115 protein-coding genes, 1 tRNA gene, 1 other RNA gene and 1 pseudogene (2 of these 118 cut by a window edge) are annotated in these 111524 nt (G+C 63.5%); 80 read left to right on the top strand and 38 right to left on the bottom strand.

Annotated elements, in window-relative coordinates; all coding sequences use genetic code 11:
* The 12 genes from atpB to ACSU04_RS03960 form a co-directional block, all read left to right on the top strand.
* Positions 1 to 622: the 3' portion of a F0F1 ATP synthase subunit A gene (gene atpB, locus ACSU04_RS04015; RefSeq protein WP_439278540.1), read on the top strand. It extends 179 nt beyond the left edge of the window; the window shows 622 of its 801 coding nt (coding positions 180-801); the start codon falls outside the window, past its left edge; it ends in the stop codon at positions 620 to 622.
* A 38-nt stretch (positions 623 to 660) separates the two neighbouring features.
* Positions 661 to 909 (top strand): F0F1 ATP synthase subunit C, encoded by a 249-nt coding sequence (gene atpE / locus ACSU04_RS04010; RefSeq protein ID WP_439278539.1) that lies wholly within the window; start codon positions 661 to 663, stop codon positions 907 to 909.
* Positions 910 to 938: 29 nt separating this feature from the next.
* A complete protein-coding gene (locus ACSU04_RS04005) occupies positions 939 to 1490 on the top strand; it encodes a F0F1 ATP synthase subunit B (protein ID WP_439278538.1) in 552 nt (183 codons plus the stop codon).
* On the top strand, positions 1490 to 2278 hold the full coding sequence (locus ACSU04_RS04000) for a F0F1 ATP synthase subunit delta (protein ID WP_439278537.1): 789 nt from the start codon (positions 1490 to 1492) through the stop codon (positions 2276 to 2278). Before ACSU04_RS04005 ends, ACSU04_RS04000 begins: the two co-directional genes overlap by 1 nt.
* A gap of 52 nt (positions 2279 to 2330) precedes the next feature.
* The gene (gene atpA, locus ACSU04_RS03995; protein WP_439278536.1) at positions 2331 to 3971 is read left to right on the top strand and encodes a F0F1 ATP synthase subunit alpha; all 1641 of its coding nucleotides are present in this window, start codon (positions 2331 to 2333) and stop codon (positions 3969 to 3971) included.
* 20 nt (positions 3972 to 3991) lie between these two features.
* On the top strand, positions 3992 to 4894 hold the full coding sequence (locus tag ACSU04_RS03990; RefSeq protein ID WP_439278535.1) for a F0F1 ATP synthase subunit gamma: 903 nt from the start codon (positions 3992 to 3994) through the stop codon (positions 4892 to 4894).
* Between the two features lie 23 nt (positions 4895 to 4917).
* Positions 4918 to 6369, top strand: a complete 1452-nt coding sequence (gene atpD / locus ACSU04_RS03985; protein WP_439288504.1) for a F0F1 ATP synthase subunit beta — start codon at positions 4918 to 4920, stop codon at positions 6367 to 6369.
* Between the two features lie 2 nt (positions 6370 to 6371).
* A complete protein-coding gene (locus tag ACSU04_RS03980) occupies positions 6372 to 6632 on the top strand; it encodes a F0F1 ATP synthase subunit epsilon (protein ID WP_439278533.1) in 261 nt (86 codons plus the stop codon).
* A gap of 73 nt (positions 6633 to 6705) precedes the next feature.
* A complete protein-coding gene (locus ACSU04_RS03975; protein ID WP_439288503.1) occupies positions 6706 to 7452 on the top strand; it encodes a YaaA family protein in 747 nt (248 codons plus the stop codon).
* Between the two features lie 96 nt (positions 7453 to 7548).
* Positions 7549 to 8358 (top strand): DUF5684 domain-containing protein, encoded by an 810-nt coding sequence (locus ACSU04_RS03970; RefSeq protein ID WP_439288502.1) that lies wholly within the window; start codon positions 7549 to 7551, stop codon positions 8356 to 8358.
* A 219-nt stretch (positions 8359 to 8577) separates the two neighbouring features.
* A complete protein-coding gene (locus ACSU04_RS03965; RefSeq protein WP_439278530.1) occupies positions 8578 to 9435 on the top strand; it encodes a PP2C family protein-serine/threonine phosphatase in 858 nt (285 codons plus the stop codon).
* 58 nt (positions 9436 to 9493) lie between these two features.
* Complete coding sequence (locus ACSU04_RS03960) at positions 9494 to 12301, top strand: FtsK/SpoIIIE domain-containing protein (protein WP_439278529.1); 2808 nt, start codon at positions 9494 to 9496, stop codon at positions 12299 to 12301.
* A gap of 13 nt (positions 12302 to 12314) precedes the next feature.
* Here ACSU04_RS03960 and ACSU04_RS03955 read toward each other — a convergent pair whose 3' ends face one another.
* The gene (locus ACSU04_RS03955; RefSeq protein ID WP_439278528.1) at positions 12315 to 13310 is read right to left on the bottom strand and encodes an asparaginase; all 996 of its coding nucleotides are present in this window, start codon (positions 13308 to 13310) and stop codon (positions 12315 to 12317) included.
* Positions 13311 to 13372: 62 nt separating this feature from the next.
* On the opposite strand from ACSU04_RS03955, the gene ACSU04_RS03950 reads away from it, so the two are divergent.
* On the top strand, positions 13373 to 13849 hold the full coding sequence (locus tag ACSU04_RS03950; protein WP_439278527.1) for an OsmC family protein: 477 nt from the start codon (positions 13373 to 13375) through the stop codon (positions 13847 to 13849).
* A 2-nt stretch (positions 13850 to 13851) separates the two neighbouring features.
* On the opposite strand, the gene ACSU04_RS03945 is transcribed toward ACSU04_RS03950, so the two are convergent.
* Complete coding sequence (locus tag ACSU04_RS03945) at positions 13852 to 14673, bottom strand: lysophospholipid acyltransferase family protein (RefSeq protein ID WP_439278526.1); 822 nt, start codon at positions 14671 to 14673, stop codon at positions 13852 to 13854.
* Positions 14674 to 14819: 146 nt separating this feature from the next.
* Here ACSU04_RS03945 and ACSU04_RS03940 point away from each other — a divergent pair, with 146 nt between their 5' ends.
* Complete coding sequence (locus ACSU04_RS03940; RefSeq protein WP_439288501.1) at positions 14820 to 15770, top strand: FKBP-type peptidyl-prolyl cis-trans isomerase; 951 nt, start codon at positions 14820 to 14822, stop codon at positions 15768 to 15770.
* Between the two features lie 29 nt (positions 15771 to 15799).
* Positions 15800 to 16882 carry a 1-deoxy-D-xylulose-5-phosphate reductoisomerase gene (gene dxr, locus ACSU04_RS03935; protein ID WP_439288500.1) on the top strand — a complete coding sequence of 361 codons (1083 nt, stop codon included), beginning with the start codon at positions 15800 to 15802 and terminating at the stop codon, positions 16880 to 16882.
* 49 nt (positions 16883 to 16931) lie between these two features.
* Here dxr and ACSU04_RS03930 read toward each other — a convergent pair whose 3' ends face one another.
* From ACSU04_RS03930 to ACSU04_RS03920, 3 genes are all read right to left on the bottom strand, one after another.
* Entirely contained in the window at positions 16932 to 18548 is a 1617-nt protein-coding gene (locus ACSU04_RS03930) for a Mur ligase family protein (RefSeq protein ID WP_439288499.1), read from the bottom strand.
* Between the two features lie 94 nt (positions 18549 to 18642).
* The gene (locus ACSU04_RS03925; protein ID WP_439288498.1) at positions 18643 to 19347 is read right to left on the bottom strand and encodes a YcnI family copper-binding membrane protein; all 705 of its coding nucleotides are present in this window, start codon (positions 19345 to 19347) and stop codon (positions 18643 to 18645) included.
* 76 nt (positions 19348 to 19423) lie between these two features.
* Entirely contained in the window at positions 19424 to 19996 is a 573-nt protein-coding gene (locus ACSU04_RS03920) for a hypothetical protein (RefSeq protein ID WP_439288497.1), read from the bottom strand.
* A 51-nt stretch (positions 19997 to 20047) separates the two neighbouring features.
* Between ACSU04_RS03920 and ACSU04_RS03915 the strand changes: the two genes are divergently transcribed.
* From ACSU04_RS03915 to ACSU04_RS03905, 3 genes are all read left to right on the top strand, one after another.
* On the top strand, positions 20048 to 21358 hold the full coding sequence (locus ACSU04_RS03915) for a M50 family metallopeptidase (RefSeq protein ID WP_439288496.1): 1311 nt from the start codon (positions 20048 to 20050) through the stop codon (positions 21356 to 21358).
* A gap of 137 nt (positions 21359 to 21495) precedes the next feature.
* On the top strand, positions 21496 to 21930 hold the full coding sequence (locus ACSU04_RS03910; protein ID WP_439288495.1) for a hypothetical protein: 435 nt from the start codon (positions 21496 to 21498) through the stop codon (positions 21928 to 21930).
* 151 nt (positions 21931 to 22081) lie between these two features.
* Positions 22082 to 23737, top strand: coding sequence for a DUF222 domain-containing protein (locus ACSU04_RS03905; protein WP_439288494.1), 1656 nt, complete (start codon positions 22082 to 22084; stop codon positions 23735 to 23737).
* A gap of 11 nt (positions 23738 to 23748) precedes the next feature.
* Here the strand turns inward: ACSU04_RS03905 and ACSU04_RS03900 are convergent, their stop codons facing one another.
* Complete coding sequence (locus tag ACSU04_RS03900) at positions 23749 to 25638, bottom strand: anthranilate synthase family protein (protein ID WP_439288493.1); 1890 nt, start codon at positions 25636 to 25638, stop codon at positions 23749 to 23751.
* Between the two features lie 203 nt (positions 25639 to 25841).
* On the opposite strand from ACSU04_RS03900, the gene ispG reads away from it, so the two are divergent.
* Positions 25842 to 26993, top strand: coding sequence for a flavodoxin-dependent (E)-4-hydroxy-3-methylbut-2-enyl-diphosphate synthase (gene ispG, locus ACSU04_RS03895; RefSeq protein ID WP_439288492.1), 1152 nt, complete (start codon positions 25842 to 25844; stop codon positions 26991 to 26993).
* On the opposite strand, the gene ACSU04_RS03890 is transcribed toward ispG, so the two are convergent.
* Entirely contained in the window at positions 26983 to 27465 is a 483-nt protein-coding gene (locus ACSU04_RS03890) for an NUDIX hydrolase (RefSeq protein ID WP_439288491.1), read from the bottom strand. The genes ispG and ACSU04_RS03890 overlap by 11 nt on opposite strands.
* On the bottom strand, positions 27462 to 28127 hold the full coding sequence (locus ACSU04_RS03885; RefSeq protein WP_439288490.1) for a helix-turn-helix transcriptional regulator: 666 nt from the start codon (positions 28125 to 28127) through the stop codon (positions 27462 to 27464). Before ACSU04_RS03885 ends, ACSU04_RS03890 begins: the two co-directional genes overlap by 4 nt.
* 98 nt (positions 28128 to 28225) lie before the next feature.
* Here ACSU04_RS03885 and folE point away from each other — a divergent pair, with 98 nt between their 5' ends.
* From folE to ACSU04_RS03865, 4 genes are all read left to right on the top strand, one after another.
* Positions 28226 to 28831 (top strand): GTP cyclohydrolase I, encoded by a 606-nt coding sequence (gene folE / locus ACSU04_RS03880; protein ID WP_439278513.1) that lies wholly within the window; start codon positions 28226 to 28228, stop codon positions 28829 to 28831.
* A 24-nt stretch (positions 28832 to 28855) separates the two neighbouring features.
* Positions 28856 to 30085, top strand: coding sequence for an NAD(P)/FAD-dependent oxidoreductase (locus ACSU04_RS03875; protein ID WP_439288489.1), 1230 nt, complete (start codon positions 28856 to 28858; stop codon positions 30083 to 30085).
* Between the two features lie 71 nt (positions 30086 to 30156).
* Positions 30157 to 30978 carry a dihydropteroate synthase gene (gene folP / locus ACSU04_RS03870; RefSeq protein ID WP_439289417.1) on the top strand — a complete coding sequence of 274 codons (822 nt, stop codon included), beginning with the start codon at positions 30157 to 30159 and terminating at the stop codon, positions 30976 to 30978.
* Positions 30975 to 31715, top strand: coding sequence for a pyrimidine reductase family protein (locus ACSU04_RS03865; protein ID WP_439278511.1), 741 nt, complete (start codon positions 30975 to 30977; stop codon positions 31713 to 31715). The genes folP and ACSU04_RS03865 overlap by 4 nt, the downstream gene beginning before the upstream one ends.
* 31 nt (positions 31716 to 31746) lie before the next feature.
* Here ACSU04_RS03865 and ACSU04_RS03860 read toward each other — a convergent pair whose 3' ends face one another.
* Entirely contained in the window at positions 31747 to 33168 is a 1422-nt protein-coding gene (locus ACSU04_RS03860; protein ID WP_439288488.1) for an RNB domain-containing ribonuclease, read from the bottom strand.
* 51 nt (positions 33169 to 33219) lie between these two features.
* Between ACSU04_RS03860 and ACSU04_RS03855 the strand changes: the two genes are divergently transcribed.
* From ACSU04_RS03855 to ACSU04_RS03820, 8 genes are all read left to right on the top strand, one after another.
* On the top strand, positions 33220 to 33990 hold the full coding sequence (locus tag ACSU04_RS03855) for an isocitrate lyase/PEP mutase family protein (RefSeq protein ID WP_439288487.1): 771 nt from the start codon (positions 33220 to 33222) through the stop codon (positions 33988 to 33990).
* A 42-nt stretch (positions 33991 to 34032) separates the two neighbouring features.
* Positions 34033 to 35787: a proline--tRNA ligase gene (locus ACSU04_RS03850; RefSeq protein WP_439288486.1), complete on the top strand. Its 1755-nt coding sequence runs from the start codon at positions 34033 to 34035 to the stop codon at positions 35785 to 35787.
* 1 nt (position 35788) lies between these two features.
* Positions 35789 to 36829: a TIGR00730 family Rossman fold protein gene (locus ACSU04_RS03845; protein WP_439288485.1), complete on the top strand. Its 1041-nt coding sequence runs from the start codon at positions 35789 to 35791 to the stop codon at positions 36827 to 36829.
* A gap of 80 nt (positions 36830 to 36909) precedes the next feature.
* Positions 36910 to 37893, top strand: a complete 984-nt coding sequence (gene nusA / locus ACSU04_RS03840; RefSeq protein WP_439278506.1) for a transcription termination factor NusA — start codon at positions 36910 to 36912, stop codon at positions 37891 to 37893.
* Between the two features lie 41 nt (positions 37894 to 37934).
* Entirely contained in the window at positions 37935 to 38207 is a 273-nt protein-coding gene (locus ACSU04_RS03835; protein ID WP_439278505.1) for a YlxR family protein, read from the top strand.
* A gap of 59 nt (positions 38208 to 38266) precedes the next feature.
* Complete coding sequence (gene infB, locus ACSU04_RS03830; RefSeq protein WP_439288484.1) at positions 38267 to 41047, top strand: translation initiation factor IF-2; 2781 nt, start codon at positions 38267 to 38269, stop codon at positions 41045 to 41047.
* 60 nt (positions 41048 to 41107) lie between these two features.
* Positions 41108 to 41563 carry a 30S ribosome-binding factor RbfA gene (gene rbfA, locus ACSU04_RS03825; protein WP_439278503.1) on the top strand — a complete coding sequence of 152 codons (456 nt, stop codon included), beginning with the start codon at positions 41108 to 41110 and terminating at the stop codon, positions 41561 to 41563.
* 86 nt (positions 41564 to 41649) lie between these two features.
* A complete protein-coding gene (locus tag ACSU04_RS03820) occupies positions 41650 to 43860 on the top strand; it encodes a LuxR C-terminal-related transcriptional regulator (RefSeq protein WP_439288483.1) in 2211 nt (736 codons plus the stop codon).
* A gap of 46 nt (positions 43861 to 43906) precedes the next feature.
* On the opposite strand, the gene ACSU04_RS03815 is transcribed toward ACSU04_RS03820, so the two are convergent.
* Positions 43907 to 44806, bottom strand: a complete 900-nt coding sequence (locus ACSU04_RS03815) for an A/G-specific adenine glycosylase (RefSeq protein WP_439288482.1) — start codon at positions 44804 to 44806, stop codon at positions 43907 to 43909.
* Between the two features lie 62 nt (positions 44807 to 44868).
* Here ACSU04_RS03815 and truB point away from each other — a divergent pair, with 62 nt between their 5' ends.
* From truB to ACSU04_RS03785, 6 genes are all read left to right on the top strand, one after another.
* Positions 44869 to 45762, top strand: coding sequence for a tRNA pseudouridine(55) synthase TruB (gene truB / locus ACSU04_RS03810; protein ID WP_439278500.1), 894 nt, complete (start codon positions 44869 to 44871; stop codon positions 45760 to 45762).
* Positions 45759 to 46127 carry a hypothetical protein gene (locus tag ACSU04_RS03805; RefSeq protein ID WP_439278499.1) on the top strand — a complete coding sequence of 123 codons (369 nt, stop codon included), beginning with the start codon at positions 45759 to 45761 and terminating at the stop codon, positions 46125 to 46127. The genes truB and ACSU04_RS03805 overlap by 4 nt, the downstream gene beginning before the upstream one ends.
* Before the next feature lie 73 nt (positions 46128 to 46200).
* Positions 46201 to 46593, top strand: a complete 393-nt coding sequence (locus ACSU04_RS03800; protein WP_439278687.1) for a hypothetical protein — start codon at positions 46201 to 46203, stop codon at positions 46591 to 46593.
* The gene (locus tag ACSU04_RS03795; RefSeq protein ID WP_439288481.1) at positions 46590 to 47546 is read left to right on the top strand and encodes a bifunctional riboflavin kinase/FAD synthetase; all 957 of its coding nucleotides are present in this window, start codon (positions 46590 to 46592) and stop codon (positions 47544 to 47546) included. The genes ACSU04_RS03800 and ACSU04_RS03795 overlap by 4 nt, the downstream gene beginning before the upstream one ends.
* A 192-nt stretch (positions 47547 to 47738) precedes the next feature.
* A complete protein-coding gene (locus ACSU04_RS03790; RefSeq protein ID WP_439278497.1) occupies positions 47739 to 49874 on the top strand; it encodes a DEAD/DEAH box helicase in 2136 nt (711 codons plus the stop codon).
* Positions 49875 to 50089: 215 nt separating this feature from the next.
* Complete coding sequence (locus ACSU04_RS03785) at positions 50090 to 51118, top strand: 6-phosphofructokinase (RefSeq protein ID WP_439278496.1); 1029 nt, start codon at positions 50090 to 50092, stop codon at positions 51116 to 51118.
* Positions 51119 to 51242: 124 nt separating this feature from the next.
* Here ACSU04_RS03785 and ACSU04_RS03780 read toward each other — a convergent pair whose 3' ends face one another.
* Complete coding sequence (locus tag ACSU04_RS03780; protein WP_439288480.1) at positions 51243 to 51815, bottom strand: endonuclease domain-containing protein; 573 nt, start codon at positions 51813 to 51815, stop codon at positions 51243 to 51245.
* 484 nt (positions 51816 to 52299) lie between these two features.
* Entirely contained in the window at positions 52300 to 54393 is a 2094-nt protein-coding gene (locus ACSU04_RS03775; protein ID WP_439288479.1) for a S9 family peptidase, read from the bottom strand.
* 153 nt (positions 54394 to 54546) lie between these two features.
* Between ACSU04_RS03775 and ACSU04_RS03770 the strand changes: the two genes are divergently transcribed.
* The 3 genes from ACSU04_RS03770 (at position 54547) to ACSU04_RS03760 (ending at position 57863) form a co-directional block, all read left to right on the top strand.
* Entirely contained in the window at positions 54547 to 55971 is a 1425-nt protein-coding gene (locus ACSU04_RS03770; protein ID WP_439288478.1) for an inorganic phosphate transporter, read from the top strand.
* Entirely contained in the window at positions 55968 to 56303 is a 336-nt protein-coding gene (locus ACSU04_RS03765) for a peptidase (protein ID WP_439278492.1), read from the top strand. Before ACSU04_RS03770 ends, ACSU04_RS03765 begins: the two co-directional genes overlap by 4 nt.
* A 99-nt stretch (positions 56304 to 56402) precedes the next feature.
* Positions 56403 to 57863 carry an aspartate ammonia-lyase gene (locus ACSU04_RS03760; RefSeq protein ID WP_439288477.1) on the top strand — a complete coding sequence of 487 codons (1461 nt, stop codon included), beginning with the start codon at positions 56403 to 56405 and terminating at the stop codon, positions 57861 to 57863.
* A gap of 43 nt (positions 57864 to 57906) precedes the next feature.
* On the opposite strand, the gene ACSU04_RS03755 is transcribed toward ACSU04_RS03760, so the two are convergent.
* Positions 57907 to 58776 (bottom strand): fumarylacetoacetate hydrolase family protein, encoded by an 870-nt coding sequence (locus tag ACSU04_RS03755; RefSeq protein WP_439278490.1) that lies wholly within the window; start codon positions 58774 to 58776, stop codon positions 57907 to 57909.
* Between the two features lie 61 nt (positions 58777 to 58837).
* Here ACSU04_RS03755 and ACSU04_RS03750 point away from each other — a divergent pair, with 61 nt between their 5' ends.
* From ACSU04_RS03750 to ACSU04_RS03740, 3 genes are all read left to right on the top strand, one after another.
* Positions 58838 to 60052: a PrsW family intramembrane metalloprotease gene (locus ACSU04_RS03750; RefSeq protein WP_439288476.1), complete on the top strand. Its 1215-nt coding sequence runs from the start codon at positions 58838 to 58840 to the stop codon at positions 60050 to 60052.
* Between the two features lie 236 nt (positions 60053 to 60288).
* On the top strand, positions 60289 to 60657 hold the full coding sequence (locus ACSU04_RS03745; protein WP_439278488.1) for an FKBP-type peptidyl-prolyl cis-trans isomerase: 369 nt from the start codon (positions 60289 to 60291) through the stop codon (positions 60655 to 60657).
* A gap of 145 nt (positions 60658 to 60802) precedes the next feature.
* Positions 60803 to 61357 (top strand): YceI family protein, encoded by a 555-nt coding sequence (locus ACSU04_RS03740; protein WP_439278487.1) that lies wholly within the window; start codon positions 60803 to 60805, stop codon positions 61355 to 61357.
* 28 nt (positions 61358 to 61385) lie between these two features.
* Here ACSU04_RS03740 and ACSU04_RS03735 read toward each other — a convergent pair whose 3' ends face one another.
* Positions 61386 to 62669, bottom strand: coding sequence for an MFS transporter (locus tag ACSU04_RS03735; RefSeq protein ID WP_439288475.1), 1284 nt, complete (start codon positions 62667 to 62669; stop codon positions 61386 to 61388).
* A gap of 170 nt (positions 62670 to 62839) precedes the next feature.
* Here ACSU04_RS03735 and rpsO point away from each other — a divergent pair, with 170 nt between their 5' ends.
* From rpsO to ACSU04_RS03720, 3 genes are all read left to right on the top strand, one after another.
* Entirely contained in the window at positions 62840 to 63109 is a 270-nt protein-coding gene (gene rpsO, locus ACSU04_RS03730) for a 30S ribosomal protein S15 (RefSeq protein ID WP_439278485.1), read from the top strand.
* Positions 63110 to 63277: 168 nt separating this feature from the next.
* Positions 63278 to 64138, top strand: coding sequence for a hypothetical protein (locus tag ACSU04_RS03725; RefSeq protein WP_439288474.1), 861 nt, complete (start codon positions 63278 to 63280; stop codon positions 64136 to 64138).
* Entirely contained in the window at positions 64131 to 64445 is a 315-nt protein-coding gene (locus tag ACSU04_RS03720; RefSeq protein WP_439288473.1) for a transcriptional regulator, read from the top strand. The genes ACSU04_RS03725 and ACSU04_RS03720 overlap by 8 nt, the downstream gene beginning before the upstream one ends.
* Here ACSU04_RS03720 and ACSU04_RS03715 read toward each other — a convergent pair.
* Complete coding sequence (locus ACSU04_RS03715) at positions 64433 to 65443, bottom strand: isopenicillin N synthase family dioxygenase (protein ID WP_439288472.1); 1011 nt, start codon at positions 65441 to 65443, stop codon at positions 64433 to 64435. The two genes, ACSU04_RS03720 and ACSU04_RS03715, sit on opposite strands and share 13 nt — an antisense overlap.
* 73 nt (positions 65444 to 65516) lie before the next feature.
* Here ACSU04_RS03715 and ACSU04_RS03710 point away from each other — a divergent pair, with 73 nt between their 5' ends.
* Positions 65517 to 65960: a hypothetical protein gene (locus ACSU04_RS03710; RefSeq protein ID WP_439288471.1), complete on the top strand. Its 444-nt coding sequence runs from the start codon at positions 65517 to 65519 to the stop codon at positions 65958 to 65960.
* Here the strand turns inward: ACSU04_RS03710 and ACSU04_RS03705 are convergent, their stop codons facing one another.
* Entirely contained in the window at positions 65961 to 67097 is a 1137-nt protein-coding gene (locus ACSU04_RS03705; protein ID WP_439288470.1) for an acyltransferase family protein, read from the bottom strand.
* Between the two features lie 110 nt (positions 67098 to 67207).
* Here ACSU04_RS03705 and ACSU04_RS03700 point away from each other — a divergent pair, with 110 nt between their 5' ends.
* Both ACSU04_RS03700 and ACSU04_RS03695 read left to right on the top strand, forming a co-directional pair.
* The gene (locus tag ACSU04_RS03700) at positions 67208 to 68434 is read left to right on the top strand and encodes an LLM class flavin-dependent oxidoreductase (protein WP_439278479.1); all 1227 of its coding nucleotides are present in this window, start codon (positions 67208 to 67210) and stop codon (positions 68432 to 68434) included.
* 2 nt (positions 68435 to 68436) lie between these two features.
* The gene (locus tag ACSU04_RS03695; RefSeq protein WP_439278478.1) at positions 68437 to 69081 is read left to right on the top strand and encodes an FMN reductase; all 645 of its coding nucleotides are present in this window, start codon (positions 68437 to 68439) and stop codon (positions 69079 to 69081) included.
* A gap of 96 nt (positions 69082 to 69177) precedes the next feature.
* Here ACSU04_RS03695 and ACSU04_RS03690 read toward each other — a convergent pair whose 3' ends face one another.
* Positions 69178 to 69357 carry a DUF5302 domain-containing protein gene (locus tag ACSU04_RS03690; RefSeq protein ID WP_439278477.1) on the bottom strand — a complete coding sequence of 60 codons (180 nt, stop codon included), beginning with the start codon at positions 69355 to 69357 and terminating at the stop codon, positions 69178 to 69180.
* A 156-nt stretch (positions 69358 to 69513) separates the two neighbouring features.
* On the opposite strand from ACSU04_RS03690, the gene ACSU04_RS03685 reads away from it, so the two are divergent.
* The 4 genes from ACSU04_RS03685 (at position 69514) to ACSU04_RS03670 (ending at position 75812) form a co-directional block, all read left to right on the top strand.
* Positions 69514 to 71442, top strand: coding sequence for a GDSL-type esterase/lipase family protein (locus tag ACSU04_RS03685; RefSeq protein ID WP_439288469.1), 1929 nt, complete (start codon positions 69514 to 69516; stop codon positions 71440 to 71442).
* A gap of 160 nt (positions 71443 to 71602) precedes the next feature.
* Complete coding sequence (locus tag ACSU04_RS03680; RefSeq protein WP_439278475.1) at positions 71603 to 73879, top strand: polyribonucleotide nucleotidyltransferase; 2277 nt, start codon at positions 71603 to 71605, stop codon at positions 73877 to 73879.
* A 213-nt stretch (positions 73880 to 74092) separates the two neighbouring features.
* Positions 74093 to 75121, top strand: coding sequence for an aldo/keto reductase (locus ACSU04_RS03675; RefSeq protein ID WP_439288468.1), 1029 nt, complete (start codon positions 74093 to 74095; stop codon positions 75119 to 75121).
* An 88-nt stretch (positions 75122 to 75209) separates the two neighbouring features.
* Positions 75210 to 75812, top strand: a complete 603-nt coding sequence (locus ACSU04_RS03670) for a histidine phosphatase family protein (protein ID WP_439278473.1) — start codon at positions 75210 to 75212, stop codon at positions 75810 to 75812.
* Positions 75813 to 75877: 65 nt separating this feature from the next.
* Here ACSU04_RS03670 and ACSU04_RS03665 read toward each other — a convergent pair whose 3' ends face one another.
* Positions 75878 to 76348, bottom strand: a complete 471-nt coding sequence (locus ACSU04_RS03665; RefSeq protein ID WP_439288467.1) for a GNAT family N-acetyltransferase — start codon at positions 76346 to 76348, stop codon at positions 75878 to 75880.
* A gap of 78 nt (positions 76349 to 76426) precedes the next feature.
* Between ACSU04_RS03665 and dapB the strand changes: the two genes are divergently transcribed.
* Positions 76427 to 77173, top strand: a complete 747-nt coding sequence (gene dapB, locus ACSU04_RS03660; protein ID WP_439278471.1) for a 4-hydroxy-tetrahydrodipicolinate reductase — start codon at positions 76427 to 76429, stop codon at positions 77171 to 77173.
* Positions 77170 to 77607: a hypothetical protein gene (locus ACSU04_RS03655; protein WP_439278470.1), complete on the top strand. Its 438-nt coding sequence runs from the start codon at positions 77170 to 77172 to the stop codon at positions 77605 to 77607. The genes dapB and ACSU04_RS03655 overlap by 4 nt, the downstream gene beginning before the upstream one ends.
* A gap of 77 nt (positions 77608 to 77684) precedes the next feature.
* Here the strand turns inward: ACSU04_RS03655 and ACSU04_RS03650 are convergent, their stop codons facing one another.
* The 3 genes from ACSU04_RS03650 to ACSU04_RS03640 all read right to left on the bottom strand — a co-directional run bounded on the left by ACSU04_RS03650 (position 77685) and on the right by ACSU04_RS03640 (position 79190).
* Positions 77685 to 78110 carry an OsmC family peroxiredoxin gene (locus ACSU04_RS03650; protein WP_439278469.1) on the bottom strand — a complete coding sequence of 142 codons (426 nt, stop codon included), beginning with the start codon at positions 78108 to 78110 and terminating at the stop codon, positions 77685 to 77687.
* Between the two features lie 70 nt (positions 78111 to 78180).
* Entirely contained in the window at positions 78181 to 78753 is a 573-nt protein-coding gene (locus tag ACSU04_RS03645) for a DUF4395 domain-containing protein (RefSeq protein ID WP_439288466.1), read from the bottom strand.
* Complete coding sequence (locus ACSU04_RS03640; protein ID WP_439278467.1) at positions 78750 to 79190, bottom strand: TlpA family protein disulfide reductase; 441 nt, start codon at positions 79188 to 79190, stop codon at positions 78750 to 78752. The genes ACSU04_RS03645 and ACSU04_RS03640 overlap by 4 nt, the downstream gene beginning before the upstream one ends.
* Before the next feature lie 110 nt (positions 79191 to 79300).
* On the opposite strand from ACSU04_RS03640, the gene ACSU04_RS03635 reads away from it, so the two are divergent.
* Genes ACSU04_RS03635 through ACSU04_RS03625 form a run of 3 tightly spaced genes read left to right on the top strand, consistent with a single transcriptional unit; the run spans position 79301 to position 81344 of the window.
* Entirely contained in the window at positions 79301 to 80110 is an 810-nt protein-coding gene (locus ACSU04_RS03635; protein WP_439288465.1) for a thymidylate synthase, read from the top strand.
* Positions 80107 to 80583, top strand: a complete 477-nt coding sequence (locus tag ACSU04_RS03630) for a dihydrofolate reductase (RefSeq protein WP_439278465.1) — start codon at positions 80107 to 80109, stop codon at positions 80581 to 80583. The genes ACSU04_RS03635 and ACSU04_RS03630 overlap by 4 nt, the downstream gene beginning before the upstream one ends.
* Positions 80583 to 81344 carry an SDR family NAD(P)-dependent oxidoreductase gene (locus tag ACSU04_RS03625; protein WP_439288464.1) on the top strand — a complete coding sequence of 254 codons (762 nt, stop codon included), beginning with the start codon at positions 80583 to 80585 and terminating at the stop codon, positions 81342 to 81344. Before ACSU04_RS03630 ends, ACSU04_RS03625 begins: the two co-directional genes overlap by 1 nt.
* Positions 81345 to 81360: 16 nt before the next feature.
* On the opposite strand, the gene ACSU04_RS03620 is transcribed toward ACSU04_RS03625, so the two are convergent.
* A complete protein-coding gene (locus tag ACSU04_RS03620; RefSeq protein WP_439288463.1) occupies positions 81361 to 81906 on the bottom strand; it encodes an NUDIX domain-containing protein in 546 nt (181 codons plus the stop codon).
* A 55-nt stretch (positions 81907 to 81961) separates the two neighbouring features.
* On the opposite strand from ACSU04_RS03620, the gene dapA reads away from it, so the two are divergent.
* The 12 genes from dapA (at position 81962) to ACSU04_RS03560 (ending at position 94357) form a co-directional block, all read left to right on the top strand.
* Entirely contained in the window at positions 81962 to 82939 is a 978-nt protein-coding gene (gene dapA, locus ACSU04_RS03615) for a 4-hydroxy-tetrahydrodipicolinate synthase (RefSeq protein WP_439278462.1), read from the top strand.
* Between the two features lie 93 nt (positions 82940 to 83032).
* Positions 83033 to 84709 (top strand): ribonuclease J, encoded by a 1677-nt coding sequence (locus ACSU04_RS03610; protein ID WP_439278461.1) that lies wholly within the window; start codon positions 83033 to 83035, stop codon positions 84707 to 84709.
* Between the two features lie 63 nt (positions 84710 to 84772).
* Positions 84773 to 87589 carry a DNA translocase FtsK gene (locus ACSU04_RS03605; protein WP_439288462.1) on the top strand — a complete coding sequence of 939 codons (2817 nt, stop codon included), beginning with the start codon at positions 84773 to 84775 and terminating at the stop codon, positions 87587 to 87589.
* Positions 87589 to 88167 (top strand): CDP-diacylglycerol--glycerol-3-phosphate 3-phosphatidyltransferase, encoded by a 579-nt coding sequence (gene pgsA, locus ACSU04_RS03600; RefSeq protein ID WP_439278459.1) that lies wholly within the window; start codon positions 87589 to 87591, stop codon positions 88165 to 88167. The genes ACSU04_RS03605 and pgsA overlap by 1 nt, the downstream gene beginning before the upstream one ends.
* A complete protein-coding gene (locus ACSU04_RS03595) occupies positions 88160 to 88642 on the top strand; it encodes a CinA family protein (protein WP_439288461.1) in 483 nt (160 codons plus the stop codon). The genes pgsA and ACSU04_RS03595 overlap by 8 nt, the downstream gene beginning before the upstream one ends.
* Before the next feature lie 156 nt (positions 88643 to 88798).
* Positions 88799 to 89107 (top strand): helix-turn-helix domain-containing protein, encoded by a 309-nt coding sequence (locus ACSU04_RS03590; protein ID WP_439278457.1) that lies wholly within the window; start codon positions 88799 to 88801, stop codon positions 89105 to 89107.
* 9 nt (positions 89108 to 89116) lie between these two features.
* Positions 89117 to 89341: a DUF3046 domain-containing protein gene (locus ACSU04_RS03585; protein WP_439278456.1), complete on the top strand. Its 225-nt coding sequence runs from the start codon at positions 89117 to 89119 to the stop codon at positions 89339 to 89341.
* Between the two features lie 261 nt (positions 89342 to 89602).
* Complete coding sequence (gene recA / locus ACSU04_RS03580) at positions 89603 to 90658, top strand: recombinase RecA (RefSeq protein WP_439278455.1); 1056 nt, start codon at positions 89603 to 89605, stop codon at positions 90656 to 90658.
* Positions 90658 to 91272 (top strand): regulatory protein RecX, encoded by a 615-nt coding sequence (locus tag ACSU04_RS03575; RefSeq protein ID WP_439288460.1) that lies wholly within the window; start codon positions 90658 to 90660, stop codon positions 91270 to 91272. Before recA ends, ACSU04_RS03575 begins: the two co-directional genes overlap by 1 nt.
* Before the next feature lie 55 nt (positions 91273 to 91327).
* On the top strand, positions 91328 to 92878 hold the full coding sequence (gene miaB, locus ACSU04_RS03570) for a tRNA (N6-isopentenyl adenosine(37)-C2)-methylthiotransferase MiaB (RefSeq protein ID WP_439288459.1): 1551 nt from the start codon (positions 91328 to 91330) through the stop codon (positions 92876 to 92878).
* Entirely contained in the window at positions 92871 to 93782 is a 912-nt protein-coding gene (miaA, locus tag ACSU04_RS03565) for a tRNA (adenosine(37)-N6)-dimethylallyltransferase MiaA (RefSeq protein WP_439288458.1), read from the top strand. Before miaB ends, miaA begins: the two co-directional genes overlap by 8 nt.
* Positions 93783 to 93814: 32 nt before the next feature.
* A complete protein-coding gene (locus tag ACSU04_RS03560; RefSeq protein ID WP_439288457.1) occupies positions 93815 to 94357 on the top strand; it encodes a dihydrofolate reductase family protein in 543 nt (180 codons plus the stop codon).
* Here ACSU04_RS03560 and ACSU04_RS03555 read toward each other — a convergent pair.
* The gene (locus tag ACSU04_RS03555) at positions 94321 to 94551 is read right to left on the bottom strand and encodes a PLDc N-terminal domain-containing protein (protein ID WP_439278450.1); all 231 of its coding nucleotides are present in this window, start codon (positions 94549 to 94551) and stop codon (positions 94321 to 94323) included. The two genes, ACSU04_RS03560 and ACSU04_RS03555, sit on opposite strands and share 37 nt — an antisense overlap.
* A gap of 166 nt (positions 94552 to 94717) precedes the next feature.
* On the opposite strand from ACSU04_RS03555, the gene ACSU04_RS03550 reads away from it, so the two are divergent.
* Positions 94718 to 94891, top strand: a complete 174-nt coding sequence (locus ACSU04_RS03550; protein WP_439288456.1) for a hypothetical protein — start codon at positions 94718 to 94720, stop codon at positions 94889 to 94891.
* A 5-nt stretch (positions 94892 to 94896) separates the two neighbouring features.
* On the opposite strand, the gene ACSU04_RS03545 is transcribed toward ACSU04_RS03550, so the two are convergent.
* Both ACSU04_RS03545 and ACSU04_RS03540 read right to left on the bottom strand, forming a co-directional pair.
* Positions 94897 to 95301, bottom strand: a complete 405-nt coding sequence (locus tag ACSU04_RS03545; protein WP_439288455.1) for a hypothetical protein — start codon at positions 95299 to 95301, stop codon at positions 94897 to 94899.
* The gene (locus ACSU04_RS03540; RefSeq protein ID WP_439288454.1) at positions 95298 to 95756 is read right to left on the bottom strand and encodes an OsmC family protein; all 459 of its coding nucleotides are present in this window, start codon (positions 95754 to 95756) and stop codon (positions 95298 to 95300) included. The genes ACSU04_RS03545 and ACSU04_RS03540 overlap by 4 nt, the downstream gene beginning before the upstream one ends.
* A 63-nt stretch (positions 95757 to 95819) precedes the next feature.
* On the opposite strand from ACSU04_RS03540, the gene ACSU04_RS03535 reads away from it, so the two are divergent.
* Genes ACSU04_RS03535 through ACSU04_RS03525 form a run of 3 tightly spaced genes read left to right on the top strand, consistent with a single transcriptional unit; the run spans position 95820 to position 98049 of the window.
* Positions 95820 to 96500, top strand: a complete 681-nt coding sequence (locus ACSU04_RS03535) for an ArsR/SmtB family transcription factor (protein WP_439288453.1) — start codon at positions 95820 to 95822, stop codon at positions 96498 to 96500.
* Positions 96501 to 96509: 9 nt separating this feature from the next.
* The gene (gene dapF, locus ACSU04_RS03530) at positions 96510 to 97382 is read left to right on the top strand and encodes a diaminopimelate epimerase (RefSeq protein WP_439288452.1); all 873 of its coding nucleotides are present in this window, start codon (positions 96510 to 96512) and stop codon (positions 97380 to 97382) included.
* On the top strand, positions 97363 to 98049 hold the full coding sequence (locus ACSU04_RS03525; protein WP_439288451.1) for an HAD family hydrolase: 687 nt from the start codon (positions 97363 to 97365) through the stop codon (positions 98047 to 98049). The genes dapF and ACSU04_RS03525 overlap by 20 nt, the downstream gene beginning before the upstream one ends.
* Positions 98050 to 98081: 32 nt before the next feature.
* Here the strand turns inward: ACSU04_RS03525 and ACSU04_RS03520 are convergent, their stop codons facing one another.
* Positions 98082 to 98723 (bottom strand): class I SAM-dependent methyltransferase, encoded by a 642-nt coding sequence (locus ACSU04_RS03520; protein ID WP_439278447.1) that lies wholly within the window; start codon positions 98721 to 98723, stop codon positions 98082 to 98084.
* Between the two features lie 59 nt (positions 98724 to 98782).
* On the opposite strand from ACSU04_RS03520, the gene hflX reads away from it, so the two are divergent.
* Complete coding sequence (gene hflX / locus ACSU04_RS03515) at positions 98783 to 100288, top strand: GTPase HflX (protein ID WP_439278446.1); 1506 nt, start codon at positions 98783 to 98785, stop codon at positions 100286 to 100288.
* A 102-nt stretch (positions 100289 to 100390) separates the two neighbouring features.
* On the opposite strand, the gene ACSU04_RS03510 is transcribed toward hflX, so the two are convergent.
* Entirely contained in the window at positions 100391 to 101062 is a 672-nt protein-coding gene (locus ACSU04_RS03510) for an SIMPL domain-containing protein (RefSeq protein WP_439288450.1), read from the bottom strand.
* 130 nt (positions 101063 to 101192) lie between these two features.
* Between ACSU04_RS03510 and ssrA the strand changes: the two genes are divergently transcribed.
* Positions 101193 to 101562, top strand: a transfer-messenger RNA (tmRNA) gene (ssrA, locus tag ACSU04_RS03505).
* Positions 101563 to 101687: 125 nt separating this feature from the next.
* Here the strand turns inward: ssrA and ACSU04_RS03500 are convergent.
* On the bottom strand, positions 101688 to 103550 hold the full coding sequence (locus ACSU04_RS03500) for an alkaline phosphatase family protein (RefSeq protein WP_439288449.1): 1863 nt from the start codon (positions 103548 to 103550) through the stop codon (positions 101688 to 101690).
* A gap of 191 nt (positions 103551 to 103741) precedes the next feature.
* The gene (locus ACSU04_RS03495; protein ID WP_439289416.1) at positions 103742 to 104533 is read right to left on the bottom strand and encodes an inositol monophosphatase family protein; all 792 of its coding nucleotides are present in this window, start codon (positions 104531 to 104533) and stop codon (positions 103742 to 103744) included.
* 122 nt (positions 104534 to 104655) lie between these two features.
* On the opposite strand from ACSU04_RS03495, the gene ACSU04_RS03490 reads away from it, so the two are divergent.
* Positions 104656 to 104728 (top strand) — tRNA-Lys (locus ACSU04_RS03490).
* Positions 104729 to 104874: 146 nt separating this feature from the next.
* Here ACSU04_RS03490 and ACSU04_RS03485 read toward each other — a convergent pair.
* The 5 genes from ACSU04_RS03485 to ACSU04_RS03465 form a co-directional block, all read right to left on the bottom strand.
* Positions 104875 to 105696 (bottom strand): DUF1206 domain-containing protein, encoded by an 822-nt coding sequence (locus ACSU04_RS03485; protein WP_439288448.1) that lies wholly within the window; start codon positions 105694 to 105696, stop codon positions 104875 to 104877.
* Positions 105697 to 105850: 154 nt separating this feature from the next.
* Positions 105851 to 106408 (bottom strand): Dps family protein, encoded by a 558-nt coding sequence (locus ACSU04_RS03480; protein WP_439288447.1) that lies wholly within the window; start codon positions 106406 to 106408, stop codon positions 105851 to 105853.
* 26 nt (positions 106409 to 106434) lie between these two features.
* Entirely contained in the window at positions 106435 to 107064 is a 630-nt protein-coding gene (locus ACSU04_RS03475) for a DUF488 domain-containing protein (protein WP_439288446.1), read from the bottom strand.
* Positions 107065 to 107069: 5 nt separating this feature from the next.
* Positions 107070 to 107288: a DUF2945 domain-containing protein gene (locus tag ACSU04_RS03470; RefSeq protein ID WP_439278432.1), complete on the bottom strand. Its 219-nt coding sequence runs from the start codon at positions 107286 to 107288 to the stop codon at positions 107070 to 107072.
* Positions 107289 to 107324: 36 nt separating this feature from the next.
* Positions 107325 to 107462 (bottom strand): hypothetical protein, encoded by a 138-nt coding sequence (locus tag ACSU04_RS03465; protein ID WP_439278431.1) that lies wholly within the window; start codon positions 107460 to 107462, stop codon positions 107325 to 107327.
* A 185-nt stretch (positions 107463 to 107647) separates the two neighbouring features.
* Between ACSU04_RS03465 and ACSU04_RS03460 the strand changes: the two genes are divergently transcribed.
* Positions 107648 to 108010 (top strand): DUF7882 family protein, encoded by a 363-nt coding sequence (locus tag ACSU04_RS03460; RefSeq protein WP_439278430.1) that lies wholly within the window; start codon positions 107648 to 107650, stop codon positions 108008 to 108010.
* Positions 108011 to 108039: 29 nt separating this feature from the next.
* Positions 108040 to 108519: an FHA domain-containing protein gene (locus ACSU04_RS03455; protein WP_439288445.1), complete on the top strand. Its 480-nt coding sequence runs from the start codon at positions 108040 to 108042 to the stop codon at positions 108517 to 108519.
* Positions 108520 to 108561: 42 nt separating this feature from the next.
* Here the strand turns inward: ACSU04_RS03455 and ACSU04_RS03450 are convergent.
* The 3 genes and pseudogenes from ACSU04_RS03450 to ACSU04_RS03440 form a co-directional block, all read right to left on the bottom strand.
* A pseudogene (locus ACSU04_RS03450) lies at positions 108562 to 108621 on the bottom strand (hypothetical protein); the annotation flags it as partial.
* A 27-nt stretch (positions 108622 to 108648) separates the two neighbouring features.
* A complete protein-coding gene (locus ACSU04_RS03445; protein ID WP_439288444.1) occupies positions 108649 to 109749 on the bottom strand; it encodes an FUSC family protein in 1101 nt (366 codons plus the stop codon).
* A gap of 114 nt (positions 109750 to 109863) precedes the next feature.
* Entirely contained in the window at positions 109864 to 110169 is a 306-nt protein-coding gene (locus ACSU04_RS03440; RefSeq protein WP_439288443.1) for a DUF2188 domain-containing protein, read from the bottom strand.
* Positions 110170 to 110847: 678 nt separating this feature from the next.
* On the opposite strand from ACSU04_RS03440, the gene ACSU04_RS03435 reads away from it, so the two are divergent.
* Positions 110848 to 111267, top strand: coding sequence for a PRC-barrel domain-containing protein (locus tag ACSU04_RS03435; RefSeq protein WP_439288442.1), 420 nt, complete (start codon positions 110848 to 110850; stop codon positions 111265 to 111267).
* A 90-nt stretch (positions 111268 to 111357) separates the two neighbouring features.
* Here the strand turns inward: ACSU04_RS03435 and ACSU04_RS03430 are convergent, their stop codons facing one another.
* Positions 111358 to 111524 carry the 3' end of a flavodoxin family protein gene (locus ACSU04_RS03430; RefSeq protein ID WP_439288441.1) on the bottom strand. Its footprint extends 448 nt past the window's final position, so only the last 167 of its 615 coding nucleotides appear in the window; its start codon lies off the right edge, out of view; it ends in the stop codon at positions 111358 to 111360.

Here is a 111524-nt window from a genome sequence, read left to right as displayed (position 1 = left end):
CAAGCTCAAGTTGGTCCCCGGCCGCGGCCAGGGCGTCATCGAGATGCTCTTCGACCTCGTGCGCGTCAACATCGCTCACGACATGATTGGCAAGAAAGACGGCGACCGTTTCCTGCCGTTGCTGACCACGATCTTCTTCATGGTCCTGTTCTTCAACATCACAGGTGTCATCCCGTTCTTGAACATCGCGGGAACGAGCATCATTGCGGTGCCGTTGTTGTTGGCCGTCATCTCATACTTCACCTTCATTTACGCAGGTGTGCGCAAGAGCCCGTTGGGCTTCATCCGCAACTCGCTCTTCCCCCCTGGGGTTCCGCCGGCTCTGTACATCATCGTCGCGCCGCTGGAGTTCATCTCGACCTTCATCGTTCGACCGGTCACGCTCACGCTGCGACTGCTGATGAACATGATGGTCGGCCACCTGATGCTGGTGCTGTTCTTCGCGGCGACCCAGTTCTTCATCTTCTCGATGGGCGGCTTCTGGACGGTACTGGGTGCGGGCACGCTCGCATTCGGCTTCGCGTTCACGGCCTTCGAGATCCTGGTGGCTTTCCTCCAGGCATACGTCTTCACTATCCTCACCGCGGTCTACATTCAGCTCGCAGTCGCGGACGAACACTAATCGGGGCGCTTCGGCCCCCTCAATGAAAGGAAGAATCCGTGGATTCTGTTTCTGTTCTCGCCCAGATCAACATTGACATCACCGGCTCGATCGCCAACATCGGCTACGGTCTCGCGGCCATCGGTCCGGCCATCGGTGTGGGTATCGTCGTCGGTAAGACGATCGAGGGCGTCGCACGCCAGCCTGAGCTGTCCGGCAAGCTCCAGGGCACCATGTGGATCGGTATCGCCTTCACCGAGGCGCTTGCGTTCGTCGGTATCGGCGTGGCGTTCCTCTTCGGCTACTGATCCGTTCCCACCACACGTAAGGAGACAGGATGCTGAACGCTCTTGTCACGCTCGCAGCCGAAGAAGCGGAGCACAACCCGCTTCTTCCGGCGATGTACGACATCGTCTGGTCCGCGGTTTGCTTCGTCATCATCCTGGTCGTGGCCTGGAAGGTCGCGCTTCCGAACGTGGCGAAGATGCTCGACGAGCGGTCCGCCGCGATCGAGGGCAACATCGCCAAGGCTGATGAAGCTCAGAAGCAGGCGGAAGTGGCTCTCGAGGAGTACACCCGTCAGCTCGCTGAGGCGCGCACCGAGGCCGGTGAGATCCGTGAGGCTGCCCGTGAGGACGGCAAGAAGATCGTCGCCGAGGCGAAGGATGCTGCGACCACTGAGGCCGCACGTGTCACCGTCGCAGCTCAGGCTCAGATCGAAGCAGAGCGCCAGACGACGCTCGTCGCGCTTCGCTCTGAGGTGGGCACGCTCGCCATCGACCTCGCCGGTGGCGTGGTTGGCGAGACGCTCTCGGACGACGCCCGTGCGACCGCTGTTGTCGACCGCTTCCTCGCCGACCTTGAGGCAGCAGAAAAGGCGGCCAAGTAATGGGCAGCGCGACCACTCAAGCACTCGCGGCTTCGACGGCGGCCCTCGCTCAGGCGAAGGGCGTCACCCTCGACACGGCCGGTGAGCTCTTCACCGTGGCGCGTCTGGTGGGCGAATCCGGACAGCTGAGCGGCGCGCTTGCCGACCCGGCTGCTCCCGCAGGTCTGCGGGAGCAGGTCGTGACCTCGGTATTCAGTGGCACGTCGGATGTCACGCGCCAACTGGTCACTGCTGCCGTCAGTCAGCGGTGGTCCGATGCCGACGGCCTTATCGCCGGCATCGAGGAACTCGCGATCCGCGCTGCGGCTATCGCTGAGCCCAAGGCAGATATCGAGGGGGAGCTTTTCTCCTTCCTTCGCATCATCGCCGCCAATGCAGAACTCGAGCTTGCGCTCGGCGGACGCCTGGGCGATAACACCGCGAAGGGCGGCCTCGTCGAGACGCTGCTCGGTGGCAAGGTAAGTGCTCCGACCACGCTGATCGTCTCGTCGCTGGTGCGCCAGCCGCGTGGCCGCCGGGTGCGTCAGCTCCTGAACCGAGCGATGAAGATCGTCTCGGCACAGGGTGGGCGCATCGTTGCCACTGTGCACACCGCATCACCGCTGTCAGCTGCTCAGCGCACTCGCCTCGGCGAGTCGCTGGCGAAGCGCTACGACGGCCAGATCTCGATCAACGAGGTCATCGACCCCACTGTCGTGGGCGGACTGCGAGTGCAGGTCGCCGACGACGTCATCGACGGCAGCATCTCCGCGCGGCTCGCCGAACTTCGACAGAAGCTCGCGGGCTAATACGATTTCGCGCGGGGAACCGCGCAGACTCTCTCAATACAAAGGGAAGACAATGGCAGAACTATCGATCAGCCCCGACGTCATCCGCGACGCGCTGAAGGACTTCGCCGCTGCGTACGAGCCCACAGGCGCCGCAGCGACCGAGGTCGGCACAGTCGTGGATGCCGCTGATGGCATCGCCCACATCGAGGGCCTGCCCGGCGTCATGGCGAACGAGCTCCTGACGTTCGCCAACGGCACGCAGGGCCTCGCACTGAACCTTGACGAGCACCAGATCGGTACCGTGGTGCTCGGTGACTTCTCCGGCATCCAGGCGGGCCAGGAAGTTCGCCGTACCGGCGAAGTGCTCTCCGTTCCCGTCGGTGACGGTTACCTGGGCCGCGTCGTCGACGCGCTCGGAAACCCGATCGACGGTCTCGGTGCGATCGCTTCGGAAGGTCGTCGCGAGCTCGAGCTGCAGGCACCTGGTGTCATGCAGCGTAAGAGCGTGCACGAGCCGATGCAGACTGGCATCAAGGCGATCGACGCGATGATCCCCGTCGGCCGTGGCCAGCGCCAGCTGATCATCGGTGACCGCCAGACCGGCAAGACGGCCATCGCGATCGACACGATCATCAACCAGAAGGACAACTGGGCCTCCGGCGACACGAACAAGCAGGTTCGCTGCATCTACGTCGCCATCGGCCAGAAGGGCTCCACGATCGCTTCCGTCAAGGGTGCGCTCGAGGACGCCGGTGCGCTGGAGTACACGACGATCGTCGCTGCTCCCGCATCCGACGCTGCCGGCTTCAAGTACATCGCTCCCTACACGGGTTCTGCGATCGGTCAGCACTGGATGTACGCGGGCAAGCATGTCCTCATCATCTTCGATGACCTGTCGAAGCAGGCCGAGGCTTACCGCGCCGTTTCGCTGCTTCTTCGTCGTCCGCCGGGCCGCGAGGCATACCCGGGTGACGTCTTCTACCTGCACTCTCGTCTGCTCGAGCGTTGCGCGAAGCTGTCCGACGAGCTCGGTGCCGGTTCGATGACGGGTCTGCCCATCATCGAGACCAAGGCCAACGACGTCTCTGCGTACATCCCGACCAACGTGATCTCGATCACCGATGGCCAGATCTTCCTGCAGTCCGACCTCTTCAACGCCAACCAGCGTCCAGCGGTCGATGTGGGCATCTCGGTCTCGCGAGTCGGTGGTGACGCTCAGGTCAAGAGCATCAAGAAGGTCTCCGGAACGCTGAAGATCGAGCTTGCGCAGTACCGCTCGCTTGAGGCCTTCGCGATGTTCGCGAGCGACCTTGACGCGACTTCGCGTCGTCAGCTCGACCGTGGCGCGCGTTTGACCGAGCTGCTCAAGCAGCCGCAGTACTCGCCGTACCCGGTTGAAGACCAGGTCGTGTCGATCTGGGCCGGCACCAACGGAAAGCTCGACAAGATCGAGGTCTCCGATGTGCTGCGCTTTGAGCGCGAGCTTCTCGACCACCTGCGTCGCAACACCAAGGTGCTCGACACCCTGCGTGAGACGAACGTTCTCTCTGACGACACCGTTGCCGAGCTCAACAAGCAGGTGGACGCGTTCATCCTTGAGTTCCAGGGCGGCAACGGCAAGTCCATCGGTGCCGTTGGCAACGAGGCGCACGCTGCGGCTGAGGCGGAAGACGTCAACCAGGAGAAGATCGTCAAGGGTCGTCGCGCGTAATCGCGTGAGGAACGGAAAACATGGGCGCTCAACTCAAGGTCTATAAGCAGAAGATTTCTTCTGCTCAGACGACCAAGAAGATCACGAAGGCGATGGAACTCATCGCGGCTTCGCGTATTCAGAAGGCGATGGCGCGTGTTCGCGCGTCGTCGCCCTTCGCGCGCGCCGTGACTCAGGCCGTCTCTGCCGTCGCGACATATTCCAATGTCGACCACCCGCTCACCCGTGAGCCAGAGACGATCACGCGCTCCGCCGTCGTGGTCTTCTCCTCGGACCGCGGCCTTGCCGGTGCCTTCAACTCGCAGATTCTTCGCGAGGCGATGGAACTGGGTGAGCTCATCCGCTCACAGGGCAGCGAGCCGGTGTACTTCCTCGTCGGACGCAAGGCCGTCGGGTACTTCCAGTTCCGTGGCATCAAGGCTGCGGCCGAATGGACGGGCGACACCGATACTCCGCAGTTCAAGACTGCGGAGGAGATCTCGGCGTCACTGCTCGAGGCGTTCAACCGTGGCGGCGACGATGGCGGTGTGGATGAACTCCACCTCGTCTACAACCGCTTCGTCAGCATGATGACGCAGACGCCCGAGACTGTGCGCCTGCTTCCGTTGGAGATCGTGGAGAACGAAGCTGCGGTCGAACCGAGTGGAGCGGTGTACCCGCTCTACGAGTTCGAACCGGATGCCGAGACCGTGCTTGACGCGATCCTGCCGGTGTACATCCAGAGCAGGGTCTTCAACGCCCTGTTGCAGTCGTCGGCCGCCAAGCAGGCCGCGACGCAGAAGGCGATGAAGTCGGCCAGCGACAACGCTGACAAGCTCATCACCGACTACACCCGTCTGCGCAACAACGCGCGTCAGGCGGAGATCACGCAGCAGATCGCTGAGATCGTCGGCGGTGCCGACGCCCTCTCCTCGAGCAAATAGACCATCAAGAAAGAGACGAAGATATGACCCCCACCGCCACAGCTGAGGCTGGGACCGCGGTCGTCGGGCGCGTCGCACGCGTCACGGGCCCGGTCGTCGACATCGAGTTCCCGCACGACTCGATTCCTGACATCTACAACGCGCTGAAGACCACCATCGTCATCGGCGAGGAGTCGACCGAGATCACCCTCGAGGTTGCACAGCACCTCGGCGACGATCTGATCCGCGCTATCGCATTGAAGCCCACCGACGGCATCGTCCGCGGCCAGGAAGTGCGCGACACCGGTGAGCCGATCTCGGTTCCCGTCGGTGACGTCACAAAGGGCCGGGTCTTCAACGTGATCGGCGAGGTGCTCAACGCCGAGCCTGGCGAGCAGATCGAGATCACCGAGCGGTGGCCGATCCACCGTCAGGCTCCGCCCTTCGACCAGCTTGAGTCGAAGACGCAGATGTTCGAGACCGGCATCAAGTCGATCGACCTTCTCACCCCGTACGTGCTGGGTGGAAAGATTGGACTCTTCGGTGGTGCAGGTGTCGGTAAGACCGTCCTCATCCAGGAGATGATCCAGCGTGTCGCTCAGAACCACGGTGGTGTCTCCGTGTTCGCGGGTGTCGGCGAGCGTACCCGTGAGGGCAACGACCTGATCCACGAGATGGAAGAGGCCGGTGTCTTCGACAAGACCGCCCTCGTCTTCGGCCAGATGGATGAGCCGCCGGGAACGCGTCTGCGCGTCGCCCTCTCGGCTCTGACGATGGCGGAGTACTTCCGCGACGTGCAGAAGCAGGACGTGCTGTTGTTCATTGACAACATCTTCCGCTTCACGCAGGCCGGTTCCGAGGTATCCACGCTGCTGGGTCGTATGCCCTCCGCTGTGGGTTACCAGCCGAACCTCGCCGACGAGATGGGCCTCCTTCAGGAGCGCATCACCTCGACCCGTGGCCACTCGATCACCTCGCTGCAGGCGATCTACGTCCCCGCCGACGACTACACCGACCCGGCTCCGGCCACGACGTTCGCGCACCTTGACGCAACGACTGAGCTCAGCCGTGCGATCGCGTCGAAGGGCCTGTACCCGGCCATCGACCCGCTGACGTCGACCTCGCGCATCATGGACCCCCGCTACCTAGGCGAGGACCACTACCGCGTTGCGACCACGGTCAAGCAGATCCTCCAGAAGAACAAGGAGCTGCAGGAGATCATCGCCATCCTCGGTGTCGATGAGCTCTCTGAGGAAGACAAGATCGTCGTGTCGCGTGCACGTCGCATCGAGCAGTTCCTCTCGCAGAACACCTACATGGCGAAGAAGTTCACCGGTGTTGAGGGCTCGACGGTTCCGCTCAAGGAGACCATCGCGTCGTTCGACGCGATTGCCAAGGGCGAGTTCGACCACGTGGCTGAGCAGGCATTCTTCAACGTCGGCGGCATCGGCGACGTGGAAGAGAAGTGGGCTCAGATCCAGAAGGAAAACGGCTGATCATGGCGCTCAATGTCAGCCTCGTCTCTGCAGACGCGGAGATCTGGACGGGACAAGCGACTCTCGTCGTCGCCAAGACCGTCGAGGGTGAGATCGGCATCATGACCGGCCACGAGCCGATCCTGGCCATCCTCGCTGAGGGCCAGGTACGCATCACCCAGCTGGACGGCACCAAGGTGCTCGCCAACGCTCAGGATGGTTTCCTCTCCATGGAGGGAAACCAGCTGACGGTTGTCGCGGGTAACGCGGCGCTCATCGCCTGAAACAACTCATCGCGGACGCGTCCGCCCATCATCCTTGAGATGTTGGGCGGGCGCGTTCTCGCCTGTGGAGCTCATGAAGATCCTGCTTCCTCCCTCTGAGACCAAGCGCCCCGGTGGCAGTGCAAAGCCGCTCGCCTTCGAGGCTCTCGCGTTGCCAGAGTTGTCCGCACAGCGCGTTGCTGTCGCCGACGCGCTCATCGCGTTGGCACAGGATCCCGTCGAGGCGCGCCGCGTGCTCAAGCTGAGCGATCGACAACTCGGCGATATCGAGGACAACGCGACGTTGCGCTCCGCACCCACGATGCCGGCGATCGATCGTTATACCGGTGTGTTGTACGACGCGCTGGATGCTACGGCACTCGACGCCAAGGCGCGGCGCTGGCTCGGGCAGCACGTGTGGATTCACTCGGCGCCGTTCGGCCCGATCGGCGCGCTCGACCGCATCCCCGCATACCGGCTCGCCGCAGGAACCTCCCTGCCCGGTGTACCGCCATTGCGCCGGCACTGGGCGGATGCGACGTCCGCGGCGATGGCCCAAGAGGAAACGTCCTTCATCCTCGATTTGCGCAGCGAGGCGTATGTCGCACTCGGTCCGTTGCCGGCATCCCTTCCCTCCGCGTACGTGCGGGTAGTCACAGAGCACGGACGCGCCCTCAATCACTTCAACAAGAAGGCGAAGGGGGAGTTGGTTCGTGCGTTGTCTGAAGATCGCCCACGTGTGCGCGGGCTCAGCTCTTTGCAGGAGTGGGCGGCCACGAGAGGAATCATCATTCGTTCGGGGGAGCAGCTCGGAGTTATCGAGCTCGTCGTCGCATCCTGATCCGACACGGCGAGGCAGACGGGTGCGCTGGCCCAACAGGCACGCTAATGTGTGTCACGCGACGCGGAATGCGTCGCTCACTCCATGGAGGGGCTAATGGACTCTTACTACAACGACAGCGGCGCTGCGGCGGCCGTGCTGGTCGTGATGATGCTGTTCGGCTTTATTTTCGCCATCGCCGGATATGTGCTGACTTCGCTGTTCCTGATGAAGATCTTCGAAAAGGCCGGTGTTCAGGGCAAATGGCGCGCGTGGGTCCCGGTCTACAACGCGATGGTCTTCCTCAAGCTCGGTGACATGAGCCCCTGGCTGATTCTGTACGGTGTCGGTGCAACGATTCTGCTCGGCTGGGTTCCGGTCATCGGCCAGATCGTCGGCATCGCCGCCGGTGTGCTCATGGTCCTCGCCGCATACCGCGTGGGTCAGAAGCTGCAGAAGGAGGGCGCATGGGTCGTTCTCTACATCTTCCTGTCTGTCATCTGGCTCGGCATCAACGCCTTCGACAAGTCTCGATGGAACACGCAGATTCCTCCTGCCCCGTGGGCCGGTAACGCGTTCTTCGGCGACCGCACGGTCTGGGATGGCGTTCCGGTTCAGTCCTCAGCACAGGCCGCTCCCGGCTACGGAGCAGTGCCTCAGGGCTATGGCGGCGCACCGCAGGGCTACGCGCCGCCGCAGGGTTACCAGCCGCCAGCAGCTCCTGGCTACCAGCAGCCGGCAACCCCCGGATACCAGCCTCCGGCCGCACCGGCCACGCCTCCCGCAGCCCCGGCGGCTCCGGCAGTGCCTCCCGTGACACCGCCGCCGGCCGCGCCGGGGACGCCCCCGGCACCGCCCACCGCGCCGCCTGCCGCGCCGCCGGTTCCGCCCGCACCGCCGGCGGACCCGACTCAACCGCCTGCGTGATGGGTTGAGCTCTGCCAGCAGAGCTCAAGGTCGGCTGCAAGCCTGAACGAAGGACTCTCGATTTGATCGAGGGTCCTTCGTCGTTTTGCCGTCCATACTCCGATAACGTTGATGCATGGTCATGTCGCAGCGACTCAGCGCACACAGTGCACAGTTCCACTACGATGTCTGATTATCCTGCGGCTACCCGAATCGCCGCTTTCACCCCGGAGGCTTCTTTTGTCTGAGACGACTACGCACACTCAACGCGTTGTCGTCGCCGACGGTGATGAGGTCGTTCTGACGTGGGCGGGGATCACCGACACTGGCCGTCGCCGTGACAACAACCAGGACGCGTTTCTTGCCCAGTATCCGCTGTTCGTCGTCGCTGACGGTATGGGCGGCCATGCGGGCGGCGAGGTAGCCAGTCAGAGCACGATCGCTCAGTTGCAGGAAGTCGTCGACTCAGGTTCGGTGACGACCAGTGCGATCGAGCGTGCACTCGAACGGGCCGTCGCAGACATCGCGTCGCATCCGGAGACCACGGACGAGGGTACCGGAACGACGCTGACCGGCATCTTTCTCGAATCATCCGCAGACGAACCACGGTGGGTGTCGTTGAATATCGGTGACTCGCGGGTATACCTGCTGCGCGAAGAGCGCCTGGTGCAGGTCACGACGGATCATTCCGTGGTTCAGGAGCTGATCAGTTCTGGCAAACTCAGCCCAGAAGAGGCGGAGAGTCACCCTTACAGCAACGTCATCACCCGTGCTGTCGGCGCCAGCGAGCTCAACGCCCCTGACTACCTCGGCATCGAGGTTCTCGACGGCGACCGTTTCGTCATCTGCTCGGACGGGTTGACCAAAGAGCTCACCGATTACGGCATCCAGCACTTCTTGCGAGAGCAGTCGGATCCGGCAGCCGCAGTGGATGCGATGCTGGCGGCGGCACTGGAGAACGGCGGGCGTGACAACGTGACGCTGATCATCGTGAAAGTGACTCGTACCGGGACAGGAATTGTCACCGACGAGGTTGTCACATCGGTGATCCCGACCGTCGATGACTCTTCCTCCACAGCGGAGCAGTCCGCCGAATAGTCCGGCAGGGCTGTGCACAACGGCATCCGTCGATATCGGATGCCGTGCAATAGGGGGTATGGACCTCGAACCGCTGACGCTTCCTGCTGGAGCCGCAGCACCCCGCAAACAGCCGGTGCCCGTGCTCGCAGCCGTCGTGCCGATCGCTGCGGGTGTTGTGCTGTGGCTGGTCACAGGATCGATCTTCTCGTTGTGCTTCGCCGCTCTCGGTCCGTTGATGATCGGCGCCTCTCTGCTGGACGGCCTGCGAACTAAACGTCGCGATCGGCGAACAGCCGCAGAGGATGAGACTGCCGGGTGGCGACGTGCCGAGCAGGAGCTGCGGCGGCGGCACCAGCGGGAGCGCCGAGAGCTGCGACGCGTGCATCCGGATGCGGCGGCGAGCATACAAGATCCGCCGCTTCGCGACCTCCAGTCGGTCGACGACACCACACCATTGGTCATCGGTGCAGGGTCGCAGCGCAGTGCGTTGCGGGTCACGGGAGATGAGAGCGAACGGGCTCGAACTTTCCGAGAACGCGCGGCCAACGTCACCGACGTTCCTATCGTCGTGGCGATGCGGCGCGGTGTCTGCTTCCGAGGCCCGACACCGATAGCGTCGGCCGCCGCGCGAGCTCTCATCGTTCAGCTTTGCCTGCGGCATGCTCCGGCGCAGCTCGCGTTGGTGGGCAACGGCCTGGAGCCACTGGGGCTCAATGGATTTCCCCATGCCGGGCGGCCTCGTCGTGGTGCGTGGCGACTCGCCGTGGTTCTGGGAGAGGGTGATGACGCGGATGCCTCGGCTCAGGTGCGGGTATGCGGCGTTGGAGGCGATGTGCCAGAGGGGGTGACAACGGTTGTGGATTGCACCGGCCCCGCGCATGCGCGCCTTCGAACCGGCGCCGGCGTCGAGGAGATCGCGATGGAGTGTCTCTCTCGGGCGCAGGCCGTGGCCATCGCGTCCAGCAGCGTCGAACGAGAAGGTGATGTCGCGCAGTTGCCAGACAGCGTCGCCCTGGCAGATCTGATGATGACGTCAGTTGATGACGCGCAGGGGCTTCGCGCCGCGATTGGACGCACGGAGAGCGCGGACGTCATCCTCGATCTCGTCGAGGACGGCCCACACGCCATCGTGACCGGGATGACGGGGTCAGGCAAGAGCGAACTTCTTGTCACGTGGATCGCGGCGATGGCCAGATCGCACGGTCCAGAAGAAGTGGCATTCGTGCTCGCTGACTTCAAAGGCGGGACGGCTTTCGATCCATTGCGGGCGCTGCCGCATGTGGCCGCGGTGATGACCGATCTCGATGAAGAAGGCGCCAGGCGCGGTGTGCAGAGTCTCACGGCCGAGCTGCGACGCCGAGAGGCGGTTCTTGCAGAGCTGGGTGCGCGCAACATCGCTGAAGCACACGGGCAGTTGCCACGCCTGGTGATCGTGGTCGACGAGTTCGCTGCACTCTTGCAGGAGCATCCCGATCTGGGGGCGGTGTTCACTGACATCGCGGCTCGAGGGCGAGCGCTGGGCATGCACTTGATCCTCGGCACGCAGCGTGCGGCAGGTGTAATCCGTGACGCTCTGGCTGCGAACTGTCCGCTGCGAGTGAGCCTGCGCGTGACAGAGGCGGCTGACAGTCGCCTCGTCATCGGATCAGATCACGCGGCTGAGCTTCCGGGCGGATCCGGCTCACGCGGACTCGCGTTCGTGCGTCGCCCGCAAGACTCGGAGGCTGTAGCCGTCCGCATCGCGCTGGCGGGGGCCGCAGATCTACGCGGAGCCGCAGCGCGGTGGGAGAGCGCAGCGGAACCCGCGAGTCCGTGGCTGCCGTCGCTTCCTGCGCAGCTCACCCTGGACGAGCTGCGTAACGGGACTGTCCCTGACGGCTCGCTGTTCCTCGGGCTCGTGGACGAACCAGAGCGACAACGCCAAACGCCGAGAATGCTGCGTCCTGGTATTGACCGTGGCATCGCGGTGATCGGTGGCAGCGGATCAGGCAGGTCAAGCGTGTTGCGGGCGCTGGCCGCGCAGAGTGACCGGTACGTCCTGATTCCTGCTGATCCTGAGCGTGCGTGGGATGCTGTCGCGGAGCTTGCCGAAGGAGGCCAGGGGAGCGCGGATCTTGTTCTGTGCGATGATCTCGACCAGCTGACGGCATCGTTCCCTGTCGAGCACGCGCAGGTGTTCATCGATCGCTTCGAGAAGCTGGTGCGCTCTGCTGCCGTGCGTGGATGCACAGTCGTGGTCACCACCGGGCGCGCGTCCGGGCAGAACGCTCGCGTCGTAGACGCCCTGCCGACGCGGATGTTCCTGAGGATGGGCACCAAGATGGAGCACCTCGCAGCAGGCGGCGACAACGACGGCTACCGCCGCGACCGACCGGCGGGGCGTGCGCGCATCGACGAACTTGAACTGCAGATCGCGTGGAGCCCGGATGCGGCGACCGCTCTCTCAACGGATGCGAGTGACACCGCCACTCGCACGTGGACGCCGGCCGCCGCGCTCGTCGGGGTCATCGCGCCCGGGGTGCGTCGTGTCGTCGAGTGCCTGCGCGGGGCGTTCCCAGAATACGTAGTGGTGCCGGTGAGCGATCGTAGTCCGGACCCAGCCGCGTTGCCGCAGCAAGGGTCGGCAGTTTCGTTGTCATCACGCCCGGTGCCGACGATCCTGGTCGGCGATGCCGAGAGCTGGCAGCGGCAGTTCGCTCAGTGGCAACGCATCCGGGTCGAAGGAGAGATGCTGATCCTCGCCGAGTGCCAGAGCGAGCTCCGGTCCCTGGCTGGATGGCGCGAGCTGCCACCCTATGCCGAGACGCATATGGGACGAGCCTGGGCTCTCCACGACGGTGCGTCACCACAACGTGTGATCGTTCCAGGGCTGAACGGACGGTGAGGGTGTCAGCCCCTCAGATTCCGGCGCCGGGACGGATCATCCCGACGTCGATCCCTCCGCCGAGGACAGTGAGGGGAAGAGCTGTGGCGAGCACGGCGACATCCGCCTCGCTGAGCGCCCCGGTACGAGCGAGTAGCGTAGCCGCCACGATCGTTGACGCCCGCGACGAACCATCGAGCATCTTCAACGCGACAGTGGCGCCGTTCGGGGCAACCATGACCATGATTCCCTCGGCGCCACCCTTGGCGAACACTCCGAGAGTCTCAATCGCGACCGTGTCCGGTTTGCCTGGGCCTTCGATGGTCCACGGGTTCTCCTTGACGGCGCGGACGAGAGTGCCGGCAACGCGGTGCAGTGCGAACGGCGAACGCTCGGAGGCCGTGCCGATGCGGTGGATGCCACGGGCGAGACCTGAAAGCGTCATGGCGTGCACGGGGGCACCGCAACCGTCCACAGAGGTGTGGGCGATCTTCTCGCCGGTCAGTCGCTCGACAACTTCGCGGATGTGCAGCTGTAGCGGGTGTGAGAGGTCGAGATATCCTTCGACCGGCCAGCCGGTTGCTACGCAGGCGCGCAGCATCGCTGCATGCTTACCGGAGCAGTTCATACGAATACGCGTTTGCTGGCCGTGCTCGCGGACGAGTTCGTCACGGCTGGCGCTGTCACTAGGCCATGCCGATGGGCACGCCAGGTCGTCTTCGGTGAGGCCACCTGCCATGAGCACCTCACGCACGACATCGGCATGCCGATCGGTGCCGACGTGGCTTGCCGTCGCGAGGGCGAGCTGCTCACCGGCCAGATCTGCACCGGCCGTGATGCACGCAACGGCCTGCAGCGGCTTCAGGCTGGAGCGGGGGAGGATCAGCGCGTCGGTGTTCCCCAGCTTTCGGAGAACCTCTCCGTCAGGAGAGAGCACGATCGCCGCCCCCGAGTGGCGGGATTCAATGAGCCCGCTTCGTTCGACGACGGCAAGTTCGACAGCATCCGCGACAGTGAGAGTCTCCAGCACCTCACAAGCCTAGCCCCGTCGGCTTTCGCCATGATGGTGGCGCACCGTGCCAGACTGACGCCATGAAGCTCGGCGAACATCATTACGCACTCACGGCGACGTGGGACGGCAATCGAGGCAGTGGCACCAGCGGGTACAGAGACTACTCCCGAGACGTCACGATCGCGGTCGAGGGCAAGCCGCAGCTGCTGGCATCGGCAGACAGACCATTTCGAGGTGATCCGCAGCGCTGGAATCCTGAGGACCTGCTGCTGGCCGCGCTGTCGGAGTGTCACCTGCTGTCCTACCTGCACGCGTGCGTGACTGCCGGTGTCGTCGTGGTCGCCTACCGCGACAGTGCGAGCGGTGTGATGACCGAGGACGGCAATAGCGGAGGCGCGTTCACCGACGTCCTGCTCCGGCCGCAGGTTGTCGTGGCCGACGCATCGATGATTGACGCAGCTCAGCGTGCGCACGATGACGCACACCGTATGTGCTTCATTGCGAACTCGGTGAACTTCCCGGTACGCCACGAAGCGACCATCACAGCGGTGGCGTAGGGTCAGCGCCGTTCGTGGGGCAGAGCCTGTTTGATCTTCTCGAGCGCGCCCTGCGCAGGCGGCTCGTTGTAGACGCCGGCGAGTTCCTGACCGCTGAGCGCGTGGATCGCCGTCATGATCTGATCGGTGGCGAGGCGGCGCGCTTTGCCGCTTGTGGAGGGGCCGTGCACTGACACATCGATCGGATCACCGAATCGGACGGTGATCCGCTTCGTCATCGACGGCATCTTGGCGTCCCTCGGCATCACCGTGTCGGTGTCGATGAGGCCGACCGGAACCACCGGTGCGCCTGTCTGCAGAGCGAGGAAGGCGACGCCGGTGCGCCCCTTGTAAAGCCGTCCGTCTGAGGAGCGGGTGCCCTCCGGGTAGAGCGCGACGGCCAGCCCCTCATCAAGCAGCTGCCGCTGCTGGTCCAGCGCGTTGAGCGCCGCTTGACCCGCACCACGGCGAACGGGGATCGCGCCGATCGATTGGAAGAACTTGCGCATCATCGTGCCGCGGAACCCGGTTCCTTCGAAGTACGTCGATTTTGCCAGGAAATGCACCGGGCGGGGTGCGGCGACGGGAATCGCGATCGAGTCGATGAAAGACAGATGGTTGCTTGCAAAGATCACGGGCCCGGTTGCGGGAACTTTGCTGCGGCCCTCGACACGCGGCCGGTAGATGACGCGAGCGACGGCGCGACCGGAAGCATAGATCGCCCCCGCATGGCGCGGTGTCGCGGACTTCTCTGCGTCGGTTTCCGCTACGTCAGTCCCCTTTGCTTCCGGTTCCGGGGTCGTCTCAGGGGTCGACTCGGGATTTCCGGACTGCTCAGAGGTCATCAGATCAGGCTACTCCGCGATTCATGCCTTCAGTGGCATGCGCCAGAGGCACAGTTATTCATGCCGAACAGAGGTGCTTCTCAGCCGAGGCAAAGGCGAATGGGAGAGTATTGGGCCGTCCCTCCCTACGATCTTGAGGTCTCACTGTGCGCAATCGTTCGCTAATCGCTCTTTCTGCTATCGTCGCCGCAACCCTGCTTCTGGCCGGGTGTGCTGGCACCAAGGGCGAGACGGGTGAGGATGTCGAGCCCACGGCGAGTGATCTCTGCTCGGCCACGGTCGAGTCGGGTGCAGCGGCCGAGGGAGTCAGCATCGATGGCGATTTCGGCACTGCGTCGACCGCGACCTTCGAGCTCGGACAAAAGGTTGACGAAGCGCAGCGCACAGTGCTCAGCGACGGCGACGGCGCCAAGATCTCCGAAGGCGACTACGTCAGCTACGCACTCAGTGCCTTTGACGGCGAGACCGGTGATCGCATTGGCGACGCCGGATACGTCGGTGGCGAACTCCTCCCCGTTGCCTTGACGGCGGATGCTCCGTTGGGTCAGCTCATCGGCTGCGCGAGCGTCGGCTCGCGCCTGTCGATCGTGTTCCCCACGACGGAGCAGGCTGCCGCACAGTTCTACATCCTCGATGTTCTCGACATTGTCTCCGCGGCCTGGGGCGAGGAACAGGCTCCCGTCGAAGGCATGCCGATCGTCACCCTCGATGAGGATGGCGCACCCACGGTCGAGATCCCGGATGCTGCTGCCCCCACAGAGCTGCAGATCTCCGTGCTCAAGGAGGGCGACGGTGTTGCTGTTGAAGACGGCGACACCACTCTGCTCCAGTACCACGGCGTGGGCTGGGACAGCGGTGAGGTCTTCGACTCTTCTTGGGCGAATGGCGCGCCGATCTCAAGCGAGGGCAACGGCTACGTTCCTGGCTTCGTCCAGGCACTCGCAGGGCAGAAGGTCGGCTCGCAGGTGCTCGTCGTCATCCCGCCGGCACTCGCGTACGGCGAGGGCGAAGTCAACGACGCTGATCTGAAGGGCCAGACTCTCGTCTTCGTGATCGACATCCTCGCGACCATGCACCCGGTGGCTGCCGCCGAGTGAAGTTGCGCGTCGGGGCATAGGCTGGCGGCATGCGTCGCATCATTGTTCTCGGCTCCACCGGCTCTATCGGCACCCAGGCGCTTGACGTCATCCGATCCAATCCCCGTCGCTTCGAGCTGGTGGGACTGGCTGCCGGCAGCAACTCAGAGCTTCTGAATCAGCAGGCAGAGCAGTTTCAGGTCGATGACACGGCGCTCGGGGCTGAGCAGGCAGAGCAGCTCGTTCGCGATGTGGAAGCGGATGTCGTCCTCAACGCGATCACCGGATCGATCGGGCTCGGCTCGACACTGGCAGCGTTGAAGGCAGGGCGCACGCTCGCCCTCGCGAACAAGGAGTCGCTGATCGTCGGCGGCGCGCTCGTCACGGCGGCCGCAGCCGAAGGACAGATCGTGCCCGTCGACTCCGAGCACTCGGCGCTGGCGCAGGCGCTGCGCTCCGGAACACACGATGAGATCCGTCGACTTGTGGTCACCGCATCCGGTGGACCGTTTCGCGGACGCACTCGCGAGCAGATGGTCTCCGTCACGCCGGCCGAGGCGCTCGCGCATCCCACCTGGAACATGGGTCGTGTCGTCACGACGAACTCTGCGACGCTCGTCAACAAGGGGCTGGAGGTCATCGAGGCGCACCTGCTGTTCGACGTCGACTATGACGACATCCAGGTCGTGGTGCACCCGCAGTCGATTGTGCACTCGATGGTCGAGTTCATCGATGGCTCGACGATCGCGCAGGCATCGCCACCCGACATGCGGCTGCCGATCTCGCTCGCGATGGACTGGCCGCACCGTATCGGCGGTGTCGGACGGCCGTTGGATTGGACGCAGGCGAGCAGCTGGGACTTCGAACCGCTTGACGACGAGGCATTCCCCGCCGTTGCGTTGGCGAAGAGCGTCGGCCGCGCTGGTCGCACGTTCCCCGCAGTGTTCAACGCAGCCAACGAGCAAGCTGTAGACGCGTTCCACAAGGGCCGGCTGCCGTTCGTGGGCATCGTCGACACGATCGCGCGCGTCGTAGATGCGCACGATTCACCGGACCAGCTGACCGTCGAGTCCCTTGCCGAGGCTGAGGCCTGGGCCAGGGCAACGGCAGATCAACTGATCGCCAAGGCCTGAGGTCACACCAGATCGTCGCGCGACGAGCATCGCTGCGAAACAGCTCCGCTCAGTCGGGGTAGGGCACCGGCCAGTGCGGCTCTGGTACCGGCCACCCGGCATCTCGGAGCGCGCGCCGTGCAAGCTCGCGGGCTGAGTATGGCGTGCGGACGCCGCGAATGTCGCGGTAATCCTGGTGTCCTGGGCCTGCCCAGAGAATTGCGTCTCCTTCGCCGACCAGACCGACTGCGGCAATGATCGCCTTCTCCGGTGGAGAGAACTCGTGTATCTCCGCATCCGGCTGCGCCAGACGAGCGCCCTCGATCAGGGTCGCACGGATGGATTCGGGATTTTCGAAACGAGGATGGTGATCGGTCACGACGAGGATGTCGCTGCCTTCGACCGCCGTGCGGCCCATGTCGTGGCGCTTGGTCGCGTCACGGTCGCCATCGGCGCCGAACAGCATCACGGTGCGACCGGGGGTCACGCGGCGGATAGCGGCGAGTGTCTTCTCGAAGGCATCGGGGGAGTGTCCGAAGTCGACGAACACTGCCGGGCCTGTTTCACCTGAGACGAGCTCGGTGCGTCCGGGCAAGTACGCGTTGATGTGGCCGTCGCGCTCGAGAGCCGCGGTGATGCGCTCCCAGGAGTAGCCGCCCTCCAGCAGCATCACGATCGCGAGGGCTGCGTTGGCCGCCATGTGCGGGCCGATGACAGGAACGACAGTGGTGAGCGTGCGGCCAGCGGGTCCGGCCATCGTGAAGCGGGTTCCGCGCTGGCGCTCCTCATCGATCGTGACGACCCAGTCGGCTCGTGCCGCGCTGTCAGCGTCGGCTGCGATCGCAGGCGTGCCGACGGTGACCACGGGGATCTCTGAGGCAGCCACCACATCAACGCCGGATGCTGAGTCGAGGCAGATGACCGCGCGACGTGCGCGGTCGGGTGTGAATAAAGGCAGCTTCGCCTCAAAGTACTCCTGCATATCGACGTAGTCGTCGAGGTGGTCGTGGCTGAGATTAGTAAACCCTGCGACATCGAAAACGATGCCGTCCACGCGCTTGCGAGACAACGCCTGCGCACTGACCTCAACGGCCACAGCCTCGACGTCACGCTCACGCATCAGCGCGAGAAGCGCATGCATCTCGGATGCCTCCGGCGTGGTGAGCCGGGAAACAATGACCTCGCCGGCGATATGGCGCTCTGCCGTGGACGACAGGCCGGTGACGACGTCAAGCTGGCCGAGGATGCCTTCGAGCAGATGCGAGACGCTCGTCTTGCCGTTCGTTCCGGTGGTGGCGAACAGCAATGGCAAGCTGTCATCGGCGCCGGTGCCGTAAACCCAGGCGCTGAGCGAGCCGAGGATTCCCCGGGGGTCATCGACGATGACGATCGGCACCCCGGCGTCGGCGGCGATCTCAGCGCCGGCATGATCGGTGATGATCGCGACTGCGCCCTTCGCCACTGCGGCGACGGCGAATTCGGCACCGTGTTTGTTGATTCCTTGGATGGCGACGAACGCTTCGCCGGCACGCAGGTCGGCGGTGGCGAGTGTGATTCCGGTCAGGAAGACGCCGGCGAGGTCACCGCGGGTGGCAGTGGCAAAGCGCTCGGCGAGATCCGTCAGCGACCGCTGTGGCGGAGCGTCGGGACGGAGCACGGGAGGAAGGCTGGGCTGAGTGGTCGACATAGCACTTCAATGTTCTCACGAGCCGCTGACAGGGACGTGCTCGAACACGTGTCGGGCGCGCCCCTGCCAGATTGCTCAGTAGGCCCCTGAGGGGTTAGGCCGAGCGGCGGTACGCGAGCACCGCGACGATCAGCGCGGCAATGCCGGCGAGCAGCCCTCCAGCACCAAGGATCGTCCCGAGCGGGGCAGCGGCGGAATCTCCCACCTCTGCGGCTTCGTTATTCTGACCGCTGCCGTGCTCACCGTGCGTAGCATCCGATGCGGTCTGATCGGCGGTCGTGACGGTCACGACGGGTGCCGGCGCATCGAGCTCGTGCGGATCAGCGCCATCCTCGGCGATCTCCACCCATTCGGCAACTCCCACCTCGCACTGCTGCTCCACGGGAAAGGCGAGAGCGGCTGGCGCGGCCTCTCCGAGGCGGATGGCCATGCTCGCGGCGCCTCGTAGATCGCTGGGGATCGGAGTGAGAGCGGTGTAGATGACCGCCGAGACGAGGCCGTTGTCGGCGCGTTCGACGGCGATGTCCCAGTTCGCGTCGACGGTGGGTGAGACGGATGCCAGTCCCTCCGGCATCGTGATGCGCAGTGCAGTGGTGGGGGAGTTCTCACAACCGTGCGTGAACGAGAAGGTGATCACGGCGGAGCCGTCGGCCTGAACGGTATCGGGGCTGACTCCGACGTGTGCCTGTGCTGCCGCGGGTGCAATCAGGACGAGGCCTGCTGCAAGAGCAGCGATGGTGGCGCCGCGGCGGGTGTATCGGAATTTTGATGTTCGGGAAGTGGGTGTCTTTGAGGACATGGGTGTTCTCCAGTGTGTGTGCGGGCGCACCGATGGCACGCGAAACCGCGAGAGGGTGTGTTGACGTGTGCGGCGCTCAGCCGCAGGAGAACACTGGAGGACCGCGTCGGGAGACGTCGCTTGTACGGGTCGCCGCGACGAAGGCGGGTGCCGTTTCCGGGCAGGATGCGGGAACCGGCCAGTCGCTGTGCAGGCGCGGTAGACGCACGCGCAGCGCAGCGCGGACCCAGTGTGCGATGCCGCGGAGTATCCGTTCGCCGCGCCACAGCAGGGCGATCGTCACGGCGGCAGCGAGGAGGTGGGCGCCGAGCATTCCGGCATCCGGTGCCACCGTCGACGTCAGCGGGCCCAACGCCATGACGTGCTGGTGTCCGGTGGCGATGCCTGGGGTGGTGAGCGTGGCACCCAGCGCGACGAACAGCACATGGAAGATGGTCTGCGCGAGCAGCACGGTGACGCTCAACTTGCCAGCGCTCAGGGTGCGGCCCACCAGCAGGGCAGCGACAGGCGTGAGAAAGACGCTCAAGGCGAGCACCAGCAGAGGATGCGGGGGTGCGCCGCCGCCGGTCGTGTGCGAGACGGCGGCAATGATCGTGGCGACCGACGAGGCGGTGGCTCCACGCAGGAGTCGCAGCTGCCGAGAAGTCACGGCTCTAGCTTATGCGGCGGATTCTTAGTTCGTGGGCAGTAGCGTGGGCACGTGGAGATCCTGTTGTATGTCGCCGGCATCCTGTTCATGCTGGTGGGCCTCGGTCTGTCGATCGGGCTGCACGAGATCGGTCATCTCGTGCCGGCGAAGCTGTTCGGCGTGCGTGTAGGGCAATACATGATTGGCTTCGGCCCGCGGCTGTGGTCAAAGCGGATCGGGGAGACCGAGTACGGATTCAAGGTGCTACCCGTCGGTGGTTTCATCTCGATGTCGGGGATGTATCCGGCATCCGAGGGTAAGCAGGTGCGCGGGCTGTTCCGGACGCTTGTACAGGATGCTCGCTCCGCGAACGACGAGACCATCGCTGAGGGTGCGGAGAGCCGTGTCTTCTACCGGCTGCCGGTGTGGAAGCGCATCATCGTCATGCTCGGCGGTCCGCTGATGAACCTGCTCCTCGCCATCATCATCTTCACCGTGTTGGCGTCAGGAATCGGCCTTCAGCAGGGCACAACGACGATCGCGTCCGTCACCGAATGTGTGCTCCCGGCCGGTACGACGCAGAGCGAGTGCGAGCCGTCGGATCCAGCATCCCCGGCCGCTGAGGCGGGCATCCTTCCTGGCGATGTGCTGGTGTCGATCGATGGGATGCCGGTATCGAACTTCGCAGAGACAACCGCGATTGTGCAGGCCGCTCCGGGCGAAACGCTCGACATGGTCGTGTCACGCGAGGGTGATGAAGTTGCACTAACCATCACTCCGATTGCCGCCGAGCGTTCACTTACGGATGCGTCGGGTCAACCGGTACTTGACGGGGATGGGGCGCAGGTTGTCGCCGAGGTCGGTTACGTCGGTATGGGCGCCCAGATGGGCTTCGTCCCGCAGCCGATCGGCACCGGCGTCGAGATGGCGGGTGAGAACACCGCACGGGTGGCGAATCTCATCGTGCAGTTGCCGGTGAAGCTCTGGGATGTCGGTGTATCGCTGGTGACCGGGACTGAGCGCGATCCGAACGGCCCGCTCAGCGTGGTCGGCGTGGGCCGGCTCGCCGGTGAGGTCGCGGCGACGGATGCTCCGGTGCTGAACCGGTTCGTTGTGCTGCTGAGTCTGCTGGGTTCGCTGAACATCGCGCTGTTCGTCTTCAACCTCATTCCATTGCTTCCGCTGGACGGCGGTCATATCGCGGTGGCGCTGTGGGATGGCATCCGCCGGGCCTGGGCGAAGCTCTTCCGACGCCCGCCGCCGGCGCCCGTCGATGCGACGCGTCTCGTTCCGCTGACCGTGGTCGTCGCCGTCGTGCTGATAGCCATGGGGGCCTTGCTGATGATCGCCGACGTCGTGAACCCGGTGAACCTGTTCCAGTAGTGGTGTGGTCGTGGCGGGACGCCGTGATGGGATGCCGTGACGGGATCGATCAGGAATCGAGAAGTGCGCCAGGACAGTGAGTCGTATCGTGGTCGTACGCGCGGAAATGGCCGCCGCACATCGATAAGGAGCACGACATGACTGAGAAGATCGCTGGACTGTCCAAGGATGAGCGCGACGCCGTTAAGCAGCGTGCCGCAGAACTTCGTGCGCAGGAAAAGGCCGGGAAGTCTCGTGCCGCCGGGGAGAAGGCGGTACGCGAGGCAATCGCGGCGATGCCGGATGATGATCGAGTCCTCGCCGAGGGGATCGACCGGATCGTCTCCGAGGTCGCCCCGCAACTCGTCCCGAAGACTTGGTATGGGTTTCCGTCCTACGCTGACGAGGACGGGAAGGTCGTCGTGTTCTTCAAGGCCGCCTCGAAGTTCACCACTCGCTATGCGACCCTCGGGTTCGAAGAGTCGGCACAGCTGGATGACGGCGATCTCTGGGTGACGTCGTTCGCCGTGATTGCGTTGACACCCACGACGGAGAAGGCGATCGCAGAGCACATTCGCAAGGCCGCTGGCTAAGCCGTCCGGCTGGGCTGAACCTCGCGACTGTGGCGGGCCACTGTTTCTCCACAGATAGACGTTTTCGGGTGTTATCCACCATTCGTGAATGGCTTCTGATCTGCGGTTTATCTAGCGGATGAATGTCTGTGGCCTCCTGTGTAATAGAGGTATGACATCCCTTGCAGCGGAACTGGAGAACATCGATCGGCAGCTGGCCGACGCGATGACCGGTTCCACCGCGCGTGGGGGCGTGCGGTTGGTGGGTGATGGTGAGCTTCTCGATATCGTGCAGGCCTTGGGGCATATTCAGCGCCGGCTGGATGGTGCGATCGTTGAAGCCACGGACCGGGTGGTCGAGCGGGATCAGTGTGAACGCGATGCCCGATTGACGACACAGCTCGGATGCCGGGACGCCACAGAGCTGCTGCGACGCACACTCCTCATCGATGGGCCTGCGGCCCGCCGGTACGTGGCTGCGGTGCCGGCCGTCCACCGCGATCTGGACATCACCTCCGGTGGGTTACTGCCAGCGCAATTTCCTGAGCTGTCCGCGGCGCTGGCGGCGGGGGCGATGTCGTTGAGCGGGTTCCTGGCGTGTACGACACCGCTACTGAAGGCCAGACGCCTAGGGACCGCGGACCGGTTGGCTGCGGATGCCGTGCTCGCACGCTTCGCGACCGGACGGCCGCTGGACAGCGATGACGATGACCTCTCGCTTGATGACGACGCTGATGACGACGCGTCCGGGGCCTGCGAGACGGCACCGCTGCCGACGACGGATGAGCTCGCCGGGCTGACCGCGCACATCATCGACCGCCTCGACCCGGACGGTGCGGAGCCGAAAGACCGGGCGGGCAAACGCCGCCGGTACTTCACCATCGGGCGCCTCCGCGACGGATCCGTTCCCGTACGCGGTGAGCTCCTTCCGGAAGTCGCCGCCCAGTTGGAGAAGCTGATCGACAGTCTGATGAACCCGAAAGTCGACGACGAGGCCAGTACCGGGAGCGGAGTGCGATTCCGGCCCTCCGACGACGGTGCCAACAATGATGGTCCCGGCAGTGGCGGCGACAATGACGGTGACGGTTTCGACGCCAAGTACAGCACGACAGCTGATGCCGCGTCCGCGGCCGAGGGTGACACGCTCACCGTCCGTGCCGACGGCCTCCCGCCCCACAAGGCCGCGTCGCCCCCACCGGACGCCGCGGACCTGCGCACGCATGCGCAGAAACGGCACGACGCGTTCGCGAGCATCATCATGGTCGCAGCAGCATCCGACGGCATGCCCACCCTCGGCGGCGCCGCACCCACCCTGGTCGTCTCCGTCAGCGCCGAAGACTACGCCCACCGCACCGGACGTGCCACGGTCGAGGGTGCCGGATACGACGTGCCCCTCGGCGCCACCGACCACGCCGCATGCGCGGGCGGTGTGGAACGCGTGCTGTTCGACGAGAACGGGGCGATCGTGGGCATCAGCACCACGGCACGGATCTTCAACGCCCGCCAACGCCGCGCGATCGTGCTCCGCGACCGCAAATGCCTCATCCCCGGATGCAACATCCGTGCGGAATGGTGCGAAATCCATCATGTGACCGAACACTCACGTGGCGGACCCACCCACACCAGCAACGGGGTACCCCTGTGTTGGCACCACCACCGCACCCTCGACGAACACATCTGGCTGATCCGAATGCGTAACGGGACACCCGAAATCCGCGGACCGAACTGGTGGGACCCCTACGCCCGATGGCGAGCACCACACCTGAACTACACCGCAGTCGACGAAGCACTCGACACCGAGAAGGATCGAGCCTGGACGACCTGGTAGCGGCGCGATTCTCAGGCGAATGCGGAAGTGATCAGACGCTCGAGGGTGTGGATCCCGTCGCGAGACAGGATCGACTCCAGATGCCCCTGCACGCTGGCGAAGCCGGGGCCGCGCAGTGCATAGACATCGCCGTTGTTCGCGTCCGCCGAGATCTCGGCTACGCCAGCTGCGGTTGTGCCGGGGGAGACCCGTGCCGTGAAGGTGTTGTAGAAACCGATCGACGCGTCCTCGCCGAACATCGGCACAACCTTCTGCAGGCCCTGGTGCGGCGTGTCTAGTGGGGCGAGTTCGATGCCGAACCGGTCAGCAAGGATCTGGTGGCTGAGGCACACGGCAAGCAGCGGAGCGCCCTGCTCCAGACGGCGGGCGACGATGTCCCGCATGCGCGCGATGCGAGGTATCGCGGCATCACGCGGATCACCGGGCCCAGGGCCCGCGACGAGCAGTTCTGTGGCATCCAGATCTGCGTCGGTGACCTTGTCCCAGGGGATGATCTTCGCGTCGAGGCCGAGATGGTGCAGCTGGTGGGCGAGCATCGTCGTGAACCGATCCTCCGCATCGATGACGAGTGCGCTGCGTCCGGCGAACGGGCCGGTCGTGCCGTCCTCCTGCGGGTTCAGCCAGAACTCGGCGAGACGCGTGTTGCGAGAAGCGAGCAACTCGGCGACTTCGGGATCATCGGCGAGCGAGGTCTTCGTTGCAGGTTCGTCGCCATCGACCTTCGTCTCAGCGACGCTGTCACGGGCGATGGCGCCGATCGCGCCCAGCACGCCGGCCGCCTTGCCATGGGTCTCACTGACCTCACCGTAGGGATCAGAGTGGCGAACGAGCGTCGCACCGACCGGGACGCGCAGCTGTCCGTTCTCCAGATACACGGTGCGGATCAGGATCGGTGCGTCCATGTCGTGCCCGCCGTCGCTGTTCGGGCTGAACAGTGCGGCGACACCGGAGTAATACCCGCGGGGTTTGCTCTCGTGGCGACGGATCACGGCGCATGCATTCTGCATGGGGGAGCCGGTGACAGTGGGGGCGAACATCGTCTCGCGGAGGATGTCGCGTGGGTCGAGGCGGCTGCGCCCGCGCAGCATGTACTCGGTGTGCGTGAGCCGTGACATCTGCTTGAGGTGCGGGCCGGTGATGCGGCCACCGTCAGAGCACACCGCGCTCATCATCTTGAGCTCCTCGTCGACGACCATGAAGAGCTCCTCGGTCTCCTTGGTGGAGGAGAGGAATTCGACCAGCGTCTCCTTGGTGGCACCTCCGGCCGGGTGGCGGAAGGTGCCGGAAATCGGATTCATCGTGACAATTCCGTCACGAGCGACGACGTGTGCTTCGGGACTCGCGCCGACGGCGATGTGCCCGGGAGTGATCACGGCAAAAGTCCAGTACGCGCCACGTTCGTGCGTGAGCAGTGCTCGGAACCAGGTCAGAGCAGTCGTGCGCTCATCGGCGTCAATGGTTGCGGTGTAGTCGCGGCGGATGACAAAGTTCGCGCCTTCGCCGCGGCCGATCTCGTCGGCGATAACCGTCTTGACGATCTCGGCATAGTCCTCATCAGCGATGTCAAAACCGGCGTCGTTAAGCGGAACCGGGTCGCTGGGCAGCGCTGCGAGTACGTCAGCGAGCGGCAGATGAAGGTGCTCGTCGACGAGCAGACAGCGCAGCGGCGTGCCGTCATCCTGTGCATCGAAACCACGTTCGCGCACCTGGCGGTAGGGCACCATCGCGAAGACCTCGCGCGGGATGCCATCGACGGTGAGCGGGATGTCGGCGAGCAGATCGACGTCGTCGATCTCGCCGGTCAGCAGTTCAACGCTCTGGGCGCCGTCGCGGGCGATCAGCACGAAGGATGCGGTGGCATCCTGTGCCAAAGCGGCGAGCAGGGCGGCGGTGTCAGTCATCGAGGTCTCCTGTGCAGGGCTCCGGCTCGGGCCACTAAAAAGACCGCCCCGGAGGCGGTCTGGATTCGTGGGATCGCGAACACACCGCCTAGAAGGCGGGCCACCAGGTGAAGTTCGCGGGCATGGGCTGAAACTATCACAATGCGACGCGTCGACTGAGCCGCATCCAGCCTCCGTTGATCAGGTCAGCGTAATCTGGAGATGTGCCTGCAGTGAATCTTGGGATGCCGCGCGTCCCCGAAGTCCTGAGTCCCCGTCGCAAGACCCGTCAGATTCGGGTCGGAAAGGTGTTGGTCGGCGGCAACGCGCCCGTCAGCGTCCAGTCGATGACGACGACGAAGACCACCGACATCAATGGCACGCTCCAGCAGATTGCGGAGCTCACAGCATCCGGCTGCGAGATCGTGCGCGTCGCCGTTCCTCATCAGGACGATGCAGATGCGCTGAAGATCATCGCGATGAAGAGCCAGATTCCGGTCATCGCAGACATCCATTTCCAGCCGCGGTACATCTACACCGCGATCGACGCCGGCTGTGGTGCGGTGCGTGTGAACCCGGGCAACATCCGCGAGTTTGACGGAAATGTCGGAAAGATCGCTGCAGCGGCGAAGGCTGCCAACGTCTCGCTCCGGATCGGCGTGAATGCGGGATCTCTCGACAAGCGGATTCTGGAGAAGCACGGCAAGGCCACGGCGGAAGCACTCGTGGAGAGCGCCGTCTGGGAAGCGTCACTGTTCGAAGAGCACGACTTCCACGACTTCAAGATCTCCGTGAAGCACAATGACCCAATAGTGATGGTGAAGGCCTACCGCATGCTTTCCGAACGTGGCAACTGGCCGCTGCATCTCGGTGTGACCGAGGCCGGCCCTGCGTTCCAGGGCACGATCAAATCGGCCACGGCTTTCGGCATCCTGCTGTCGGAGGGCATCGGCGACACGATTCGTGTCTCGCTGTCTGCACCGCCCGCAGAAGAAGTCAAGGTCGGCCACCAGATCCTGCAGTCGTTGAACCTGCGCGAGCGCAAGCTCGAGATCGTCTCCTGCCCGTCATGTGGACGCGCCCAAGTGGACGTTTACACGCTGGCCGACGATGTCACTGAGGGCCTGAAACACATGACGGTGCCGCTGCGCGTTGCCGTCATGGGCTGTGTCGTGAACGGTCCTGGTGAGGCACGTGAAGCGGACCTTGGCGTTGCCTCGGGTAACGGCAAGGGCCAGATCTTCGTGAAGGGTGAGGTCATCAAGACTGTTCCTGAGGCGGACATCGTGAAGACGCTGATCGAAGAGGCGAACCGCCTCGCCGCGGAGATGGGCCCGGATGCTGCGCTGGGCACTGCTCAGGTGATCACGGCCTGACCCCAAAGCCAGTGCTGAATCCAAAGCTCATGAACGCGGTGAGCTGGCCGTGGGCGAGAGCGTCAAGGACAAGGCGTTCATGCGGCGGCATCGCGTCTGGCAGTGACTGAAGCGCGAACCACGCGATTTCAGCACACTTGCGAGGTTCCATAACCAGTGGTGTGCCTTCCCACGTGGAAGCGGTGAAGAACCAGTCGGCGCGCTGTTCGATCGGCGACGTCGTGCCGTCTGTGCGCTGCATGACGGTCAACGGGACGAGATCGCGCTCGCTGAGCACGACGTCCAGTTCCTCCCTGGTTTCGCGGCAGGCTGCCGTCGCTGCCGTCTCACCGAGCTCGATGTGTCCTGCCGCGCCTGCGGCCCATGTGCCATCCATGTACCCCGTGTTCTGCCGTTGCTGGAGCAGAACCTCATCGCCACGCCGGAGATAGACGTACGCAGCGGGAACCACCGCGAAGCCGCGCGCGTTCATGCGTGCGGCGGCGCTGGATGAACGATCACGCAGCAACGGCCTTCCCCGGGGCAGAGTTCTGCCCGTTCGGGATCATCATCCGCGCCCACCAGGGTGCCTCGAACGAAGGAGTGGTTGAGGTTGCACGCCAGCTCGGTGTGCTGCTGGACAATGCTGTGGAATGGGCAGTTCTGCAGAACGATGTCACCATCATCCGTGGTGACCGGTTCGAATCCGGCTGTGCTGAGCGCGGTCTGGATCGTATCGAGGCTTTCGCCCAGTGCTCTGCCCTCCTGCTCAGCGGCAGCGGCAAGAGCCGCGCGGAGTTCACCGGACGGGGCCGCCTCGACAGCGGTGGCAAGCACTTGGGCCAGCAGGCTGTAGTTCCGAGGCGGGAAGCTCACCGACAGTTCCCGGTCGCTGCGTGAGTAGCGCTTCGCTGGCCGCCCGGATCCAGGCCCGGATCGACCATTCGTTCGGGCATAGCCAACATCCAGCATCCCGGCATCTGCGAGCTTGTCGAGGTGATATGCGGCCAGACTACGGCTGATGCCCGTGGCGGTCGCGACTTCCTCGCGTGTCACACCCGAGCGCGCGGCCGTGAACTCATATAGGCGACGCCGGACGTCGTCTGACAGCAGTGCCAGGTCATCCAGATTTCCTTGCGGGGTGGGAGTGTCCATCAGCGTCATCCTTTCTAAAACCAGGCTACCTTGACGAAACCTCAGCATGGTGCAATTCTAAAAGATATAGAACTTATTTTTAGAGGGGAATGCAGATCATGACCACTGTGGATATTGCCCGACTGCCGGCTGCGAGTGTGTCAGCATCCCCTGATCTGGCTCAGGCAGAACTGGCGGCAGGAGATTTCCTACGCGCACTCGGCATGTCGTTGGACTCTGAACACTTGATGGAGACGCCTGGTCGGATGGCTCGAGCCTGGGCGGAAATGCTCACACCACGCCCATTTGAATTGACGACATTTCCGAACGAGGAAGGCTACGACGAGTTGGTGATCGTGCGAGGCATCCCCGTGCGGTCGATCTGCGAGCATCACCTGCTGCCATTCACCGGCCAGGCCAGCATCGCCTATCTTCCCGGCGACCGAATCGTCGGGCTGTCGAAACTGGCACGAATCATGGAGCATTTCGCCTGCCGTCCGCAGACACAGGAACGACTGACGAAGCAGGTCGCCCAATGGCTGCAAGACAACCTCGATCCTGTCGGCGTCGGGGTCGTTGTCTCCGCTGAGCACGCGTGCATGACACTTCGTGGCGTGCAAGCGATCGGCACAAGCACGCTGACTTCGACGCTGCTGGGACAGCTGCGCGATGATCCACGGTCGCGACAGGAGTTCCTCGCGCTTTCGGGACTCGCATCGGCCTAAGCCAAGACAACTCAGGAGAATCTGATGAGTACATTGCAGAACATCGTCATCATCGGCGGCGGCCTGGCCGGCGCCAAAACGGCTGAAGCGTTGCGGGAGAAAGGGTATGACGGCGCAGTCACACTGATCGCTGCGGAGGACCATCTGCCATACGAGCGTCCTCCGATGTCGAAAGATTATCTCGTAGGCAAAGCAACTTTCGACGATGCGCTCGTCCATCCTGCCGACTGGTACCAGGAACACGACATCACGGTGCGTCAGGGCGCGCGTGCGACCGCGATCGACACCGCGGAGCACCGAGTCACGCTTGACGACGGATCGCAGCTCCCATATGACAAACTCGTGCTCGCGACAGGTGCGACCGCTCGTCATCTTCCGATCGAGGGCGCGGATGCTGCCGGCGTGTTTTACCTGCGTACGGTCGAAGACGCGGATGCCATTCATGGCACATTCGGTGAGGGGAAGAGCCTCGTTCTCATCGGTGGTGGTTGGATCGGCTTGGAGGTCGCTGCCGCTGCACGCGCGACAGGCACGAACGTGACGGTCTTGGAAGGCGCGAAGCTGCCGCTCCAGCGGGTGCTGGGTGATGAGATCGCTCAGGTCTTCGCTGACCTGCACACCTCCCACGGTGTGGACCTACGCACAGAAGTCCAGGTCGCCGAAATCGTCACCGAAGGGGGCCGCGCCACGGGCGTGCGCCTCGCAGGTGGCGAAGTCGTGCCTGCCGACGCGGTGGTGATCGGTATCGGTGTCGCGCCGGTCACTGATATTGCCGAGGATGCCGGAATCGCCGTTGACAACGGGGTGCTTGTCGATGCTTCACTGCGCAGCAGCGACCCGGACGTCTTCGCGGTCGGCGATATCGCCAATCATCAGCATCCGATTCTCGGCCGCAGGGTGCGTGTCGAGCACTGGGCGACCGCGTTGAATCAACCAGCCGCTGCGGTCGCCGCACTCCTGGGCGAGGAGAACACCTACACCGAGCTGCCGTACTTCTACAGCGACCAGTACGACCTCGGCAGCGAATACATCGGCAACGCGATTCCAGGATCGTACGAACGCGTGATCGTGCGCGGTGACTTGGCCGCCCGCGAGTTCGTGGCGTTCTGGGTCGACCATGAACGTCGTATCCAGGCGGCGATGAGCGTGAATGTCTGGGATGTGATCGACCAGATCAAGCCGCTGATCGCCGCGGGCACGTCCGTCGACCCGGACAAGTTGGCTGATCCGGGCGTACCGTATGCAGAGCTTTGAACGGGGGAAGATCTGTGAGTGAACAAGGGATTGGCCTGCGCACGTTCGACTTCGAGCGTCAGGTGGCGGTCATGGCCGTCGTCAATCGCACGCCGGATTCGTTCTACGATCGGGGCGCAACGTTCGCGCTCGATCGCGCGGTCGACGCAGCGCTGCACGCCGAGAGACTCGGCGCGGATTGGGTCGATATCGGTGGTGTGCCGTTCGGGCGCGGCCCGCACGTCTCTACAGCGGAGGAGATCGATCGCACGGTTCCCGTCGTCGCGGCCATCGTCGCGGCCAGCGATGTGGTCGTCTCGGTCGATACGAACAACGCACGCGTCGCCCGCGCAGCGATCGAAGCGGGAGCCTCAGTCATCAACGACACCAGTGGGCTTGGTGATCCCGACATGGCCTCGGTCATCGCTGCCAGTCACGCTCATCTTGTGATTACCCACAGCGTGGGGCCACCGCGGGCGGAGAAACCCGCTGCGCACTTCGGCGATGTCGTCCGGGAAGTGCGGAGGTTCTTGGAAGAGCGTGTTGAACGTGCAGAGGCAGCCGGGATACGACGCGATCGGATCATCATTGATCCAGGGCATGACCTCGACAAGAACACCCTGCATTCGCTCGAGATCACTCGTCGCCTCGGTGAGCTCACCAGCCTCGGGCTGCCGGTGCTCGCCGCGGTGTCGAACAAGGACTTCATCGGGGAATCGATCGGTCGTGAGCAGGGGCATCGGCTGGCCGGGTCGATCGCGGCCATGGTCGCATGCATCGAGCGCGGTGCGCGGATCGTCCGTATGCACGACGTGGCGGCCACCGTTGATGCTGTGCGTATGGTGGAGAACATTCTTGGCCTACGACACCCTGTCCGGTTGGAGCACAACATGCACCCGACGAGCAACGTATGAGCACCCGCATCGATCGGCTCTGGCCCCAGCCCGCCGAACAACTCGACGACGACGGCATCCTTGCCACTTACCAGCTACCGGATGGCCCGTGGCTGCGGATGAACTTCGTCTCGAGCGTTGACGGTGCCGCCACCCGTGATGGTCGCTCCGGCGGTCTCGGTGGGGCAGCAGATCGTCGAGTGTTCGAGCTGCTGCGTCGCCAGGCCGATGTTGTGCTCGTCGGTGCCGGCACGGTGCGAACCGAGGGATACGGTGCGATGCGGCTTCAGGACGATGCGGTCACATGGAGGATGGATCGCGGACTCCCCGCGCATCCGACCTTCGCGCTGGTTTCCGGACGCCTCGACCTCGACCCCGAATCGGACGTGTTCACCGGCGCACCCACCCGACCGATCGTGTACACCGTCGGCACCGCGTCGGACAGTCGACGCGAGGCGCTGAGCGCAGTCGCCGACATCGTCGATGCCGGTTCCGAGACGCTCGACCCGCGGAAGGTGCGCGAAGATCTCGAGGCACGCGGGCTGTTGCACATCCACTCCGAAGGGGGACCGAGCCTGTTCGGGTCGTTCATCTCCGCCGGGGCGGTCGACGAGGTGTGCGTGACGATCGCGGCCGAGTTGGATGCTGGCGATGCGAGCAGAATCGCGCACTCGAAGCACGCGGCGCCGACCGCGATGAGTATGGCGGCGCTGCTCAAGGGTGGCGAGGAGCTGCTTCTGCGCTACACGCGGCGTTAGCTGGACGCGTGAGCCTTGCAGTTCGTGTCGTTCATTCCGCGAACTCCAATACACCGCTCGCGATGTCAGCGCGCACCAGCTCCACAGAAACGGTCGCTCCTGGCTTCGTGCCAGCAGGCACGGAAGCGGAAGCAGTCACCGCGGGATCGGCGATCTGAATCGCCGCGCGTTCGCCCCCATTGCGAAGCTCGATCACCGTGGCCTCGATCGTCGAGCCCACCAGCGGCACCATGAGCGCTGCCTCCACCCGATTGATCGTGTCGGCGTTCAGTCTCGAGGCACGCTGGCCCGACTCCTGCATAAGCGCCGGCAGTTCCGAGAGGGAATCGCGCGCCCACGCGGGCACTTCTTCGCCACGAGAAGCGGCGAGACAAATCGTCAGAGACCACCGATCGACGAGCCGACGCAGGGGAGCGGTGGCGTGTGCGTACGGCGCCGCAATCGCGGCCTGTTCGATATCGGCCGGCACTGAACCATCGAAGGTCACATATCCCGCGCCGCGGAACAGCGAAGCGGCTGCTTCGAGCACGGGGAGCGTCATCGGATCCGCACGGTCGAGCGTACGAAGATACGCGCCGTACTTTCCGGTCTTCCACGGGCGGCCGAGTGCCTCGGTCTGTCGACGGAACGCGTTGAATGCCTTCTCGTCCGGTTCCGGCATCGTGCGCAGCACGCCGATCTTCGTATCGACCATGAGGGATGCTGCGGCCATCCCGGTCATCAGTGAGAGTTGCGCGTTCCAGTCCTCGATGGCGAGTGGATGCCGGCGTTCGATGCCGTAGGTGCCGTCCTCGTGCTGCACAACCTCTTCGTCGGGCAGGTTCAGGCTTGCTCCACCGCGCTGCGCTTCGAGCTCCTGCCGCAACCCGCCGATGACGGGAAGCAGCGCCAAGGGCGAATCCTCGCCGTGGTCAAGTGATTTCTGCGCTGCCGCATAGTCCAGCTGTGCGCGCGAGCGAATCAGCGCCCGCTCCAGCCGGAACTCCGACACGACGCCGGCGTCATCCAGGTCGAAGGTCCACACCAGCGCCGGACGATCCTGATCTGCCAGCAGAGAAGCGTGATCTTCGCTCAGAATGCGCGGATGCAGAGGGATGGACCCATCTGCCGCATACAGAGTCTGGCCTCGCTGACGAGCCGCCGCATCCACCGCGCCGCCGGGCGTGACGAACCCAGGAACATCCGCAATCGCGTAGCGGACCTCGAAACCCGAACCGCTCTTGGCAAGATGCATTGCCTGGTCCAGATCGCGGGAACCCGCAGGGTCAAGCGTGATGAACGCAACATCGCGCAGATCGAGATCAGGCGCTGGCGCGGTGGCCGCTTCGGCCTCGGCGAGGGCCGCTGAGTCGAACTCGGCCGCCACTTCCAATTTCTCGCGAAGATCGGTGAGTGCCGAAGCAAGCTCACTCTGCGCAGCGGACGGGGCGACATGTGATCGGCGCTGAGGCATGCATTCACCCTAAGCCGCCCATCTGCGCGCGGTCGGTATTAGCGTGGACTCATGACCATTGCACAGAAGGCTCAGACTCTCATCGGACTCCACGAAGCCCCGGAGATCCTCCGCGTTGTGAACGTCTGGGATGCCGTTTCGGCGAAGGCGATAGCAGCCCTCCCCGAAACCAAGGCCCTCGCTACCGCGGGCCACTCGATCGCCGCTACATTCGGCTATGCCGATGGCACGATCCCGCGTGAACTCATGCTGGACATGGTTTCGCGCATCGCAGCATCCACAGACCTGCCAGTGAGTGCCGACCTCGATGATGGCTACGGCGACGCGGGGGAGACCACCCGCCTCGCGATCGCAGCCGGTGCAGTCGGTGCGAATATCGAAGACCGCCTGAAGCCGCTTGCCGAGTCGGTCGCGAACGTCGAGGCGATCGTGAAGGCAGGCGAGGCAGAAGGGGTCCGCTTCGTGCTGAACGCCCGCACAGACGCTTTTGTGCGCGCAGGCGATCGGCCTGTCGAGGAGAGCATCGCGGACGCCATCGAGCGCGGCCGTGCGTTCCTCAGCGCAGGCGCGACGTGCGTGTTCATTCCCGGCATCTTGAACGCCGATGTCACTCGCCAGCTCGTCGACGGCATTGGAGAGCGCAAGATCAGCGTCATCGGGCTTCCGGGCGCGCTGACCGCAGCCGAGTACGAGTCGCTCGGTGTGGCACGAATCTCCTACGGCCCCACGACACAGCGGGTGGCGCTCACCTCGCTGCAGGATCTCGCCACGAGCCTGTACTCGGACGGCGTCATCCCGGCGGGAACGCGCGCTCTGAACTGATTCGTCCGAGAACGAGTGACCACGGGTCACTAGACTTGACCCGTGGTCACTCGTCTCTCGAAATTCTTCCTCCGTACGCTCCGTGAAGACCCCGCCGAGGCGGAGGTCACCGGTCACAAGCTGCTGCTGCGCGCCGGGTATATCCGGCGTCAAGCCGCCGGCATCTTCGCCTGGCTCCCACTGGGCTTGAAGGTGAAGGCGAAGATCGAGACCGTCGTCCGCGAGGAGATGGCGAACGCGGGTGCTCAGGAAGTGCATTTCCCGGCTCTCATGCCGCGCGATCCCTATCAGGCGACGGGCCGCTGGGATGAGTACGGCGATCTGCTGTTCCGTCTGCAGGACCGCAAGGGCGGCGACTACCTTCTCGCCCCCACCCACGAAGAGGCGTTCACGCTTCTCGTGAAAGACATGTACTCCTCGTATAAAGACCTGCCGCTGACGCTCTTTCAGATCCAGGACAAGTACCGCGACGAGGCTCGCCCTCGTGCCGGCCTGCTGCGTGGCCGCGAGTTCACCATGAAGGATGCCTACTCCTTCGATGCATCCGACGCAGGACTTGACGCCAGTTACCAGGCGCAGCGGGATGCCTATGAGCGCATTTTCCAGCGACTAGGCCTGGAGCACGTCATTGTGCAGGCGGATGCGGGGGCCATGGGCGGCTCGCGTAGCGAGGAATTCCTGCACCCGACGCCCGTGGGCGAAGACACCTTCGTGCGCAGCGACGGCGGCTATGCCGCGAACGTTGAGGCGTTCACGACGGCCGTCTCCGACGCTATCCCTTTCGACGACGCACCCGAAGCGACGATCTTCGACTCCCCGAACACTCCGACGATCGAGACGCTTGTCGCACACTCGAACGCGGTGCTCGACGGCGAGTACACGGCCGCTGACACGCTGAAGAACGTGGTCCTCGCACTTACGCATCTCGATGGCACGCGCGAGCTTGTGATTGTTGGCATCCCCGGCGACCGTGAGGTCGATCAGAAGCGTGCAGAGGTCGCTTTCGCTCCCGCCGAGGTCACCACGGCAATCGACGAGGACTTTGCGAAGTATCCGCTGCTCGTGAAGGGCTACATCGGACCCTGGTCACCCACAGGTGCCGTGCTCGGCGAGGAATCCGCCACCGGCATCCGCTATCTCGTAGACCCTCGCGTCTCAGAGGGCACCCGCTGGATCACCGGCGCCAACGTCGACCAGAAGCACGCGCACACCGTCATCGCCGGTCGCGACTTCGAGGCCGATGGCATCGTCGAGATCGCTAATGTCCGCGCAGGCGACCCCGCACCCGACGGGTCAGGGCCTGTGACTCTTGCTCGTGGCATGGAGATCGGCCACGTTTTCCAGCTCGGCCGCAAGTACGCCGAAGCTCTCGGGCTGAAGGTGCTCAATGAGAACGGCAAGCTCGTCACCGTCACGATGGGGTCCTACGGCATCGGCGTCACCCGCATCCTCGCGATCATCGCGGAGCTGAACAACGACGACAAGGGGCTCATCTGGCCCGCGTCCGTGGCGCCGTTCGATGTGCACGTTGTCGCAGCCGGTCGTGATCAGGTCGCGTACGAGGTCGCAGAGCAAGCATCCGCACAGCTCGAGGCTGCAGGCATCGATGTGCTCTATGACGACCGTCCGAAGGTATCGCCCGGCGTGAAGTTCGGCGACGCAGAGCTCGTTGGCGTCCCGCGCGTTCTCGTCATCGGACGTGGCGCTGCAGAAGGCCAGGTCGAGCTTTGGGACCGCCGTACGGGGGAACGCGATGCGCTCTCACTGGACGACGCTATCGAGCGACTGATCCGCTGACATGACCGACGCGCAGCCCGACGAGTTCCCCGCAGCGATCGACGAGATCATGACCGAAGCGGGGATCACCGCCAACCGCACGCTGATCCGACGGATACTCAGCACCGGCATCCTGCTCGGCCAAGAAGACACCGACCGGCTCGATCTCAAGATCGCGTCGGCGGCACTCGTCGAGATGCGCGATGCGTTCCGATTGTTCCGCCCGTACGCAGACGTGCCCAAGGTCACCGTTTTCGGATCGGCGCGCACCAGACAGGACGACCCGCTTTACGTGCAGGCACGCTCGGTGGCCTCGGTACTCGCCGAGCGCGGCTGGATGGTCGTCACCGGAGCCGGCCCTGGCATCATGCAGGCCGCAGCCGAAGGCGCGGGTGAGCAGATGGCGCTGGGCGTCTCGATCAAGCTACCGTTCGAAGAGAAGCCGAATGCCGTGGTCGCGAAGGACACGCACTCGGTCGAGATGAAGTACTTCTTCACCCGCAAGCTCATGCTCGTGAAGGAATCCACCGGCTTTATCTGCCTGCCTGGCGGCTTCGGCACGATGGACGAGATGTTCGAGCTGTTGACGCTGCAGCAGACCGGCAAGGCGGAGCCCGTGCCGATCGTGCTGCTGGATGAGCCTGGCGGCACCTTCTGGAAGGGGCTGGAACACTTCATCGCAGAGAGCCTGATCCCCGCTGGGGTCATCTCCGCCGACGACTTCGACCGAGTGCTCGTCACCGATTCCGCAGAAGCAGCGGTGGCCGAGATCACCGGATTCTGGCGCAACTACGACTCGCTGCGCTGGGTTGACGATGTGCTGGTGCTGCGACTGAAGCACACACCTACCGGTGCCGAGGTAGAGAGCCTCAACGACGAGTTCGCACCGTTCTTGGCCGAGGGGTGCATCGAGTACGCAGGCGCGCTTCCCGTTGAGATTGCGGACAACGACCGCGTCGATCTGCCACGGCTGTCCCTGCGTCTGCGACAGCGCGAGGTCGGCGGCCTCTACCGGCTCATCGACGCGATCAATGCACTGGGCTCGGCGCACGCCGTCGGCTGACACCTTCTCCGAGAGCGGGTATCGTAGTACGGTGCCGCGCGTGCAGGATGCTGCGGCGAGAGCTGAATATGGAGGCCGTTATGGACATCGAACTGGGGCTGCTGCGCGGTATCGAGAAGGAGAAGGCGATTCCCTTCAACGAACTCGTCGCGATCATCGAGCAGGCCGTTCTGACGGCGTACGGAAAGCACGTCTCTGAGGACGGCACCATTCCCGCCGGCGTTCGCGTCGAACTTGATCGCAAGTCGGGGCACGTTTCCATTCTTCAGCCGGTCACCGACGAAGAGGGCGCCATCATCGGCGAAGAGGATGCCACGCCGGATGATTTCGGCCGCATCGCTGCCTTTGCCGCCAAGCAGGTCATCAGCCAGCGCCTCCGCGACATCGCCGATGACGTTGTGCTCGGTGATTTCAAGGACAAGGAAGGCGACATCGTCGCGGGTGTGATCCAGCAAGGACCGAACCCCCGCATGATCCACGTCGACCTTGGCAGCATCGAGGCCATTCTTCCCCCCGAGGAGCAGGTGCCGGGCGAGGACTACACCCACGGTTCGCGTCTGCGCGTCTACGTGACCGCCGTCGCCAAGGGGCTCAAGGGACCGCAGATCACCGTCTCGCGCACCCACCCTGGCCTCGTGCGCAGGCTCTTCGCGCTGGAGGTCCCCGAGATCGCGGCCGGTCTCGTCGAGATCGTCGCACTCGCCCGTGAAGCGGGTCACCGCACGAAGATCGCGGTGAAGGCCAACGACCCGTCGATCAACGCCAAGGGCGCCTGCATCGGTGAGCTCGGTCGTCGCGTGCGCGCCGTAACCGAGGAACTCGCAGGGGAGAAGATCGACATCGTCGATTACGACGAAGATCTTTCGACCTTCGTCGCTCATGCGCTTTCGCCAGCGAAGGTCACGAGCGCCTTCGTGCTGGATGCGAACACCAAGGCCGTGCGTGCGCTGGTGCCGGACTATCAGTTGTCGCTCGCGATCGGCAAGGAAGGGCAGAACGCCCGACTTGCGGCCAAGCTGACCGGTGCGAAGATCGACATCCAGCCCGACAGCATCCTCGACTGACCGGAAGGTCGCGGAGTTGTCACCCAGCGGCACGGTGTAAGATGGATCCAGTACGAACATGCGTCGGTTGTCGCGTGCGTGCTTCCCGAACTGCTCTGCTCAGAGTGGTGGCTCAGGGCGACGTTCTCATCATTGATGAGAGTGCCGTGCTGCCGGGGAGGGGCGCGTGGCTGCATCCGACACAGGAATGCATGGCGGCCGCACTGCGGCGTCGCGCTTTCGCACGAGCACTCCGTGTGTCCACATCTCTGGATACGCAGACCATCGAGAAACGGCTAAATGGCTATGGAATCAAAGTGAACGGCTCGAAATGAGACCCGTCCGCAACTAGTGGTCTGCCCTGTTTGGGTAGACCAACCCAGACAGGAGAATTGTGGCTGCCAAACCACGTGTACACGAGATTGCCGCTGAACTCGGCGTCGACAGCAAGTTCGCACTCGCGAAGCTGAAGGAAATCGGCGAATTCGTCAAGAGTCCTTCATCGACGATTGAGCCTCCAGTGGCTCGCAAGCTCCGTGCGGCCATCGAGGCCGACAATGCTGCCAAGCCCAAGGCTGACGCGAAGCCGGCTGGCGACAAGCCTGCTGCAGAGTCAAAGCCTGCGACTGCTTCGAAGACCGCGGCTGCCAAGCCCGGCCCGAAGCCACCGACTCCCGGACCCAAGCCGGGTCCGAAGCCTGCCCCCGAGCCGGCTCCCGTGGAACCTGCCCCCGAGGCAGCTCCCGCGGCTCCAGCACCCGCTGCGGCGGAGCCCACGGCAAAGAAGTCGGATGAGCCGACTGAATCGTCTGCCGGCAAGGGCGCTCCGGCGCCTGGCGCACCGCGCCCCGGCAACAACCCCTTCTCCACTTCGCAGGGGATGGGCCAGCGACCAGCGGGTCCGCGTCCGGGTAACAACCCGTTCGCTTCCGCTCAGGGCATGGGCCAGCGCCCGACGCCCGGAAACATTCCTCGCCCGCAGGCACCGCGTCCCGGTGCACCTCGTCCGGGCGCTCCGCGTCCCGGCGCACCCCGTCCCGGCGCTCCGCGCAGCGGTCCGGGTGGACGTCCGGGTGGCGCACCGTTCCAGCAGCGTCCAGGCGGCCCCGGTCGTCCCGGTGGTGCTGGCGCAGGTACCGGCGGACCCGGTGCACGTCCCGGGGGTGGCGGCGGTTTCGCTGGTCGTCCCGGTGGCGGCGGCGGTCGTGGTCGTGGACCCGGCGGCGGTACAGCAGGTGCCTTCGGTAAGGGTGGCGGCAAGTCCAAGCAGCGCAAGTCGCGTAGGGCGAAGCGGCAGGAATTTGAAATGCGGTCGGCTCCGATCGTCGGTGGCGTCAATGTCACCCGCGGTAACGGAGAGATCATTCGGATGCGCCGCGGCGCATCGATCGCCGACTTCGCAGACAAGATCGAGACGCTGACCGGCTACACAGTGCAGCCGGGCACCCTGGTCACAATTCTCTTCAACCTCGGCGAGATGGCCACGGCCACCGAGTCGCTGGATGAGGCTACCTTCGAGGTTCTCGGAGTCGAGCTGGGCTACAAGATCCAGATGGTTTCGCCTGAGGACGAGGACAAGGAGCTCCTTGAGGGCTTCGGTCTCGATCTTGACAGCGAGCTGGAAGCTGAGAGCGAAGACGACCTCGAGATTCGTCCGCCGGTTGTCACCGTCATGGGTCACGTCGACCACGGTAAGACACGCCTTCTTGACGCGATCCGCAAGACCAACGTCATCGAGGGTGAGGCCGGAGGCATCACCCAGCACATCGGTGCCTACCAGGTCTGGACCGAGCACGAGGGCCATGAGCGTGCGATCACGTTCATTGACACACCGGGTCACGAGGCGTTCACCGCCATGCGTGCTCGTGGTGCACAGGTCACCGACCTTGCGATCCTGGTGGTCGCAGCCGATGACGGCATCATGCCGCAGACGGTTGAGGCGTTGAACCACGCGCAGGCGGCCGGTGTTCCGATCGTCGTCGCAGTGAACAAGGTTGACAAGCCCGAGGCCAACCCGGCCAAGGTCCGTCAGCAGCTCACCGAATACGGCCTCGTCGCAGAGGAGTATGGCGGAGACGTCATGTTCATCGATGTCTCGGCTCGTGCGAACACCGGCATCCAGGAACTCTTGGACGCTGTGCTGCTCGTCGCGGATGCGGGTCTTGACCTGACCGCCAACCCGAACAAGGCTGCCCGTGGTGTCGCCATTGAGGCGAAGCTCGACAAGGGCCGCGGTTCGATCGCGACAGTGCTCATCCAGTCCGGAACGCTGCACATCGGTGACTCGATCGTGGCAGGCACGGCTTACGGCCGCGTCCGCGCCATGCTCGACGAGAACGGCGATGCAGTCGAAGAGGCTTACCCGTCTCGTCCGGTGCAGGTGCAGGGGCTGAACTCTGTGCCGCGTGCCGGCGACGTCTTCATCGTTACCGAAGAAGACCGCATGGCTCGCCAGATCGCTGAGAAGCGTGAAGCCGTACAGCGCAATGCTCTGCTGGCCAAGGCCCGCAAGCGCATCTCGCTTGAAGACTTCACCCGTGCTCTTGAAGAGGGCAAGGTCGAGACGCTCAACCTCATCATCAAGGGTGACGTCTCCGGTGCCGTCGAGGCGTTGGAGGAGTCGCTGCTCAAGATCGAGGTCGACGACACGGTCCAGCTGCGCATCATCCACCGTGGTGTTGGCGCTGTGACCGAGTCGGATGTGAACCTGGCGACGATCGATAACGCGATCATCGTTGGCTTCAACGTCCGTCCTGACCCCAAGGCCCGTGAGGCTGCGGCACGCGAAGGCGTGGATGTCCGGTTCTACTCGGTCATCTACTCGGCGATCGACGAGATCGAGAGCTCCCTCAAGGGCATGCTCAAGCCAGAGTACGAAGAGGTCAAGTCGGGTGTCGCTGAGATTCGTGAGGTGTTCCGCTCCTCGAAGATCGGTAACATCGCGGGTGTCATCGTCCGCTCGGGAACGATCACGCGCAACGCCAAGGCTCGTGTCATCCGCGAAGGCGTTGTCCTCGCCGATGGCCTGGCCATCGAGTCGCTGCGCCGCTTCAAGGATGACGTCACCGAGGTCCGCACGGACTTCGAGGCCGGCATCGGACTCGGTAAGTTCAACGACATCCAGATCGGCGACGAGATCGAGACCACAGAGTTGATCGAGAAGCCTCGCGGCTGATCTGATCGATCTATGAGGGGCGCCTGCGGGCGCCCCTCATTCGTCACAGAGGAGAAGGAAATGGCTGGAGAACGACAGGCTCGTCTGGCAGACCGCATTCGCGTCATCCTCGCGGAACGCCTCGACAAGGGGCTGCGCGATCCGCGACTTGGTTTCGTCACGATCACCGACGTCCGCGTCACGGGTGATCTGCAGAACGCTTCGGTGTTTTATACAGTGCTCGGTACCGAGGAGGAGCGCATCTCCAGTGGTGCTGCCCTCGCTTCTGCGACCGGGCTGCTGCGCAGTGAGGTCGGGCGACACCTGAACACTCGCCTGGTGCCTACGCTTGAGTTCATCCTGGATGCTCTCCCGGACAACGCGAGCAACATCACGGCGCTGCTGCATCAGGCGCAACAGCGCGACGCCGAGGTGGCCAAGCTCGCCGTTGGTGCACAGCACGCGGGTGAAGCTGATCCGTACGCGCACGCTGATGACGACGATGACGAGGATGACGCTGAGGACGGCGCCCGCTAGTCGATTTTTCCCCTTCTGATACTCTGATCCCCATTGTCGGCCCGGCCGGCAGCGAATGGGACTGGAACGCAGAGGGGAGCGGGCTTGTGTCGACGGTGTGGCACGGCGACTTACGTCTGCGCCCGACCGCTGTCGATGAACGTGATCTCATCTCTGAGATCACCCGCGATCTACTCGAACGTGGACTCGCCACCGCGCCGCATGTCGTTGCGAAGCTCAGCCGACGGCTGAACGGTGACGCGCAGACGGTGTGCGAAGTCGCGGCGGCACTGACTTCTGCACAGCGCAGTGGCTACCGGATGCTTCCGCTGTCACTCCCACTCGTACTGTCGATCTCCGCACAGTTCGATCCGATTCGGCTGTCCGCGGAAGAGTTCTTCGTTCTTTTGCTCGCGGCGCTGTGCACCGATGACCACCTTGACACGTTGCTCGGGGCATCGGAGCACCGCGTCGACGACCTCATTGCAGGTGGGCTCGTCGCCCACCTGAACATCGTGCACGGACGCTTCGCTTTTGTCGATGTGCGTATGCCGATCTGGCTGCGTCATACGGCGACCGCCTCGGAGCGCAGTCGAGCACACACGTTGCTGGCCGTCGTGCGGAATGCTCGCGGGGATCAGATTGCCGTTCAGTGGCACACAGCGCGCGGCGCCGTGCAGCGCCTACCCCACATCGTTCCGGCTCTGATCAGCGCGGCACGAGAGCTCGCCGAAGGCGGACATCCGGACTGGGCATTCGTCGTCGCCGCGGAAGCAGCCGATCATGCCATCGGTGCGGATCGCGACGAAGCACGGTTGATCGCAGGCGTCGCGGCGATCGGCGCGGGGTGCGTGGAGGATGCTGCCGACTGGCTGGGCAGCCTGTTCCCGAACGGCGCCGTGGAACACCGAGCGCAGGCATTAGCAAGCCTGTTGATCGCCGAGACAGCGCTTCAAGGCGTCGTTCCGATTCTTGATCCAACCCACCACCGCCCGCGCATCGCGGACGCCGCACGCTGGCAGGCCTGGGCGCGCACCGCGGGGCTCTCATCAGTGCTGTGCGCGGAGCGCGGTGCCACTTCGTCAATGCGCGCGTGGCTCATCGAGCTCCGCGATGCAGATCTGCGATCCGGTGCGGACGGTGTGATCCGAGACTCGGCGCTCGCGCTGTGTTCGACACTCACCCGAGATGTCGAGACAATCCTCTCACCGTCAGAAGGCCCCTTCTCCGGTGGGATGATCGGTGCGCTGCATGCCGCGCTGGACGGCGACATCGAGAGCGGGCTGCAGCTGTTGTCCAGGGCGCAGACTGGGCGGATCCGCGAGACCGATCCGATGGTGGCGGGGTTCGAATACAGCCCCATCGTCGACGCATATCTCGCGGTGACGGAAGCACTGCTGCATTTTTGGCGCGGTGATGTAGCGACCGCCAGAGATCGGCTGATCGCTGCTGCGGTGGACCTTCCCATCGGAATTCCTTTCGCGGGGCTCGGTGCGACACTCGCTCAACGACTCGACATCGCGGTGCTCGGCACGACGGGACCTCTCGCCCAGTCGCTCGTGCAGACGTTGCCGGGTGGGAGCCGAGTCGATCGGCTCGTTGACAACGGACTCGAGGCGTACTTGGCTGGCAACTCCGAGCGTGCAGCCATGGAGATGACCCTGTGGCATGACCGTGGAGCACCGCAGCATCCGTTCGCTGTTCCCGGCCTCGACGAGGTCGGACCGGTGATCGAACGGGTGTGTGTGGAGCCGCGAGCTCTGAGCGAGGCCAGGGGATTGCGCAGGCGCATCCGATCGCTGCCGGAGACGAGTTGGCGGCGGGAATGCGCCGACGTCGCCGACGCTGCACGGAAGCTCCGATCGCCGTTCGCTCGGGGACGGGTTGAAGCGATGCTCGGCTCAGCCCATCTCATCAGGGGTGACGCGCGCGCGGGCAGACGTTTCCTGCGCGCGGCGCGGAGCCTGTTCGATGATGCCGGAGCCGCGGCATGGCGTGACGCTGTCGATGTGCGATTGGCGCGACTGCACACGCAGATCGAGGCCAATGCCCAGATCGCCACGATGCCCATTGCCATCATTCACGATGTTGACCCTCTCGAAGCCAGCCGCACGGTCTGGGCTGCGGTGCTCACAGAGCGGGAACTCGAGGTAGCCATGCGCGTAGTCGAAGGCTCGTCGAACCATGAGATTGCTGTGGAGCTCGAAGTCTCAGTGCGCACGGTAGAGGTGCACACAGGCCGGATCTTCAAAAAGCTCGGTGTGCGCAAACGAGTTGAACTCGCGGTGCTCGCGCATCGCACAGGGCGGCACACCTGAGCCTGCGGTGACGTGGCCTGTAGGGACCTGGCCGGCGGCGACGTGGTCAGCGGGGCAGCCGCAGCATCCCGTCGACTGCCTCGGCGAGGCCGTCTTCGATGAGCGAATCGATCGCACGGTCGCGCTGCGCGGCATCCGTCCAATCGTGAATCACGGCATCGAGCGGAACCGCGCTGTCATCGGCAGTGCGCAATGCCTTCAGAACGGCACCGCGCGTCTGTCGATCTGAACCCTCGTATCGGGCCTGACGTCGCCTGACGTCGCCCGTGTCAGGGCGTCCGGATGCTACCCATGCGCACTGCGCGGCTATCGGGCACTGCTCGCACTTCGGCGCACGGGCGGTGCACACCATGGCGCCGAGCTCCATCATGGCGGCGTTGAAGACGGCAGACTCAGATACATTCACGGGAAGCACAGCATCCATCGCTATGAGATCGCGACGCGCGGCCGGTCCTGGCTGAGACCTTCCTTCGAGGGCACGAGCCAGCACCCGCCGCGTGTTGGTATCGACGACAGGGTGACGATCGCCATATGAGAAGACCGCGACGGCGCGTGCGGTGTAGTCGCCGATGCCGGACAGAGCGAGGAGCGCATTGACATCGCGTGGTACCTGTCCGCCGTGGCGTTCGGTGATCTCGATTGCGGCGCGGTGCAGCCAGAGCGCACGTCGCGGATATCCCAGATTCGCCCACTGCTGTACGACCTGTGCTGGCGTCGCCTGCGCCATCTCGCGCGGAGTCGGCCAGCGCTCCAGCCATGCTTCCAGATGCGGAATCACTCGGCCTACCGGCGTCTGCTGCAGCATGAACTCGCTCACCAGCGTGCCCCATGCGCCGAAGCGGTCATGGAACTCAGCGCGCCGCCACGGAAGATCGCGTGCGCTGCGGAGATACCAATCCGCGAGCACCGGCGGCAGGTGTGTCGAAGAGATCGATGGCACAGGCACCTCGATAGCCTACGTGCAGTGCGACGGACGCACCTCAGAGCAAGTCTCGGTAGGCTGGAGAGATGGTCGCGCCAGGCATTCTTCTCGTTGACAAGCCCGGTGGGCTGACCAGTCACGACGTCGTCGCTCGTACCCGCCGTGCATTCGGAACGCGCAAGGTCGGACACGCCGGCACGCTCGATCCGATGGCTACTGGCCTCCTCGTGATCGGCATCGAGGGCGCTACCCGATTACTCACCTACGTCGTCGGTGCGGACAAAACCTACTTCGCGACGATTCGGCTCGGGCAGGCGACCTCAACCGATGATGCTGAGGGCGAGATTACGGTGACAGCGGATGCCGCGGCCGTGGCAGCGATCATGGGCGAGCAGATCACCGAGGGCATTGCGGCGCTCTCCGGAGACATCTCTCAGGTTCCCAGCGCCGTTTCGGCAATCAAGGTCGACGGGCGGCGTGCCTACGACCGAGTTCGAGCCGGAGAACATGTGGAGCTCAAGGCACGAGCGGTCACCGTGTCACGTTTCGAACTTCTCGCGCAGCGCGGCAGTGAAGGCCTCATCGATCTCGATGTCGTCGTCGACTGCTCATCCGGTACCTACATCCGTGCGCTCGCACGCGACCTGGGGGATTCCCTCGGCGTCGGTGGGCATCTCACGGCGCTGCGTCGCACCAGGATCGGTCCGTTCGAGGTAACCGGCGCAGTCGGCCTGGATGAACTCGTGGGCGCTGTGACGCTGACGCCGGCTGCGGCAGCATCACAGATACTGCAGCCGCTTGAAGTGTCTGCCGATGAGGCGCGTGATCTGCGCCATGGCAAGCGCCTTGCGGATCAGGCATCCAGGATCGACGGAGCCCTTGCCGCTGCGATCGACCCGGACGGTGCTCTCGTGGGAATCGTCGAAAAGCGGGGGAGCGACGTGAAAAGCGCCATGAACATGCCGGAGGAAGCGCGATGATCCTGTGGTTCACGATTGTTCAGATCGCCGTCGCCGTCGCCGTCGGGCTGTTCTGCGTGATTGCGGGGCTCACTGGCCGTCGCCCGAGCGACTTCACCGTCGGCGCCTTGGCACTGGTCGAAGTGCTGCTGATCGTTCAAATCGTCGTCGGGATCGTCTCGCCGCTGGCCGGCAATCCTCCCACCGGAGATCTGTTGGAGTTCTGGGTGTATCTCGTCTCCGCCGTTCTCGTGCCCGTCGGTGGCGTGATCTGGGCGCTGTTGGACCGCACCCGCTGGAGCACGGTCATCCTAGGGCTGGCCGCAGTTGCGGTCGCGATTATGGTGTGGCGCATGCAAGTCATCTGGACGATCCAGCTCGCGTAGCCTGCGGCGCTGAGCGGTGCCTCGCGCGATTAGGATGGAGGACGCTATGAGCATCACCGAAACCCGCACTCGGATGACCGGCATCGGCCGTGTCCTTGTCATCGTCTATGCCGTGATGGCGCTTGCTGCCACCGGCCGAAGCTTCGTTCAGATCGTGCGCAAGTTCGAGGAAGCGCCCCTGGCGTATTCGCTTTCGAGCCTCGCGGCCGTCGTCTACATCGTCGCGACGCTCGGACTCATCCTCGCCGGCCGTCGAGGCTGGTATACCGTCGCGTGGATCGCGATCGTCTTCGAACTCATCGGTGTCATCGCGGTAGGCATTTTGAGCCTCACGCTGCCGGATCTGTTTCAGCACGACTCCGTCTGGTCGATGTTTGGTCGGGGGTACCTGTTCATTCCTCTGATTCTTCCGGTGTTCGGGATCTGGTGGCTGCGCACCCATAAGCCTGTCGAGGCGGGCGCATGATCGTCTTCCGCGACCCCAGCGAGGTGCCGGACGACTTCGGGCCTGCAGCCGTCGCCATCGGAAAATTCGATGGCGTGCACGCGGGTCATCGGGCAGTTATCGAACGACTCAAGGTGGATGCTGCAGCATCCGGCTCGCGCGCCGTCGCCGTCACCTTCGACCGCAACCCGCTCGCTCTGCTGCGCCCTGAGCTCTGCCCGAAGAACGTGGTGTCGACTGAGCGCAAGCTTGAACTGCTTGGTGAACTCGGGCTCGATGCCACCCTGCTGCTCACCTTCGACCGGGCGCTCGCATCACGCGATGCGGAAGAGTTCGTGGCCGAGATCCTGGTGGGCGCGCTGCATGTGTCCACAGTGCTCGTCGGTAGTGATTTTCGATTCGGCCATCGCGGAGCGGGAACACCGGAGCTACTTCGCACCCTCGGTCCGAAGTACGGCTTCACCGTAGATGTGGTCGAGGACGTGTATCTCGAAGATTCTGAGCGTCGCGTCTCATCCAGTTGGATCCGCGAACTGCTCGCCGAGGGTGACGTTAAAACGGCAGCAGAAGTGCTCGAACGTGCGGTCGATGTTCGCGGCGAAGTCGTTCATGGACTCAAACGCGGTCGCGAACTCGGGTTCCCGACGGCGAATCTTTCTGAGCTCGTCGATGCGCTCGTCCCCGCGGACGGCGTGTACGCAGGCTGGCTCGTCGACCACGACACCGGTGTGCGGCATCCTGCGGCCGTATCGGTCGGCACGAATCCGACTTTCGATGACGTGTTGGTGCGTCAGGTCGAGGCCCATGTGTTGGATGAGGATGCCCTCGATCTGTACGGCCATGACGTCACTGTCGAGTTCACCGAACGGCTGCGCGGCATGGTCGCTTTCGCCGGTATCGAGGCGCTGAAGGATCAGATGGCGGCCGATGTCGTCGCTGCACGTGCCCTGTTGACGGGTGAAGTACGCGCCTGAATGCCCGCCATTCGGCGTTTTGTCGTGGGTATGACCTAAACTGTTGTCAGATCTTCTTCCGGTGTGCGCCTCAACGGTGCCCTGATGAAGACCAGACAGTGTCCGCACGGTCCTGGCTCACGCCACACGCGGACTATTCGTACGGCACGAACCGCCTCTCATGGCGATTCGATTTTCACGCTCAGGAGGAGCATGCCGACTACGGCAACCGCCGCAACACGGCGCAAGAAGACATCCCGTCGCGACGACGATGCCCCGCTGATCCCGATTCTCGCGCGCAAGGTGCGCGAGATCGAGGCAAAGGCACAGCGCGGCAAGCTCGGTCCCACCAATCGGGTCAAGTTCCAGGTGATCGCCTTCCTGGTGCGCGAGGAGCGCGCCAGAGTGAAGACGGATGCCGCGTTCAGCGATTCCGCACGCGCCGAGCTGCTCAAGCGGCTCGACGGCGTTGCAACGATTCTCGCGAAGACCGCCGCACGTGACACGTCACTCATCCAGTTGCTCGAGGCAGACCAGGCCGCGAGCCCCGTCGCCAAACGCATGCGACGTGACTGGCTGCTGGAATCCGGTGCGGAACTAGCTCCGGAAGAACTCATCATCACTGATGTTGCTCCGGTGCAGGCGCCGGTCGTTCCCGCGGCCCTCGCAGAACGCCAGGTGACGCCGCCGGCTGTCGAATCACGGCAACTTGCCAACCCGTTCCTCGCTCCAGATCTCACGCCGCGCACGACGACGACACCTCGTCGCCGTTTGGACGGCTGGGAACTCATGGGTCCGCTGTACAAGGCGTTCGAGACCGGAGCCGGTGGCTCAGCAGCTTCCATGGAGCTGCCCCCGGTGCCGGAGTACGACCACATCTCGCCCAAAGGCCTTGAGGTCATGGTGCATCAGTCGCGCTTCCTTGAATCCGTGCGCGGGGGACACCGCAGCTTCCTGCTCGCGGATGAGCCGGGCCTCGGCAAAACAGCACAGTCGGTACTCGCGGCATCCATCGTCGACGCCTATCCGCTGCTCGTCGTGGTTCCCAACGTCGTCAAGATGAACTGGGCACGCGAAGTTGAGCGCTGGACGCCGCAGCGGCGCGCCACTGTCATCCAGGGTGATGGCACTGACATCGACGCATTCGCCGACGTGTTCATTGTGAACTACGAGATCCTTGACCGTCACCTGTCCTGGCTCAGCTCGATCGGGCTGAAGGGCATGGTCGTCGATGAGGCGCACTTCATCAAGAACCTTTCTTCGCAGCGTTCGCAGAATGTGCTCGCACTCGCGACCCGGGTGCGGGAACACATGCGTAACCCGCTCATGCTGGCGCTCACCGGTACGCCGCTGATCAACGATGTCGAAGACTTCGATGCGATCTGGCGTTTCCTGGGCTGGACCACTGGTGACAAGCCTGGGGCCGAGTTGATGGGCAAGCTGGATGCAACCGGACACACGCCCGCCGACAAGGCGTTCTACCCCGAGGCGCGCGATGCGGTGATCTCGATGGGAATCGTCCGGCGTAAGAAGAAAGACGTCGCAGCCGACCTGCCAGACAAACTCGTTGCCGACCTGCCTGTGCAGTTGGATGACGAGTTCGGGCGCGGCATTCGTCAGGCCGAGCGCGAGCTGGGCGAGCGACTGGCCGCCAAGTACCGTCGCATCCTCGAGGCGCGCGGTGACCGCGGTCTTGCCCCTGGTGAGATTGACGAGGACATCGTCCGCCTTGTCGCACACAACGAGCTGGAAGAGTCGAAAGCGGCCGGAACCGGCGGAGACAACGTCTTCACGATGGTGCGCAAGATCGGCCAGGCCAAGGCTGGGCTGGCAGCCGATTACGCGGCACAGTTGCAGCGCTCGGTGGGCAAGGTCGTCTTCTTCGCCAAGCACATCGACGTCATGAATCAGGCAGAGGCGCACTTCGCGTCCGCGGGCATCCGCTACGTCTCGATTCGTGGAGATCAGACCACGCCAGCGCGGCAGCAGGCGATCGATGATTTCAACGGCGACGAGAACGTCGGCATCGCGGTGTGTTCGCTCACCGCAGCCGGTGTCGGTCTCAACCTGCAGGCGGCGTCGAACGTGGTGCTCGCCGAGCTGAGCTGGACCGCAGCCGAGCAGACTCAGGCGATCGACCGCGTACACCGCATCGGACAGGATGAGCCGGTCACCGCCTGGCGCATCATCGCTGCGCACACGATCGATACGAAGATCGCTGAGCTCATCGACCAGAAGCAGGGCCTTGCGGCTCGTGCACTGGACGGCGAAGCGTTCGACGAGACCCCGAGCGAGTCTGTGCAGGTGGCAGCACTCATGCACCTGCTGCGTCAAGCCCTCGGGTCCTGACGTCGGAGGCGCAGCAAGGCGCAAGAACTGCACTTCTTTCGGGTCGATTCGGGGATTTTCTGCACGATCTGCAGAAGATCCTCGAATGGCCACGAATCAGTGCGCAAGATTGAAGGTTCTCGCGCCCATCGAATGGCGCGGGACTCTGATGCCCACTAGGGTCGAGATCAGGCAACGTCGCCCGTCCTACTCCCGAGACCTCTGAAGGCATCAGCATGAAGATCGGTATTCTTACCAGCGGCGGCGACTGCCCCGGACTCAATGCGGTCATCCGCGGCATCGTGCTCAAGGGCACCACCAGCTACGATCTTGAATTCGTCGGCATCCGTGACGGATGGCGAGGAGTCGTCGAGGGCGACTTCATGCCGCTCACCCGCCACGAGGTCAAGGGCCTGTCGAAGGTTGGCGGCACAATTCTCGGCACCAGCCGCACGAACCCTTATGAGGGTGATCGTGGTGGCGCAGAGAACATCGCCAAGACGCTTTACGGCCACAAGATCGATGGAATCATCGCGATCGGCGGCGAAGGCACGTTGGCCGCGGCCGACCGGCTCGCCAAAGACGGGCTGAATGTGCTCGGCGTGCCGAAGACGATCGACAATGATCTGCGAGCGACGGATTACTCCTTCGGGTTCGACACTGCGGTCAACATCGCCACCGACGCGATGGACCGACTGCGTACCACCGGTGACTCGCACCAGCGCTGCATGGTCGCCGAGGTCATGGGTCGCCACGTCGGCTGGATCGCCCTGCACGCAGGGATGGCCGCCGGTGCGCATGTCATCTGCATCCCTGAGGTACCGATGTCGATCGATGACATCACAGAGCTCGTCGCCAGCGCCCACGATCGCGGTCGCGCACCTCTCGTCGTAGTCTCGGAGGGGTTCAAGCTTCTCGGTATGGACGAGGCGTTCAGCGACAAGGGGCTGGATGCCTTCAACCGGCCCCGTCTCGGTGGCATCGGCGACCTACTCGCACCCGAGATCGAGCGCATCACCGGCATCGAGACCCGCGCGACGATTCTCGGCCACATCCAGCGTGGCGGCTCGCCGTCAGGCTTCGACCGCGTTCTCGCGACACGCCTCGGTCTGCACGCGGCTGACGCCATCGTCGCAGGCGCGTGGGGCCAGATGGTGGCCATGAAGGGCACCGACATTGTGCGCGTGCCGTTCGAAGAGGCTCTGGGCGAGCTCAACACGGTGCCGCGCTACCGCTACGACGAGGCTGCCGCACTGTTCGGCTGAGTTGTTGGCTGCTGGCTGCTGGCTGCTGGCTGCTGCGTCGCCGAAATCAGGACATCCGCCCCAGATCAGGAGGAATCTGCAGATTCCTCCTGATCTGGGGACTTCGTCCTGATCTCGGATGCTGTCAGGCTGCGAGATGCAGGCCCTGAGCCATCGCGATCCGGATGGATTCCTGCACCCACTTTGGTTGGAACAGCACCTGCTGGTAGTCGAACCGAAGCACCGTGAAGCCGAGTAGCCGCAGTCTGACGTCCGCGGCGATGTCGCGTCGACGGTCGCCAGCGTTGCTGTGGAACGCGAATCCGTCGAGCTGGACGATCAAACGGTCGCCGATCAAGGCGTCGACCGGATGTCCGTCGATCCAGACCTGCTGGCGTACGTTGACGCCGACTGCGCGCATGAGCTCAACGAAATGTGTTTCCAGCCCAGAATCGGACAGAGCGGATGCCAGCGCAGCCAGGCTGTTCGCGGCATCACTGTGCCAGGCAACTGCCTTCAGGATGTCAATGTTGATCAGCTTCTTGTTGAGGGCCGACTCCCAGATCGCCAGCGCATCGGCGCGTGGCTGACAGCGTGCGACATGGAACAGCACATTGATCAGCGGATCGATCGCGGCTCGGTGCTCATATGGCATCGGCCCATCGGACCAGTGCACATGGATGCCGTCGCTGTTCAAGCGTGCTGCAGCGGGGGACACCGCTACATGGATTTCATCATGGACTGGGGTCCACAGCTCGAGCGTCTGGGCTGCACTGACACAGGTCAGACGCCCTCCGACACGAGCGGCAGTGGCGCGTGCTGGATCGCAATCGCGTAGAAGGAGCCAAGACCGCCGTACGCGTAGCATCCGCCCGCTTTTCACGGAGGCTGCGACCGCATGCTTACTGAATCCGGCGGCGTAGATCTGGGAGCTGTGTGCGACGCCGTCACGCGATCGCATCCATTCTTCGAGGAACATGCGTCCACAATGGAGCCTCGGCCATGCCACGCGGAGGGCTAAACCCATGAATGGGGGAGAAGTGCCGAGTTTCGGCAACTGTGCAGTAGAGGACGCCGCGGCCCAAATCAGGACATCCGCCCCGGATCAGGAGGAATCTGCAGATTCCTCCTGATCTGGGGACTTCGTCCTGATTTCGGGCGGGCGCGACCCGCGACCCGTGACCCGCGACGCGGGCGCGCGGCTAGGCGAGCCCCAGCGTGTCGAACATCCAGGCCAGCTCGAAGGCTCGTTCCTTCCAGGAGTTGTAGCGACCGCTCACGCCGCCGTGTCCTGCAGCCATCTCGCACTTCAGCAGAACATCGGATGCCCCGGCTTCGCGCAGCCGCGCTACCCACTTCGCGGGCTCGACGTACAGGACGCGGGTGTCATTTAGAGATGTCATGGCGAGGATGCGCGGGTAGGCGACGCCATCCTGCACGTTCTCATACGGTGCGTACGACTTCATGTACTCATACACATCGGCGTTGTGCAGCGGGTCGCCCCACTCGTCCCACTCGATCACGGTGAGGGGGAGCGAAGGGTCAAGAATCGAGGTCAGCGGGTCGACGAACGGCACGGATGCCAGGATGCCGGCGAAGCGGGAAGGCGCGAGGTTTGCGACTGCTCCCATCAGCAGACCACCGGCGCTGCCGCCCTCGGCAACCATCTGCTCCGGGCTTGTCACTCCGGTGCTGATGAGATGCTCCGCGCACGCGACGAAGTCGGTGAACGTATTGCGCTTGTTCAGCATCTTGCCGTCTTCGTACCACTTGCGGCCCATCTCACCACCGCCGCGCACGTGTGCGACAGCGAAGATGACGCCGCGGTCGAGTTCCGAAAGCCGCGCCACCGAGAAGCCGGGGTCGATGGAGTGCTCGTACGAGCCATAGCCGTACAGGTGTACGGGACGCACGTCAGCGCCCGGTTCTCCGAACGAGCGCTTCCAGACCATTGAGATCGGCACCTGAGTGCCATCTGAGGCATTCGCCCAGGCGCGCGCCTGGGCGTAGTCGGCCGAGTCGTAACCGCCGAGTACCGGCTGCTGCTTGCGCAGCACCAGTTCGCGTGTTGCAAGGTCCAGGTCGTACACAGTGCCCGGAGTCACGAACGAGGTGTAACCGAGCCGCAGGAACGGCGAGTGCCACTCGGGGTTTCCTCCCACGCCCGCTGAGTACAACGGTTCGTCGAAGGACAACTCGTCGACAGCATCCGTCGCGTAATCGAGCAGACCGACCTGCTCCAGGCCGTCGCGGCGGTACTCCACTGTCGCAAAATCGCGGAATGCATCCATGCCCAGCAGTCGACGTCCGCTCTCGTGCGCGATCACGACGTGGCGCTCGCCCTGGGGATCGGATGCCGCCACTGAGACGAGCTCGAAATCGAGAGCATCCTGGTTGTGCATGATGTAGAGGCGGTCCTCGCCGTCAACAATCGCGTGTTCGAGCGAATACTCAACGCCCTCGGTGCGGGGCCAGACCAGCCGCGGTTCAGCGGTGATGTCGCCTTCCAGATCGACGAGGTACTCCTCGCCGGTGACGCTGGATCCGACGCCGATGACCAGGAAGCGGCGGCTGCGGGTGAGCCCCGCACCCAGCCAGAATCGCTCATCCGGCTCGTGAAACAGCGTCACATCATCCTGGACCGGGGTGCCGAGACGGTGCAACCACAGCGTGTCTGGACGCCAGGCCTCATCGCGGGTCGTGTAGATGATCCCTGTGCCGTCTGGCGTCAAGAAGCCACCACCGGTCTTCGGGATCTCATCGGGGAGTGTTTCGCCTGTCACCAGATCGCGCACGCGGATGGTGTACAGCTCATCGCCCTCAAGGTCGGGCGCCCACAGCAGCTTCGTCGCGTCATCCGAGATGTCGAAAGAGCCGAGAGAGAAGAATTCGTGGCCCGCTGCTTCGACATTGCTGTCCAACAGAATCTCCTCGCCAGGCACAGGAACGCCTGGCTCGAGTACCGGGGGAGTCCAATCGCCGCTGACTGCGGCCGCACGACACTGGATGCCGTACTGCGAGCCTTCCTCGGTGCGTCCGTAGTACCACCAGTCGCCCCGGCGGGTCGGCACAGACAGATCTGTCTCCTGCACGCGGCCCTTGATCTCTTCGAACAGCGTCTCGCGGAGGTTCTCGAGGTGCGCGCTCTGATCATCGGTGTGCGCGTTCTCCGCCTCGAGATGCGCGATGACTTCTGGCGATTCCTTCTCACGCAGCCACTCATAAGGATCGTTGAAAGTGTCTGCGTGATGCGTGCGGATATGGGTGCGGCGAGCGGCGATAGGAGCGTTGGTCACGGTTCCACGCTAGTCGGTGTCGAGTTGACCGATGCCGAGGAGGGTGCGAGGATTTATCGGGGCCGGTTAACGGAAGTAAAACCCACGGTGAACTCTTCGTTCAGCACGCCGATCACGTCGGCACATCCCTGCTTGAGACAACCGAAAGCGAACGTGGAAACCGCAGCCCTCATCGTCGTGCTGGTCATCGTGCTAGCGCTCTTCTTTGACTTCACCAACGGCTTTCACGACACCGCGAATGCGATGGCAACGCCCATCGCAACCGGTGCATTGAAGCCCAAGACCGCCGTGCTTCTCGCCGCCGTGTTGAATCTTGTCGGCGCCTTCCTCTCGACCGAGGTCGCCAAGACAGTGTCCGGGGGCATCGTCCGTGAGGATGCCATTATCAAGATGGGCGCGGATGTCTTCCTGCCGCTGATCTTCGCTGGACTCATCGGTGCGATCACGTGGAACATGCTCACGTGGCTCCTCGGCCTGCCGTCGAGTTCATCGCACGCGCTGTTTGGCGGTCTCATCGGAGCAACCCTCATCGGCGTCGGCACCAGTGGCATCGACTTCGGAATGGTCCTGTCCAAGATCATTCTGCCTGCGCTTATCGCGCCGGTCACTGCGGGCCTCATCGCGCTGCTGGTGACCAAGATCGCCTACTCGATCACTCGTCGCTACGACAACAAGCCGGACGGGCGCGACGGCTTCCGTTGGGGGCAGATCTTCACCTCGTCGCTCGTCGCCCTCGCGCACGGAACTAATGACGCGCAGAAGACCATGGGCGTGATCACGCTCGCTCTCATCACCGTCGGCTGGCAATCCGGCGAGCACCACGAACCAGAGTTCTGGGTGATCGTGGCCTGCGCCTTCACCATCGCGCTCGGTACGTACCTCGGCGGCTGGCGCATCATCCGTACCCTCGGTAAGGGACTCACCGACGTCAAGCCGGCGCAGGGCTTTGCCGCTGAGAGTTCCACAGCCGCGACGATCCTCGCCTCCAGCGCACTCGGCTTTGCGCTCTCGACGACACAGGTCGCCTCCGGCTCTGTCATCGGCTCCGGGCTCGGACGCCGTGGTTCCACGGTGCGCTGGGGCACTGCAGGCCGCATCGCGATCGGTTGGGTGCTGACGCTTCCGGCTGCAGGCGGCGTCGGTGCACTTGCCGCACTGCTGGTGGTGTGGCTGGGCAACTGGGGTATCGCGATCGATGCGGTTCTTGCGCTCGCTGTGATCGTCGGACTCTTCATGCGCTCCCGTCGTGACGCGGTCACCTCGGAGAACGCGATGAGTGATGTCGCGGAGTCTGGCCACGCGATTGAGCTTCCAGACACGCCGCCGCCCACGCGTCGCCAGCAGCGCATCGAGGAAGCGAGAGCTGAGCTCAAGGCCAAGGCCGAAGCGAAGGCCGAAGCGAAGGCCGAAGCGAAGGCCAAGGCGAAGTCCGAGGGCAAGTCCAGGTTCAAGCCCAAGGGCAAGTCCAAGGACAAGGTGAAGGACAAGAACGGTAAGCGCAAGGGCAAAAAGAAGGCAGAGCCCGACGCCGGTACGGAGAACCTGCCTGTGACAACGACGCAGGAGGGCGCAGAATGAGTGTCGTCATCGATTGGTCCGCTTTCCTGCTGGTGTTCGCCGCCGCACTCATCGGCGCCACTGTCATCGTCACGTTCTACGCTCTCGGACTGCGCATGCTCGTACGCTCCGGTCATGCACCGGTGGTGTCTCCTGCGGAGTTCACAGATGCGATCACTGTCATCACTGACAAAGAGGCCAGTCGTGCGGCCAAGCAGGCTGCCAAGGCAGCACGGAAGAACCCGCTGACCCCAGGGCAGAAGCGTGTTGCGCTTGTCGGCGCCTACGCCTGTTTCGGGGTGTGTGCTGCGGCTGTGCTCGCTGGCATCCTCATCATCGTGGTGGGTCACTGATACGACTCATTCGCGTGATACGACTCATTCGCGTGCGGACGCACGAGGCATAGACTGAGATCATCACCGTAATTTCGCCACGACCCACAAGGATGTGACATGGCTTCTGCCGCGCCCACTGCTACTCGCACCGAGACCGATTCTCTCGGGAGCATGGAAATTCCCGCCGAAGCATATTGGGGCGTTCACACGGCCCGCGCTGTCGAAAACTTCCCGATCGCGAAGCGGCCGATTTCGGTCTACCCCGATCTGATTCGCGGTCTCGCCATGGTCAAGCAGGCCAGTGCGCGGGCGAACAAAGAGATCGGCGTTCTGGATGCCGAGCGAGCAGATCTCATTGATGCTGCCTCGCAGCGAGTGATCGACGGCGAGTTCCACGATCAGTTCACGGTCGGTGTCATCCAGGGCGGTGCTGGTACCTCGACGAACATGAACGCCAACGAGGTCATCACCAATATCGCCCTCGAGATGGCCGGACGAGAGAAGGGTGACTATGCCTTCCTCGGTCCCATCGACCACACCAACCGTAGCCAGTCCACGAACGACGTCTATCCGACGGCGATCAAGATCGGGCTGTCACTGATCCTGCGTTCGCTGCTGGACGAGCTCGACCTCCTGCGTCGCTCGTTCCTCGGCAAGGCTGGCGAGTTTCACAATGTGCTGAAAGTTGGGCGTACCCAGCTGCAGGATGCCGTGCCGATGACGCTCGGCCAAGAGTTCCACGGGTTCGCGACGACGTTGGGGGAGGATCACGCTCGCCTCACCGAGAATGCGACGCTCATGTTCGAGATCAACATGGGCGCTACTGCGATCGGCACAGGCATCACGACCCACGCTGGCTACGCCCCGTATGTGCTGAAGCACCTGCGTCAGATTTCTGGGCTTGATCTGGAGACCGCGACAGACCTCGTCGAGTCGACGAGCGATACCGGTGCCTTCATGTCGTTCTCGTCATCACTCAAGCGCAATGCCATCAAGCTTTCGAAGATCTGCAACGATCTGCGTCTGCTGTCTTCCGGTCCGCAGGCGGGCTTCGGTGAGATCAATCTTCCCGCGATGCAGGCCGGATCGAGCATCATGCCGGGCAAGGTCAACCCCGTGATCCCCGAGGCAGTGAACCAGGTGGCCTTCGCAGTGGTCGGCGCGGACATGACTGTCACTATGGCGGTCGAGGCTGGTCAGCTACAGCTCAACGCCTTCGAGCCCGTGATCGCGCACTCGATCTTCCAATCGATCACATGGATGCGACAGGCGATGTGGACTCTGCGCGTCAACTGTGTGGATGGCATCACCGCGAACGAAGACCGCCTCGGCGCCATGGTCGGCGCCTCGGTCGGTGTCATCACCGCGCTGACGCCGTTCATCGGCTACGCAGCGGCTGCGGCTCTGGCGAAGGCCGCGCTGCTGACGAACCGCAGTGTCGCAGATCTCGTCGTCGAGGCAGAGCTGATGTCTCGCGAAGAGGTCACCAAACAGCTTTCGCCGGCACGTCTGTCCGGGCTGGAGGCAATCACCTCGGCCATCACGGTGATCTCGCCGGATGACCTGATTCAGATCTGACGCCTGCGTCGCGACCCTGCGTCGCGGCCCGCAGCCGAGGCCCTCAGTCGAGGATTCGGCAGTGGGTGGTCAGCTCCCCGATACCGTCGATTCCGACGGTCACGGTGGAGCGGTCCCGGAGGAAGATCTGCGGGTTACGTGAATAGCCGGCGCCGCCTGGACTTCCCGTGGAGATGAGCGTTCCCGGCTGCAGGGTGATCGACTGTGACAGGTGCGCGATGAGCTTGGCGACAGGTCTGACCATCTGCTCGGTCGAGGCATCCTGCACGGTGTGACCGTCGACGACGGTCCAGATGTGCAGATCCTGCGGGTCCGGAATTTCGTCTGCGGTCACCACGAATGGTCCAGTCGGTGTGAACCCGTCAAAAGACTTGCATCGCGACCACTGGGCCTCAGCAAACTGAATATCTCGAGCTGTGATGTCGTTGACGACCGTGTAGCCCCAGACATGATCGAGGGCGTCCTCGACGGAGACATCCTTTGTATGACGTCCGATCAGTACGCCGAGTTCGGCCTCGTAGTCGATGGACTCGCTGAGGCTGCGGGGCCATTCGGTTGTGGCCTCGTGTCCGGTGAGTGAGTTCGGCCAGAGCGTGAAAACAGTCGGCGCGGTGTCGGTCTTCAGTCCGAGCTCACTGGAATGCGCGGCATAGTTCAGCCCGACGGCAAGTATCACCGGTGGATTCACTACCGCAGAGCCGAAGCTGAAACTGGCAAGCGGATGCCGCGCTGCCGCGCCTGTAGCGAGTGCTGCCCGCAGCGCAGTCAGTGTCTCCTCACCACCCTCGATGAGATCCTGGAGAGTGAGGGGTGCGGATGAGAGGAGTTCGGCGACCATGATGGCAGCGGAGTCCTCGATGACCGCGAGCTGGATGTCGGAACTGTCTGGCCGGCGAAGATGGGCGAAACGCATACTGTCTACGTTATCGGTCGTGCGTTGCGACTGGCCTGAACAGTACCCCTAGGCTTTGGCTATGACATTCGGAGGACCGGCACAGCCGCACTACGCCCCGCCGGCTCAGCAGCCCACATATGCATCGACTCTCGCGCAGCCCGTGAGCTATTCTCCGCCGGCTCCGGTCGCGCCTGTTTCGGCCCCTGCGCTGCCGACGCTGCCGGTTCCCGCGAAGCGGGGACGAACGGTATCGATATGGCTGTTCGGCGTGCTGGGATTCGCACTCGTCCTTCTGATCGCCTACTTCGTGTCGGCGCTGGGGGTTGTGGCATCCGGAATCGGCCTCGTCCTCGCACTGATCCCGCTCACCATCGTTTTCCTCGGTGTGTACATCATCGATCGATGGGAACCGGAACCGAAGCTGTTCATCGCCTTCGCGATCGCCTGGGGCGCCATCGCAGCCGTTGGCATCACGCTGCTCGTCGATCTCGCAATCACTTTGCTCATCGGCTTCCGTTCTGATTCGCTCACTGCGGTCGTTCAGGCGCCGATCGTCGAAGAACTCGCCAAAGGCTTGGGGATCTTCCTCATCTTCGTGATCGGTAAGCGGGCTTTCGATGGACCAGTCGACGGAATCGTTTACGGAGCATTGATCGGTGGTGGCTTCGCTTTCACCGAGAACATTCAGTACTTCGCGATCAGTTTGATCGAAGGGGGCGGGGCGAACCTGACCGCGACGTTCGTGATGCGCGGACTGCTCTCGCCCTTCGCGCATGCAATGTTCACAGCGCTGACCGGGTTCGCGATAGGGCTGGCAGTGCGCCGTCATGCCTCTACCGGTGCAGTGCTTGGCACAGGTGCGCTCGGATTGCTCGGAGCGGTGCTTTTGCACGGCTTCTGGAACGGCTCAGCGATATTCGCCGACTTCTTCCCGCTGTACATCACCCTGCAGGTGCCGCTGTTCATCAGCTTCGTCTTTGCGATCGTCGCACTGCGCAAGGAAGAGGCCCGGATTACGCGAGAACGCCTCGGAGAATATGCCGGGGCGGGCTGGTTCACTCCAGAGGAAGTGACCATGCTTGCGACTCCGGCCGGACGTAAGGTCGGACTCAACTGGGCTGCGTCGCTGCGCGGTGACCGTAGGCCGCTGATGAAGCAGTTCATCAAGGATGCGACGGCTCTCGCGGCTGTCCGCCAGCGTGCTCTCACCGGTCGTGACCCGCTCGCGGCTGACGACGAGCGTGCACTCCTGACGCGCACGCGCGCGACGCGCGCGGCACTGCTGGCGTTCTGAGACGGCACTGCTGGCGTTCTGATCCGGACCGCTCCAGGCAAGACTCAGCGCCCGGTGCTGCGGCAATGCCTGCGAGGCTCCCGGGCGCTGAGTTGATCTGACACAAGGTTGCACCCGACCGCGGATGATGTCAATAGCCACTTCGCGAGATGGCTTGCACGGAGCGCGTCGAAGTGTTCGCTCTGGGCTGGTGCGCTCACATTGACCGAGCCGCACTGCTCCGGTTGGATGGAGTCATGACTGATCGCACAAAGCCCGAGTTCGACGCCCCGACCGGCCCCGCGCCCGCAGAACTCGTCATCCGAGACATCATCGAGGGCGACGGCGCTGAGGCAAAGCCCGGCGACACCGTGACCGTGCACTACGCCGGAGTCGAGTTCGACTCTGGTGAAGAGTTCGACTCCTCCTGGGGTCGTGGCGAGACGATCCAGTTCCCGCTGCGCGGCCTGATCCAGGGCTGGCAGGACGGCATCCCCGGCATGAAGACCGGCGGACGTCGCGAGCTGGTTATCCCGCCGCACCTGGCATACGGTCCTGCCGGTTCCGGTCACTTCCTTTCCGGGAAGAGCCTCATCTTCATCATCGACCTGGTTGCCGTCGGTTGATCTGACCACCCTGTAGAAGGCCTCTGTTCCCTGTCGGGACAGGGGCCTTCAACTTTTCTTCTGAATCTCGGAATAGATACACGCGCATAGAAGTTGTGTCTGTGTGAACGCCGCCACGCGGCCCTAATCTTTGAGGAGCAACTCCATGACCGCAATTGACATCCCCGGCTACCGCGCAGGCACCTGGATTCTTGACCCCGCACACAGCGAGGTCACCTTCAGCGTCCGCCACATGATGATCTCGAAGGTGCGCGGCACCTTCGGTATGAAGAGCGCGACGCTTATCGCTCCGGAGAACCCGCTTGAGGCGAAGGTCGAGGCATCCATCGACGTCACTTCCATCGACACCAACGATGAAGGGCGCGACGGCCACCTGCGCTCCGCAGACTTCTTCGACACCGAAACTTACCCGACCATGGAGTTCGTCTCTACTGGTGCGCGCGTCGAGAACGGCGACTTCTTCATCGATGGCGACCTCACGATCCGCGACACCACCAAGCCGGTCAGCTTCGAGTTCGACTTCGGCGGCTTTGGCACCGACCCCTACGGCAACTACAAGGCCGGTGCGTCCGCAACGACCACGATCAACCGTGAGGAGTTCGGCCTCACCTGGAATGCTGCGCTCGAAACCGGCGGCGTGCTCGTCGGCAAGGACATCACGATCAACCTTGACCTGCAGGGCGCTCTGCAGCAGGACTGATCACACTTCTCAGACAACCCCGGGTCCGTCAGGGCTCGGGGTTCTCTGCGTCGTAGTCGCGGAATCGAGGCGTGAGTCGGACGAGCATCGCCACCAGCACGATCACGACGAAGCCGCCGAGCAGCGGCGGGAACCAGAGTGACGTGAGAGTTGCGAGTGTGCCGGCGTAAAGTGCGCCGATGCGCGGACCGCCTGCGACGACGATGATGAAGATTCCCTGGAGTCTGCCGCGGATGCTATCGGGCACAGACGACTGCATCATCGTGCTCCGATAGATGGAGCTGACATTGTCGGACGCTCCGGATGCCGCGAGTGCGATGCAGGCGGCAATGATGAGGCCGAGATTGGCCGTGGTTTCGCTGACCGGTGGCAGCCACGCGCCGATCAACAAGACCGCGCCGAATACGAGGATGGATGCCCCGTATGCCTGAATGGCACGCTGGATCCCTCGACCGTGCCAGCGATAACGCACGATGCGACCGGAGAACAGACTCGACAGGAATGTGCCCGCGGCAACCGCTGCCGTCAGTGCTCCCGTCGTGACAGCGCCGCCGCCGAGCAGCAGCGTGCCGAGCGCGGGGTAGAGCGCGAGCGGCTGGCCGAACGTCATCGCGATGATGTCGAGGATGTACTGCATCCGGATGTTGCGGGCGCGCTGGAGGAAGCGCCAGCCGTCGACCAGCGATTCCAATCCAGGGCGCACGATCGTGCCCTCTGGGCGCAGCGGCGGCAGAGCCCACAGCCCCATGAACATCGCGAGCATCAACACGACGTCGATCGAATACGTCCAGCCGTAGCCAGTCGTGGCCACGAGAACACCAGCGAGAGCTGGTCCGACCATCACCATCACGCCGATTGTGATGCCGTTCAGAGCGGATGCCGAGGCCAGCAATTCCCGCGGGATGAGGCGCGGGATGATCGCGCTGCGAGTCGCCATCCCGACGGAGTTTCCCGCGGCGTTGACTGCGCTAAGCCCGTACAGCCACCAGATGGTCTCGAGTTCGGCCCAGGTGAGCGAGGCGAGGACGACAGTGGAGGCGAAGGTGATGACGGCGGCGATGAGGGCCACCTTGCGCCGATCGAACGCGTCGGCCAGCATCCCGCCGTATAAGCCGGCCAGGATCATCGGGATGAGACCGGACACCGCGACCATCGCCACCGCAAATGTGCTGGCAGTGAGTTCGAACACGTGCAGCATCACCGTGACAAGAGTGAGCTGCCCGCCGAGCCCCGAGAGAGTGGAGCCGATCCACATCTTCGTGAACGCCTTGCTCGCGCGGAACGGGCGCAGGTCGATGAGGGCGTTGAACACTACACGAGGCTATCCGCTTGGTGAGGTGTCAATCGCTTCCGCTGCCTGGTCCCTGAGCTCGCCTGCGGGCTGGTAAGCTATTGAGGTTGCCGTTTGATCGGCCGCGGATAAAGAGAGCTCACACATCAGGTGTTGGGCGCCGCGCAGTGAACTGAAAGGGGATCCCATCTATGGCACTCGAATCTGACGCTAAGAAGGCGATCATGGAAGAGTACGCGACGCACCCCGGTGACACCGGATCCCCCGAGGTGCAGGTTGCAATGCTGACGCAGCGCATCAAGGACCTCACCGAACACCTCAAGGACCACAAGCACGACCACCACTCGCGTCGTGGCCTGTTCCTTATGGTGGGTCAGCGCCGTCGTCTGCTCGGCTACCTCCAGGACACCGAGATCGCGCGCTACCGCACGTTGATCGAGAAGCTTGGACTTCGCCGCTAAGGCAGCGCACCAGCGTAATATCGCACTTCTTCCGAAGGCCGTCCCAGGTGTGGGGCGGCCTTCGTCGTTGTCTGGCGCGGTCTGATCTGTTGCTTTCCTGATGGAAAGTAGGTAACTTCGATCGGGATGACGAGCTTTCCATCAGGAAAGTAGACCAGGGGAGATGCAATGGAACAGCGTCCGATAGACGGGGCGGCGCCCCTGAACCCGCCCGATTCGGAAACCGCACACGCATATCTCGACGAGCTCAACCGCGTGCGCGCTCGTCGCGAAGAGCGAATCGATCGCCACGCGTTGGCCGTGTTCGCTCTCATCAACGCGGTCGTCCTGTCGGTCTACGTCACGATAGCGATCTTCACGATCGGGGTGACGCAGGCGAACTCGTCGTTCCTCGTCTTCTTGGCACTTTTTCTACTTTGGGTCCAGCTCGGCACCGAGTATCGCGAAGGGCACGGCGCATCGAGCTCGTCGCTCTCATCGTCCAGGGCGGTGACCCTGTCGATCGTGGCGGTGTTGATCATCGTCGTAGTTGGCGGGCTCGTGGTCGCAGTGGTGGGTGTAGAGCTCCCGGTAGTCGCGCGGCTGATCCCCGGGATCGTCGCGCTCTGCCTTATGGGTATCCCCGCCGTTCGTGATATCCGCCGCTCGGTGCGCCGCGAAGCTGCAGCGCGTAGAGGGTTGACGCGCTCGGAGCGGTGGGAGACGATCGTCATCGGTGCGATCGTCGCGGCAAGTGTCTGGGTGCTCGCGATCGGGAATCCCTTTGCGGTGCTCGGCTTCGCGATGCTTCTGATGTGTGGCTACCTCGCCTGGTGGGTCGCCGGCCGCATCACTGAGCGTCTTCCCGTGGTCGGCGCGGTATGGGCCTGGCCGCAGTGGTTGGCGTTCGCCCTCGGTGGCGTCGCGGTCGTCGCGGTCATCGTCGCGCAACTTATCGATCTGACGGCTGCAGGTGTTGCGCCAGCGGGCGCCGTGATCATTCTGCTGCTGTTCATCGGCAGCGCGTTCCTGGACGGTCGGGATGGCTGAGAAGCATCCACGTCTGCGCCTGGATGACAACTTTGCCAGCCCCATCCGCTTCTCGCTCATGGCTGCGCTGCTTGACGGGAACGAACTCGATTTCGGTACCCTTTCCGACATCCTTCAGGTGGGGGACTCAGCGCTCAGCAAGTCGATCTCGCACCTGAATGTCGCCGGCTACGTCGCGACGCGGAGGGGTGATGTCGGAAGTCGTCCTCGTACATGGGTGCGCTCGACGGCCAAGGGAGAGCGCGCCTTCGCTGCGCACCTGCAGGCTCTTCAGGAGATCGTGGAGTTTGGCGGTCAGCGCGGCTGATCCGCGCCCACCAGATCCGAATGGTGAATCGCGGCGACATCGGGGTGTGCGCGCAGGCGCGATTTGAGGGCGTTCTCCCCGTACAGGCTGTGGATTGGGTTTGTCGGGTCATCCGTCACGCCACGCGCCTCGGCGGCCAAATCTGCAGGCAGCTCGATGAGCGGCAGCTTGGCGTCCAGTGCCGGGTTGAAGAAGAATGGCACCGAGATGCGCTCGTCTGGAGCCTTCGGCGAGATGACCCGGTGGTTGGTGGCCTTGAGATAGCCGCCGGTGGCGTACTCGAGAAGTTCGCCGATGTTCACCACGAAAGCGCCGTCGACCGGGGGCGCGTCGACCCATTCGCCGCCGCGCTCCACCTGGAGTCCGCCCTTGCCTGGCTCGACCCAGAGCAGTGTGAGTACACCTGAATCTCGGTGTGCGCCGACGCCCTGCTGTGGCTCCGGCGCATCCGTGCCGGGGTAGCGCACGATCTTGATCAGTGTCGACGGTTCTCCGAAATTCGACTCAAAGTACGACTCGTCGGCGCCGAGTGAGCGCGCCCAGGCGCGGAGCAGCTTACGCGCGACCCCACTGAGGTGTGCATGCCATTGTGCGACCACCTCGCGCAGCTCAGGCTGCGCGGCCGGCCACAGGTTCGGTCCGATCAAGCGGTTGAAGGCGGGGCCGCCCTCGATGGCTTCTCGCTCCGGGCCGATGTCGATCTGCTCGCGCCAATCGACCTTGCCCTGGGTGCGCTCTCCGCCGACCCGCGTGTAGCCGCGGAAGTGTGGGCTCTTCACGTTCTCGATCGAAAGCTTCTCCTCCTCGCTGAGCGCAAAGAAGTCGAGCGCTGCCTGATGCAGGCGCGCCGAGAGTTCGGGCGTCACCCCGGTGCCGGTCAGATAGAAGAAACCGACGTTGTGCGTGGCGGCGCGCAAGTCGTCGCGAAATAGTGCGGCGGCTTCCGCCCCCTCGTCGAGCCGGGAGAGGTCGAGGATGGGGAGGTTCAGATCAGCCATGACCCGAGGCTAGGACGATTCTGCATCGACTGCCTCGAGTGTTGCGCCGCGTTACCGTCGATATCCTGGATGTATGGCTCGTCTGTGGATTTCCCTGCGTCTTGTGTTGCCCGCTGTCTGGATCGGACTGATCATCGGGCTGAGTTTCATGGAGACTCCGCTGAAGTTCCACGCGCCCGGCATCACGACGGCGCTGGGTCTCGGTATTGGTCGACTTGTGTTCGTCGCCCTCTCGGTTGCGGGTTGGATCATTCTGGTCGTGCTCACGCTGATCGCCCAAGCCCGGCCTCGCGAGACTAGGCGAGGTTGGCTGCTGATCGGTGTCATGTGGGTGATCATGGCGGTCGAGTCATTCGTCATCAGGCCCGCACTCGCTGCACGTAGCGACGTCATCATCGCTGGAGGGGACCCGGGGGAGTCCTGGCTGCACTACGGCTACATTGCCGCTGAACTTCTGCTGCTCGCTGCGCTCGTCTGGTATCTCGTGCTCGGCGCGCGTCGCATCAAAATCTCCTGATCAGCTGTCGCGCGGGCGTCGCGAGCCTGTCGGATCGTCGCGTCGTGACGTGTCGCTGCCGAGCCGTTCATCCGAGAACAAACAGCGCGCCCGCGGCTCGACGAGCGGTCGAAATAGCCACCTGACCGGTTTGGTCGCGAGTACCAGTGCGATCACGACGGACAGCACGATCACAGTGGGCAACCAGATCCAGGTCGGCTCTGCATCGCGCAGGATGCCGGACTCGCGGAACGGGTAGAGCACGAACGAATGAAGCAGATACACGTACATCGTGTATTGCCCGAATTTGCTCCACCAGGTGGTGCGACGGGGAATCAACACGAAAAAGGCGGCGCTGAGCAGCAGTCCGATCGCGATGAGGAGCAGACGGATCCCGCCAGACCACCACTCATCGCCGCCGAGATCCGCGTAGGTGTCGTTGTAGAAGAACCATTTGTCGAGGTCGATGCTGGCCCAGAGTTCTACCCAATTCCAGGCGATGAACGCATCCACAGCGAAGATCAGCACCGCGATCAGACGCAGCCACCACGGTCGGAAATCGATCAGGCGGAATCGGTCAACGACATCGTGCTCACGCAGCCACCAGCCGAGCACGAAGAACGGCAGGAAACCGAGTGTGCGCGAAAGGGAGAACGTGCTGTCGACGTTGTTGAGGTAGCCCGCACCAATCGAGATCAGCAGGCTCCATACCAGGGGCCAGCGCAGCAGGGCGAGATACGGGAGCACCAGGCGGAAGATGCCGAGCGCGAGCAGGAACCACAGTGTCCAGGACGGCTGGGTGATGTTCGGGTTGGCTTGTCCCTCGACAAGCCATTTCGTCAGCGTCCACAGCAGTTCGAAGATCACATAGGGCACCAGGATGTCGGTGATGACCCTGGCCATCTGCTTCTTCGTCGGAGGCGTGGATTTGGAGAAATAGCCGGCGATGATCGCGAAAGCCGGCATGTGGAAGGCGTAGATCGCGAGATACATCGCCATCGCGATGTCGGAGTCGTACGTGAGGCGCTGGATTGCGTGCCCGAGAACGACGAGAACGATGCAGGCGTAGCGCGCGTTATCCCAGAAAGGCACGCGCCGGCGAGGCCGCGCGATGCTCCCGGTGACCGGTCCGGTCGGTGTTCGTGCGGTACTGCTCATTCAATAAGGCTACCGGTCGGGAATAAAGTTGCGTGGATGGCGTTATCTCATATACATTCATTTGCATGGAAGTGGATGTCACCAGCATCCCTCGAATCACGGAGAACATAATGAGCGAACCAGCCGACACCTCGGGCATCCAGTTCGGACTCTTCACCGTCAGTGACGTCACGCAGAACCCGGTCACGGGCGAGACGCCTACCGAAGGTCAAAAGATCAAGGACGCGATCACCATCGCGAAGCACGCCGAAGAGGTCGGTTTGGACGTCTTCGCCATCGGTGAGCACCACAACCCGCCGTTCTGGTCCTCATCGCCGTCGACCACGCTGGCCGCGATCGCGGCGCAAACCGAACGCATCATCCTGTCGACCTCGACGACACTGATCACGACGAACGACCCGGTGAAGATCGCCGAGGACTTCGCGATGCTGCAGCACATCTCCGACGGCCGCACCGACATCATGCTCGGACGAGGTAATACTGGCCCCGTCTACCCGTGGTTCGGCAAGGACATCCGTCAAGGCTTGCCCCTCGCGATCGAGAACTACGCACTGTTGCGCAAGCTCTGGGACGAAGACGTCGTTGACTGGGAAGGCAAGTTCCGCACGCCGCTCCAGGGCTTCACCTCAACCCCTCGTCCGCTCGACGGTGTGGCGCCGTTCGTCTGGCACGGCTCCATCCGCACACCGGAAATCGCCGAGCAGGCCGCTTATTATGGCGACGGATTCTTCGCGAACAACATCTTCTGGCCGAAGGAGCACTACCAGCGCCTGATCGAGCTGTACCGCCAGCGCTACGCACATTACGGCCACGGCGCGCCGGAGCAGGCGATCGTCGGCATCGGCGGCCAGGTGTTCATGCGCGCCAAGTCGCAGGATGCCGTGAACGAGTTCCGTCCGTACTTCGACAACGCGCCGGTGTACGGTCATGGCCCGAGTATGGAGGACTTCACTGAAATGACGCCGCTGACGGTCGGCTCACCGCAGCAGGTCATCGACCGCTACGCGGCGATGCGCGACACGTTCGGTGACTACCAGCGCCAGCTGTTCCTGATCGATCACGCAGGACTCCCGCTGAAGGTTGTGCTTGAGCAGCTCGACATCTTGGGTGGCGAAGTGGTGCCAGCACTGCGCAAGGAGCTCGCGAAGAACCGTCCGGCGAACGTCCCGGATGCTCCGACGCACGCAGCGCGCGTCAAAGCGGTGTACGGAGACGGTCCGAGCCGGCAGGCGCGTCCTGGCGTGAACCGCGGCGACAACCTCACCGCTGGTTCTCCTTATCAGGACACCCCTGCGCCCGCGGGTGCCTCATTCGGTCTCGGCCGGAAGGATGCATGAGCATGAGCACACGTCGCATCGCCGTCATCTCTTCGGGACTCTCCAATCCTTCATCCACGCGGATGCTGGCCGATCGCATGGCTGCGGAAACAGTGAAGCAGCTCGCTGAGCGGGGTATCGAAGCATCCATCGACGTGATTGAACTGCGTGATCTGGCGCACGACATCACCAACAACCTGCTCACCGGTTTCGCTCCGGCCGCGCTGGAGTCCGCCCTCAACTCGGTGTATTCCGCGGATGCGCTGATCGCCGTGACGCCGATCTTCTCCACGAGCTACTCCGGGCTGTTCAAGTCATTCATCGATGTTCTGGACCCGGATGCGCTCACCGGAAAACCGGTCTTGATCGGTGCGAACGCGGGGACGCCGCGGCACTCGCTCGCAATCGACTACGCGATCCGTCCGCTGTTCGCCTACCTGCACGCCGAAGCGGTCTCCACGGGAGTGTTTGCCGCCTCGAGCGACTGGGGTGATTCCGGAGACCAGGTCGCCCCGCTGGCGAAGCGCGTCGAGAAGGGCGCCCGTGAACTCGCCGAGGCCGTCGCGCGCAAGGAACCGGTCACCTCGACCGACCCCTTCGACCCAGCGAACTACCTCGGTGATGGGCGCTCATTCGGGCACCTGCTCGGAGGGCTCGCGGGCGAGTAGCGGCAGGCTCGATGCCTAGCGCGGCCATGGCCAGAAAAAGCCGCCACGAAAAGCAAAAAGATGAGGGCCACCCCGATCGGGGTGGCCCTCAGGCGGTCAACCGCTCTTGCGTCGGAACTCGCGCCGCGTCTGCGGGGCGTTTGCCGCATGGACGGCGGAGTCGCCATCCAGATGCGTCTCACCATTGCGGTGATGTGCGTTCTTCTTCTCGAGCGCTTCCTTAAACTTGCGCTTCATGTCCTCAGAGGAGGAGGCTGCGCCTTCTTCGGTGCTCATAGCGTCAGCCTACTCTGACGGCGGCACCGCTGGAAAGAGATGGAAGCCGAGCGGTGAAGGAATTCGGTGCAACCGATGAACTCTCGGTGCAATGATGCGAATGTGTGCGGGAGGGCGTGATCGACGCGGCATCCTGACATCGTGAGAGTCGCTATCGTGACCGAATCCTTCCTGCCACACATGAACGGTGTGACGGGGTCTGTGCTGCAGATCCTGCGTCACCTCGAGCGCACCGGACACGAGGCGCTCGTGATCGCCCCGGATGCCGTGGACATTCCTCGGACGGTGCACGGCGCCTCCATTGAGCCGGTGACGAGCATCGCGCTGCCCGGGTATCGAGACGTTCGGGTGGGCACGGCGACCGCCCGCAGTATTTCTGCTTCGCTGGAGCGTTTCCGCCCGGATGTCGTGCACCTCGCCTCACCGTTCGCGCTGGGGTGGAGGGGCGTGTCTGCGGCATCGCACCGCGGTATACCGGCGGTCGCGGCGTACCAGACTGACATTGCTGCCTACACCGAGCGTTACCGTCTCGCGGCGACAACGGCGTTCGCGCAGAACCACATCGTCCGGCTGCACCGCAGAGCAACGCTCACGCTTGCACCGTCCGGCGAGTCTGAACAGCAGCTCGCCGCGCTGGGGGTCGATCGCCTCCGACGGTGGGGGCGCGGAGTGGATGCTGAGCGCTTTCACCCCTCGCGTCGTGATGAGCAGTGGCAGCGTGATGATTCAGGCAAGGTGATCGTCGGCTATGTGGGACGGCTTGCCGCGGAGAAGCAGGTCGAGGATCTGCGAGCTGTGCAGCAGCTACCGGGCGTTCGTGTCGTGATCATTGGAGACGGACCGTCGCGATCACGGCTGCAGGCGATGCTGCCGGGAGCTGTTTTCCTCGGCCACCTCGACGGTGATGCCCTTGCGCGGGCGATGGCATCTATCGACATCTTCGTGCACCCGGGCGAGAGCGAAACGTTCGGGCAGACCTTGCAGGAGGCGCACGCCAGTGGAGTCCCTGTGATCGCCACCGGACGGGGAGGACCGCTGGATCTGGTGCGGATGGGAATCGATGGATGGCTGTACCGCCCCGGTGACCTGGATGACTTCCGGATGCGGGTCGCCGACCTCGCCGGTGATGCGCGCAAACGGCGTGCCTTCGGCAGAGCGGGTCGTACCGCCGTCGAGGGACGAAGTTGGGAGACGATCTGTGATCAGCTGCTGGGGCATTTCGAGGAGGCGCGTGAACTGCACGGTGTGGACCGCTCGTTGCGCTCGCCACGCCTCAGAAGGCCGGAACTGGCGGTGCCCGCCACCGGGCGTCGCTGGCAGCGTTATGTCGCACTCGGCGACTCGCTGACAGAGGGCCTGTGCGATCCGGCTCCCGATGGTGCACTGCGCGGATGGGCCGACCGGCTCGCTCTGCTGCTCTCGGCGCGCGGTGGTCTGCATTTCGCCAACCTCGCCGTGCGCTCGCGTCGAGTTCGCGATGTGTGCGGTGAGCAGCTCACCAGAGCGAGAGAACTGCGACCCGACCTGGTGTCGATCCTGATCGGTGCCAACGATCTGGTGAAGTCGCACGTTGATGTCGAAGGGCTCGCCGCACAGCTGGAAGATACGGTTCGCACACTTCGCGAAGATGGTGCGGACGTGTTGCTCGTCACGCCCTTCCTGCCTGACCACCGCGCCGCGCGCCTGTTCAGCGAACGTTTCGCCGATTTTGCGAGCCGGCTCGCCCGCATCGCCGAACGGCATGGGGCGATCCTGGTCGATACCGATCTGCATCCGGAGTTGCCTGCGCGACCCAACTGGGGAGAGGACCTCGTGCACTTGAGCAGTCGAGGTCATCGCTTCCTTGCATACCGTGCGGGGGAGATGCTCGGCGTGCCGCACGCTGAGACGCTCGGAGCGCTCGACCAGGTGCTGCATGATGTGGATGCGACCACGCGAGCGGCCTGGTGGCGCAGACACGCGCTGCCGTGGGTATGGCGACGCATGCGCGGACGTGTGGCCGGTGATGGTCTGCTCGCCAAGCACGACGACTACGTCTACATCGGCCGCGCCTCGGTCATGAAACGGCATATTGCCGGGCGGTGAAGATACGCCGCGATCCCAGATCATCGCAGGAATTCAGGCGCTCGCTGATAGGATGAACGGTGGACTGCTGTGTGCAGTTTTGCGTGCTCAATGCGCACGCGTACGTACGACCTCGCCCCTCACACGGATGGACGAGTCTAAACAAAGAAGGAGAGACCTCTTGGAAGGTCCTGAAATCACTGCCGCCGAGGCCGTTCTTGACAACGGCCGTTTTGGCACCCGCACTATCCGCTTCGAAACCGGTCGCCTTGCTCAGCAGGCACAGGGTTCGGTTGCGGCATACCTCGACGGCGAGACGATGATTCTCTCCGCTACCAGCGCTGGCAAGCACCCGCGTGAGGGCTTTGACTTCTTCCCGCTGACCGTTGACGTTGAAGAGCGTTCCTACGCAGCAGGCAAGATCCCCGGTTCGTTCTTCCGTCGTGAGGGTCGCCCCTCGACTGAGGCGATTCTGGTTTGCCGCCTGATCGACCGTCCGCTGCGTCCGTCGTTCGTTGACGGTCTTCGCAACGAGGTCCAGGTTGTCATCACTGTGCTGTCGATCGCTCCTGGCGAGTACTACGACGCACTTGCGATCAACGCGGCTTCCGCGTCGACGCAGATCTCGGGACTGCCGTTCTCCGGTCCCATTGCCGGTGTGCGCCTCGCGCTCATCCCCGGCCAGGGCGAGAACGCCGACCAGTGGGTCGCGTTCCCGAACGAGGCTCAGGTCGCTGAAGCAGTGTTCGACCTGATGGTCGCCGGTCGCGTCGTCAAGAAGTCTGACGGCACCGAAGACGTCGCGATCATGATGGTCGAGGCAGAGGCAACTGAGAACAGCTGGAACCTCATCAAGGGCGGCGCAGTCAAGCCGAACGAAGAGGTTGTCGCCGGTGGCCTCGAGGCCGCCAAGCCGTTCCTCAAGCAGCTCGTCGAGGCGCAGGCCGAGATGGCTTCACACTCCTCGAAGGCTCCTGGCGTCTACCCGGTCTTCCCGGCGTACGAGCAGGGCACGTACGACTTCATTGCGGCGTCCGCGAAGGCTGACCTCGAGAAGGTCTACCTGATCGCCGACAAGATCGAGCGCCAGACTGCCGATGACCAGGTCAAGGACCGCGTCAAGGCTGAGGTTGCTGCTGCTGTCGAGGCTGGCACACTGCCGGCATCCGCCGCTGGTGAGGTCTCTGGTGCATACAAGTCGCTGACGAAGACGATCGTCCGCGGCCGTGTCCTGGCTGAGGGTGTCCGTATGGACGGCCGTGGCCTTGCTGACATCCGCCCCCTGGACGCTGAGGTGCAGGTCATCCCGCGCGTTCACGGATCGGCGATCTTCCAGCGCGGTGAGACTCAGATCATGGGTGTCACCACGCTGAACATGCTCAAGATGGAGCAGCAGATCGACTCGTTGTCTCCGACCACGAGCAAGCGCTACATGCACCACTACAACTTCCCGCCCTACTCGACCGGTGAGACCGGCCGCGTTGGTTCGCCGAAGCGTCGCGAGATCGGGCACGGCTTCCTTGCCGAGCGCGCTCTCATGCCGGTTCTGCCGAGCCGCGAGGAGTTCCCGTACGCGATCCGCCAGGTGTCTGAGGCTCTCAGCTCCAACGGTTCGACGTCGATGGGTTCCGTCTGCGCATCGACCCTGTCGCTGCTGAACGCGGGTGTGCCGCTGCGCGCAGCCGTCGCCGGTATCGCCATGGGCCTTGTCTCTGACGAGGTTGACGGTCAGACGCGCTACGCCGCTCTCACCGACATCCTGGGTGCAGAAGATGCTCTCGGCGACATGGACTTCAAGGTTGCAGGTACCAGCGAGTTCATCACCGCGATCCAGCTCGACACGAAGCTCGACGGCCTCCCGTCTGACGTCCTCACCGGCGCACTGACGCAGGCCCGCGACGCGCGTCTGACGATTCTCGGTGTCTTGAACGCTGCGATCGACACGCCCGACGAGATGGCGCCGACCGCGCCTCGCGTCATCAGCGTGCAGATCCCGGTCGACAAGATCGGTGAGCTGATCGGCCCGAAGGGCAAGACGATCAACGCGATCCAGGATGAGACCGGCGCTCAGATCTCGATCGAGGAAGACGGCACCGTGTACATCGGTGCTGTCGACGGCCCGTCGGCTGAGGCCGCTCGTGCCCAGGTCAACGCGATCGCTAACCCGACCAACCCCGAGATTGGCGAGCAGTTCCTCGGAACCGTCGTGAAGATCGCATCGTTCGGTGCGTTCATCTCGCTGCTGCCTGGCAAGGACGGCCTGCTGCACGTCACCGAGGTGCGCAAGCTCGCCGGTGGCAAGCGTGTGGAGAACGTCGATGACGTACTCTCCGTCGGCCAGAAGGTCCTCGTCAAGATCACGAAGATCGATGACCGCGGCAAGCTGTCGCTGGAGCCCGTCATCGACGGTGCTGCTGCAACGGATGCTGCGCCCGAGGCGGAGTCCGCTGACGCGTAAGTCATAGACGTCGGCCCGGTTTCTGCTCCTCGAGAGCGGAAACCGGGCCTTCTTCGTATCTGAAGTGATCAAAACGTTATGAGAACTTTGCCTGCTGTTACCTGCAATAGCAGGAGTCGTCATAGATCTCGTTTACCCTCGAAGTACGCACCGGGGGGTGCATGCATAGCTCGCAGGTCTCCACCGGTAGACAGGCGCGGAGGTGGATGAAGGATGCGATTGTTCAGCGCAGGTGCCGCTGCTCAGCCCGAGAGCGCGCAGGAGTATCCATTGGAGCATCCTTCTGCGCCGATTCCGGTCGTGGGCCCAGGCATTGGCGAGAATATTCGCGTGCCGATCGGTGAGACCGGCATCGAGACATTCCCGCTCATGCTCGGAGCCGCAGAGTTCGGCTGGAACGTCGATCTCGAGACCAGCCATGCGATCCTTGACCGTTACATCGAGTTCGGTGGCAATGCGGTTCACACCGCTGACGGATTCTCCGGCGGACGCAGCGAGCACATCATCGGCCAGTGGCTTCGCTCCCGCGGTCTTCGCGATCGGGCGGTGCTGAGTGTTCGCATCGGCGCTCACGCTGACAACCCCGGCCTTGGCTCCACCAACCTGGTGCGCGCGGTCGAAGGCTCACTCACCAGGCTGGGGGTCGAGCGCATCGACGTGCTCTACCTCGACGCCACGCTCGATGCGACAACGAACCTCGAAGACACTCTTTCGACCGTCGAGTGGCTCAGAGATGCCGGCAAGATCGGTGCGCTGGGGGCCTTCCGCTTCGCCCCGGAACGGCTTGTGGAAGCCCGTATTCTCGCATCGGCCGGTTACCCGCGCATCGAGGTTCTGGATGAGCCGTACAACCTCATCAGACGCGAGGCGTTCGAGGGAGATCTGAGACTCGTCGCCGGGGCTCAGAACCTGGCGGTCACGCCTTCGCACGCGCTGGAGCACGGATTCCTCTCCGGCCGTCACCGCAGCAAGGCGTTGGTTTCACAGGGCGTGCGAGGCGATCAGTTGCGTGGGCACCTGAACCGCCGCGGCATCCGGATTCTTCGTGCGCTGGACCAGGTTGCCACTGAGCTCGCAGTTCCCGTCGCAGCCGTGTCGATCGCGTGGCTGCTTGCGCAGCGCACCATCGCCGCTCCCATCGTCAACACGTTTGCGACGCAGCACGTGGAGGAGTTGATGCAGGGCGCTGGCATCAGCCTTTCTCGTACGCAGATCGCGGAACTCACGCGCGCCGGAAACTGATTCGTCTCGGTTCATAGCCCGCTGCTCACAGGCGTGGCATAGGGTGGAATGACGCCTGGGCGAAAGCCGACGACGAATTGAGTAGTTTGTGACGCATTACATTTATCTGGTCAGACATGGCGAGCATCAGGATGCCGAGTATGGCATCGACGACGGACCCCTCTCGTCGAGGGGGCAGCGACAGGCGGAGTTGATCGCCGACCGTCTCTCCGGTCTTCCACTTGACCGCGTCTGGCATTCCCCGCTGCTGCGGGCGACCGAGACTGCACGCGCTATCGCCGAACGGCTCCCGTCTGTTGATCCTGAGCCTTCTGCCCTGCTGTTCGACTGCGTGCCCACCGGTATGACGGCAGAGACGCCGTCAGTCTACGAGCCCTTCTTCGGCTCGATCACGGATGCGGAGATCGAGGCCGGCAGCGCTCAAATGGCGGATGCTGTGAACGAGTTCCTCGTCCGCAAGCAGGGCGATGTGCATGAGGTGTTGATCACTCACAACTTCGTGATCTCATGGTTCGTGCGCGAAGTGCTCGGCGCACCGGAATGGCGTTGGATGACGCTGAACCAGGCACACTGCGGGGTGACGGTGATCGCTCAGAAGCAGGGCCGGCCCTGGACGCTGATCAACCACAACGATCTTGGGCATCTGCCGGTCGAGCTGCGCACCGGCCTGCCGGATCCGATTCCGGTCTGAGCTGACGCTTGTAACGGCATACGTACCAGCTGCTTACGGGACCAGCTGCTTACGGGACCAGCTGCTTACGGGACCAGCGACTTACGGTACCAACGGGTCGCGTTGGGGTTCTCGTTGTAGCGTTCGATCGATTCGAAACCGCTTCGCGCGTACAGGGCGCCAGCGGCCTCCAGCGTGTGGTGTGTGTCGAGTACAAGCTCACTGGCTCCCCACTCGCGTGCGCGGCGCTCAAGCTCTTCCAGAATCGCGCGGCCCCATCCTTGGCCGCGGGTCTCTGGGCGCAGGAACAGGTGTTTGACCTCATAGCGGATGCCGGCGGGGGAGTCTTCGAGACGTCGGATGCCACCGCATCCCACCGGTGCACTGATCGGCCCTGCCAGGAGGAACACGCCGGTCGGAGGATCAAACGCCGACGCCGTAGGAAACGTCGGCGTGTAGCTGCCGCCGGGGAACTCCGCGGCACGAAGAGCGAAGTACTCGACGAGGATTGCGTGCGATTGTGCAGCGGTGGGCGACGCGGTGCGGAACTCAAGCATAGATTAACGCTACTCGTGTGTCTTGGTGCTGCCGTGCGCCTGGTACGTGAGCAGCGCGGGCGTAAATAGACTGGGTCCATGACCAAGCAGGTGGCACTTGTCGGCAGTACAGGGAAGCTCGGGACGATCATCAAACAGGTGATTGATGAACTTGAGGGCTTCGAGGTGACGCGTGTGCTCTCCTCCTCGAGTGATCTTGCCGAACTCGCGGGCGTAGATCTCGTCGTGGATGCGTCGACACCGCAGGTGAGCATCGATGTCGTTCGCACGGCTGCGGACCTCGGCATCAACGTGCTGGTCGGCACCTCCGGATGGTCAGCCGAGCGCATCGCGCTGGTGCGCCCGTTGGTGCAGGCTGCGGGAACCGGCGTGGTCTTCATTCCGAACTTCTCGCTGGGGTCGGTGCTCGGCTCCGCATTGGCCGCCGCGGCGGCTCCGTTCTTCTCCTCCGCGGAGATCATCGAAGCCCACCGGGACACCAAGATCGATTCGCCCAGTGGCACGGCTGTGCGAACGGCCGAGCTCATCGCTGCGGCTCGCGTGGATCAAGGGCCGGTCAACGCCCCTCACGCCGATCAGCGTGCGCGTGGGCAGCAGGTGGCGAGTGTTCCGATCCATTCTTTGCGCCGCCCCGGCGTGATCGCTCGTCAGGATGTCATCCTCTCCGGACCGGGCGAATCACTCACGATCACCCACGACACGGTGGAGTCCGCGCAGGCTTATGCCCCGGGCATCCGTCTCGCGGTTCCGTTCGCGGCTGAGGCCCGCGGGGTCATTGTGGGCCTGGAGAACATGATCGACATCGGAATTCAGGCTCGCTCATGATGACGCGCATCTGGGTCGGGCTGATCGGTGCTGCCCTGGTTCTCTATTTCATTCTCATGGGCCAGAAGGCGGTGCTGTTCATCGCGAGCGGCGACCCGGTCGGCATTGCGATGGGTGTTGCGCTGATCGTGCTGCCTCTGATCGGAGTCTGGGCGCTCGTGCGCGAGATCCAGTTCGGCGTGCAGGCAGAGCGACTCGGCACCACGCTCAACGCCGAGGGCGGTATGCCTGAAGCCGAGACGGAGCTCACACCCAGTGGTCGTATCGCCAAGGCAGACGCGGAACCGCTCATTCAGCGCTACATCGCTGAAGCTGATGCGGCATCGGATGACTGGCGTGCGCGGTATCGACTGGGTGTGGTTCAGGATGCTGCCGGCCGCCGCAAGGACGCGCGCGCCAGCATCCGTGCCGCGATCACCCTCTCCAAAAACTAAACGCGAGACTTCACCACTGTCACCGAAATCGAGAGATTTCGTGACAGTGGTGAAGTCTCGCGGGCGGTGATAAGGGGTTAGGCCAGCGTCGCCTCTAGGGTGATCGTGATGCCGGAGAGCGCCTGCGAGACAGGGCAACCGGTCTTCGCGCCCTCGGCGATCTCCTGGAACTGCTCCTGCGTCAGGCCGGGAACGGTGGCATTGACGTTCAGGTGGCTGCCGCTGATGCCCACGCCGGGCGTGAAAGTGACCGATGCGCTGGTGTTCACGTGCTCCGGCGGGGTGCCGTTTTCGCTCAGTGCGTGCGAGAGCGCCATGCTGAAGCATGAGGCGTGGGCTGCCGCGATGAGCTCTTCTGGCGTCGTCGTGGTGTCAGAACCCTCGCTGCGGGCCTTCCAATTGATCGGGAAGGTACCGAGGTTCGAAGACGAGAAGTGCACGGTTCCTGAACCCTCGGCAAGGGATCCGGTCCAGGTCGTGTTGGCTTCACTGGTGACAGGCATGATTCCTCCAGGGTTGTGGCGGGTTGTTGAGCCAGCCTATCCATCCCGAGCCATACGGGGAACCGCTGCTTCAGGCGGCCGGAGCCGCCCTACCGATGACTCCAGCACGCTGCAGCAGTAGATAGATCTGGCAGCCCAGGCAGAATGCGAAGGCTGCGTTGAGGAACGCAGCGATGAAGGCGGCGCCCGCGGCGATCGGCAGCGCCCACGGCACGCCGATCAGGTGGAGAAGTAAGCCGATCGCGACGACGGCGAGGCCGACGCCCTGCGCGAACCGCGGCGGGCGCGGGTCTTCCAACTCGGTGGGGGCGGCGAGTCGCGGTCGTACGAATCGGCGGAAGATTGCGCCCCACGGGGCGGTGCGCGGTGAAATGACACCCCAAAGGAACAGCAGCGCGATGATCGCGAGCAGCAGGAAGCCCGGGTCGAGGATGCGTTTCAGCACACTCGCGGACTGGATCGCCCAAGTACCTCCGGGAGTGAACGTGGATCCGTTGGAGGGCATGATCGCGAACCATCCCGCGGAGGCTCGTGCGGTCGACACCCCGATCAGGCTGAGCACGAGCGCGACAAGTAGCAACGCCGAGGTGATTGTGGCTGCGAAACGCGGGCCCCTCGGGTCGATTCCGGTGGGGTGTGTCATCTCTGCTCCTGTGTCCGAACGGCGGGGATGGTCGAGAGCGCGTCTTCGATCGCGCGACGGTCCGGCACTCCACCCCAGCGTGACTGCACTGCGCCGGAGGCGTCGACCAGGAAGGTGGTTGGCGTCTGGAGCACGTGATAATGCGTGGCGAGATCGTTGCGGTTCGTCAGATCGATCTCAACATGAGTGACACCGTCATCGGTGTCGGCGATCGCGGTGAGCATACGACGCACCTGCGGGCAGCGTGCGCACAACTCGGTACTGAACTGCACGAGGGTGGCACGGGATGCGAGCGCCTTACCCGGCAGATCTTCGCGGAGTACCAGGAGATGCCCGCCCGAGCGCCTGCGGCCATCCTGCGCGCGCAGGATCACACCGGACACGATCGCAAGCACGACGACAGCGCCAGCGATGAGGAGGGCGGTGGAGACGGGCATGTCCTGAGGATAACCGCCACGCCGGGGACAGGGCCGATATGACGGACAATGACGGGAACGAGCGCCCTGTTTCCGCCGCGGGGAGCTGTGATCCCGGTATCCTGGCAGACATGAGTGCAGCCGTACCGACGCCGTATGAAGACCTCCTCCGTGATGTGCTCGAGCACGGCACACACAAAGATGACCGCACCGGAACCGGAACCACGAGTGTGTTCGGCAGGCAGATCCGCTTCGACCTGTCGAAGGGGTTCCCGCTGATCACGACGAAGCGCGTGCACTTCAAGTCCATCGCCTATGAGCTGCTCTGGTTTCTGCGTGGCGACTCCAACGTGAAGTGGCTGCAGGATAACGGCGTCTCGATCTGGGACGAGTGGGCGGATGCCGACGGCGATCTGGGCCCGGTCTATGGCGTGCAATGGCGTTCCTGGCCGACTCCCGACGGCGGCCACATCGACCAACTGTCCCAGGTGATCGAGCAGATCAAGGCGACTCCGGACTCCCGACGCCTGATCGTGTCGGCCTGGAACCCCGCTGACATCCCAGACATGGCGCTCGCTCCGTGCCATGCGCTGTTCCAGTTCTACGTGGCCGACGGCAAACTCTCCTGCCAGCTCTACCAGCGCAGCGCAGACATGTTCCTCGGTGTGCCGTTCAACATCGCAAGCTACGCGCTACTGACCATGATGATTGCGCAGCAGGTAGGGCTCGAACCGGGCGACTTCGTGTGGACCGGTGGCGACTGCCATGTCTACGACAACCACATCGAACAGGTGACTGAGCAGCTGACGCGCGACGCTTATCCGTACCCGACGCTCCGGTTCGCACGTAAGCCAGAGTCGGTGTTCGACTACGACTTCTCCGATTTCATCGTCGAGGACTATCAGCACCATGCTCCGATCCGCGCGGTGGTGGCCGTATGACCTGGGTCGGCCTGATTTGGGCTGAAGCTGCGGGCGGTGTCATCGGCGCCGAGGGTGGGATGCCGTGGCACGTGCCCGAGGACATGGCGCACTTCAAAGAGGTCACGCTGACCGCACCGGTCGTGATGGGGCGCAAGACCTGGGATTCGTTGCCTGAGCGCTTCCGGCCGCTGGTAGGGCGCGAGAACATCGTGGTCACACGTCAGCAGGACTGGGCTGCCGACGGTGCGCGCCGGGCGGCCAACGTCGCCGAGGCCGTGCGCGGGCTTGAGCGAGTGTGGGTCATCGGCGGTGCGGAGATCTACGCGCAGGTCATCGCGGGCGCCGATCGACTAGAGATCACGGAGATCGACCTCGAGGTCGCCGGCGACGCTTACGCGCCGCCGAAGGCCGGATGGCGACTGACATCCGAGGGGGAGTGGCAGACCTCGCGCACCGGCATCCGCTACCGCTTCCTCGGATACGAGCGCTGATGCCCACCGCTCTCATCACAGGTGCCAGCGCGGGTCTGGGGGAGGAATTCTCCCGTCAGCTCGCGGCACGAGGAGCCGACCTCGTCCTGGTCGCGCGCTCGGTCGAGACGCTCGAGGACCTCGCTGCAGAACTGCGTGAGTCCCACGGGATCTCCGTCGAGGTGCTGGCGGCTGATCTGGTGATCACGGATGATCTGGCTCGTGTCACGGCGCGCATTGTTCAGCCGGAGCAGCCGATCGATCTGCTCATCAACAACGCCGGTTTCGGGCTTCCGCTGCACTTCGCGGATAACCCCATCGAGGATGAAGTGCGTCATCTGCGCCTCCATGTTGAGGCGCCCCTGCATCTCATGCACGCCGCGCTCGGCGCAATGCGCGGACGCGGCGGACGCATCATCAACGTCGCCTCGGTGGCCGGATTCATCTCACGTTCGACCTACTCCGCATGCAAGCAATGGCTCATCGGGTTCAGCCGTTGGGCGAATGCCGAGTATGCACGTGACGGCGTCACGGTCACGGCGCTGTGCCCCGGATTCACACACACGAACTTCCACGAGCGAATGGGCCTGGCTCCTGGCCGCGAGGGAATCCCGGCGATCGGATGGCTGCACGCGAAGGACGTCGTAAGTGTTGGCCTCCGCGATGCTGCGCGAAGCAAGTCGGTGTCAATCCCATCGCTGCGCTACAAACTCGTCGTGGCACTCACCAAGGTGCTGCCCACCGCGCTCACCGCAGGCGCAGCGCGCCGCGGGCGCGTCTGATCAACTTCCCTCCGGCTCAGCGGAACCTTCCGAGATGGATGCCGGCATACGCCAGCGCAGCCACCGTCTCACCGTCGCTGATTCGACCGTCGGCGACCATGGCCAGCACATCGCTGAACGGCACCCAGGAGACGTCTTCGATTCCCTCCGCGTCGCGGGCATCGAAGCGGGCATCGTCGTTTGCAGCGTGAACGCCGCGGGCAAGGAATACGTGCTCGGGAGCCACTGTGACGCCGTTCAGCGCGTTCATCGTGCCGATCATGGTCCACTCATCAGCCCGCAGTCCGGTCTCTTCGCGCAGTTCGCGCTGCGCGGCGAGCAGCGGATCCTCACCGTCGCTGCCGCCGGCCGGAACCTCGATCGACCGGCCTACCGTGTAGCGATCGAGCGTGACGAGACATACTCGGTCATGATCATCGACGGCGACGATGAACACGGCAGGATGCCGAAGCGTCACCACCCCGTAGATGCCGTCGCCGGCAGGGCCAGTCACCGCATCCTCACGCACTGAGATCCAGGGGTTCTCGTACACGAGCCGGGAGTCGTTGGTCTGCCACGTCATGACCGCGAGCATATCCGGAGCGAAGCGAGCGCCCCTGAACCTATACGCTGGGAGTATGACGCACTCGGGCAATCCTTTCGGACAGGTTCTCGTCGCGCTCGTCACTCCGATGACGGCCGATGGTGAAGTCGATTGGCCCGCCGTCGAGAAGCACATGGATTCCGTCATCACCGCTGGTGCAGACGGAATCGTTGTGACGGGCACGACCGGCGAGACCTCGACACTGACGGACGCCGAGAAGCTCAAGCTCGTCGAGGTCGGAAAGTCCGTCGCCGCGGGCCGCGCCAAGATCATCACCGGCGGTGGCTCCAACGAGACCGCGCACGCGATCGAGCTTTACAAGGCCAGCGAAAAGGCCGGCGCCGACGGCATCATGATCGTCACGCCGTACTACAACAAGCCCACGCAGGCCGGCATCCTCACGCACTTCCGCCTCGTTGCAGACGCCACCGACCTGCCTGTGATCCTCTACGACATCCCCGGCCGCACCGGTGTGCCGATCAAGTACGAGACGATCCTGCGCCTGGCTAATCACCCGAACATCCTCGCGGTGAAGGACGCCAAGGGCGACTTCAGCGAGGTCAGCCGCGTGCTGAACCAGACCGACCTGATGTACTTCTCCGGTGATGACGCGAATGCGCTTGCGCACTTGGCCATCGGGGCGACCGGCCTCATCGGTGTCACGGCGAACATCACCGCAACCCCGTACCGCACGATCGTGGATGCCGTGAACCGCGGCGATCTCGCCACGGCTACGGCTGAGCACAAGCGGCTCGAGCCGCTGGTGCGCGCCACGATGACGCACGTACCTGGCACCGTGTCAGCGAAGTACATCTTGCATGGCCTCGGCCGTATCACCAGTCCCCGCGTCCGCTTGCCACTGGTGGGGCCGGAGGAGTGGGAAGCCGCGATCATCGAAGACGAGCTCTCGCTCGTCACCGGCGTTCCCGGCGCGGACTTCTCGAATTTCCGTCCCGATCGCAACGCCGCCGCCGGCGGTGCCCTGCCCAAGGTGCACGGCACAACGCGCTGATAAGCGCCCAGAAAACGAGTGCGCCCAACGCGTGCGCTAAAAACGCGTCACAAGTATGAACGGACATCAGAACTGTCCGACTGAGGAGACAAAATGTCCATTCCGCTAGCCGATGCAGCGCCCCTCGCCGAAGGGACCCTGCGCGTCATCCCGCTCGGCGGTCTCGGCGAGATCGGTCGCAATATGACCGTGTTCGAGTACGACGGGAAGCTTCTCATCGTGGATTGCGGTGTGCTCTTCCCCGAAGAGCACCAACCAGGTGTCGACCTGATCCTGCCGGACTTCGACCCGATTCGTGATCGCTTGGACGACATCGTCGGCGTCGTTTTGACGCACGGGCACGAAGATCACATCGGCGCAGTGCCGTACCTGCTGCGGCTGAAGAAAGACATTCCACTGATCGGCTCCGGCCTTACTCTCGCTTTCATCGAGGCGAAGCTGAAGGAACACCGAATCAAGGCGTTCACCCTCACTGTGACCGAGGGACAGCAGGAAAAGGTCGGCCCGTTCGATCTTGAATTCGTTGCGGTCAACCACTCGATTCCGGATGCTCTTGCCGTCGCCATTCGCACTCCCGCGGGTCTCGTGCTGGCCACGGGTGACTTCAAGATGGACCAGCTGCCGCTGGACGGCCGTCTCACGGACCTTCGCGCCTTCTCGCGTCTGGGGGAGGAGGGCATCGACCTCTTCCTGGTGGACTCGACCAACGCCGACGTCCCCGGATTCACTCCGACGGAGCGGTCCATCGGGCCGGTTCTCGACCAGGTGATCGCCAAGGCGCCACGTCGCGTCATCGTCGCCAGCTTCTCCAGCCACGTACACCGTGTTCAGCAGGTGCTGGATGCCGCGCACTCGAACGGACGCCGGGTGGCACTGCTCGGCCGCAGCATGGTGCGCAACATGACCATTGCTGAAGATCTCGGGTACCTGAAGGTGCCGGACAACGTCCTCATCGATTACAAGAAGGCACGCGATCTGCCGGACGACAAGATCGTCTACATGTCGACGGGCTCACAGGGCGAGCCGATGGCTGTCCTGAGCAGGATGGCGAACATGGACCATGCGATCGAGGTCGGTGAGGGTGACACCGTCATTCTCGCGTCGAGCCTCATCCCCGGTAACGAGACTGCGATCTATCGCGTGATCGACGGGCTCACCAAGCTGGGCGCGAACGTCGTGCACAAGGCGAACGCCAAGGTGCACGTCTCCGGTCACGCCACCGCGGGCGAACTGCTGTACTGCTACAACATCCTCAAGCCCAGGAACGTGCTTCCGGTGCATGGCGAGTACCGACACCTCATCGCCAACGCGAAACTCGCTCAGGAGACCGGCGTCCCGGCCGAGAACACCATCATCGCCTCCAACGGCACGATCATCGACCTCAAGGACGGCGTCGCCAAGGTCGCTGGACAGCTCGATATCGGCTTCGTCTACGTCGACGGCTCGACCGTCGGCGAGATCACGGATGCGGACCTCAAGGATCGCCGGATCCTCGGCGAAGAGGGCTTCATCTCTGTGATTGTCGTGGTGGATGCCACTACCGGACGCATCATCAGGGGTCCGGAGATCCAGGCCCGCGGCGTGGCCGAGGATGACTCTGTGTTCGACGATGTGGTGCCGAAGATCGCCGCGGCGCTTAAAGAGGCATCCGGCAACGGAGTGCGTGACACGCACGCGCTGTCACAGATCGTTCGTCGCACGATCGGCCGCTGGGTGAACCAGAAGTTGCGGCGTCGTCCGATGATCGTTCCGCTCGTCATCGAGGCCTAGCCGATTCGGCAGAAAGCCGCGTCATTACGCGGCAATGTCGGTGCCCGAACGTAGTCTTCAAGTATGGCCAGGAGTACCCCGAAGACCTCGCGCGCGTCCGAGAAGCCTCCGACGCGCGCGTCCGAGAAACCCGCGTCTGCGAAACCTCCGACGCGCGCGAAGGCACAGGCGGCCCCGAAGAAGTACGTCGACGAGGTCGATAAGCCGGCGTTTGCCGTGCGTGCGTGGGTCGGTATGGCACATGGCGTCGGTGGGCTTTTCCGCGCGTTCGGGCCCGAATCGTTGGAGAAGGATCAGCGTCGCGATGGCTTTCCGCTGCTGCTGGTGCTGCTGGCATGCCTCGGCGCAGTCAATGAGTGGTTCTTCATCGGCAACGAGATCGCGCAGAACATCAGCGCCTACTCGGTCGGCGGCCTGATCGGGCGCACCGCATTTCTGATGCCGGTGCTGCTGCTCGTGCTCGCGGGATGGTTGTTCCGGCATCCGTCTTCGGTGCACGACAACGGTCGTATCGGTATCGGCTTCGGGTTGTTCGTCCTTTCGCTCGCCGGTATCTGCCACATCGCGGGTGGTCGACCGGAACCGAAAGAAGGCATGCCCGCGCTGAGCGCGGCGGGTGGGCTTTTCGGTTGGATGCTGGGGGAGCCGCTGTCCTACCTCACCCAGATCGTCGCCTATATCGTCTTGGCGCTGCTGGCCGCGCTCAGCATCCTGATCATCACGAAGACGCCGCCGAACCGCATCGGTGCCCGTCTGGGAGACCTGTACGCGTGGATGTTCGGGGCCGAGCGCGCCGAACCCCAGCACGAGAAGGCTGTCGAAGAGGTTTCTAGCAACGAGACGGATGATTCGCTTCCCTGGTGGCGGCGAAACAAGACCGGTAGAGAAGAAGATCCCGACGAGGGGTTGGGCTCGCAGGATCTCACCGAGTTCTTGCTACCGACAGACAACATGCCGATTGAGAACCGCGGTGCCCATAACAGTCCCGCCGCGACCACGCCGGTGGATAAAACTGCCTACGATCAGTCGATCATTGTCGCGGATCCATCGGACCCATCGGATGCCGCGACCGAGATCCTCACCGATCTTCAGGGCGTCACGGCCGGTCTCGGCGCGCAGGGATCCACTGCGCTGTTAGACGACTTCGGTGACACCGGTGAACAGCCGGAGCTTCCTGGACTCTCTGGCTTCGGCACCGAGGGCCCAGGCGATCGTGGCCTGCATGCTCCGAGTGCTCCGTACATTCTTCCGTCGCCGAATGTCCTGAGCGCCGGACCACCGTCAGTGGCACGCTCCGAGGCGAACGACAAGATCGTTGAGCAGATCACCAGCGTGCTGTCGCAGTTCAAGATCGATGCGAAGGTGACGGGCTTTTCCCGTGGCCCGACGGTGACGCAGTACGAGGTAGAGGTCGGCCACGGCGTCAAGGTCGAGAAGATCACGCAGCTGAGCGCCAATATCTCGTACGCCGTCGCATCGAATGATGTGCGCATCCTTTCGCCGATCCCCGGCAAGAGCGCCATCGGCATCGAGATTCCGAACACTGACCGGGAGACGGTCGCCCTGGGCGATGTCATCCGATCGCAGGCAGCCATTAAGAGTGCGCACCCGATGACGGTCGGCGTCGGCAAGGACGTCGGCGGTAACTTCGTCGTCGCCAACCTCGCCAAAATGCCCCACCTTCTGGTTGCCGGTTCCACTGGTTCTGGTAAATCCAGCTTCGTCAACTCAATGATCACGAGCATCCTGATGCGCGCCCGTCCGAGCGACGTGCGCATGGTGCTCATCGACCCGAAGCGGGTGGAGCTCACCAGCTACGCAGGCGTGCCGCATCTGATCACACCCATCATCACGAACCCGAAGAAGGCGGCGGAAGCCCTGCAATGGGTCGTGAAAGAGATGGACATGAGGTACGACGACCTCGCGTCGTTCGGCTTCCGCCACATCGACGACTTCAACAAGGCTGTTCGCGCCGGTGAGATCGTGCTTCCCGTTGGCAGTGAGCGGGTGCTCAAGCCGTACCCGTACCTTCTCGTCGTTGTCGACGAGCTCGCCGACCTCATGATGGTCGCCCCGCGTGACGTGGAGGACTCGATCGTTCGCATCACGCAGCTTGCTCGTGCCTCCGGCATCCACCTGGTGCTCGCCACGCAGCGACCGAGCGTCGATGTCGTCACCGGGCTCATCAAGGCCAACGTGCCATCGCGACTCGCGTTCGCCGTGACCAGTGTCACCGACAGCCGAGTGATCCTCGACAGTCCAGGAGCAGACAAGCTGATCGGCCAGGGTGACGCCCTGTTCTCACCGATGGGCTCCTCCAAGCCTTTCCGGCTCCAGGGCGCGTGGGTCGAGGAAAGCGAGATCGACGCAGTCGTCAAACACGTCACGGCGCAAGCCCGACCCGACTATCGCCCGGACGTGCAGGAAGCGCTCGAGCCGACCAAGAAGAAGGAAGTCGACGAGGACATCGGTGATGACCTTGAAGTGCTTCTTGCCGCGGCCGAGCTCATCGTTTCCTCCCAGTTCGGTTCGACGTCGATGCTGCAGCGCAAACTGCGTGTCGGCTTCGCGAAGGCCGGACGTCTGATGGACCTGCTGGAGTCTCGGGAGATCGTCGGCCCGTCCGAAGGGTCGAAGGCGCGCGATGTGCTGGTGGCGCCGGAACAGCTTTCGGCTGTCATGGCGCAGCTGCGCGGCGACGGTGAGCCGGCCGCGTCCAACGTGCCGCCCGTCGCTCAGTCCGCGCCAGCGATGCCTGCCGCTCCGGTGGCACCTGCGTACGATCCGATCGAGGCGCAGTTTGAAGGGCTTCCGGTGGTGCACGAAGATGACGGCGACGATGGCGACGAAGACGCCTGGGGATTGACGGGGCGCGACTGATGGCGATTCCACGGCAATTGCCGAACGCGATCACGATCGCACGCATCCCGCTGGCGCTCGTCTTCTTCGTGCTCCTCCTGATCGGCGGCAGCTACGGTCGTGACGACCTGGTCGTTCGCTGGATCGCTGGCGCATTGTTCATTCTCGCGATCTCCACTGACTGGGTCGATGGATATCTTGCACGCAAGTACGACCTCGTCAGTGACTTCGGAAAGCTGTGGGATCCGATCGCAGACAAACTGCTGACCGGTGCTGGCTTTGTCGGACTGGCGATCCTCGGTGAATGGCCGTGGTGGATTGTCGTCGTCATTCTCATCCGTGAGTGGGGTATTACCCTGCACCGCTTCATCGTCTCGAGCAGTCACATCGTTGCCGCGGCGTGGATGGGCAAGCTCAAGACCGTCTTTCAAGCGGTCGCGCTCGGCTGGTGGCTGCTGCCGCTGCATCAGCTGATCGGAATGGACTGGTGGACCGGCGTCGGTGATGTGCTGATGTACGCCACACTCGTGCTGACGATCGCCAGCGGCATCGATTATGTCATCTCGCAGATGCGCGGTACGCGGACGCCGCATGAGTGATGCCGCGGCCCTGGTCCGCGCTCTTCGGGAGCGCGGCTGGACTCTCGGCATTGCCGAATCACTCACCGGCGGTGCTCTTGCCGCCGAGGTCGTATCCGTTCCAGGCGCCTCGGCGACGTTGCTCGGGGCAGTCGTGGCATACGCCACGCCGCTCAAGGCCTCATTGCTCGGTGTGGATCCTGCGCTGCTTGACGAGCACGGCCCCGTGCACGCGCAGGTCGCGCAACAGATGGCCACGGGTGTGCGCCGCACCGTCCAAGTCGAAGGTCGACCGGCAGATGTCGGAATTTCGACGACGGGCATAGCCGGACCAGAATCGCCCGATGGGCAGCAAGTGGGAACCGTGCACATCGGCATCGCGACACCGCTCGGCGTACGCGCCTACGCCTTTCAATTCGATGGTGATCGCGCGGCAATACGCGCGCAGACGGTGGATGCGGCAATCGATGCCCTGGTACAACAGGTACGGGAATAGTCGAGTGCAGGCGACCGTTGTCTCTAATGTGCCAATGAAAGACGTGCTCACAACCAAAGCACAGCGTGAAACGATAGCGTTTTCATCAGAGAGTCGGGATAGACTGGCGATCCATTTGGATGAGGCTCCGTTGCGGGGACTGGAGAGGAGGTTCCGATGATTCTTGTACGACAGGAAATCGGCGATGTACTGAGGGACTTCCGCCTGCAGAAGGGGCGTACGCTCCGGCAGGTCGCGAGTAAGGCTTCGGTCGCGCTCGGATACCTCAGCGAGGTTGAGCGTGGACAGAAGGAAGCATCCAGCGAGATTCTCGCTTCGGTTGCTGAAGCTCTCGACGTACCCATCTCCCTGATCATGCGCGAAGTCGGCGACCGGATGTCTGTGCTCGAAGGCATTCAGGTCTTCCCGGATGTTGTCCCGGATGACCTCGTTGCATCGATCGAGCCTGAGCTCTCGCTGCACTGATCAACTTTGATGCGACGTAGCGAGTTTCTTCGTGCGGTCGAACTTGAGTTCGGTGCGCGCGCATCCACTTTGACGACCGATCTCGTTCTCGACGCGCTGGGTAATCGTTCAGCGCTGGAAGCGCTGGATGCAGGTCTGCCGCCCCGCGACATTTGGCTTGCGCTCTGCGTCGAGGCGGATGTGCCGGCGGAACGGCGTTACGGCGTCGGCCGACTGGAGTCGCGAAAGCGCTGAGAGCTCAGGTCCTCTGCGCGCACCCGGCACTCAGAATAATGGGCGTGTCGTCGAATATCTGTTCGAAGTACGCGTAGTGTTCTGCACAAGTGGTTTCGAGGTGTTGTTTTCCACCGTTCCTGGGATCTCCGACGCAATGTCTGAGGTTCCTCCTACGGTGAAGACAGGCCGAAAAGCCATACGCCTTGTCGGAGAGTTCACCCCAGTTGGGGTGGCCGCGACAGCCTACAGGCGGCACCATGCGAACACGAGGAGCACGTCATGCCATCACCCGCAGACCGCGAGAAGTCCCTGGAATCAGCTCTCGCCCAGATTGACCGGCAGTTCGGAAAGGGCTCGGTCATGCGACTGGGCAGCGATGAGCGCGCACCTGTCGCCATCATTCCGACCGGATCCATCGCTCTCGATGTCGCTCTCGGCATCGGTGGCCTTCCGCGTGGCCGCATCGTTGAGATTTACGGCCCGGAGTCATCGGGTAAGACCACTCTGACCCTGCACGCGATTGCCAATGCGCAGCGCGGGGGCGGTATCGCTGCCTTCATCGACGCTGAGCACGCGCTTGACCCTGAGTACGCGAAGAAGCTGGGCGTCGACATTGATGCTCTGCTGGTGTCACAGCCCGATACGGCTGAGCAGGCACTCGAGATCGCCGACATGCTGGTGCGCTCCGGCGCCATTGACCTCATCGTCATCGACTCCGTCGCGGCCTTGGTGCCTCGTGCCGAGATTGATGGCGAAATGGGCGACTCGCACGTGGGTCTGCAGGCGCGACTCATGTCGCAAGCGCTCCGCAAGCTCACGGGTGGTCTGAGCCAGACGAACACCACGATGATCTTTATCAACCAGCTGCGTGAGAAGATCGGTGTCTTCTTCGGCTCGCCTGAAACGACCGCCGGTGGAAAGGCGCTGAAGTTCTACGCCTCGATCCGTTTGGATATTCGCCGTATCGAGACGCTGAAGGACGGCACCGACGCCGTCGGAAACCGTACGCGCGTCAAAGTTGTCAAGAACAAGATGGCGCCGCCGTTCAAGCAGGCGGAGTTCGACATCCTCTATGGCATCGGCATCTCGCGTGAAGGCAGCCTGATCGACTTCGGAGTCGAGCACACCATCGTGAAGAAGTCCGGCTCGTGGTACACCTACGATGGCGACCAGCTGGGGCAGGGCAAGGAAAACGCGCGTAACTTCCTGATCAAGAACCCTGACATCGCGCTGAGCATCGAGACGAAGATCAAGCAGAAGCTCGGCATTGGCGGTGCTTCCGTTGAGGACGCTCCGGCCTCCGCTGACGAGCTCGCAAAGCGTCGTCCGGCCTGATGTCTGATTCGAATGGGGGCGAGGATCGCCTCGCCCCCATCATTCCTCTCTTCGGCGGGCAGGTTGAGGTTGAAGCTGACGTAGAAGTTGACGTTGACGAGGATGATGACAAGATCCGCAGCTCGGCAGAACAAGCTCTGGTCCGAAAACTTCGAGCGCGCTCGCTTTCGATCTCTGAAGCTCGGCAGGTTCTTCGCGGATATGCGCTGAGCGCCGCGCAAGTTGACGACGTCATCGAGACTTTCTGCCGTCGGGGATATCTGAACGATGCGGCGCTGGCTGAACAGCTGGTGACCTCCGGCGTTGAGCGGAAGGGGCAGGGGCGCGTGGCGCTTTCACGCGCTCTTGCGCAGCGTGGCGTCTCTCGTGAGGCCATTAGCACCGCGCTGGGAGAGCTTCCCGATGACGATGCGCAACGGGCGCTCGAGTTCGCTCGCACGAAGGCGCGTTCGATGTCTCGATTGGACTTCGAGACTGCGTTGCGCCGGCTCGTCGGGCAGCTGGCTCGCCGCGGTTACGGCGGTTCTGTCGCTACGACCGCCGCACGGACAGCGCTGACCGAGTCCTCCCCGGGCACACCGACCAGAGGCGTGCGGTTCGTCGATTCCGAGTGATGCTCTTGAACACTTCGGAGATAGTCGCAGATTCCGCTCGTAGAATGGGGTCACCATGACTATTCCGCGCAGTGAACCGACGATCATCACGGCCTCGTCGGCGGCCGTCGACGCCGACGGACATCAGCGAACCTACGAAGTGCGCACCTTCGGATGCCAGATGAATGTGCACGACTCCGAACGTCTTTCGGGCTCGCTCGAAAGTGCAGGCTATCTCCGAGCAGACGACGGGGCTGAGGCTGACATCGTCATCATCAACACCTGCGCTGTTCGTGACAACGCGTCCGGCAAGCTCTACGGCACTCTCGGTCACCTGGCGTCGGTGAAACGGCGCAAGGAGGGCATGCAGATTGCGGTCGGTGGGTGTTTGGCGCAGATGGACAAAGACACAGTGCTCGACAAGGCACCCTGGGTTGACGTCGTGTTCGGCACGCACAACATGGGTTCGCTGCCCAGCCTGCTTGAGCGCGCGCGCCACAACGGTGAAGCTGAGTTGGAGATCCTGGAATCTCTCGAGGTGTTCCCCTCAACGTTGCCCACCAAGCGTGATTCTGCCCACAGCGGCTGGGTATCGATCTCTGTCGGCTGCAACAACACGTGTACGTTCTGCATCGTCCCTAGCCTGCGCGGCAAGGAGAAAGACCGCCGCCCAGGCGACATCCTGAACGAGATCCGACTGCTTGTCGAAGACGGCGCAATCGAGGTCACGCTTCTCGGCCAGAACGTCAACTCCTACGGCGTCGAGTTCGGCGACCGCCACGCATTCGGCAAGCTGTTGCGCGCAGCCGGCCAGATCGACGGTCTGGAGCGCATTCGCTTCACGAGCCCACATCCGGCCGCCTTCACCGATGACGTGATCGATGCGATGGCAGAGACACCTAATGTGATGCCTCAGCTGCACATGCCGCTGCAGTCCGGCAGCGATCGCATTCTGAAGGCGATGCGACGCTCGTACCGCAGCTCGAAGTTCCTCGGCATCCTCGACACTGTGCGCGAGCGCATTCCGAACGCGGCGATCACCACTGACATCATCGTGGGCTTCCCCGGCGAGACCGAAGAAGACTTTGAAGACACGATGCGAGTGGTCGAGCAGGCACGTTTCGCCAGCGCTTTCACGTTCCAGTACTCCATACGCGAGGGCACTCCCGCAGCCACCATGGAGGATCAGATCCCGAAGGCAGTGGTGCAGGAGCGGTACAACCGTTTGCTCGCCTTGCAAGCTCGTATCGCGCTCGAAGAGAACGAGAACCAGGTAGGTCGCGAAGTCGAGGTGCTGGTCGCCAACGGTGAAGGGAAGAAGGATGCTGAGACGCACCGTCTGACCGGTCGGGCCGAAGATAACCGTCTGGTGCATTTCGAGGTCACGCCTGGGTCGGATCTTCCTCGACCCGGTGACGTCGTCACCGTGAAGATCACACACGGCGCCCCATTCCACCTGCTCGCCGATGACCCGACCGGTGCGCCGCTGCGCATCAGGCGCACGCGTGGCGGTGACGCCTGGGATCGCTCGCTGGCGGAGTCCTGCGGCATTCCGACACCTGCGGGCGAGCCGGGCGCGCCGCGTGCGGTGTCGCTGGGTCTTCCCACGCTGCGCGTCGGTGTCTAGCCCCGAGCCGCGCCTCTGGGCGATCGTCGGGGCGACGGGCACGGGAAAGAGCGATCTCGCGCTGAACCTCGCTGAGACACTGCGTGAGCGCGGCAATCCCGCTGAGATCGTCAACGCTGATGCCATGCAGCTGTACCGCGGCATGGACATCGGCACCGCCAAGCTTCCGGTCGCTGAGCGCCGTGGCATCCCACACCATATGTTCGACGTGCGCGAGGTGGACGAGGAAGCCGCGGTCGCCTGGTACCAGCCACTGGCCCGGACCGCGATCTCCGACATCCAGCGGCGAGGTGGCGACGCGATTCTGGTCGGCGGTTCCGGGCTGTACGTATCGAGTGTCATCTTCGATTTCCAGTTCCCCCCGCGCGATCCTGCGGTACGCGAGCGACTTGAACGCGAACTCTCGGAGCACGGCAACGGTGTGCTTTTCGCACGTCTGCAGGAGGCGGATCCCGCGACGGCGGCGCGTATCGACCCGAAGAACAGTCGTCGAGTGATGCGGGCGTTGGAAGTCATTGAACAGGGCGCCCAGACACATGGTGCGGCTCTGCCGGACAAGCCTCTGCTCTGGCACGCGGCCACACGCATCCTTGGCCTGCATGTCGAACGCACTGAACTCGTCGAGCGCCTTGACCGCCGAGTGGAACGGATGTGGCAGCAGGGGATGATGGGCGAGGTCGCTCTGCTGCGCGAAGCAGGGCTGGAGCGAGGTACGACCGCGCCGCGAGCCATCGGTTACGCCCAGGCACTGGCGCAACTGGCGGGGGAGAAGTCAGAGGCAGACGCGATCGCCGAGACTCAGGCGCTCACGCGACGCTACGCACGCCGTCAGGTTTCGTGGTTCAAACGCTATCCGGACCTGGAATGGGTCAGCCCTGGAACGGATCCCGCGGACGTGATCTGACTGATGTCGGTGGTGGATGCGAGCATCCTTGTATGGCGACTCACTATTTCACCGCGTCCAGCCTCGACGGTTTCATCGCGACGACAGATCACTCACTCGATTGGCTCCTGAAGCAGGATGTCGATCCAGACGGCGCGATGGCCTATCAGCAGTTCGAGAAGACGATCGGCGCGCTGGCGATGGGAGCTTCCACCTACGAATGGGTGCTGGAGCATGAGCAGGGCGAATGGGGCTACACCCAGCCCGCCTGGGTGTTCACACATCGCGACCTTCCCGTGCCGGATGGCGCGGAAGTGACGCTCACTCAGGCGCCCATCGCCGAGGTCCACGAAGCAATGACGGCCGCTGCGGGGGAGCAGGATCTCTGGATCATTGGTGGCGGTGACCTGGCAGGGCAGTTCGCCGACGCCGGCCTGCTCGATGAGGTCTGGGTGCAGTTCGCTCCGGTTACCCTCGGAGCAGGGGCCCCGCTGTTCCCACGCGCGCTCGATCTCGAGCTTTTAGACGTGGCACGCAACCGAAATTTCCTCTGCGGGCGTTACCGAGTATCGCGTCGGACACCGAACACGAAGTAGACGGCGGGGCCGATCCAGTTCACCAGAATGACGGGGATCCAGGCGGGTTTCGGACCCCGGAGCTGCTCGTCCGCCCGATGTGCCAAATCCCAGAACGCCACGGCTGCGAAGGCGACCTGCACGATTCCCAGCACCGCGAGCGCCGCCTTTCCCGCCGGGCTCACCTGGCTGATGTCTTTCTTCTTGCGTCCCATGTCGTCCTCCTGACTCCATCCTCGACCTCAGCCGCACCGCGCGCCAGAGCGGGGCAGTATTCGCTGTAGAGTTCTGCGGTGACTTGGCTTATACGCGCGTTCGTACGGGACGATGCAGATTCGGTCGTACGTCTCTGGCAGGATGCCGGACTCATACGGCCATGGAATGATCCGTACCTCCCTCGTCGCCGAGGCCGAGCGGCTGCTCCTCGAGATGGGCTTTCCGAAGGTGCAACTCATGGTGCGCGAGAGTAACGATGCGATGCTCGGCTTCTACGATGCGCTCGGCTACGAGCGCTTCGACGTCTTCAACACCGGCAAGCGGCTGATCGCCGACTGAAGTAGTCAGCGGGCATCCCAGGCAGAAGCAATCTGCGCGGCGCGCAGATGCTGATCCGGCGGCACGATCAGAACCAGTCGGTGGTCGTGATCGCTGTACTGCACGAGGATCTCAATGCCGGCGTCGGCGAGGGTACGCGTGAAGGCGCCGAGCTGACCTGGTGTCTCCTGGTCGAGCCTCAGCATGACAACGTCACTGATGACGACGGGGCCCATTCCATGGGCATCCAATGCCTCGACGGCGGTGTCAGCATCATTCACGAGGAAGTGCGCAATCGATGCATCCTGATGCGTGAAGACGCCCCCGCCTTCCAGGCTGACGCGTGCGGCGCCGAGTACCTCGCCGAACTCCGCGAGGGAGCCCGGGCCAGTACGCAGCAGCAGTCCAATGTCCCGCAGCACGGCGCTCACGCTTCGACCACCGTCGGCTGGAGCTTCACTTCGGCTCGCAGAGAGTTCGCGATGTAGCAACCTTCATGAGCGGCTTCCACGGCGTCGAGGACATCTGCGCTGTCGGTGCCGCGTGCGACGGTGATCACCGGTTGCAGCACGATGCGCGACATTGCAGTGGGGGATACCCGGTCATCCATGAACCCCTGAGCCGTGTCCGTGTAGGCGTGGATATCGATCCCGCGCATCGCCGCCACCGCGAGGAAGGACAGCAGCTGACAAGAACTCGCGGCCGTGACAAGAAGCTGTTCCGGATTGAGTAGAGTCGCGTCGCCTCGGAAATGAGGGTCTGCCGACAGAGCCAGCACCGCGTCAGCCGTGGCCGTGCGTGCAGTGTGAGCGCGGGAGTACCCGCGATAGCCGTCGGCAGTGGAGCCCTGCCAACGGAGCGTGGTGTCGTATGTGTGCAGTGTCATGCTGGCACGATACTGCGGGGACGTTTCGGGATATGCCGAAGTGTGGACGCGTACGATGGCGACATGTCGCGTGATCTCTCAGTGATCGGGCATGCGCTGTCCGCGCCGACCCGCTCCGCCTTTCTCAACATGCTGATGGACGGTTCGTCCCGCCCTGCAGGAGAACTGGCTTCTGCTGCAGGTGTCAGCGCGTCTACCGCGAGCGAGCATTTGTCGGTGCTGCTCGACGCAGGCCTTATCGCATGCAAACCGCGCGGGCGTCAGCGCTTCTATGTCATCTCTGACGCAGATGTAGCGGGTGCGCTGGAACGTCTGGGACATCTGTGCCCGCCGGCACCGGAGATCACGTATCGGCAGGCGGCTGGCGCGCGAGACTTGGCGCATGCCCGGCTCTGCTACGACCACCTCGCAGGAAGACTCGGAATCGCGCTGGCCGACAGCCTGGTCGAGAACGGGTGGGTCGACACGGATCTGGTCGATGTCACACCGAGCGGCGCGTCGCATCTGCGCGCACAGGGCATCGAGGTGAATGAACTCACCCAGGCGCGTCGACGCCTGATCCGCGGATGTCCGGACTGGACCGAACGCAGGCCCCATCTCGCCGGGTCATTGGGATCTGCAATGGCGCAAGCCTTCATCGAACGCGGATGGGTGGTGCGACGGCAGGCGGGCCGCGGGCTGGAGATCACACGCGCCGGACATAATGCTCTGAAAGAGACCTGGCGGGTGTCGGCTCCTCTTTAGACTGTTCACATGGTTGCATTCACCAAGGGACATGGCACCGGCAATGACTTCGTCATCATCGCCGACCCGGACGGCGAGTTAGAACTCACCGCCGAGCAAGTTGCTGCGCTCTGCGACCGGCACTTCGGCATTGGCGCAGACGGAGTGCTGCGGGTCGTCCGTTCTGCCGCGCTGCCTGAGGGGGCCGCATCCCTGGCAGAAGAGCCGGCAGCCGAATGGTTCATGGACTACCGCAACGCCGATGGATCCATCGCCGAGATGTGTGGCAACGGTGTTCGCGTCTTCGCGCACTATCTGGTGCGCGCGGGTCTCGCGACGATTGAGTCGGGCTCCACGCTTCCGATCGGAACGCGTGCAGGTGTTCGAGACGTCACGACCAGTAGCAACGGCTACCAGGTTGATCTCGGACGCTGGCGTCTTTCTGGAGATGACCCGCTCGCGAAGGCACGCGGTCTGGCTGTTGCCCGCCCTGGCCTCGGCATCGACGTGGGCAACCCACACGTGGTGGTCGCCTTGGCTTCCGAGGAAGAACTCGCCGGCCTTGAACTCGAGTACATCCCCGAGCTCGAGCCTGCTCTGCCGGCCGGAGCCAACGTGGAGTTCGTTGTGCCGGGAGAGCCCCTCGTGCGTGATGGCATCGGCCACGTCACGATGCGCGTATTCGAGCGAGGCGTGGGCGAAACTCTGAGCTGTGGCACCGGCGTTGCCGCCGCCGCACTTGCCGTGCGTTACTGGGCAGGCGACCGTGCACCCGACAACTGGCGTGTCGAGGTTCCTGGAGGCTCGCTCGGCGTGCGGATGTTCCCCGCAGAGGACGGCGAGCACGTCGCACTCTCTGGCCCCGCGCAACTCACCTTCTCCGGTGAGGTCACTCTGGCCTAAGCCCATGCTCTCCACAGGCATAGACCTGGTCATCTTCGACTGCGACGGCGTGCTCGTCGACAGTGAGGTGCTGTCGGTCGAGGTCGACCGACGCGTGTTGGCAGAGTTCGGATGGCACCTAAATCAGGAACAGATCGTGCACCGGTTCGTCGGCAGGTCGTCGGCCCATTTTCGTGCTGAACTGGAATCTCATCTGGGTCGCGGCCTGCCAGACGAATGGGAAGAGCCATACCTTCCGTGGTACGCCGATGCCTTCGAACGTGAGCTCGTCGCCGTAGCCGGCGTGGAGGAAGCAATCGAACAGATCCCGTGGGCGACGTGCGTCGCATCCAGCGGTCCGCATGAAAAGATCCGTCATACGCTTGGGATCACGGGCCTTCACGCCCGTTTTGAAGGGCGGATTTTCAGCGCCACCGAGGTAGCTGAAGGAAAGCCTGCACCAGACCTGTTCCTGCACGCAGCCGCGCGTATGGGGGTCTCGCCATCGCGGTGCGTCGTCATCGAGGACAGCCGTTTCGGCGTTGCCGCCGCCCGCGCCGCTGGAATGCACTCATTCGGCTACGCGGGTGGTCTCACACCGAGCGAATGGCTGCGTGGCGAGAATACGACGGTGTTCGACGATATGGCTGACTTACCAGCACTGCTCGGACTTCCCGACTATCGATGACTCCGTGGCGAAAAGCGATCAGCGAGCCGCGGTCAACCGACGGTGATCGGCTCCGTTGGCGGGTTGCCGTGCTTGCGCACCTTGATGATCCGATAGCCCTTGCTCGTCGCGGTGCGGAACACGCTGTAATCGGGGTGGAATGTCGCCCCGAGCCAGCGTTGAAGTGAGTCTGCACCGAGATTGCGTTGCACGACGAGCCAGGCATCGCTGCGCTCGTCTAGCCGGGGGATCCAACGTTCAAGCATGTCGTGTAGTTCGTTCTTGCCCACGCGGATCGGCGGATTCGAGCGGATCGTCCGGAAGACGACGTCGTCGGGAACATCGTCAGGCCGTACAGCGTTGATGTTAGTAAGTCCCAAAGCCGCGGCATTGCGACGGACGAGATCGAGCGCACGCTCGTTCACATCGACGGCCCACACCGTGGCGTGGGGGGAGGCGAGTGCCATAGTGATACTGATTGGGCCCCAGCCGCTTCCGAGGTCGAGAAAATTGCCGCTCGGAGGTAGCGGAGGCATATTGGCGAAAAGAGCTGCTGTACCGGCATCCAGGCGGTCAGGACTGAAGACACCACCAGCGGTGGTCATCTCCAGTTCTCGACCTGCGAGCGTCAACCGAATGGTTCGCAGGTTCTCCGCACTTGCCGGGGCCGCAGTGAAGTAGTGATCGGACCCCATATGGCGAGCGTACCGGAGTCCGGGGTTAAGGTTAAGGCGCCGCACACAGAAGGCAGAGGATGACGAAAGCAACAGACGACACTCGCACCGACGAGACGCTGGATCGCGTACTCGCGAATGCAGAGCCGCGCACTGAGGCGCGGATATTTGGCGCTGCGCAGGCGCTACAGGATGATGCGACCACCGCCCACACGAATCGGGACGGTGACCAATGGGATCTGGAAGACCGGCATGCGCTGCGGCGTGTCGTTGGGCTCTCCACAGAACTCGAAGACGTCACCGAGGTCGAATACCGTCAGCTCCGGCTGGAAAACGTCGTGCTGGTCGGCGTGTATCCGCAAGGCGCACAGACGGATGCCGAGAACTCACTGCGCGAACTGGCAGCCCTTGCCGAGACGGCGGGTGCTGTCGTTTTGGATGCCGTGTTGCAGAGGCGTCCGCATCCGGACCCGGCCACCTATCTCGGCCGTGGCAAGGCGCAGGAACTGAAGGACCTCGTCGCCGCGACCGGTGCTGACACCGTGATCGCCGACACTGAGCTTGCGCCCAGCCAGCGGCGCGCCCTGGAGGATGTCGTCAAGGTGAAGGTGATCGACCGCACCACGGTGATCCTGGACATCTTCAGCCAACACGCGAAGAGTCGTGAGGGCAAGGCTCAGGTCGAGCTCGCCCAGCTCGAGTACCTGTTGCCGCGTCTACGCGGTTGGGGTGACTCGATGAGCAGGCAGGCCGGTGGCCAGGTCGGCGCCGGGGGAGCGGGGATGGGATCGCGCGGTCCTGGTGAGACGAAGATCGAGCTCGATCGTCGTCGTATCCGCACCCGCATGGCGATCCTGCGCCGACAGATCCGCGATTTCGGGCCGTCACGAGTCGCCAAGCGCGCTGAACGCAAGCGCAACACGATTCCGTCTGTAGCGATCACCGGGTACACCAACGCAGGTAAATCGAGTCTGCTCAACGCACTCACCAGTGCTGGAGTGCTGGTCGAGAACGCGCTGTTCGCGACGCTGGATGCCACGGTGCGCCGCACTGAGACTTCTGATGGTCGCGTGTACACGTTCACCGACACTGTCGGGTTTGTGCGGAATCTTCCGCATCAACTGGTCGAGGCGTTCCGTTCGACGCTCGAGGAAGTCGCGGACTCCGACATCGTTCTGCATATCGTCGACGGATCGCATCCTGACCCCGCGGGGCAGTTGCTGACCGTACGCGACGTGATCGGGGATGTCGGAGCACGTGACCTTCCAGAAATCGTCGTGTTCAACAAGGCCGATCTGATCTCCGACGACGATCGTCTGGTGCTGCAGGGACTTGAACCTCACGCGCATTTCGTCTCGTCGCGTTCTGGTGAGGGCATTGAAGAACTGCGTGCTGCGATCGATGATGCGTTGCCGAAGCCTGCGGTGGAGGTGCATGCGCTCGTCCCATACGACCGGGGAGACTTGGTCGCCGCGGTTCATGAGACGGGGATGCTGCTGTCCTCGACGCACGGCGAGCACGGTACGAGCATCCATGCGCATGTCTCAGAGCGCCTTGCGGCTGAGCTGGCGCCGTTCACGCAGTGAGCTGACGTTGCCCGGATCAGGAGCTTGCGCCGAGATCAGGACGATTTCGGCGCATATCTCCTGATCTCGAGCGGATGTCCTGATCTCGGGCTGGTCGAAACGCTAGCTCGCGGTGAAGCGGCCCTCGACAGTGGCTGCGACCACGATGTCGTCGGGCTCGTACTCCATCGAAGGCCCAGAGTCGGCGGATGCCGAGAATGCCATGCCGCCGCGTGCTCTCATCGCCTGGAGCCCAGCGGGCGGCTGGTTGTTGGAGATGAGTCCGACATCGGCGATCTCCAGGGGAGTGACGCTGGTGAGGCCCAGGGCGCTGGCGTACGCCTCGGCGCGGGCGACCGCGACACCGACGGCAGTGGAGGCTACTTCGCGCTCGATGCGGGCGCGAGTCTCGGGCGTGAGATGCCAGTTGACGCTGCCGACTTCGACGCCATCCCATGCGGAGATGTCTGACACCCAAATCGACAGTTCGGATGCTTCGGTGAAAGTCGCGCTGAAGTCGATGGTGGCGTGGTAAACCAGCGCGAGGCGCTTGCCCTCGTTGTTCCATGGGCGTTCGGCACGTACTGCCAGGCGCTTGCTGGTCCACTCGGCCACGGTGCCGGCATCCTTGCGTTCGGTGATGCTTGAGCGCAGCGGCTCGGCCAAGTTCATCGCCTGTTCGACGACTGTCGCACGGGCAGACCCCTCGGTGCGCACGGTGACGCGGATGGTAGCGCGTTCGGGCGCGATACGCGCCTCGTTCTCGCCGCGGACTGTGATGGTGACATCGCTCATGGGAGCGACTCTACGCCAGCCAGGAATAGCGTGACGCGCGGATCCGTTGTACTCTGTGATGCTCAGGTGTTTCGATGCCTGAGGTGATAAATCCACAGAGTGACAGCGGTCCCTTCGAGAGAAGGACCACGGGGCTGATCGGTTTCGACAGCGCCTGTGAATCCACGTGAAGCGGGCCGAGGATGCAGGGTTATCTCGCGAACGCTCCCTGCAAAACTATAGTTGCCGAAACAAAGCGCAACGACTTCGCCCTCGCTGCATAAGCGAGCCCGATAGTCCGTCAGACCGTATGTGATTCCGATACGGACCCTGGCGTCATTTAGGAATCTTGCTGTGTGATGGCGTTTGGACGTCACACGGGACTCTTCCCAGGCTGGGCTTGTCGACTTAGGTGTCTGTGACAAAGGTCGAAGCCGAGTAGAACGTCTGCACAGACTGCGCCCGGAGAATCCGTGGATACTCAGCGTTGGACGGGGGTTCGATTCCCCCCAGCTCCACCGTGCCGCTGTCACAAGATGAAGGCCCTCCTCCTCGGTGAAAACCGAGGAGGAGGGCCTTTGCCGTCTGCATCCGGCCTGGCCGGCTCGTCATGCGCCGGAGCGGAGCCGAGCAAGCCTCTTAGGGATCAGCCGCGCGGCTTCTTCGCCGGCGGAGTTGCCGGGGTAGCACGAGATACGGTCGGCGAGGCGGTTGCGGCCTCCGACGCGGAAGAGGTGCCGTACGCGTTCGTCGCGGTCACGGTGACCGTGTACGTGACTCCATTGCGCAGCGCATCCAGCGTGGCGGTGAGGGCGGCCGTCTCGACGATGACGGGAACTGCCTGCTTCGACTTGCCCTTGTCGATGACGGGGGTCGCCAGGACGGTGTACCCCGAGATCGGCGAGTGCCCGTCGGCGACCGGTGTCTGCCATGTGACCGTGGCGCTCGCATCGCCGGATGTGACCTGAACGGCGACGGGCTCGCTCGGCGCGGTCGGCTGCGGCTGTTCGAAACTCACACGGTCAACCGCCCAGAATGCGCTGTTCGTGCCCGTGTACCGGAAACGGAACTGTGCGCTCTCGGCGCTCTGCGGCACGTCGAACGTCAGCCGCTCGTTGGCATTGGTGTTGCGCTCATAGCTCTTGATCAGCACGGGCTCGCCGCCGTCGAAGCTGACCAGAACGTCTGCCGACTGTGGGCCGTCGATGTAGTAGGTCGAGGCGAAGGCGAGGGTGGCGTTCGCCGCCCCGGTCAGGGAGTACGACGGGCTGATCAGAGTGGAGTCGAACTGGCCGTTCGCGTGGGGCAGGTCGTCCCACTCGTCGGAGTCGGCGACGGCGAAGACGTTGCGGCTGCGCACGTTGTTCTCACGGTTCTGGCCGCGGTCGACGTTTGAGAAGAACTCGTCTGTGGTGAAGGACCAGCCGGCCCATTCGCGCACGCCGCCCTCCGGCATCGCGGAGTTGTCGATGCTCCATCCTTCGGGCGTCTCATGCGTCCACCCGAGCGTATCGGCGCCGGGGGCCGTCTCATCGAGCTGCGTCCGCAGGGCAGATCGAACGCTGTCGAAGTCGTCCGCCTTCAGGTCGTCGAGGGCGATGCCGTCCAGATTCCAAGCAGCCTCCGGTTCGATGCCTACGGCGTCGAGCACGGTCGGTGCGATATCGACGAGCTTGGCATCATGACGCACCGATCCGGGCTCGATCCCGGGGCCCGAGGCGATGACGAAGGTCTTGCGCTCAGCGGGAGTGTTGCCTCCGTGACCACCGGTGGGCATGTGTCCGTGGTCCGAGGTCACCATGATGAGCCAGTCCTCCTGCGCGCGTGTGGCGCGCGAATCGATGGCCGCGATCATCTCGCCGATCTGCGCGTCGGCGCGCTGGAGCGCGGGGCCGTAGACGGCACCGTCTGTGCCGCCCGAGTGGCCGGCGCCGTCGACCTCGTCGAGGTGGACGAAGAGATCGTCCGTCGCCGGCTCCGACAGCGCGGCCACGGCCTTGGTCGTCGTGCCGGCGTCACCGCCGCCGATGACCCGCTCATCCACGGCCGGCCCGAATACGTTCTGGGCGACGGGGCCCCATGTGCCGATGACCATCGTGGAGCGCTCAGGCGATGCCTGCTCGATGCGGGTGAGGTAGTCGGGGAACTCCTCGAAGTTCGGTGCACTGAAGGCGTTGTCGATGACCTCGTGCTTGTCGGGCCAGACTCCAGTGGCGATGGTCGACCAGCCGGGTCCGGAGACGGTGGGAGCCATCGGCTGCGCGTACAGGTTGCTCGTCGCGGTCAGGCCAGCGGTGCGCAGCGCGGCGAGAGTCGGCATGTCCGCAGGTGCGAGGAAGTCGAAGCTCGCGCCGTCGATGCCGACGACGAGGGTCTTCACCTCGCGCGGGGCATCGGCTGCGGGCGTGGTCGCAGCGGCCGTTGTCGGCACGGCTGCGGCACCGGCGACGAGGATGGCGGAGACCAGAACGGTCGGAACGACGCGCGGGGCGCGTTTCGGCGAGGACATAGGTGGATCCTTCGGGGAGCGTGCGAAACGAACAGCGGACGCCGTCGCAAACTCCACTATCGATGGTGGCCACACACTGTCGAACGCGTTTCGGAAAGGTGTATCGAGATGTTCCCCTGGTGTTCAGCGAGGGGTCAGCGGCGATGCGCGGGGATGTCTGAACAACCGGCGGCGATGCGCGCGAACTGCGCTCAGTTGGTGGTCAGGGGATGTGCCAACGCGAGGAACGCCTCATGCAGAATGCCGTTGGTTGCGAGCGACGAACGATCCGAGATTGTGTCGGCACCGTCGAAGGACGTGAAAGTTCCACCGGCTTCACGCACGATGGGCACCGCCGCGGCGATGTCGTACTCCTTGACGTCGAACTCGGCAACCATTTCCAGTCGCCCCTCGGCGAGAAGCATGTACGCGTAGACGTCGCCGTAGGCCCGATCGCGCCACACACGATCGGCGACGCGCAGGAGTGTCGGCAAGTGTCCGGCATCCGCCCACTGGGTAATGCTCTGGAAGCTGACGGCAGCCTCATCGAGTGATGCCACCGCTGACGTTGTGACGCGCCGCGGTGAAGCATCCGTCGTGGTCCATGCGCCACTGCCCGTTGCGGCCCACCAGCGGCGGCCGAGGGCCGGCATGCTGACGACGCCGACCTGCGGTACCCCATCAATTGCGAGCGCGATCATCGTGCCCCACAGCGGAACTCCGCGCATGAAATTTGCGGTGCCGTCGATTGGGTCGATGATCCACTGGCGATGGGTGCTGCCTTCGACACCGAACTCTTCGCCGAAGATGCCATCACCGGGGCGCTCATCTGCCAGTAACGCCCGAATGGCACGCTCTGTGGCTAGATCTGCATCGGTGACGTGTGTGCGATCGACCTTGGTTGAGATCTTGAGATCGGCGGCATCGAAGCGCGGGAGGGACTGTGCATCGGCGGCATCAGCGAGCCTGAGTGCGAGTTCGAGGTCGTCCGAAAAATCGGTCATAATGGGGGAGGCGCTCACGTTCTTAGGATACTGGGCGCCGCGCCACGCCGGTTCTCCGCTCGATTTCACCTGAGCTTGAATCGCTGGTAATGTAATTGCTCGGCCGGGGAAATCCCAGCCACGCACCTCTAGCTCAATCGGCAGAGCAATTGACTCTTAATCAATGGGTTTCGGGTTCAAGTCCCGAGGGGTGCACGGATAAGCCTCGAAGACACTCTCGCCAGTGTCTTCGAGGCTTTTCTGCTTTGACCCGCGGTCGGCGTGTGGGCTTAGGGTTATAGGGCAAAAAGAGTGGATGGCTCGGGCGTGTCAGCTGCGACCTGCGTGTCTGAGTGCTCTGGCTATAAGCGGGCGTAGCGCGCGCGGAAGAGGCAGAACACGCTGTATGCGATAAAGCCGACGCCGACCAGACCAACGAGAAGCGGGCCATAAGCGATGCCAAGAAGAGCTTGAATGGCGCCGTCGAGCCCACCTGCATTGGATGCGTCGACTTTCGCCGCGGCGACGACCGTCAAGAATCCGACGATGGTCAGCGCCACGCCCTTAGCGATGAATCCGAATACTCCGAGTGCGGTCACAACGGTGCGCACAGGATTCGCAGGTATCGATAGCTTCTTCTTAAAACTGCGCAGCGCGCCCATCACCACGAATGAGACGCCGCCGATGCCAATCCCCACCCCGAGGATGCCGAGTATGACCGGACCCCCGGGCAACAACAGCACGCCTCGGCTGGCTGTCTCTGCGGACTCCTCGCTGTCGACCCGTGCACCGAGCGCGACTGCACCGGCGACTATGCCCAGCACAATGAATATGAGCGACTGACCCCATTCTGAGACGCGGCGACCCCATTTCTTGGCTGAGCCCTTGGCATCGCCATCCGGATCCCGCGCGAGAACACCTTCGAGAGCGTGCCATATCCCGAGCGCACACAGTGCGACTGCCAGCGCCCAGAGCGCGACAAACCCGAGCGGTGCGGCGGCGATTGCCATGAATGCACCCGACTGATCGCTCGCGCCTTTTCCGCCGAATGCGATGACGATGACGATGACACCGATAAGCAGGTGTACGACACCATTCGCGGCATAGCCAACACGCGCCAGAACACGCAAGGTGGTACTTGACTCGGCCTTACGTGCAACCCGCTTCGGTGCGGCAGTCCCCATGCGCTTAGGTTATCGTTGCGCCCGGCGGGATTCTATATCGAATGGTTCTCATCGTAGGTTCACCGGAGAGCATCCTCGTCTTCGCTCCTGAGGATGCTGTTCCGAGTAGCGTCCGCGCTCGAAATCCGAAATGTGCTGCCGGCGCGATGGCAGCTCAGGATCGAGCCTTCGCCGGTGAACGATTCTCGGCGCTGACCATCCAGGCGAACTGTTCCAACTTCTCAATCACGGCGTGCAGAATGTCCGCGCTCGTCGGATCTTCCTCGTCGACGGCGTCGTGTACGTCGCGCATCGTCGCGACAGTCCTCTCGAGTCGAACGGTGATGAGGTCGACCGTCTCACTCGTATCGATCTCTCCTTGCGGGTACTCGGGCAACGTCGTAGTTGCCGCAACAGTATCGCTTCGTCCGTCGGGCACCGCGTGAAGCGCTCGCATTCGCTCCGCGACGGTGTCACTGAAGGTGCGTGCAGCGTCGATGATGTCATCGAGCTGACGGTGCGTGTCGCGGAAATTTTTACCGACAACGTTCCAGTGCGCCTGCTTTCCCTGCATCTGCAGCTCGAGTAGATCCACGAGCACAGCTTGCAGCTTCAGGCCGAGATCTTTGGACGCGACGAAGCCTTTCTCCGCATTCTGACGTCGTGCGGTCTTCGCTCCGGTACCACCGGGCGCGGCTTGCTTTTTCGGGGCGGTTTTTGTTGTCTTGATCATGATGATTCGGTCCTCCTAACGGGAGATTATGGGCTGGTTCGTTCCGGGCGATTCGCGTGACTCACGCCGCTACGCTCTGCTTCTCGAACCAGCCGAAGCGTCTCGTCAGCATCCGCTTGTTCGTCGACCGGGTACGTGACGGCATGGTCGCTGTGGATGACCGCTCCATCACTCAGTGCTGCGGACTTGATCTGCCCTTTGCCCAGAATATGGAGCACGTCGTCGCCGCGGGCGAGGAGGTGATCGGTGATAATCCGTCGGTGGCACCGCCACCAGACCGCTTCCGAACACATCAGCACTGTTTGGTGTGCCGCGCCCTGTTCACGGAGCGCATCCAACGCGTCTCGAAATTCCGTAGAGCGCGCATGGTCCGCATAGTTGTGGAAGCTCCGGTTCTCCCACCAGCCGTTCACTTCGAATGGCACGTCTCTGTTCACGGGGCGGCGCCCCGTGAGCGCGTCCAGCCGAATCAGATCTATTCCGCGTTCATTGAGGGAAGCCCCGAGTGCGTCTTCATTGAACTGTGGGTACTTGGACGAGCCTGGTAGCTTGCGAACGTCGAGAACCTGCGTAATTGCGCTCTCTTTAAGGAGCTCCACGAATTCTTCGAGGGGACGGTTCGAGTGACCGATTGTGAAGAACAGCGTGGCATTCACGCCGCTCACTTGCTATCGAGGAGATGGAGGGCACTGCCCTTGTGCGCCGCCACGTGGTCAGTAGTGTCACTCTGGATCTCGTACTGTGGCTCGTCAGCAGACGCCCGGTGATTGTGGCCTTTGTAGTCGAAGTCTGACGTGTGTTTTTTCACGATTCGTCCGGAGACGCGACCCGCCTCTGAATTCCACGAGACGTGGTCTCCGACGGAGAAGTGGTGAGACATCCTTACCCCTCTCTGCGATGCATTTCACTCTCCCACTCAATCGTCGGAGTAGTTCTCCTCTGTGCGCTCCTTCTCGGCGGTGCTGTCGGGCTTCTCTGGAGCTCCACCAGATGCAGTGTCCGCTTCTTCGTTGTCGCCAGGGGTGCCTTGAGTGTTGTGCTTATCGCTGTCCATACACCAACTCAACGCTTCTGAAAATGATCGCGCAATCGGGTTGACAACGCTGCGAGGCGGCGCGTAGGCGCCCTATCCTCGCTCTCACCTTTGACTCCGCCCGCAAAGATGAGCCTGCACATGTGTGCACCGTTACTTTCTGACAACACGAGCGTTGTCAGTACGTGTCTGGGTAGCGTAGGCCCATGGGCATGATCTATTACGGCGGTGCCGCAGAACCGATTCACATTGAGGATCGTGCGCTGGCGCACCTGAAGGTGGTAATCGCTACCAAACTGCGACGCAACGAGAGTTTCACGCTGTCGTGGACTCATCCGGAGGGAAGTCAGCCCGGGCGGTCGACGATCTGGTTGCATCCGTCGATACCGTTGCGGTTCGTGTTCGACTCCCCGGAAGCGCCTCCGCTGATCGCTGAATGGATTACCGCGATGGCGAACTCCGCGAACTCGAGCGGCGGGATCAAGATGGTCACGGAAGACATGCTGAGCACACCTCACACCGCATCGCCCCCAGTCAAGCCCCTCGGCATCGACGAGCACGGAGCGTAGTGTCGAGCACCAGAGTGAAAGGTACGAACATGACTGACCAGAATGCTCAAGGACATCGACCGACCACGACTCATGCCGAATGGGGAGCCGGTAATCCCCGTCTCTTCATTTCTCGACACGACGAGCGATTCGAGCATCATCTGACAGAGGATGTGGTCCGAATCGGATCCGCCACCGGGAATGAACTCATGCTTACAGACGCCGATCCAGTGCACGCGACGATCACTCATGATGATCAAGACGAGTACGTCCTGGCACTACGCGGCGAGGGCGAGATGAACTCGAACCCTGACGCCGATAGCCTTGGCGGGAAATCGGAAATACTCCGCACGGGTGCGCGATTCACCGTCGGACCGTGGACCCTAGTTTTCTCCCGCGAGGAGTTCGCCGACCATGGACGCCCCTACGGCGGACGCGAAGGGGGAGAGTTGTCGGACCAACCGTCGCAACCGGAGCGTCCGGACTACTCCGCGGAAGCGCGGGCGGCGAAGGACATCGACGAAGACTGACCGAAATCTATTCCGACTCCACGACGACAAATGGTGTGGTGTGCCAACCGGCTTCGATTTCGCGGAACCGCGCTGTCGCAGGTAGATGACGAAAACGTCCATCGCGCCGACGGCTGCGTTGGGCTCGAATCATCCAGGTTCTCGTACGGTCAGCATCAGGATGCGGCGAAGGTGCATGGCTGTCAGCACGCCCGGCCCCATCACGCGTCGAACATCGAAAGTGCGTTTATCGACCGTTTCCCAGAGCAGCCGCAGCGCGCGTGCGGCATCACCACGTGCACGATGCGCCTCGGGTGAAAAGTGCTGGGGTTGCCCGATCACATCTGCGACTGCGTGACAAGCGGACGCCAATGGGCCGACCAACGCGGGATCGAGTGTCAGGCCGCCCGGACGCTCCCAGATCGTATCCGCGAGACAGTCAGAGATATCGCGGATGTGATGCGTGATTTTATCGAGAGTGTCAAGCCTTTCGTGGCCTTCACGCGAGTCGCTGCGGCCAATCCAGGCGCGAAAATTGCCGCGCCGGCTGTCATCGGCTTCCCCAAGAGCACGTTGCACGCTTCGCGCTGTTTCCGCGAGCGATACGGCGTCATGCACCCATCCGTCGTGCGCGGGTGGCCAGGATTCCGATACCGCGTTCCCGATATCACGCAGGTGTGCGGCGAGATGCTGCTGGCAGGCATCTACGCGGGCAGTCGCATGGTCGGTGAGCGGGGCAGGGGCGATCAGTATGTTGACCGCCAGTCCGATGGCTACACCGAGGCCCATCTGGGTGAGGTATCCGAGCGAATACGCATCTGCGTTCTGCCCGCCGATGATGAGCACGAACAGCGCGGCGATTGGTATGTACTCTTGCCCGGAACCGAACCAGCCTGTCCCGGATACAAGGACACCGAGGCCGACAACAATGGGGATCGACCACCAGCTCGGGCCGACGGCAACCACCACGAGCGCTGCGAGCCCGATGCCTGTCACGAGCCCGAGAACGGTCTGCAGGCTGGAACGTAGCGAGCTCATCAGCGTCGGGTACATGCTGACGAGTGCACCGAGCGGCGCGTAGTACGGGTAGTCATCGGTGACACCTGGCAGGTGCGGTGCAATCATCCACGCTAGACCAACCGCGAGTGCCGTCTTCGCCACGAGCAATAATCGTGCGGGGAGCACCGCGCCCTTTAGTGAACGAACGATGCTCGCCGCTCGCCGCACAGTCGGCGGATTACTCTCACTCAATGCGAGCTCTTCCCTCTTTTGCGCAGGTTTGGATGCCCACTGGGATAGGAGTATCGCTTGTCACGGCGGGTGCCGTCCCTGTGGAGTGGCTTCGAACACGTCAAGGCTTGGCTTTCACCCGCCCGCCGGATTTTCCAGCGGGAACCCGTTCTCGTCGGTCGTTTCTGGCAAGCTGTCCTGCCGGTGCGGCTTGTCTCCGACGATGATCGGGGCTTCCCCGGGTGCCCCGCCGTCAGTGATTCCGCCGCTCGGCTCAGCATCCTCGATGGCATGCCGGGAGCTATGTTTGTGGGCGAACTCGCTCCCTTCCGAAATTGCCTCGATACGACTACCGAAGCTGCGCGATAGCTCATTCGCGCCTTCTACTTCATTCACCCACTGCCCGTTTTTACTCCGGGTCGTGACGTCGAATTTGGCCATGTCTAGACTCCTTGCTTATCCCTATTTGCGGGTTCTGATGAGAATAGGCTCCAGTCTCCGCGCCTACGACAGCCTTGACGTCGGCACCTCAGAACGCTAAGAGGCGGGTTGTTCCGTATCGAGGCTGTCTACGTCAGCGCCGCTCATCGGTGCATACCGCACCTGATCTGGTGGGGTCGGATCTATCGAGATTTGTTGGGACGTGATAGCTCGCCCCAGGTGCGATGTCAATGGGCATCACAACGGCCGGTCTGGTTGAGAGGGTGTCCACTACGAAGATGTCTAGGACCGAAGGAGAGAAGAATGTCAGATCCACAGGAAGTACCGGATCGGGACCGACCAGTCCTACCGGAAGAAGACGACAGGGTGGAGCGCACCGGGGTCCCAGGTGACCTCGCACCTGAGGACGAGCGGGATGCCGAAGCGGAGCCTGAACCGTCGACCGAAGATTTGCAAGAACCAAGCACGGAGAAAGAGCCAGGCGAAGAACCGAAGGCACCGGAGAGGAGGCACGAACCACAGCCGAGCCATGAAGCTGTGGGCATCGGTGTAATCGGGAGGCCTCAGACGGACATTGATGAGACGTCAGAGCGCTGAATAGTTAGCGAACCATCGAGCGAAGTCACCTCGCGGCAGACCCTGCCCGCGTTTAACTAAGCGATCGAGTAGGAGATCATCATGGACACACAAGACGCAGGAACGCTTGTCAAGCTCAGTGAGACCGATGAAACGGTCGGCAGTCGCGATGAGGACATCCGCAACCGCGACGTCAAAGACCGAGACGGCGCAGACCTGGGCAAGATCAAGGATTTACTCATCGATGACGCCGAAGGCAGAGTGCGGTTCATCGAGGTTGCCTCGGGAGGCTTCTTAGGAATGGGACAGGACAGGACGTTCGTCCCGGTTGACGCCATCACCTCCATCACCGAAGACGAGGTGCGAATCGATCAGACCCGCGAGCACATCGCTGGCGCGCCCACGTACGACCCGGAACTGGTCCGCGTACGTGAAACGTATGGGAGCATCCTCGGCTATTACGGGTACGCCCCATTCTGGACACCGAATTATCAGTACCCCAACTACCCTTACTACCGCTGACCTAAGCAAGGAAAGATCCCCACCGGCTCTGAGGCATGGTGAGGATTTTTCTGTGCGCTGAGGCTCGGTGTGAAGCCTCTCGGTCCATTGTCACGCTGTTGCGGGGTATCCGTCGCCCCGCAATAGCGTTGCTAGGTGAATCGCGTTGGTCAGCGCTGCTGTCATCGATGCCGTGACGGCCGAAGGGGTCTGGTCGAGGTCTTTGTAGTCGGTTGTGTGCATTGCTTCACCGTTCCAGTACACGCATCCTTGTGCAG

The organism is Microbacterium sp. A84, from assembly GCF_051842815.1.
Lineage (GTDB): Bacteria > Actinomycetota > Actinomycetes > Actinomycetales > Microbacteriaceae > Microbacterium.
The sequence above is the reverse complement of the archived record's forward strand: the minus strand, read 5'-3'. Positions and strand labels throughout refer to the sequence as shown.

Coding starts and splice junctions, on each gene's coding strand:
- ACSU04_RS03760 (WP_439288477.1), top strand. CDS start 56,403: ATGGCTTCTGCCGCGCCCACTGCTACTCGCACCGAGACCGATTCTCTC.
- ACSU04_RS03970 (WP_439288502.1), top strand. CDS start 7,549: ATGGACTCTTACTACAACGACAGCGGCGCTGCGGCGGCCGTGCTGGTC.
- ACSU04_RS03480 (WP_439288447.1), bottom strand. CDS start 106,408: ATGATCAAGACAACAAAAACCGCCCCGAAAAAGCAAGCCGCGCCCGGT.
- ACSU04_RS03470 (WP_439278432.1), bottom strand. CDS start 107,288: ATGTCTCACCACTTCTCCGTCGGAGACCACGTCTCGTGGAATTCAGAG.
- folE (WP_439278513.1), top strand. CDS start 28,226: ATGACCACTGTGGATATTGCCCGACTGCCGGCTGCGAGTGTGTCAGCA.
- ACSU04_RS03740 (WP_439278487.1), top strand. CDS start 60,803: ATGACCGCAATTGACATCCCCGGCTACCGCGCAGGCACCTGGATTCTT.
- ACSU04_RS03715 (WP_439288472.1), bottom strand. CDS start 65,443: ATGGCTGATCTGAACCTCCCCATCCTCGACCTCTCCCGGCTCGACGAG.
- ACSU04_RS03990 (WP_439278535.1), top strand. CDS start 3,992: ATGGGCGCTCAACTCAAGGTCTATAAGCAGAAGATTTCTTCTGCTCAG.
- ACSU04_RS03575 (WP_439288460.1), top strand. CDS start 90,658: ATGTCTGATTCGAATGGGGGCGAGGATCGCCTCGCCCCCATCATTCCT.
- ACSU04_RS03605 (WP_439288462.1), top strand. CDS start 84,773: ATGGCCAGGAGTACCCCGAAGACCTCGCGCGCGTCCGAGAAGCCTCCG.
- miaB (WP_439288459.1), top strand. CDS start 91,328: ATGACTATTCCGCGCAGTGAACCGACGATCATCACGGCCTCGTCGGCG.
- dapA (WP_439278462.1), top strand. CDS start 81,962: ATGACGCACTCGGGCAATCCTTTCGGACAGGTTCTCGTCGCGCTCGTC.
- atpA (WP_439278536.1), top strand. CDS start 2,331: ATGGCAGAACTATCGATCAGCCCCGACGTCATCCGCGACGCGCTGAAG.
- ACSU04_RS03860 (WP_439288488.1), bottom strand. CDS start 33,168: ATGCCTCAGCGCCGATCACATGTCGCCCCGTCCGCTGCGCAGAGTGAG.
- ACSU04_RS03885 (WP_439288490.1), bottom strand. CDS start 28,127: ATGGACACTCCCACCCCGCAAGGAAATCTGGATGACCTGGCACTGCTG.
- pgsA (WP_439278459.1), top strand. CDS start 87,589: ATGGCGATTCCACGGCAATTGCCGAACGCGATCACGATCGCACGCATC.
- folP (WP_439289417.1), top strand. CDS start 30,157: ATGGCCGTCGTCAATCGCACGCCGGATTCGTTCTACGATCGGGGCGCA.
- atpD (WP_439288504.1), top strand. CDS start 4,918: ATGACCCCCACCGCCACAGCTGAGGCTGGGACCGCGGTCGTCGGGCGC.
- ACSU04_RS03710 (WP_439288471.1), top strand. CDS start 65,517: ATGGCTCGTCTGTGGATTTCCCTGCGTCTTGTGTTGCCCGCTGTCTGG.
- ACSU04_RS03745 (WP_439278488.1), top strand. CDS start 60,289: ATGACTGATCGCACAAAGCCCGAGTTCGACGCCCCGACCGGCCCCGCG.
- ACSU04_RS03945 (WP_439278526.1), bottom strand. CDS start 14,673: ATGACCTCTGAGCAGTCCGGAAATCCCGAGTCGACCCCTGAGACGACC.
- ACSU04_RS03560 (WP_439288457.1), top strand. CDS start 93,815: ATGGCGACTCACTATTTCACCGCGTCCAGCCTCGACGGTTTCATCGCG.
- ACSU04_RS03645 (WP_439288466.1), bottom strand. CDS start 78,753: ATGACACACCCCACCGGAATCGACCCGAGGGGCCCGCGTTTCGCAGCC.
- ACSU04_RS03435 (WP_439288442.1), top strand. CDS start 110,848: ATGGACACACAAGACGCAGGAACGCTTGTCAAGCTCAGTGAGACCGAT.
- ACSU04_RS03905 (WP_439288494.1), top strand. CDS start 22,082: ATGACATCCCTTGCAGCGGAACTGGAGAACATCGATCGGCAGCTGGCC.
- dapF (WP_439288452.1), top strand. CDS start 96,510: ATGGTTGCATTCACCAAGGGACATGGCACCGGCAATGACTTCGTCATC.
- ACSU04_RS03705 (WP_439288470.1), bottom strand. CDS start 67,097: ATGAGCAGTACCGCACGAACACCGACCGGACCGGTCACCGGGAGCATC.
- ACSU04_RS03865 (WP_439278511.1), top strand. CDS start 30,975: ATGAGCACCCGCATCGATCGGCTCTGGCCCCAGCCCGCCGAACAACTC.
- ACSU04_RS03675 (WP_439288468.1), top strand. CDS start 74,093: ATGCGATTGTTCAGCGCAGGTGCCGCTGCTCAGCCCGAGAGCGCGCAG.
- ACSU04_RS03900 (WP_439288493.1), bottom strand. CDS start 25,638: ATGACTGACACCGCCGCCCTGCTCGCCGCTTTGGCACAGGATGCCACC.
- ACSU04_RS03960 (WP_439278529.1), top strand. CDS start 9,494: ATGGACCTCGAACCGCTGACGCTTCCTGCTGGAGCCGCAGCACCCCGC.
- ACSU04_RS03640 (WP_439278467.1), bottom strand. CDS start 79,190: ATGCCCGTCTCCACCGCCCTCCTCATCGCTGGCGCTGTCGTCGTGCTT.
- ACSU04_RS03805 (WP_439278499.1), top strand. CDS start 45,759: ATGATCCTGTGGTTCACGATTGTTCAGATCGCCGTCGCCGTCGCCGTC.
- ACSU04_RS03665 (WP_439288467.1), bottom strand. CDS start 76,348: ATGCTTGAGTTCCGCACCGCGTCGCCCACCGCTGCACAATCGCACGCA.
- ACSU04_RS03630 (WP_439278465.1), top strand. CDS start 80,107: ATGACCTGGGTCGGCCTGATTTGGGCTGAAGCTGCGGGCGGTGTCATC.
- ACSU04_RS03500 (WP_439288449.1), bottom strand. CDS start 103,550: ATGTCCTCGCCGAAACGCGCCCCGCGCGTCGTTCCGACCGTTCTGGTC.
- ACSU04_RS03890 (WP_439288491.1), bottom strand. CDS start 27,465: ATGAACGCGCGCGGCTTCGCGGTGGTTCCCGCTGCGTACGTCTATCTC.
- ACSU04_RS03535 (WP_439288453.1), top strand. CDS start 95,820: ATGTCGCGTGATCTCTCAGTGATCGGGCATGCGCTGTCCGCGCCGACC.
- ACSU04_RS03485 (WP_439288448.1), bottom strand. CDS start 105,696: ATGGGGACTGCCGCACCGAAGCGGGTTGCACGTAAGGCCGAGTCAAGT.
- ACSU04_RS03725 (WP_439288474.1), top strand. CDS start 63,278: ATGGAACAGCGTCCGATAGACGGGGCGGCGCCCCTGAACCCGCCCGAT.
- ACSU04_RS03585 (WP_439278456.1), top strand. CDS start 89,117: ATGCGACGTAGCGAGTTTCTTCGTGCGGTCGAACTTGAGTTCGGTGCG.
- ACSU04_RS03620 (WP_439288463.1), bottom strand. CDS start 81,906: ATGACGTGGCAGACCAACGACTCCCGGCTCGTGTACGAGAACCCCTGG.
- ACSU04_RS03510 (WP_439288450.1), bottom strand. CDS start 101,062: ATGAGCGATGTCACCATCACAGTCCGCGGCGAGAACGAGGCGCGTATC.
- ACSU04_RS03980 (WP_439278533.1), top strand. CDS start 6,372: ATGGCGCTCAATGTCAGCCTCGTCTCTGCAGACGCGGAGATCTGGACG.
- ACSU04_RS03720 (WP_439288473.1), top strand. CDS start 64,131: ATGGCTGAGAAGCATCCACGTCTGCGCCTGGATGACAACTTTGCCAGC.
- ACSU04_RS03800 (WP_439278687.1), top strand. CDS start 46,201: ATGACCGGCATCGGCCGTGTCCTTGTCATCGTCTATGCCGTGATGGCG.
- ACSU04_RS03590 (WP_439278457.1), top strand. CDS start 88,799: ATGATTCTTGTACGACAGGAAATCGGCGATGTACTGAGGGACTTCCGC.
- ACSU04_RS03495 (WP_439289416.1), bottom strand. CDS start 104,533: ATGACCGATTTTTCGGACGACCTCGAACTCGCACTCAGGCTCGCTGAT.
- ACSU04_RS03835 (WP_439278505.1), top strand. CDS start 37,935: ATGGATCCAGTACGAACATGCGTCGGTTGTCGCGTGCGTGCTTCCCGA.
- ACSU04_RS03555 (WP_439278450.1), bottom strand. CDS start 94,551: ATGGGACGCAAGAAGAAAGACATCAGCCAGGTGAGCCCGGCGGGAAAG.
- ACSU04_RS03855 (WP_439288487.1), top strand. CDS start 33,220: ATGACCATTGCACAGAAGGCTCAGACTCTCATCGGACTCCACGAAGCC.
- ACSU04_RS03610 (WP_439278461.1), top strand. CDS start 83,033: ATGTCCATTCCGCTAGCCGATGCAGCGCCCCTCGCCGAAGGGACCCTG.
- ACSU04_RS03875 (WP_439288489.1), top strand. CDS start 28,856: ATGAGTACATTGCAGAACATCGTCATCATCGGCGGCGGCCTGGCCGGC.
- ACSU04_RS03455 (WP_439288445.1), top strand. CDS start 108,040: ATGACTGACCAGAATGCTCAAGGACATCGACCGACCACGACTCATGCC.
- recA (WP_439278455.1), top strand. CDS start 89,603: ATGCCATCACCCGCAGACCGCGAGAAGTCCCTGGAATCAGCTCTCGCC.
- ACSU04_RS03655 (WP_439278470.1), top strand. CDS start 77,170: ATGATGACGCGCATCTGGGTCGGGCTGATCGGTGCTGCCCTGGTTCTC.
- dapB (WP_439278471.1), top strand. CDS start 76,427: ATGACCAAGCAGGTGGCACTTGTCGGCAGTACAGGGAAGCTCGGGACG.
- ACSU04_RS03690 (WP_439278477.1), bottom strand. CDS start 69,357: ATGAGCACCGAAGAAGGCGCAGCCTCCTCCTCTGAGGACATGAAGCGC.
- ACSU04_RS03440 (WP_439288443.1), bottom strand. CDS start 110,169: ATGGCCAAATTCGACGTCACGACCCGGAGTAAAAACGGGCAGTGGGTG.
- ACSU04_RS03790 (WP_439278497.1), top strand. CDS start 47,739: ATGCCGACTACGGCAACCGCCGCAACACGGCGCAAGAAGACATCCCGT.
- ACSU04_RS03540 (WP_439288454.1), bottom strand. CDS start 95,756: ATGACACTGCACACATACGACACCACGCTCCGTTGGCAGGGCTCCACT.
- ACSU04_RS03650 (WP_439278469.1), bottom strand. CDS start 78,110: ATGCCTGTCACCAGTGAAGCCAACACGACCTGGACCGGATCCCTTGCC.
- ACSU04_RS03700 (WP_439278479.1), top strand. CDS start 67,208: ATGAGCGAACCAGCCGACACCTCGGGCATCCAGTTCGGACTCTTCACC.
- rpsO (WP_439278485.1), top strand. CDS start 62,840: ATGGCACTCGAATCTGACGCTAAGAAGGCGATCATGGAAGAGTACGCG.
- ACSU04_RS03930 (WP_439288499.1), bottom strand. CDS start 18,548: ATGTCGACCACTCAGCCCAGCCTTCCTCCCGTGCTCCGTCCCGACGCT.
- ACSU04_RS03550 (WP_439288456.1), top strand. CDS start 94,718: ATGATCCGTACCTCCCTCGTCGCCGAGGCCGAGCGGCTGCTCCTCGAG.
- dxr (WP_439288500.1), top strand. CDS start 15,800: ATGCGTCGCATCATTGTTCTCGGCTCCACCGGCTCTATCGGCACCCAG.
- nusA (WP_439278506.1), top strand. CDS start 36,910: ATGGACATCGAACTGGGGCTGCTGCGCGGTATCGAGAAGGAGAAGGCG.
- hflX (WP_439278446.1), top strand. CDS start 98,783: ATGACGAAAGCAACAGACGACACTCGCACCGACGAGACGCTGGATCGC.
- ACSU04_RS03695 (WP_439278478.1), top strand. CDS start 68,437: ATGAGCACACGTCGCATCGCCGTCATCTCTTCGGGACTCTCCAATCCT.
- truB (WP_439278500.1), top strand. CDS start 44,869: ATGGTCGCGCCAGGCATTCTTCTCGTTGACAAGCCCGGTGGGCTGACC.
- ACSU04_RS04000 (WP_439278537.1), top strand. CDS start 1,490: ATGGGCAGCGCGACCACTCAAGCACTCGCGGCTTCGACGGCGGCCCTC.
- ACSU04_RS03845 (WP_439288485.1), top strand. CDS start 35,789: ATGACCGACGCGCAGCCCGACGAGTTCCCCGCAGCGATCGACGAGATC.
- ACSU04_RS03755 (WP_439278490.1), bottom strand. CDS start 58,776: ATGCGTTTCGCCCATCTTCGCCGGCCAGACAGTTCCGACATCCAGCTC.
- ACSU04_RS03595 (WP_439288461.1), top strand. CDS start 88,160: ATGAGTGATGCCGCGGCCCTGGTCCGCGCTCTTCGGGAGCGCGGCTGG.
- ACSU04_RS03460 (WP_439278430.1), top strand. CDS start 107,648: ATGGGCATGATCTATTACGGCGGTGCCGCAGAACCGATTCACATTGAG.
- ACSU04_RS03465 (WP_439278431.1), bottom strand. CDS start 107,462: ATGGACAGCGATAAGCACAACACTCAAGGCACCCCTGGCGACAACGAA.
- ACSU04_RS03625 (WP_439288464.1), top strand. CDS start 80,583: ATGCCCACCGCTCTCATCACAGGTGCCAGCGCGGGTCTGGGGGAGGAA.
- rbfA (WP_439278503.1), top strand. CDS start 41,108: ATGGCTGGAGAACGACAGGCTCGTCTGGCAGACCGCATTCGCGTCATC.
- ACSU04_RS03635 (WP_439288465.1), top strand. CDS start 79,301: ATGAGTGCAGCCGTACCGACGCCGTATGAAGACCTCCTCCGTGATGTG.
- ACSU04_RS03925 (WP_439288498.1), bottom strand. CDS start 19,347: ATGTCCTCAAAGACACCCACTTCCCGAACATCAAAATTCCGATACACC.
- ACSU04_RS03950 (WP_439278527.1), top strand. CDS start 13,373: ATGAAGCTCGGCGAACATCATTACGCACTCACGGCGACGTGGGACGGC.
- ACSU04_RS03910 (WP_439288495.1), top strand. CDS start 21,496: ATGACTGAGAAGATCGCTGGACTGTCCAAGGATGAGCGCGACGCCGTT.
- ACSU04_RS03520 (WP_439278447.1), bottom strand. CDS start 98,723: ATGGGGTCCGATCACTACTTCACTGCGGCCCCGGCAAGTGCGGAGAAC.
- ACSU04_RS03750 (WP_439288476.1), top strand. CDS start 58,838: ATGACATTCGGAGGACCGGCACAGCCGCACTACGCCCCGCCGGCTCAG.
- ACSU04_RS03795 (WP_439288481.1), top strand. CDS start 46,590: ATGATCGTCTTCCGCGACCCCAGCGAGGTGCCGGACGACTTCGGGCCT.
- ACSU04_RS03975 (WP_439288503.1), top strand. CDS start 6,706: ATGAAGATCCTGCTTCCTCCCTCTGAGACCAAGCGCCCCGGTGGCAGT.
- ACSU04_RS03765 (WP_439278492.1), top strand. CDS start 55,968: ATGAGTGTCGTCATCGATTGGTCCGCTTTCCTGCTGGTGTTCGCCGCC.
- ACSU04_RS03785 (WP_439278496.1), top strand. CDS start 50,090: ATGAAGATCGGTATTCTTACCAGCGGCGGCGACTGCCCCGGACTCAAT.
- ACSU04_RS04005 (WP_439278538.1), top strand. CDS start 939: ATGCTGAACGCTCTTGTCACGCTCGCAGCCGAAGAAGCGGAGCACAAC.